This is a genomic window from Corynebacterium sp. MSK035, assembly GCF_030232615.1.
Taxonomy (GTDB): domain Bacteria; phylum Actinomycetota; class Actinomycetes; order Mycobacteriales; family Mycobacteriaceae; genus Corynebacterium; species Corynebacterium jeikeium_D.
The window spans coordinates 1-115,343 of record NZ_JASPJP010000007.1 but is presented as its reverse complement, the minus strand read 5'-3'; the positions used below and the strand labels follow the sequence as shown (position 1 = coordinate 115,343).

The following is a 115,343-nucleotide window of genomic DNA, read 5'->3' as shown; positions in this document are numbered from 1 at the left end:
GTCACCCGTGTCACTGACGGCCCTGTCGAGCAGTGTGGCCATCGCATCACAGTTGGCGAGGACGGCACCGCGTCGGAGGACATCAAGTTGGAGAACATCATCAAGCTCGGTGACTGGGTGCTTGAGTTCCCGGCCACCGCCTCCGAGGACATGGATGTGCGCCTGTCGCTCCCCAATCCTTTCGAGGCTGAAGAGCAAACCCGCGGTGGTTCCACAGTCGTGAAGATGAACAACGATCTGCGACCGCGCTATGTGTACCTCAACGGTGGCGGAAATACTCTCCATGTCGATGTGGAAAAGGCGACTCCGGGGGCAACCCTATGCATCGGCGCGGGGGCGATTGGCCCCTTGGTTCCCGCAAGCCGTTAAGAATCCTCTAAGATATTGCTTTAAGATAATGTGAGAAAAGTTTATTAGCCCCTTGTAGCTATTGTTTTTCCGACAGAGGAGCCACATCCATGCGTAACCGCATCGCCGGCGCTATCGCCGCATCCGCCATTGCCGCAGCAGCCCTGGTCGCTTGCTCTCCCCCGAATCAGGTTGACTCGGACGTGAAGGTCGGCGACCAGGCCAACCCGTCGGAGACCTTCGAGCAGAAGGCCACCACTCCGGCATCCTCCGACGAGATGACCCCTGCTGAGACCGCAGAGATGTAATCACTGCATCTGCGAAAACAGGGGTAGCCAGCAAACATAAACGCAGTCACTACCCCTTGTGCCCACTCATCGATGGGGCACGAAAGAATTACCGCCTGGACATTGTGTCCGGGCGGTTTTGGTTCTCCGGGGCAGCCTAGAGCCGCCTAGAGAGCCTAGGAAAACTCAAATTCCACGTGGTCACCATCACGGATCACCGCGCTGGTTGCGCCGTTTTCCAGGTTCAGCTCGACAACGAGCGAGGGCATCTCGCCGGAAGCTCCAGCCTCACCCGAGGCTCCGGCAGCATCGTCCACGAGCGCCGCGTCGGTTGCGGTCACGCGGTAGCGAAGAAAACCATTGCGCAATTCATCAGTCTCCACGCGAGCGGAGTGCAGCCATGGGAAGCGGCGTCGCACTGCAACGAGCTGCTGGTAAGCGCGGTAGAGATCTGCGCCAAGCGCAGAGAGTTCCTCCGGGCTATCCGGGAACACTGGACGGATCTGGTCGTCACCGCCGATGCGTTCCTCTTTGAGACCGGTATAACCCTGTTCGTCGCCGTAGTAGACCAGCGGCACACCGGCCACGGTAAACAGCACCGTCGCCGCCAGCACGGCCTTGTCGGCCCCTACCTGCGTCGCAATGCGTGAAACATCGTGGTTGCCCACAAACGTCACCGGCACAAAAGACTCCGCGAAGGTGTTATGGCGCTTCAGAGTCCAGTCCAGCTCGAAGAAGTTTTCCTCCTTCAGCGCAGACCAGGTCGCTTTCCACAGCTCGTATTCCGTCACCGAGTCCATGCCGGACACCGACACAATCTCCGCATAGTCACCGTGGATGACCTCGCCGTAGATAAAGGCGTGCGGGTGCTCAGCACGCACTCGCGGCAAAACCTTGTGCCAGAACTGTGGGTCCACTGCGTAGGCCGCATCCAGTCGCCAGCCATCAATCCCCCGCGCCAGCCAGTAATTCATCACGTTGACGACAAAATCAACAGTCGCGTCACTGGTGTGATCGAATTCGACCAAACTCTCATGGCCCTCAAACACCGGCGCGGTCATGTCGCCATCTGAGTGAGTAAACGCAAAGAGCTGTGCTTCTTCAGAGTCAGGGTTTTCCTTCGCGGTCTTCAACGCGGGTGCCTCTGCCCCGATGTGGTTGAAGACGCCGTCGAAAAGCACTTTGATGCCGCGCTCATGGGCAGCTTCGATGACAGCCTTCATGTCCTCTTCGGTACCCAGGCGCGAGTCACTGCGGTAGTAGTCCTCGGTATCGTAGCCGTGGCTAGTCGACTCGAATACTGGAGCCAGCTGCAGGACGTTGAGCCCGAGCTCCTGGACGTACGGAAGCCAGTCAATCAGTTTGCGAATTCGATTGACCGGCGCGGCGCCTCGATCCTTCTCACGGATGGGCGCTCCCACAAACCCCAGTGGATAGACGTGCCATCCAATCGCCCACTTCGACCACTCAGGTGCGGCAGCGAGCGTCTTATTAGGGGCGTTGGGGGTCGTGGACATTGTCCTATGCATCCTCTCTAGGTGCCTGAGGCTGATTGGAATTATCTGATGCCGCCGCCTCAGGACTCGGTGAGGTCTCCCCCGCCGATTCGCTTGACGACGCCCGCGCCTGGCCCGCATGCGACTGTGGCGTGCCAAGGCCTGCCTTCCGCGGCCGTGGAGGCACGGAACCTGCTGCGGGCATGGTCGGAGATGTGGCAGGTCGCTCCGGCGGATGATTCTTCGACGGGTTCAGTGCGTCGAGCGCGATTTGGATTTCCGTGCGCATGCCATTGACCATGGCTCTCTCCACAATTTTAAACTTGGAATTGTGGAGAAAGAAGGGATTACCCGCTTCCGGGCCACCGGTGCCGAGGAACATGTAACAGCCCGGCGCTTCACGAGAAAAATAGGAGAAGTCATCCGAAGGAGCCCACGGATCGGCGGCGAACACCTTGGAGTTGCCAACTGCCTTCGTCGCCGCATGCCAGGCACGATTGACTGCAATGTCGGCGTTGACCACCATCGGGTACGGAATCTGCCAGTCGAAAGTCGCCTGTGCGCCGTGAGCTTGGCAGACGCCGTTGACGACGGCCTCGATACGCTGGCAGACAATCTCCCAGTCGGCCTCATCCACCGAGCGGATGGACACTTCCAGGTTGGCCGTATCCGGAATCACGTTGCCGGCCTCACCTGAATGCAGTGAGCCGACGTTGACGATATTCATGTGCTTCGGATCCACATCGCGGGAGACAATCGTGTTCAGCATGAGAGTCACCTCGCTGGCGATGAGCACCGGGTCAATCGACAGCTGCGGGTTCGAAGAGTGTCCGCCACGGCCACGAATCGCGATGGAGACAATGCCCGACATGGTTGTCACTCGCCCAGCGCAGATTCCCACATGTCCCACCGGATGCGGCGCGACGTGGAAGGCGTAGACCTCATCCAAGTCATCGGCGGCACCCTTGTCGACCAGCTCACGAGCACCGCCCGGCAGCATTTCTTCGGCGTGCTGGAAGATGCACAGCACCTTGCCGTGCAGCTGATCGCGCATTCCAGAGAGCACCTTCGCCGTGCCCAGCAGCATCGCCGTGTGCACATCATGACCACAGGCGTGCATCACACCCGGCGTGCGCGAGGCATACGGCAGTCCCGTTTCCTCCTGAATCGGCAGGGCGTCAATATCCGCGCGGTAGCCAATCACACGGCCAGTGCTGGGGTCGCCCGCTGTGCCCTCGATGACACCAATTACGGACGTCGGAGTCAACCGGTACGTCGGGATGTCCCATTGATTGAGCAGATCCTCAATCATGTCCGAGGTCCTGTACTCCCGGAAGCTCAGCTCCGGATTCTGGTGCAGTTGGCGACGCCATGCCACCGCCTCTTCGATAGGTACTTCAAGGCGGTGCGACGGCAGGGTGTCGTTAGCATCAGTCATGGTTCATAGCATGACAGAAAATAGGCTCCACGACGAGCAGCTACGGAAATTCCCTCACCCATTTTCGCTTCACGACGGCCACAGCGCCCCGACATCTCCCCTGCTAGAGGCGACTTCAGCGCTGCCAGCGAGCTGCTAGTGTCCGGCACCCCAGAAATCCACGGTGAGTTCGGCCAACCACCATGGATCAATCGTGCCGCACATCTCACGCGCCGAGTGCATGGAGACCATCGCAGCTCCGATATCGATGGTGTCGATACCCAGTCGCGTTGCAGTGATCGGGCCGATAGTGGAGCCGCATGGCTTGTGGTTCGCAGAGACAAAATACTGCACCGGCACTTCCTGGCCAATGCGCTTGGAGGTTTCCGCTGCGATTCGGACAACCTCGGCCTGACCAACCGCCGTCGTGGCGTAGCGCTGGTTGGCATTGATCTTTACCACTGGGCCAGCATTGAGTTCCGGCTGGTGCCCCGGCTCGTGTTCACCTGCATAGTTCGGATGCACACCGTGTGCGCCGTCGGCCGAGAGACAGATGGAACCGCGGTAGAGCTGCTGGGTGCGTTCCAGGTCAGCGCCTGTGGCCGCTGCGATGCGGGACAGAACGTCGGCAAGCAGTGGCCCTGCAGCGCCCGTAGTGGAGGCGGACCCGACTTCCTCGTGGTCGAAAGCGACCATGACGGGGATGGTGGTTGACGTGCTCCAGTTTTGGCGGAGCAAGGTCTCGAAGGCAACCAGGGAGGAGTGGACACTGAGCAGGTTGTCGAGTCGGCCAGAAGCCAGGAACTCATCGTGAGCACCGAAGGTGCGCGGCTGCTGAGTGTCGAAGGAAATGAGGTCCCAGGCGACGATGTCGTCGATAGACAGGCCCGCAGCATTGGCGATGACCTGGTACACATCGGTGCCGAAAGTATCCAGTCCGATGATTGGTGCAGTGTGATTCTGCTTGTGGAGCTTCAACCCCTCTTCGTTAACCGCACGATTGAGGTGGATAGCCAACTGCGGAATACGCGCAACCGGGCCAGTGCGAGCAAGGTGCTCATTGCCGCTTTTATCAATTACCCGACCGGCGAACTCAATTTCGCGGTCGGTCCAGCTTCCCAACAACGCGCCGCCGTAGACTTCAACGGCGACCTGCGCATAGCCTGCGGCGGAGGTGCGCGCGTTGGGCTTCACACGAAAACCGGGCGAATCCGTGTGGGAACCCACAATACGGAAACCGGTGAAATCGGCAGCCGGCGTCTCCGGGACGATCCAAGCAACGGCAGCGCCATCGCGACGCAGGACGTAGGCACCGGGTTTACTTGGCCACTGTTCGTGCTCATCGATGACCGTGGCACCGGCTGCACTCAGACGGTCAACGACCTGTTGTGCCGCATGAAATGAGCTTGGCGACGCAGCCACAAAATCTATTAAATCCTCAACGTGACTGAGCGCTGCCGCCGGAACGCTGCGCGATGCCGCGTCCGAGGTATCCGCTGAATCCGGGGACTCAGGGGTGGGTGCCGAAGAAATAGCCATAACCAAACTCCTACTTCACATTTGATTCCGGATTTCATTGTATTGGAGCCCACAACTGACCGTGACCGAGCATTAAGCCGGTCCACAGTGTGATGCAGCTTTCATGTTGGGAACGGTATCCACTTAGTCACTTTTGCCCGTTTTAACTCGATATCGGGCATATTCAGACATATAGTGGCAACCGCATCAAAGAAAACCATTTGAATACAGAACCTCTCAAACCGGAGTCCCGACCGGATCCCGACCACAGAAAGGGTTTATACCGTGAGCCTTGAAAACCTGTTCCCCCGCTCTTTCACTACCAAGCGCGCCTTTTTCTCTCAGCCGCTGCGCGAGGCTCTTACCCGCGACACCAGCAGTGACGCTAACGCAGTCCACTTCGGACACCAGGTTAAGAGCGCCCGAAACGAGATCTACAGCGACATGTCCGCCCGTGACATCGTCTCTATGCTGAGCCGCTAAATTTAGCGCTTCCTCAAGTCGAATAAGACCATTGGCTCTGGCTGAGGAAATTTCAACGTCTCCGCGGCAGCTAATTCACTGCCAAAACCAGCTCCAACCTCGCCTGCATCACGATCGCCGTACCGATGTACCGCAAACGCGTGGCAGCCACCAACAACTAGCATCAATGCCAGCGTCAAGAGCATCGCAGTAATCCCCGAGTACACAAATCCGCCGGTATACGGCGTAGCAGCAATCGGGTTTGTCACAGGGAACGTCAGCAGGACCACTAGCAACGCAATACCGATATACGGCCACTGTCTGGTCAATCGGGTCCGCGCCATGGCGGCCAAACCGAACACAGGCGTGACCAGCATCAACATGTAGTGGGTCCAAAGAATCGATGAGAATGTGGCTGCAATAAGCCACGCGCCGGTGATTAGAAACTCAAACCGGTAGACCGGGTTCAACCACGCAACTGCGGTGACCATCAACACCACGCCAAGCGCAATACACAGTGGAATCGTTTTCACGTGACTCGGATAATCACGCACCACTGTTACTAATAAATCAGGATTGCCCAGGTCTGTGGCTAAAGTCGACGCCAACGACTGATTCGCACCACCGACCAAGACCGACGCACCAATGTCGTCGATTCGGTCAATCCAGTCCGAAATAACCGGCATGTCAATGCGGATAAGCATCCAGATCGCCAGTACCGCCGTGGTGGCCAGCGACCAGAGGGCTGCGCGCCGTCGATAAGCGAAAAAGAGCATCACGGCGATAAGCGCATACGGAGTCAATTTAATGGATGCGACGATGCCGAGGACGATGCCCGCGAGCCAAGGACGAGTGCGCGAGGCGGCAAGCCCATAGGCGACGCCCGCGACAATCAGCGGTGTCGTCTGACCAATCCAGAACGAATTAAGAGTGGTCGGCAGGGCGAATACGCATGCGGTAACCAGCGCTGCGATACCCCAGGGCATGGTCGACCGAAACCACAGGTGGTAGGAAGCTGCGACCAGGACCACGACGGCCATTCCGGAAAGAAACAGCAACCAAGCAACCGAGGTTTCAAAGCTCATGACGTGGGATATCGCTCCCAGAGCCTTTGCAAACAAAGGGTTTTGCACAAAGGGATGCGTAAATGGCGCAGACACTTCCTGCGCCAGGCGTGGCCAGACCTCTCCACTCATGGCGGTGAAATCGATTGGATCGGCATCATAGAGATGGGACTCAAGTCCCCTGTCCATCAGTAGCCCGCCCACCCAGAGCGACGCCCAATCGTCCGGCTGGGTGCGGCCATTCCAGGCCAGCAGCGAGGCAAGACCACCGAGCAGCGAGACCAGCATAAGAGGCCAGCTCATCACAGGCGATTGCGTCAGCGCAGGGACCTGATTGGGTTTGCGAACCCATATTTTTCGCGAGGCCCGCGACGGAGACTCCGCAACAGCACGTTGCGACTCCGCAACCTGTGACGATGCCCCATCCTGTGACACCGGTCCTTCTGCCCGACTATGCCGTCCCACGTTCCTCCTCATCGCTGGTAAGCGCCTCTATCTAATGTAGTGATTCCAATACGGCAGTGGTTACAACCCCACAAGAACCCGCAAGGTATGACGGCTTACTTTGAACGAAGTGCCAGGTGGACAACAATTGGCGGCCATGATGACCGGAGGGACTACCGGAACTGCGAGATAGTGCCGATGGTCGTGATCAGCTGATCGCCATCACTGTTGACAACAGCGGCTATGGGCATACGCTCCATCTCATCCGGACCGACATCGTAGCCCTGCGAGACCTCTGCCGTAATAATCTTTCCGGTCGGGCCGTCCTCAATGCGCGGATTACGAACGACCACATGAACCAGACTAAACTTCGCGGTGAAGTGAACTTCTCCGCGGTAGCTCTCCCCTTCGGCATCGCTGTTGTCATTGTCGCGGGTGAATGAGACAACACCGTCCTCAGGCTCTAGAGCACCGTTCTTAGCAGTGACTCCGCCACCCAGTGCGCCGAATACCTTCTCCAGCGCAGATACAGAAATTACTAAATCCTCGCTGGAGGGAGCCGGGGCATTCTTGCCCGGAGCATCCGAATAATTCAACGGAATATAGATTTCCTCGGCCTCATTAATAGAGCCGGCTGCCGGGTAGACGTAAATACCCCAGTTTTCACCAGCTGGGGTCTCTGGCGGGTCAACAACAATGCGGGCTTCAAAACTGCCGTCATCTGTCATCGGGGTAGCCTGACGAGCGATAGAACGCCGCATATCGACGCCCTGGTTCGGTATGGCCTCGAGAGTTCCGGCCGGCGTGACCCAGGCAATGTTGTCGTGTGGATGTTTCCGCGCCGAAGACGGAGCACCTTCACTTGGCTTCCACGAGTCTGGGAACGCACTGTAGAGAACGTAAACACCATTGGGCACACCCGGAGGAATTGGAAGCGGGTAACCACCACGGTTGGCCGACGGATTGAAACCACTGCCGCGAACAATAAGAACATCGCCGCGATGAACCGTGGCACCTTCAGCTGGTGTGCCGTCCTCAAAAGTGACAGTAACTTCCGGGGATTCGACATACTGTGAATCCTGCGGCTGGAAGTTCTCCGCTGGATTAATCACATTGGGAAAATTGTCCGGCACGATTGGCTTCGCAGTTTCAGCCATTGCCGGGGACACAAACGCCGAAAGAACCATGGCGCCGGACAGCGAAACCGCAGTCGCAGCTCTGCGCGCACCCCGCCCCACCGGTCGACGCACGTCTTCTCCAACCGTGGATGATTCAGAGCTGAATGAACGGCGAGTGTTGCGAGTGTTGCGAGCACCTGCGAGATGGCGGTGGGAATTATCGAAAGTCAGGAATCTCAGGCTGTGCATATAAGCAATGTACACCCCACTAGTTAGGTTTACCTAACGCCTTTATGAAGGTGCGCCTTACCCTCCCCCGTTTGAGGCTCAACACTGAGGCCGGCAGAAATAGCTGAAAGCAAAAGAAAACCGCGGCCAAGCCCAATAGAGCTCGACCACGGCTTACTTCAGCAGCTTCTAAGACAACCAGCTACTCCGCGGTAATCGGCAGGTAGACGCGGCTCCCCTGATCAGCGAACTCCTGGGACTTCTCAGCCATGCCGGCCTCGATCGCTTCAACGGAGTCCAGGCCGTGTTCCTTCGCGTAGTCCTGTACATCCTTGGAAATACGCATGGAGCAGAACTTCGGACCACACATGGAACAGAAATGCGCAGTCTTTGCCGGCTCTGCAGGCAGAGTCTCATCGTGGTAATCCAGCGCAGTGTCCGGATCCAGAGCCAGTGCAAACTGGTCATGCCAACGGAACTCGAAGCGGGCCTTCGACAGCGCGTCGTCACGCTCCTGAGCGCGCGGCAGCCCCTTCGCCAAGTCGGCGGCGTGCGCGGAAATCTTGTAAGTAATCACGCCGACCTTGACGTCGTCGCGGTTCGGCAGCCCCAGGTGCTCCTTCGGCGTGACGTAGCAAAGCATGGCGGTGCCAGCCTGCGCAATGATTGCCGCACCGATAGCCGAGGTGATGTGGTCATAGCCCGGCGCGATATCGGTTGCCAGCGGGCCGAGGGTGTAGAACGGAGCTTCCTCACACCACTCCTCTTCCCACTTCACGTTGTCGGCGATCTTGTGCATCGGAACGTGGCCTGGACCTTCAATCATGACCTGACAGCCGCGGGACTTAGCGATCTTGGTCAGCTCGCCGAGGGTGCGCAGCTCAGCCAGCTGGGCTTCATCGTTAGCGTCGGCAATGGAGCCCGGACGCAGGCCATCACCGAGGGAGAACGTGACATCGTACTGCGCCAGAATGTCGCACAGCTCAGCGAAGCGGGTGTAGAGGAAGCTCTCCTGGTGATGCGCGAGGCACCATGCGGCCATAATCGAGCCACCGCGGGAAACAATGCCTGTCACGCGGTTGGCGGCCAGAGGCACATAGCGCAGCAGCACACCCGCGTGAACGGTCATGTAGTCCACGCCCTGTTCACACTGCTCAATGATGGTTTCGCGGTAGATTTCCCAGGTCAGCTTGGCCGGGTCACCCTTGACCTTCTCCAGCGCCTGGTAAATCGGCACCGTACCAACCGGCACCGGGGAGTTACGCAGAATCCACTCGCGGGTTTCGTGAATGTCCTTGCCAGTGGACAGGTCCATGATGGTGTCCGCGCCCCAACGGGTTGCCCACACCATCTTCTCCACCTCTTCAGAGATGGACGAAGTCACGGCCGAGTTGCCGATATTTGCGTTGATCTTGGTGGCAAAACGCTTGCCGATAATCATCGGCTCAGTCTCCGGGTGCTTGTGGTTGGCCGGAATCACGGCACGACCCGCAGCGACCTCTTCGCGCACAACTTCCGGATCCACACCTTCACGAGCGGCGATGAAAGCCATCTCCGGGGTGACAATTCCCGCACGCGCCCATGCCAGCTGCGTCTTGACCTTCGGTGCATCCTCAGAGCCCGCAACCGCCGGCACTGCCGGAGCCTTCGGCCACGAGTCACGAGTCTTAGCCAAACCCTCCTTCAGGTTCAGCTTCGGGTTTTCCTCGGTGTAGATACCCGAGGTGTCGTAAGCATCGAAGTGAGTACCGTCCGTCAGATTGATTCGACGAACTGGAATCCGCAGGTTCGCCTCACCGAAATCGTTGCTAAACGCAACCTCGTCGTAATGCTTGTTACTGCGGTAAATCGGGCCAGTTGTAACCTCGCCCTCTTTCGGCGGAGCGGATACAGATACACGTGCGGCCATGAAGCAACACATCCCTTTCCTACGCTGGTATTACCCAGATTCAGGTTCGTCCGGTCGACGCTCGATTCCTAGCGTCCTCTCAGTGCCGGAATTTCGGTTGGCACTCCCGTGGTTTTGTAATGCGCCTCATAGTCTAACCAATCGTTCGGATTACTTCGGTCATTACACCCACGTTTGCCGCCAATGCTTAACGACGGCACGGAGAACACACCCTAAAGGTGCAGGTTGCGGCTGTGCAGCGGCGCTGTTTTTCGCGGCGACCGCGTTGTCCACACCCCTAAAAAGTTATCCACAGTCGGTCTATTTTTTCGGCTTCTCAGCAAGCGCAATTGTGAACGCGGTGTTATATCTTTCTCACACAAATTCTTTGGGGAGGGAAAATTGAAAAAGGCGACTACTGCCGCCCTAGTGTCAGCACTTCTATGGGGAGTAACGGGGACTAGTTGCGCATCGACCGAGGCATCCGGCGAGGACGTTCAACCTGTCGGCGACAATGCGACAACCATCACTACTGACTCGGGCGTGACGTTACCTGCGGGTGTGCTTCCACCCAACAATCCGCCGAAGCCCGGTGATGCTCCACTTGGTCCCGATGGGCACTACAACTACGACGCACCCGAATTCGTCCTGACCAATCCGTGTGACGACCCTGAGATTATGGGGCGCTTAGACAGGCTGGGGTTCCGGGAGCAGACGTACATGGAGGGCCGAATCGAAGGTAATAAACAGATCGGCTGCGTTATCGAATCCGACGCTTCCGGCCTGCTGAGCATCTGGCATGCTGCGGTCGCTCATTCACAACTCGAACGCTACAGTGCCGAGCCTTTGGCTCATCACAAAGGGATTTTCAATTGGGTGACATTCACTCAAACAGAACCGCTAGGAAGTTCCGCCTGTATTGCTTCTGTCGAAACAGAGCAAGGGGCCCTCGGATTCGTTATCGACACAACCGGACAAGATAGCCCTGACCCACAGCACCAACTGTGTGCTCCCGTAAATGAGCTGTTAATTGATTACTTGGGGGAAGAATCATGATGCATGCCGTAATTCCAACAATCGACTCTGCAATCCAGAAGTTCAGTATTACGAATGTTCTAGCAAGCGGTTCCAGATTTATGCAGCCCAACTTGGCCGGCTACTCACAGGTTCCGTCACTCCAGCTGGTGGCGACAGAACACAGTCTCGCAATTTCCGGCAGTACGGGAAGCTCTGCCGCCGTCGGATTGTCTCTGGGCAAACAGCTCACGTGGGCGCAAACAAATCTCGCTGACTTCCGTCGCGTGATTACTGAGCACGAATCCACCATGAATCGGATCCTTCGAAGCATTAACCCGTTCAATGGTGACGGTGCTTCCATTGCCGAAGTAGCGCGAACAAGCGGTGTATTTCAGCGTCGGCCAATGTTTGAAGCTGGAAGTCTCACTTTCGCGCCAGTCACACTTTCTGCGGAACTCGGTCTTGATGCGAAGTCCCTACTATCCATGTTTTCCTCGACAAACGACGGTGCCGTAGCCGAGGCAATCGCCTACTGGAACAACTTCGCCGAAACTATGACCACGTTGGCCAGCAATCTAACCTCCATCTCATCCGGCTTGGTGTCGAGCAACAGCGGTGCTGTCTTCTCTGCTGCTGACTCAACAATGAAAGGTCTGGCCGCACGCGCAACCAGCATCGCCACCGCATCTGAGGTCATGGCCGGACACCTTGCCGTTTTGCCGTCCGTTAAGGCAATGGCCGTCAATGCACTATCTGCGATTGAGGCCGAGTCCAAGGCACTCCCAAACCCTGGCGCGCAAAAGGCTTTTGAACAGGCCGAGGTAGCAGCCTTTCTCTCTGGCCCGTATACCGCACAGCTACAGACCGCTATTCCTCGAATTCCTAACCTGGTTTCTGCCGATGCCGGAAGTGGTGTGACTGCCGAGGTTTCCGTTGGGGCCACAGTCGCCGGGCGTTCTGGAACTAGTCAGTTCGGTCTTTCGCCTGCGGGGATGACTGGAAGCATGCAGGCCGCCAGCGCACCAGTTGGCGCCACCTCAACTGTTCCGGATTCTCCAACACCACAATCCACAGCCGCGAGTGCTCCCGCTCCTTCGCAGGCTCAACCGAGCACTTCGACTTTGTCGAACCCTACTAATCCGTCTGCTACCCCTGTGCACCCCGCATCACCTAGCAGCCCAACGAGCTCCACAATCTCGCCAACTTCCCCGACCGGTACATCAGGCATGGCTCAATCGAACGCGGCGAATCCAGCCATGGTCGCTCCTTCGGGCGCGAGCGCCCCACTTCAACGCACATCACCGCAAGCATCTTCACCTTACGGAGTTCACGGCAACCGACCGGCTGGCTCCCTCGGTGCAGGACGCACTCCGGGGCTCACACCAGCGGGCAATATCCCGCCCCTGCCGTCTTCTGGAAACGCAAGCTCCCGCCCACCAGCCTCGGGAGTTCTGACTTCGAGCCCCAGTCGTATGCCAGCACCAACAGCGGGTCGCGGGATGGGAACCGGCTTGGGTGTCGGGGTAACTGGTTCTGCCTTGCCAAACACCTCGAATAGCACTGCACAGCGCGGAAGTGGATTGATGAATTCCCTAATCAGTGCGCGCAACAGTGCTACTACCGGAGCTACGGGTGCTGCTGGCGGAATCGCGGGTACCGCTGCTGGAAACCGTGGTGCAGGGACTTTCGCGGCCACCACTGCGGGCAACCGTGGCGGACTGCTCCAAAAGGACTCCGCACCGTCGGCACGCAAACTGACAAATGTGGCCACCATCAGGGATAACGATGCCGGCGCTTTCGAGCAGAACGAATACCAGAAGGAGCTTTTCGGGGATGCGCCAATCACTATCCCGGCGGTGATAGGCCACAACGTCCGAGCGTAAAGCTCCGAGCGTAAAGTCAGCGCGTCCAAGCTGATCTTTACCCGCTCGGGCGCCACGGGGGATCGAACGGCGTCCGTGAATTCGTACCTCAACAACGCCTTCAACTTAGACACTTTTTCACCGGCCCTTTGGTCGGGATTGGCGTACTTTTGTTGAAGGTCTAGGCCTAAATCGTCGCTCTCCAAAAGTTGTAACTAAACCGAACGTTCGTTACAGTTACTGGAATGACAAGTACCGACCACACCGCTTACACGGGGGCTAATCCGCCCACTCCAGTCACCCACAGGTGGGCCTTCCTCGCTATCATCAGCGCCGGCCTACTACTCATCGGCATAGATAACTCGGTGCTCTACACTGCCCTGCCAGTTCTGCGCGAGCAGCTCCACACAACCGAGCTGGAGGGCCTGTGGATCATCAACGCCTACCCACTGGTGATCTCCGCACTCCTCCTCGGCACTGGCACTCTGGGCGACCGCATCGGTCACCGCAAGATGTTTCTTGTGGGCCTGACGATTTTTGGCTTATCTTCCCTGGCCGCGGCCTTTGCGCCGCACGCCTGGGCCCTGGTCATCGCTCGAGGCTGCCTGGGACTGGGCGCCGCGACCATGATGCCGGCCACTCTCGCACTGCTACGTGAGACCTTCCACCACCCTCGTGAACTTGCCACGGCTATTGGCATTTGGTCAGCCACGGCAACACTGGGTGCCGCTGCTGGCCCCGTCGTCGGCGGTTTCCTGTTGGAGCACTTTTGGTGGGGCTCAATCTTCCTTATCAACATCCCTGTCGTAGTTTTCGCAATCATTGGCACGCTGATTTTCGCTCCACCAAATCAGCCCAACCCAGCCAAGCGCTGGGACTTTCTCACCAGCCTCTACGCGATGCTGGCCATGCTGGGCCTGGTTTCGCTCATCAAGGAACTCGCCGGCCATCGCTCCTCCACCGTCATCGTCGCAGCTATCGCCTGTGGGCTAGTGGGCGCGGCACTGTTTCAGCGTCGTCAGGCACGTCTTACCGAACCCCTCATCGACTTTTCGGTCTTCCGTTCGCCGATGTTTTCCGGTGGCGTGCTGGCAGCAGCGCTTGCCATGTTTGTCCTGGCAGGCGCCGAATTGATGACGACGCAGCGCTTCCAGATTTCCGTCGGATACACACCACTCGACGCGGGCTTGCTAGTTGCCACCGCGGCACTGGCGTCCTTGCCAGTTGGTGTCATCGGCGGCATGGTGCTCCATCGAGTGGGTTTCCGCACGCTTATCACCGGCGGCTTCCTCCTCAACGCCGTCGGACTGGCAGGCATGTACTACGGCGTTTCCTCGGGCAATTTCTCGCTCATGATCGCGGGATTGATACTGCTCGGCGCGGGCGCAGGTTCTGTGATGTCGGTGTCGTCGACTGCGATAATCGGCTCAGCGCCGAGGTCAAAGGCAGGTATGGCGGCGGCGATGGAATCCGTGTCCTACGAATTCGGCACACTGATTACCGTCGCAATCACAGGCAGTCTCCTGCCTATGTTCTACACCCTGTTTACGCCTGTCGACGCCAGCATCTCACTCACCGATGCACTTCACACGCCAGCGCTTAACGACGGCGCCCGCGCCGGCCTCGACAGTTCCTACCTGGCCATTTTGATTATCCTGGCTGTCGTTGCTGTCATTGCAGCGATTGCGACTGCGGTGGCATTCCGCGGCAACCCGAAGGAGACTGAATATGCGCACGAGTAAGCGCACTGCCATCCTCGACACAATCGTTGAGATTATCGAGACAAGCGGTTTTTCCGAGGTCACCTACGAAAATGTTGCAACTCAATGCGGAATGAGTAAATCAGGATTGATTTACCACTTCCCCTCCCGTGAAGACATGATCCGCAGCGTCCATGAGCACATGGCGCAGTTATGGGAGGAGGAGCTTATCGAAGCCGCAGGAGGACCTGCGGAGGAGGTATCCCCCGCCAACCGCCTACGCGCAAACCTCCAGGTCTCGCTGGATACGGCAACGAGGGCCGAGCTACTCATGTCCATCGACTCTGCCGCCGACCCGGAGCTACGCGAGATTTGGACGCGCCTTTTGCGCCGGTGGAATCCGCCGGTAGAACGGATTGCCACCGACCAGGATGCCTGCATGGCCTACGTTGTCCAAATGATTTCCGATGGACTCTGGGCTAACGACTACCTCAATGGCAATCAGCTCACGAAAGCGCAGCGCAAGGCAATCGCCGAGGCTGCGGCAAAGCTGATTCCAGAGTCGATGGAGTAGCCAGCTCTAGACGCCCTTGCGCTGAACGTCCTTGAGCTCGGAGTCAGTGGCCAGGCCATAGTTGGCACCCTCATAGACAGCCTTTGCTCGACTCGTTCCGTCGAGCACATACTCGCTAAAGGACAGCACCATCGAGCCGAGCACATTCTTGGACGGATCATCCAGGTAGGTGCCGTGGTAGGAACCGGTGACTACCGCTTCCCAGGCGGGCCCTGCAGCATCGCGGTAACCACGTCGATCGGCATCAAAAGGAACGATGTCCTCGTGCTCAGCAATGGCCACCAGGCTCGGAATCTCCGGAGGGGTGGAGATCAGTCCAGCGTCGGAAGGCCCTGGGTTGATAGCAACCAGACCACGGGTGACCATATCGATGCCCGCAGCCTGGAAGGCCTTATCCATCCTGTTGTTCAGGAAGATTGCGGAGCCACCACCTGCAGAGTGCCCGACCAGCATCGTCCGGGAGAAATCGATCTTGCCTGCAAGTGGCGTCGACTCGTCCTCATTGGCCGCTGCGGCCACGGAAGCTGCCAGCACCATCTGCGGCGCGAACCAGTTGGTGAAGTTGTAGCCAAGAGCCACGACATATCCGTGGCTTGCATAGAGTCGCGCTTGCGCGTCGTACATACCTGGCTCAGTACCAATGCCAGGGCTCAGAACCATCAGCGGCGCGGACTCCATGGAGTCGATATCCGCCGGGTAAATGAGCTGCGCGCCAACTGGGGAGGCGTTAGCCGATTCCGGCAACACGTCATAGCAGCCGGTGGTGCCGTGGAGACCGTGGAGGTCCCGCAGTACGCGGTTGTAGATGGTGTAGACGACACCATCACATGGCATTGCTTCACGGGTTGCGGCAACTGGGTGGGAGCCCATCGCTCCGAACTCCTTGCGCAGGTACCCCGCCTCTGGGGCGAACGGCTCGGTGATATGGCCACTTTCACCACCGGAGATGGCGCGGTTCACGCCACCCATAACATCCACCAGACCACCGCCAATTTTGTCCACGGTTTCCGAGTTCTGGTAGTCAACAGTGCTTTCACGTGCAGTGATGTCCGGCAGCTGACCAATGCGCGGTGCCGCCTGCGCTGGCGCCTGTCCGCCGAGAACCACACCAGCTGCGAGCGAGAGAGCAACCACCTTCGAGAACGCACGCCCCTGCCCTTGACGGGATACCGACACGGTCTTTCCGGCGACACTTAGTGAACCAATCATCGTTTTCCTTAACTCTTGCCAAGAACCTAGGAATACGAATTTACCTAATACGTAAATACATACGTAAAGACAGGAATAGCCTCCCCCACCTTTCACCCCTCAAACAATCATTCAGGGCGCTGAAAATGTTCACTCTCGCCCAAAATTAACACCACCACCCCCATTTCCTACCCCCTTTCCACGAGTGCACAGATTCAGAAAACCCACCTCACCACCGTTACCCACATATTTTTATTACCTTTTTCCACAAACGCCTCCGCTGCCTCCCCACCAGCGCATACCTTATTGACACCAAGGAGAAAGTGGCCACGCCCACACTCACTGTTAACCGACAACCGAGTGCGCATGGCCCTTAATAAAACCCCCGAACAGAAAAGAACTCCCACAATGAGAATCGGCATCCCTTTAGAACCCGATCCCCAGCAAACAATTGTGGCTGCGACCCCGGAGACCGTCGGCAAACTCGTCAAGCTTGGCTACGAGGTCGCCGTGCAGGCTGACGCCGGCCTGGCTGCTAAGTTCACCGACGCGGACTACGAATCCGCCGGTGCCACCATTGTCGACGAGTCTGTCTGGCACAGCGATATCGTCGTAACGCTCGACACTCCGCCGGAGCAGTTCCGTGCACTGCTTAACGACGGTGCCATGCTGATCAGCCGACTTGCGCCAGGCCGAAACGAAGAACTGGTCGAAGAGCTCGCGCAACGCAACATCACTGCCCTTGCTATGGATGCAGTTCCCCGCATTTCCAGGGCACAGTCGATGGACGTGCTGTCGTCGATGGCCAACATCGGCGGCTACCGCGCAGTAGTCGAAGCTGCTTCTGCATATGGTCGCCTCTTCACTGGTCAGGTGACTGCCGCAGGCAAGATGCCACCAGCTACCGTTTACGTCATCGGCGCTGGTGTCGGCGGACTTGCGGCGATCGGTACGGCCAACTCTATGGGCGCGGTTGTTAAGGCAACAGACCTGCGCCCTGAAGCCGGTGAACAGGTCGAATCGATGGGTGCAGAGTTCATCCCGATTCCGGCCGCCGCCGAGAAGTCCGAGGATGGCTACGCCAAGGAAATGACCAATGATCAGGCTGCCGCTGCCGCGAAGCTCTACTCCGAGCAGTCCGCGCAGGCTGACATTGTCATTACCACCGCGAATATCCCGGGCCGTCGCTCTCCACTGCTGCTGACTGCTGCCGATGTTGCAGCTATGAAACCAGGCAGCGTCATCGTCGACATGGCTGCCGCCGGTGGCGGCAACTGCGAGATGACCGTTCCAGGCAAGACCATTGTCACTGACAACGGTGTGACCATCATCGGTTACACCGACCTTGCAGGACGTCTGCCCGCGCAGGCATCGTCGCTGTACGGACAGAACATTTTCAACCTGTTCAAGCTGATTACGCCGGAAAAGGATGGCTCTCCGGTTCTCAATCTCGAGGATGAGATTATCCGTGGCATCACGGTAACAAAGGCTCGCCCACAGAATGGCGCCGGCGCTACCGGAGCTGAGATTCTCTGGCCACCACCGCCAATCAAGGTCGCTGTCACCCCTGCTGCCCCACTGCAGGAGCAGCAGGCCCACCAGGCCGCATTAGAAGAGAATGCGCCGGAGAAGGTTTCCTTCATGGGATCGGGCCTGGGCTCGAAGATTGCTCTGGGCCTGATGGCACTGCTGGCAATTGTGGTTATGCTCAGCGCACCGCACAGCGTGAGCGCCAACTTCATGGTTCTCACCTTGGCTATCGTGCTTGGCTTCTACGTAATCTCCGCGGTCACGCCGCGCCTACACACACCGCTGATGTCTGAGACCAACGCGATTTCCGGCATTGTTCTGGTGGGTGCGATTCTCCAGGTGGGAAGCTCCAACCTGCTGGTTTCCGGTCTCGCGTTCGCGGCCATCGTGGTTAGCTCCATCAATATCTTCGGCGGTTTCGCCGTCACCGACCGCATGCTTGGCATGTTTGTGAAAGAGGAGGCATAAAGTCTAATGGCTAGCATTGATACTGCTTCGCTTCTGGACTGGACCTACCGCCTGTCCAACGTCGGCTACATTGTCGCCGCCGTCCTGTTCCTCGCTGCCCTCTCGGGCCTGTCCAAGCCGGAGACCGCTCGCCGCGGTAACTCCTTCGGTATCGCCGGTATGGCTGTAGCCGTTGTCATTGCCATCTTCCAGGCACTCGTCACCGCAGACACCAAGCCGGATACTCATTTCTCGCCGCTGATTACCCTGATTCTCATCGCTGTCGCTATCGGCATCGGTGGTGTCATCGGTATCAGTCGCGCACGCCGCGTTGCCATGACTGGCATGCCGCAGCTGATTGCATTGTTCAATGGTCTGGTCGGACTCGGCGCTATCTTCATCGGCTTCAACTCTTACATCTTCGCCGAAGATGTCGCCCCCGATGCCCTGAAGTTCCACTTCGGTGAGGTCTACATTGGCGTCTTCATCGGCGCTGTGACCTTCACTGGCTCCATCGTCGCAGGCCTGAAGCTGTCTGAGAAGATCAAGGGCTCGCCGCTTCTGCTGCCGGGCCGCAACGCTCTGAACATTGCCATTCTGGTGGTCACTCTGGTTCTCCTGGCTGTCTTCATCGCAACCGGCACCGAGGGCGGCGCCATCGCATGGGCATGCATGGTTGCAGTCACTGCTTTGGGCCTGTTCTTGGGCTGGCACCTGGTCATCGCCATCGGTGGCGGCGACATGCCGGTTGTCGTGTCCATCATGAACTCGTACTCCGGCTGGGCCGCCGCTTTCACCGGTCTCATGCTTGGCAACCCGCTGCTCATCATCACTGGTGCGCTGGTTGGTTCCTCCGGCGCCTACCTGTCGTACATCATGTGTGAGGCCATGAACCGCTCCTTTGCCAACGTTATTCTGGGTGGCTTTGGCTCCGAGGCTTCGTCGGGAAGCGCCGTGGAAGGCTCCCACACCGAGGTCAGCCACGAGGACACCTCCGAGATTCTGCGTGATGCAGACAAGATCCTCATCGCTCCGGGTTACGGTATGGCTGTGGCACAGGCTCAGTACGCTGTTGCTGACCTAGTCCGTAACCTGCGTGAGGCCGGCAAGGAAGTGGTCTTCGGTATCCACCCAGTCGCTGGCCGCCTGCCGGGTCACATGAACGTGCTGCTGGCTGAGGCCAAGGTTCCCTACGACATCGTGCTGGAGCTGGACGAGGTCAACGATGACTTCGCTGATGTGGATGTCACCCTGGTCATCGGTGCAAATGACACCGTCAACCCGATGGCAGAGCAGCCGGGCTCCCCGATTGCGGGTATGCCGGTGCTGAAGGTGTGGGAATCTGAGCGCGTGATTGTTCTCAAGCGTTCGATGGGTTCGGGTTACTCAGGCGTGCAGAACCCGTTGTTCTTCAACGAAAACACCGACATGCTTATCGGCGATGCGAAGGCCAGCGTCGACTCTCTGAACCGCATCCTGGCGAGTTCGAAGGTCAACGCTTAAAACTTCAGGCAAGCAACGCCGTACAAATCGGAGCCTAAGTACTTTCCCCTAGGACCCGTCACGAACCATCGTGATGTGCTCAATGCCGGCTTCCATGAAGGTCTCCCCGATCTCATGGAAGCCGGCTTTTGCGTACACAGCCTTCGCCTGCGTCTGGGCATGCAGAATCAGCCCCTTATCCGGGTGGTCAGCGATGACCTGCTGCAGCAGTTTCGAGGACAACCCCCTACCCCGGCTCGCAGCATCGACGACAACTCGGCCGATGGTGCGCGGGTAGCTCGACGAGTACTCATCGAGCGTGTCAATCACACGCAAGTACGCAATAATCTTGCGGGAGTCATTGTCGTCGCGGATGAAATAGTGCTCTGCGGTATCTTCCAGGTCGCGCCAATCCATTTCCGGCTCTGTACAGGACTGCTCAAGATAAAACACGTCGGTACGCAACGCCGAGATGGCATACGCATCGGTCGCACTGAGTTGAGAAAAGGAGGCGTGTTCAATCATGGTGGCTGATTTTACTGCGAAGAACGGTGTGACGCTCATAGCTGGCAAACGTAGTGGCGCACCATCGCGCAGAATGAAGCCGCAGACCTATACCGCCCGCACCCGGCGGAATTGTACCCTCGCGCCGGGCACCAATTGCCCGGCCCTCGACAATGACGGCTCCGTCAACACACCAATGACCGGATATCCACCCGTCGCCGGATGATCAGGACCGAAAATAATCGGCTGCCCCGATGCGGGCACTTGTATCGCACCGGGGACCATTCCCTCGCTTGCCAACTCATGGGTGACCTGGCGCTCAAGAGTAGTCCCATTCAGCCGAAGTCCGACGCGGTTGGCCTCTTGCGTCACGGTCCATGTCTCGTGAAAGAAATCACTGACGCTTTCCCGCGTAAACCAGTCCGCCCGAGGGCCAGGAACAACATCTAAGCGCGCAGCCTCGCTCGACCAATGAGGCGCGGGATAAATTGCGATTGACGACCCCGTCGAATACTCCGGGTCGCCGACCTGCAAGACCTGACCGGCCTGCAAAGGCGCTGGGCCGAGCTTGCCGAGCGTATCGTATGACCGCGAGCCCAGCACTTCCGCGACATCGATGCCCCCTCGAATCGCGACGTACCCGCGAAGACCTGCATCGAAGGTACCAAGCCGCACAATTGCCTTCGCCCCGACCACAATTCGACTATTCATCGAGGTCTTGATGACCTTGCCATCCTGCTCGACAGTCACCTCACCGTGGGCTCCTGCGAAGGATATGATTGCTCCCTCCGCTACTTGGAACTCCAACCCGCCGACGACGCACTCAAGCACCGCCAGGCTTTCTTCGTTGACAACCATCCGGTTAGCAGCTGCCGCGGACTCGTGGTCGAACGCACCGGAAGTACTCACGCCCAGGCTGCCTTGCCCTGCACGGCCCAAATCCTGAATCGTCGTCAATATGCCGGGTCGAATAATCTCGATAGAATTCTTCATCTCTTCCGCCCCCTTTTTCTACGCCGCACTCACCGTAGAAGTCGCTTCAAATTGCACCTCAACCCCGGGCTCAAGCAGCGCCGGATTAGGCCGATTCAAGTCCCACATCTCCACATCTGTATGTCCCAAGAGCTGCCAGCCACCGGGCGAATCGATGGGATATACACCTGCGAATTGGCCCGCAAGTCCGACGGAGCCCTTGGGAACTCGAGTGCGCGGCGTCGTAAGGCGGGGAATATCAAGCGGCTCTGGCCACCCCTGACCGCTCCCGCGCACCATGTAATAAAAGCCCGGCGCGAATCCACCGAACGCGGCCGTCCAAGGGCGTTCGCAGTGCCAATCGATTAACGCTTGAGGGCTCATCCCAAGGCTTTGTGCCAAGGACTCAAGGTCCGCGCCGTCATAGTGAACGGGAATCGTCATTGTTTTTCGCTTGTCGACGGTCTGCCTCTGCGCATTGTTGCCCCGCAGCGCGGTTTCTACTGCGCCGAGGTAACGACGAGCCGGTCCGCGAAAGCGAAGAAGGAGCGTTTGGGCTGCAGGTACCCTGTCAACGAGTCCCTCAATCTCAGCCGCAGCAGAGTGTGCACGAAGTACCTTCGCCAACGGATTGGCCGATGATGAATAGTCGATAAGCAGCGCATTTGTTCCCATAGGGCGAATCTCGGCCATGGCGGTGCTGATCCTTTCTTTCTTGCGGGGTTGAAAAACTGCGGTTGATAAGACCGGTGTGCGAGTCCGCGCTATACGTGGGCAGCGACGGTGACTCCGGCGTCGACGAGCCCTTGGCGAATCATACGGGAGAGTTCGACCGCACCAGGGGTGTCTCCGTGCAAACAAATAGAGTCAGCCTGCACGGTCAACGGTGAACCGTCGTAGGCGACGATTGGTTCCCCGCTAGCCATTGCAATGACGCGTTTGACGACGGCATCGGGTTCTACAATGACCGACCCCTCGAGTACTCGGGACACCAGAGTTCCATCGGAGTTGTAAGCGCGATCTGCAAAAGCTTCCCTAATCACAGGGAGGTCCGCGTCGAGGCTGAGCCGTTCGATGACCGACCCCGGCTGCGCCATAATGGCAAGCTCATCTCCGCAGGTGGAGCGAGCGAGCAGGAGCGCCTCCACCACTGCAGCGGCCTGATTTTCATCCACTGCGATGCGGTTGTAGAGGGCACCGTGGGGCTTGACGTAGGAAACTTCGGTACCCACCGCCCGTGCACATGCCGAAAGTGCACCAATCTGGTAGACGGTTTCGGCTCGCAATTCTCGATGTGCGTAATCCATGCGACGTCGTCCAAACCCGGGGAGATCGCGGTAGGCGACGTGCGCGCCGATGCGAATTCCGCGCGCAGCAGCTGCCTCACAGGTCTCCATCATGACGCTAGCGTCACCCGCGTGATACCCGCAGGCAATATTGGCACTGGTCACAATGTTCAGCAGAGCGATATCATCACCCATCTTCCACGAGCCGAACGCTTCCCCAAGGTCAGAGTTGAGATCGATAGTGGCGCCCATAAACGTCACCGCTCCTTCCAAGTAATAATGCTGGTCTTTGTACCGTTGTTATGTTGGTTCTCATCTGAGCTGTGCGAGAAACCGGGGGGGATTAGCCGAGCATTTCAAACACACCGCCGAATGAGCGCCACGCCAAGAACCAGGCGACTGCGACACCCAAGATTCCGATAGCCGCCAACCACTTCGGGTACTTGTAACCATTCATGAGATCCGCACGGAACAGCGCGATGTAAATCAGCACAGTAACGCCAATTGGAAGAACCAAACCATTGAAGGCTCCGGCGAAAACCAACAGCGTCGCTGGAGCCGTACCGATGAGACCGAAGAGCAGCGTGGAGATTGCAATTAGGACAATGGTGATCGTGTTTTGAGTCTTGGCTCCAGCACCCGAGGAACGAGTCAGAAATGTTGCTGAGGTGTAGCTGGCACCCACAATCGACGAGATTCCCGCAGCCCACAGGACAACGCCAAAGAAGCGCATACCCCAATCTCCTGCCGCAGCTTGGAATGCCTCTGCAGCGGGGTTTCCATCCGTATTGAGGACCACGCCACCCGCAACCACTCCCAAGACAGCTAGGAAAAGGAGGAAACGCATGATGGCTGTGACGATGATGCTCGTAACAGATGAGCGAGTGGTCTGTGCGAGGTTCTCTACACCGCCGGCGCCAGCATCAAGCATGCGGTGAGCGCCAGCGTAAGTAATGTAACCGCCAACAGTGCCACCGACGAGCGTGATGATTGCCAACAAATCAATCGTGTCGGGCATGACCGTGTTCTTCAGTGCTTCCCCTACTGGCGGGTTAGAACTGAACGCCACAATTCCAGTGACCAGAATCATCACGACACCGAGCACAACGAGTGCCTTGTCCAGCGCCATACCCGCCCGCCGGGAGAGGAAGAAGCCAATGGCGAGGATTGCAGTAACAATGCCGCCAATCTTTGCGTCCACGCCCAACATCGCGTTCGCACCAAGTCCAGCACCGCCGACGTTGCCAATATTGAAGACCACACCACCGATGACAATGAGAATTGACATTAACCAGCCCAGCCCCGGAAGCACGGCGTTGCCGAGCTCCTGCGCGCGGCGTCCAGAGACAGCAATCACTCGCCACACGTTGAGCTGAATCGCGATATCAAGAAGCACCGAGATCACAATGGCAAAGGCGAAAGCCGCGCCAAGCTTGGCCGTAAAGGTTGCGGTCTGGGTGAGGAAGCCCGGCCCGATAGCACTGGTCGCCATCAGGAATACGGCGCCGAGGAGTGCCGTTCGCCGCGCCTTATGGGCAGATGTTGAAGCGTCCATAGCGTAAGGCCTTTCCCTACAAGTCTGACGATTCCCACGTTGAAGGATTCCTACGTTGAAGATCGCCTGCACAGAGATTGTTGAACAATGTCTCGTATGTTAATTGGTGATGGCCGCCACACAAAAGTGCTTTAGTAGTCTGTATTACATGACTACCCCCGGAAACATCCTCGACGATCAGACCCGCACGTCCTCTGGGGAAAAACAACAAGACGTTTCAGTAGCGGATGTCACCGCAACTGTCCTGCGCCGAGAGATTCTCGCCGGAAAGCACTATAGCGGCGAGCAGCTCCGTGAAACCCAACTTGCTGCGCGACTGCAGGTCAGCCGCAATACCATCCGACAGGTCTACCGCAAGCTGGAATCTGAGGGGTTACTCACTCATATTCCTCATCACGGCGTTTTTATAGCCTCCTTCGACAAACAACGCATCCGCGAACTGTATGCCTTTCGCCATGTCGTCGAATGCGGAACACTGCGATCGCTAAGCAAGAGCCAGGCAAAGCTCCTCGGCGAAGAGATTCTTTCTATTTGTGGTTCACAGTCATCATTGAACCTTCCCGAACGGAATAATGCCTTTCACCTCGCCATCGTCAGAGCTTCCGGGTCCCCCGACCTGTTAGCCACCGCCGAATCAATTCAGGCCCAACTCCGTCTTTGCTTCCTCTCCTACCCCCAAAGCATCGAACTCCATGCCCGATACGCCGATCGCCACATCAGTATCGCCAAAGTTCTCATCGAGGACACCCCAAACCACGCCGCCGACCTCCTCAGCGCCTACCTCAATGAGTCGTTCAGTGCCGTCACCGCTGCCCTCCCGCTTGCCGACCGTTGATAATTAGCTGCTAGGACTACAGTGATGGACATGGCAGCAAATTCAGGCAACGCATACGCAATGATCATCAATCGCTTTGGCGACCCCGATGAGTTCACGCAGGTTTCCCGCACCCCTGCGGAGCCCGGTCCCGGCGAAATCCTGGTCAAAACCACAGCCATCGGCGCGAATCCGCTGGATTACAAGATGCGCGATGGCTCTTCCGGTCTGTGCGCAAAATTCAACCCTCCCGCCGTCCTCGGACGCGAAGCGGCTGGTGAAGTCGTTGCCGTCGGCGAAGGCGTGGACAATTTCGTCCCCGGCGACCGAGTCTTCGGCATGCGCGGCTTAGACGACTTCCGCGGCACCTACGCAACGCACAACGTCTTCCCCGCCGACGGTGTGGTTCGAACACCCGATTCGCTTGACGACGTTACCGCTGCGGGCCTTGCCCTAGTGGGAATCACGGCGACCGTGGCTGTCGATCAGCTAGCGAAGGTAAAAAGCGGTGACACCGTACTCATCCATGGTGCAGGTGGCGGTGTTGGCCAGCTGATGACGCAGCTGGCGGTTGCCCGTGGCGCAACTGTGTTGGCCAGTGCGTCGTCACGCCATCATGAAAAACTAGTGGGCTTTGGCGCGCAGCATATTGATTACACAGCGGAAGATGTATTCGAGGCTGTGCGCCGGCGGTTCCCCGAGGGCGTAGATGTTGTGCTCGATGGCGTGTACTTCGACACTTTCCTACCCTCGCTGGATGTGTTGGCATCGGATGGTCGGATTGTGGCGCTACCTTCACTGGCCGACCTGACACCGGCGAAGGAACGTGGCATTGAGGCGCACATTCCGGCTATTTCGAATGACACGACTATTTACGCCGACCTGGCCGACCGCGTGGTTGCCGGTGAGATTTCACTTCCTATCGGCCTGACTAAGAATCTCACCGAAGTCGCCGAGGTCCACCGAGTATTGGAAGACGGGCACGCTGACGGCAAAATTGTGATGACCGTCGAGTAATTCAAGTGCTTTGCTACAGCTCACGACGAGCGTTTTGATACGTCTTCGTCAGCGAGCACCACAGCTCGTCGGCCTCAGAGATAGCTTCCATCAGCTCCCGATTGGTCATAGTTTCGCGCTGCTGGCGCAGTCGGTTGTTTAGCTTCCGAGCACGAGAGAGCTCACTGCGTAGCTCGATGAGCTCCGGCGTCGCCTCTCCGGAGGCAAATACATCTTTGTAGATGGTGCCGACCCCCATTGTGGTGTTCACGTTATCCCAAGCAGAGAGGATTGCGGTGAGCTGGTACTCGGTGTCCATGGCAATCTGCTGTAGCTCAGCGTGATTACGCTCGGCGAGCTCGTGCGCCTCAGCGCTGCGCCGCACGCCGGCCCAGGCCTGATATGCAATGAGAATCGCAAGCACCAAGCCCGCAATTGGCAATGCATATTGCAGAATCCACAGCGTGACCCCGAAGAGCTGAACAATCAGGCCGAAGAAGAAAAATACGACAATGACCGTCGCGCACCCGTTGTCGGAGCCTGAGCGTTTACTCATCGCGGCGTCACCTCCGCCGCAGCATTCAAAATCGCATCGGCCCCCAGGTGGCTGGCGTAGCCAAGTCCGATGGCTGCTGCCAAAAGGAGTATTGCCAGCAACGTATAGACGATTGCCTCTTTGACGGTGCTAGTGACCGCAATGCGCTGCTCTTCGTAGTCCAGCAGTGCCCGCATATCTTTGGTCGAGGCATTCAAGCGGCGTTCGAGATTAGCCATGTGTTCCTGCTGCTCAGCAGGCGAGATAGCGATGGCGTTGAGTGGCACATCAACGCTCTCGACACTGGCATATGCCTGTCGACGAGCACTCTTCACGCTGTCGAACGAAACTGACGGTGCGGGTGGCACTTTAGTTGGCCCAGTGAGATTCCGCGACACCTTATAGTAAGAGCGCGCTACGGCCCTCGTCAGTTCGTTGTTGGAGTCGCCTTGATTGCCCATAGTGCCGAGTCTGCCACATGAATTTTCTTTGGCTCGGTATCGTCCACCTCATCGAGGATGGCAAAGACATGCATGCCTGCATATGGTGCGGCCTCGGCTCGGAGCACAGTCCCCGGTCCTACCCCTGATGTCGCCAAATAGCGCAGTAGTTCAGGGTCGGAGTCGTTAATGCGATCGACTACCACCATCGCGCCGGCTTCGATATCCGTCAGGTCGGTGCGCACTGCGCTGGCGATGGTACCGCTTGCGCTGGGAATTGGATCGCCATGCGGATCGCGCTCAGGGAATCCCAGCATTGCATCAATGCGACTAATGAAATCATCCGAGACCGCATGTTCAAGCTTTTCGGCTTCCTCGTGAACCTCATCCCAGGTGTATCCCAGAGTCGAGACCAAGAAGCTTTCAATCAACCGGTGGCGACGCACCATGATTAGCGCAATGTCTCGCCCACGGTCCGACAGGCTAATGCCCCGATACGGCTCGTGGTTGACAAGGCCACGTGCAGCTAGCTTCTTTACAGCCTCGCTGGCGGTGGGCTTCTTTTCGCCCATCCGCTCAGCGACGTCGCCAAGTGCCACTTTTTCACCAGTGCGCTCGTGCAAATCCCAAATGACCTTGAGGTAGTCCTGGGTCTTTGCTGGTAAATCCTCCACGTGCATTCTTCAAACTCTAGCGCTATTGCGTGTTGACGCAATCTTGAGGGGGACATAGAAACAGCCGGCGCATACACCAATGCAGCCACCAACTGACAGATTCGCCGCCACCGCAATGAATAGCCCCACCAGGCCAATCGCGATACCCATCAATGGCGCCAACACGAATAGCAAACGGGTATCGTTCACTACCCCAACGAGCGCAGCTGCCGGGGCAGCTAGCAGCGCGATGGATAGAATCGTGCCGACAGCCGGAATCAGCGCCACCAGAGTCAGAACGATGAGCCCGCTGATGACCAGCTGTGCTTTTCTCCTCGAATGCGCGACTCCGAAAGACTCCGGATCGAATGTGAAGTAAATCAGCTGGCGCCACCGAGCCACCAGCACCAACGCCACCAGCAGCAAGAGCCCACCCGACAGCGCAATATCAATCTTGTTCACGTTGAGTACGCTGCCGACCAGGAAACTCTCAACCTTCACCGGCAACGGGGCGAACCACTTGTTCAGAAAGTAGCCCAGCGCGAACCCGAATGTCAGCACAATTCCCGCCGCCGAGGACGTCGTCCCCACCTTCGACAGACCGAACAGGGCCCCAATCGGAATGCACATCAGAAATGCCCCGATAAAGAGGAACACCGAAATCCACGAGTGGCTCAGGCCGAGCGCTGCCGCAATAACAACGCCCACCACCGCACCGGGAAAAGTCGCATGTGTAATCGCTTCTGCGAAGAACACTTGTTTGCCCAGCACCGCGAGTACCCCCACCACGCCGGCCAATGCGCCGACCAATATCAGCTCGATGATTGGCAAAATCAGGATGCTAGACACGGTCGCCTCCCATCACGCCGCGCAGTCCCAGTGCCACGAAATACAGTCCCACCGAGGTCAGCGCGACGACTGCCTGAGGCGACACCGGCCCCAAGGGCACCAATGCCAAACCAACGATTCCGCTGAGGCAGCCCACTGCAATCGCAATCGGCACCATCACATGCACTCGGCGAGTCAGCAATCTCGCCGCCGCTCCCGGCACGACCAGATATCCGACTACCAGCAGCACGCCCACTGCGCTTGCCGACGACACCACCACCGCAGCAATCGCCGCGTTAATGGTGAGGTCGATGCCCCACACATTGACGCCTGCGGCTTTGGCACCGAAGCGATCAAAGGCAACAAACACCTGCTGGCGCCAGGTCACTGCGATAAGAACCAAGGCGATGGCACAGACAATCAGGGCGCTGGTGAGACGGGAGTCGGTGACTTCCAGCAGTCGCCCGAACATGAGCGCTTCCAGCTGTCCTGACTGGTCACCTTTCTTCAGCGAGAGAATCACACCAATGGAAAAGAAACTGGTCAGTACAACTGCCACTCCGGCTTCCGACATGTGCGAGCGCGATACCAAGGTCAGTGCTACTGCCACTACCACCGCAAATGCCGCAGCCACCGGGATAATCATGTCGATGCCGCCGAATACGGCACCGGCCACAATTCCGGGAAAAATCGAATGCACCATGGCCTCGGCATTGAACTCGAGACCACGAAGGTTCACGATGACACCGACCAGGCCAGAGACCGCCCCGAGGGCAATCAGCAGCACTAGTGGCCTGAACATGAAAGGCGCGATCCCAAGCGCATTCGCAAGCTCAGTCCACATAGGCTGGCACCAACTTCGAGGTCGCACCAAAAGTCGGCTGCTCTGCCACGATCAATGTGTTTTCGCAGGTCTCCTCAGCAAGCACGAGATCATGGGTGGCCGCGATAATTGCCGTGCCATTTTCCTTCAGTTCGTTGAGGAGATTCAGCAGCATGGCCCGATTTTCAGTGTCGAGGCCGTTGAACGGCTCGTCGAGAAGCACAAGTTGCGGACGTGCGACGATGGCGCGCGCCAACAGGACGCGTTGCTGCTGACCACCGGAGAGATTGCCGAAACGATCAAAGGCGCGGTCGGCAAGTCCGACTTTGGCTAGCGCTGCGTGGATGCGTTCTTTGCGGTGTCCAAGCGGTTGGAAGGGGCGCAGTTCGCGCAGAACTCCCATGGCGACGACATCGAAAGCCGTGACCGGAAAAGTGCGATCGAGGTCTGCCGACTGCGGGACGTAGGACACGATCTTCGCGCTATTGTGCATCTCACCAGCGAGGAGACGAGTCCCGCCCAAGATTCCGCGCAGCACGGTCGTTTTTCCAGAGCCATTGGCGCCGATGAGTGCAAGCCCGGTGCCCGGCGCGACGCTGGCGGTGATGTGGCTGACGATGGGTACCGCCGTGTAGCCGAATGAGGCATCGCGGAGCGTGACTATGGGATCGGCAGACATGGGGTTGGCTAAGTGGTTGAGGCTCACTTGATGCCCTCTGGCAGGGGTGCGACGGTTCCGTCCCATGCCGTCACGACCTGAGTGACGTTGTGGATGATTGAACCAATGTAGGTCTCGCCGTCACTTCCGGCCGGACCGAGCGAGTCGCCGTAGAGTGCGTCCTCACCAACGATGGCCTTGACACCCGCGGCCTTGGCAATCGCCTCAATTGACTTCGAGTTGTTCGAGTTTTCCGCAAACAGCGCGGTTGCACCCGAGTCCTTCACGGTCTTTGCCGCCTCGGCGATATGCGCGGCCGTGGCATCCTGCTGCTCGTTGAAATCAGACAGCGCTGCGCCGATGAAGTTGATATTGAACTCGTGGGAGAAGTATCCAAAGGCGTCGTGGCTGGTAAACAGTACAGGGTCCGACACAGTGGCGATGGACTTATTTGCCCACTCATCCAGCTGATCCAGTTTCTCCTGGTAGGCCGCAACGTGGTCGGCGATGGTGGACTTCAGCTCATTGTCGCCACGTTCCTCAGCGACCTGTTCCAGGGCGTAGCCGATGTTGGCAACCTGAATCTTGGCGTTCTTCGGCGAGGTCCATACATGCGGATCGAAGCGGAATTCCGCCTCCTCACCGGGTTCTTCCGGCGGGAATGGCCATGGGGAGACATCAATCTTTTCCACGCCTCGGTCAATGGTGTAGTTACCATTCTTCGCCTTCTCTGGCGGCAGTGGCTTGGTTTTGTCCATATCCTTGGCCGCCTTCATGGCATCTACGTCACCTGCAGTGAGAACGCCACTGGTCACTGCCATCGTTCCGGAAAAGCCCGAGGACTCAATCGCCTGGTCCAGGAAGTGCTCCAGATCGACTCCGTTGACGAACAAGAGATCCGCGTTACCAGTCTTGCTCAGCTGCTCATGGGTCATTTCCAACTCATGAGCCGTTGCATTCGGCGCCAACAGGCAGGTCAAATCAACTTCATCGATGTCCAGCTGCTTCACGTAATCACAAATCTGCGTCGTGGAAGCCACGACGTTGATTGGGTTCTCGCCGCTGGCTCCCTCACTGCTATCGCCACACGCTGCAAGGCCAGCGCCCGCTAGCAAAATCGAAAGACCCGCACACATGGACTTGGTTGATCGCGAAAGTTTTCCGGAAATTGTCATGTTGGTGTCCGCTCTTGATTGTTTGTTCCTGCTTTACGACGGCTACGCTGACCGGCCGCTTCAGTAAATCGGGTCACCTTAGGGGCGGTTGGGGCGCACTTCGCCGTTCATCTATCACGTGTGAGAGTAAACCTAACGACAGTGATTTTCAACCTAGTGAACTTACGTGTTTTCGGTATGACATTTTTTAAGGATAAACATTGAACAAACCCTATCCGCAGGCCGTCACGCCACAGCGCCAACCTTCACGCCACAACATCAGCCATGATGGAGACATGGAAGCGAAGATTTATCACAACCCCCGCTGCTCAAAGTCCCGCCAGGCTCTCGCCGTATTACGCGAAGCCGGAATCGAGCCGGAAATCATCAAGTACCTAGACACTCCTCCAACCAAGGCCGAGCTGCGCTCGCTAATCGAGGCGGCAGGCCTGAACGTCATCGATGCCGTGCGCACCAAGGAAGCGGAGTTCAAGGAGCTGGGACTCTCCAAGAACTCCAGCGACGAGGAACTTCTGGACGCAATGGTCGCGCACCCACGCCTGATCGAGCGCCCGTTTGTCGCCACCAATAAGGGGGTAAGGATGGCGCGCCCCACCGAGGCTATTAACGACATTCTCTAACCAATGACATGCGTTAATCGCCTTTACATCAACCCCCTCCAAAGACCTCCACGACCGGGAGGTTAACAACCCATTAACAGGGGCTGAAGTCACTGTAAACTCACCGCTGAAACGATAAAGCTCTCCGCCTGCTGCCCTAGCCACCCGCACAGGTTGCGCTAGAGGCAACGGCGGCCTTCAGCGAAAGGACTCTCATTATGAGCAGTCAGAGGCTCGGCTGGCTCAGCGCCCCCGGCCCAGCAACTCCACTTCCCGAGGAAAAGATTGCCCCGACCTACCGGACCTGGCGGTTCAACGTCTTCATGGGCATCTTCATCGGCTACGCGGGCTTCTACCTCATCAGGAATAACATCCCCCTCGTGTCCGCTGTGCTGGAAAAGCACGACCTACTGGGTGCAGCCGGAATTGGCATCGTAGCCAATGCGGTTCTCTTCTCCTACGGCCTATCCAAGTTCTTCATGGCCATGCTCTCCGACAGAGCCAATGCCAGGTACTTCCTCCCGCTTGGCCTAGCGCTGTCCGCGGTCGTAAACCTCTTTGTTGCGTTCGTCCCAGCGATTAGTGCCTCTGTTGCGATTTTCGCGACAGTCATGTTCATCAATGGCTGGTTCCAAGGCATGGGCTGGCCTCCTTCTGGGCGCGTTGTCGTCCACTGGTTCTCGACATCCGAGCGCGGCACTTTGATGTCGATCTGGAACACTGCCCACAATGTCGGTGCCGCCGTCGGTGGTGCTCTGGCAGCCTGGGGCTTGCATTCGTTCGCCACTTCCGATGCCGACTGGACTCCCGCATTCTGGCTACCGGCGATTGTCGCGCTCGTGATTGCTGCCATCGCATTCCTGCTGATTCGAGACAACCCGCAATCCATGGGACTGCCTCCGGTAGAGGAATACCGTAACGACCCAGACAAGGTCGAAGGAACTAATGACGAGGCACAAGAACCCTGGTTCACAATCGTCAAGAACCATGTTCTTACCAATCCGGTTATCGTCATGTTGGCGCTGGCCAATGTGTTCGTCTACGCACTTCGTTACGGCGTTCTCAACTGGATTCCGATTTACCTGACAAACGAATTGCACAAGACCAACGTCACGGGCGGAATCATCGGATTCATGCTCTACGAGGGCGCAGCAATTGTGGGCACCCTGCTGTGCGGATGGGTCTCCGACAAGGTCTTCAAGGGTTGGCGCTCAGGCGCCGGCATGCTCTTCCTGATCGGCACCGGCATCACCATTTTCGCATACTGGCAGCTACCCGCTACGGCACCATTGTGGATGTTCTATGTGCTCATCTCCCTGATCGGCGCACTCATTTACGGCCCAATCATGCTCATCGGACTGCAGGCCATCGACCTCTCGCCTAAGTATGTTGCGGGAACCGCAGCTGGTTTCACTGGATTGTTCGGATACCTTCTCGGCGCAACACTCGCCTCCACTGGTGTCGGTCTCTTGATCGACTTCGCAGGCTGGAATGTCACATTCGCAACCCTCATTGGAGTTGTCGCTATTGCGTTTGTCCTCATGATCTTCGTCGGCAAGTACGAGCGCGAAGTCATGCACAAGGCAGATGAAGCCCGCACCAAGACAGCTTAATAGCCTTCAGTCACGGTGCTGCTAGTCGAATCCCGGATTCGCTCCGTGAGTCCAAAACGGTCGCAACGTCGCCAATTCATCGGTACACTCTATGCCGCAAACGAAAAAACGCGAATAGACATTAAAAATGGAAGGAGTCTTCACCATGGGACTTATGGACAAGGCCAAGGAAGCACTGAGCAACGAAGAGAACACCGACAAGGTTCTGGACAAGGCTGAGCAGCTGGGCAAGGACAAGCTCGGCGAGGACAAGGCCGACCAGATCAAGAAGGTTCGCGACATGGCAGACGAGCGCCTGGGCGACAAGAAGTAAGCTACAGAGCTTCTTCACCCCGCATTAGCACCCTGTTTTCACAAGGGAGCTGGTGCGGGGTTTTGCTGTTCTTAGGGGACCCCACAGCCCCACCGACACGCCTTTATTGACAATTATTTTCAAATTGTCCATCATTAACCAAGTGAAAACTATTGTCGATAGAGCTTCTCTTCCGCACACTCGAAAACAAAAACTTCGAGCCCGGCTCTTCGGCTTTCTACTTTTCCTGGCCGTCCCCGCCACAATCCTCTTGGCGATCTCCATAGGCCCCGCGGGAACAGGTTTCAGCAACGGCATCGTCGCGCTGCTCACCCCGCTCATCAAGACGCTTTCCGACGACCTCCCGGCTCTCAACCACCTTCTGCCAGAGATATCCCCTGCCACGCAATCACTTGTCTGGAGCATCCGGCTGCCCCGTGTCCTCCTTGCTGGACTGGTCGGTGCCTCGCTCGCTGTCGCAGGTGCAACCATGCAGGCAGTTTTTCGCAATCCGCTGGCCGAACCCGGTGTTACCGGTGTCTCCTCCGGTGCAGCAGTGGTAGCCGTCATTCTCATCGTCACTGGCGTGGCCGCGAAAGCACCGTGGGTTCTTTCGGCTGGCGCATTCATAGGCGCGTTGCTGGCTGTCATATTTGTCCAAATCGTCGCCGGTCTCAATGGCGGCAGTGGAGCCACCCTGTTGCTCGTCGGTATTGCACTCAACGCGTTCCTCGGCGCAGTCATCTCCGCCACCATCGCGAACGCGCCACACAGCGATGACGCTCAACAGGCCATGTTCTGGCTCAACGGCGATTTAACTGCTTCGAATTGGCAGGACATTGCACTGGCAGTCGGCCCCATTACCGTCGGCACGGTTATCTTGATGATGCTCATTCCCGAACTCAACCTGTTCCTCCTCGGCGAAGAACAGGCCGCTGCCACTGGTATGCGCACAGTGTGGATCCGGCAACTGCTGCTCGCCCTGGCTGCGTTAGTCACGGCAGCGGGCGTCGCTGTCACTGGCGTTATTTCCTTTGTCGGATTGGTCGTCCCGCACCTGATTCGCCTTGCCATCGGCCCCGATCACCGCAGCCTGCTGCCCATTTCTATGTGCCTCGGCGCAGTGTTTCTCATTCTCGCCGACCTCGTCGCCCGCAGTCTCTTTTCCCCAGTTGCTCTGCAAACTGGCACAGTCACCGCGTTCCTTGGCGCACCGGCGCTACTCGCGTTGATTCTTCGGCAAGGTGGCCGCCAGTCATGAGTCAGCAGACACAAAACCTCAGCGACCACGTCACTAAGCCAGACGCCGATAGCACCGCGCTGCTGCGGGCTACCGACCTCAGTGTCGGTTACCGCAATCGGACCGTCGTAAGTGGCGTGAACCTCGCTATTCGACCTGGCGAGGTCCACGGCATCATCGGTTCCAATGGCACCGGAAAATCCTCCTTGCTCCGTGCTATGGCGGGCATTGTGACACCGAGTTCGGGGCAGGTTGAGCTCCTCGGTGCGCCGCTGACGAAGCTTCGTGCCCACGAACGCGCCACCCGGTTGGCGTACCTGCCGCAGCACACACCGGCCGATGCCGCTATTGACGTTCGAACTGTCGTGGCACTCGGCAGGTACGCGCACCACCGTCGGCGTGACCGTTTCCGCAGCTCACTAAACTCCACGGATCACGATATCGTCGCTTACGCCCTCGACCGCGTTGGTGTCACCGCACTCGCCGACCGTCCCATCACGGCTCTGTCCGGCGGGCAGCGGCAATTGGTGTTCATCGCAAAACTATTGGCACAACAGGCCAAGGTCATGCTTTTCGACGAACCCACTGCGGCCTTGGACATCGGGTTTCAGCTGGAAATCCTCGAGCTCCTCGGCGAGCTTGCCGACGAGGGCCACGGTATCGGAGTCGTCCTTCATGACCTCAACCTCGCGGCCCGCAGCTGCCACCGGCTCAGTGTGATTCACAACGGCGGATTGGAAGTCACTGGTTCCGCCGAAGAAGTGCTGACGCCTCCCCGAATAGATGCGATTTATCGCATCGCCAGCGCTGTCGATACCGATCCACATACCGGTTCGGTGCGAGTGACGGCGTTGGCTCGGGCTCGCCCGGCTGACTGATTCCAGCTAGCACCAACGCAACCGAAAACTCCCCAACAATCAAAACTCAACACTCAAGGAAGTACTTTCGTGTTTTCACCAACTTCTCCTATCTCTGCCTTGAAGCGAAACTCTAAAAAGGCCGTCACTCTGCCGTTGATTGCAGCACTCCCCCTCGCTGCGGTGGTCGCTTGTTCTTCCTCGGAGGAGACGGCGCAGCAGTCGTCGTCAAGCGAAACTTCGACAAACCAGCAGGCGCAGTGGCCGCGTACTGTGACCGTCGGCGATCACGACGTTACGGTGCAGAGTCAGCCGAAGCGCATCGTTGCACTGTCGACCGAGGTTGCGGATCTGGCGTTGGAACTGGTTGGGCCAGAGCGTGTCGTAGCCGTGACGAAGAATGCGCTCGATGAGAGCTCGGGTAATCAGGTTGAGCTGGCGCGTCAGGTGCCTAACGCGATTGCCAACTCCACGAAGCCGGATCCGGAGCAGATTCTGTCCTATGAGCCGGACATGGTGTTGATGACCAGCCGCCATGATCAGGAGCAGTCGGCAAGTGAGCTGCTGGGTGCCAGCGATGTTCCGACCGCGGCGTTTGCCAGCAGTGATTTCGCCTCGCCGAAGGCGCTGGCAGAGTCGGTGACCAAACTCGGCAAGTTGCTCGGAGCCGAAGATAAGGCGGCCGAGATGGTTGCCAAGATTGAATCGGAAACCGAAGAGATTCTCTCGGAAATTGACTCCACAACTAAGCCAAAGACGCTGGTCCTGTTTGCCCGCGGTGGTCAGAAGATGATTATGGGCATGCAGTCGGCGACGCCGAATCTCGTTGAGCTGGCCGGTGGCGAGCCGATTTCGCCAAAGGGTAAGCGCCCGGGTGCCGTTCCCGCTGATCCGGAAACAATTGTGCAGCTGAATCCGGATGTCATTTTGATTCAGGATTTCCACGGCCAGGGCAAGGCTCCATTCCAGGAGTTGCTGGATAATCCGGCGCTTGCCGACGTCGCTGCGGTCAAGAATGATCGAGTGCAACTAATTGATGCGAAGACGACCTCTGGCACCGCCGGAATGCACATGCCCGATGGACTGCGTGAGATCGCTGACGCACTGGCTAAATAGAAAATAGGTTTTCACGTCGCTATGTGGATTCATGAAGCACTGACTTCCCCACCCCGCCGAATGCACTGGGTTTTGTTATCCAGCTGGGGGCGCAGCTTTTTCTTCGCTCTCAGCGCCGTGTCTCTTGGATACACGCTCGATGCTCTAAGCAGTTTGTACGGCGGTGTCGCAGACACCAGTGGCGGCAACTGGTTTGGGCAGTGGGGACTTCATGAATCCCTGTCCGCTGCAATTGTGGCGGTCATTCTGGGAAGCCTCTGTGCTTATGTCACCGAGGCATTGCCACCACGGCTTGCTGGCGAGCAGGAAAAGCTGTGGCGCTCACATGTGGTTGGCAGTGTGCTGAAGCCGGAGTTTTCCGCTCCTGAACAAGCCCCGAAGCACGCGCATGGAAGAGGGCACGGTGGCGGGAAATCCGGTCACTCACACCGAAGCGCGTCCAACACTGGCGAAGGCCTACTCTTCGATGCCGCGACCACAAGCGTCGAACAGACCGCGAACTACCGAGCGACATTTCTCGCTCCCACGTTGGCCTCGTTTAGTGCTCCACTGATCATTTTGGCGGTCTGGGCTTTGTGGGTGGATACGAAAACCGCCTTGTGGCTGGCACTATTTTTCATTTCCACGCCGCTGATCATTATTGGTGCGGGAAAGATTCTGCGGAAATCCAATGCGACGTATCGCCGAAAGCAAGCGAAGGCCACGCATGCCTACTTGGAGATGCTCGAAGGGCTGGGAACATTCAAAGTTCTTGGAGCAATTGATCGGGTCATGACGCGTTTTGCCAGCCAAACTCGCACCGCGATGGCTGAGCTCACCGCCCTACTCGCCCGCAATCAGCTGATGATTATTGTCAACGACGCGGTTTTTGGTATTGCAATGTCGACGACCGCAATCGGTCTTGTCTTGCTGCGTTTGCAGGCAGATGCAATCAGCGTTGGCACAGCTCTCGCAGGCGTTTTCCTATCCGTTCTGCTCTACGAGCCCGTCAATCGCGTCGGCCGCACTTTCTACATCGGACTCGGCGGGCGCACGCATCGAAACGGAATAGTGGAGGTATTCGGTGAGCCTGCCGCTAAAGCGTTCACAACCGGAACAGCGCATTCCGCCAAAGCCTCCGCACCGCACGCACCGGAGATTTCCCTCCGCGATGTGAGCGTTGACATCGGCGAAAAGCGCATTCTCTCCGATATCAACCTGACAATTCCAGCCGGCAGCAGAGTCGGCATCGTTGGCCCCAGCGGTTCCGGAAAGAGCACACTCCTGCGTGTACTCGCAGGCCTACAGCCGCATTCCGGGGAAGTCTGCCTTGACAGCCACGCGCTTTCAACCCCGGAGTTGCTCGCCAACTCGCTGCTCATCTCCCAGCAACCAGCCATCTTCGGCACCACCGTCGCGGACAATCTTCGCATCGCATGCTCGGACGCAACGGCCGTCGATATGCGAAAAGCACTTCGCGACGTGCACTTACTCACCGAAATCGAGCAGCGCCCTGGTGGTCTCGATTCGGAGGTCGGCGATCAGGGCAATTGGCTCTCAGGCGGGCAACGACGCCGCCTGGCCATTGCGCGTGGTCTGCTCGGTACTGCTCCGATTGTGCTTCTCGACGAGCCGACAGCGGACATCGATCGTCGGACGGAAGGTCTCATCAAGGAGTCCTTGACCCGCCTTGCTGAAGGACGAACGAGCATCATGGTCGCTCACCGCATGGAAGCGCTATCGGACGTTGATCTGGTCATTGTCGTCGCCGAAGGCCGGATCGTGGCTGCGGGCAAACCCGACCAACTGAGCACAAGCAATGAGTATTACGCACGAGCGCTGACCGAGGAGAGCTGACATGAACAACATCATCTGGTTGCTGCGCTTTTCCGCACAGGCTCGCGGAGCGCTCAGTGCATCTATCCTCGCACGCGTGGCTGGGCACATTCTGGGTGCATTGATGCTGGCTGTGCCCGCCTGGGCAATTGCCACAATTGCGCTGTCGAAGTGGGACGCAACCGACTCGTCGCAAAGCTTGAGCATGCAGTGGACGTGGGCGGTCATTGGCGTGGTTGCAGGGCTGGCGCTGTTGAAAGCGATTCTGCGGTATGTCGAGCAGTACCTCGGGCATCTGGCTGCGTTTCGGCTGCTCGGCGAGCTGCGGCTGTGGATCGTCGAGCGTCTTATCCCGCAGGCGCCCGCGGTAACCGATGGGCTGGGTACTGCCAGGATTCACACAATTGCGATTCGTGATGTTGACCGAGTGGAAGTCTTCTTCGCGCACACAATTGCGCCCGCGGTGACGGCCGTACTGATTCCGCTGATGGCGGTCGTGACAGCGGCATCGACTGCCGGAGCCCTGCCTGCGATTGCTCTGACGCTGACCTTCGCGGTTGGCTTTGTGATTGCGCTCGCAGGCTCTAAGAAGGCGACGACGGAGGCTTCCGCAACGAACTCCACACGCACGGACATTGCGCAGTACATTGCCGATACGCTGCGCCTTCGGGAGGAAATCCTCATCTACGGCGCAGCCGAGCAGCGGCTGCGGGGATTGCGTGAGCTCGATGAACAGCTTGCTCAGAAAATGCGTGCAGGCGGCAAGCGGGCTGGACTGCGCTCTGGCGCGACCGGACTTCGGATTTGGGGTGGCAGCATTGCCGTCTTTTGTGCTGGTATCCCGGCGCTTTCAGCCGACTACCGTATGCTCCCTGCTGTTTTGGTGACGACGTCCCTGGTGGCGGGAACTGCTTCATCAATGGATTCGATCGAGCGCCTGGCATCTTCTCTGCCAGCGGGACTCAATGCAGTCACTCGGATCAGGGAGCTGGCCGCGCAGCCGCCGACTGTGGAAGAGCCGAAGCAGCCGGAGTCGCTGGACCTGCACCACGCGCAGACCGCGAGGGCCAACTCCGGCGACTCAGTCCCTGCCCTCGAACTGAGCGATGTCAGCTACCGCTACCCTGGCGCCGATAACCCTGCACTGACCAAGATCAATCTGCGCATTGCCTCAGGCCAGTTCATCGGTGTGGTCGGCCCAACTGGTTCGGGCAAGTCCACACTCTCCCGGCTAATCCAGCGGCATGTCGATCCGGATGTCGGCGAGGTCATCATCAATGGCCACAATGCCCGTGACCTCGGCTCAACCAATGTCTGCCGAACGGTTGTTGTCGCAGATCAGAATCCCTTTCTCATGGAGGCCACCATCGCTGAGAATCTATGTCTCGGCGCGCCTGATGGCTGCGAGGTTCCCGAATCACTGATGCACTGGGCGCTCGAACTCGCCGCCATCAACCCTGCTGAGATGCCGTTGGACAGGCCCATTGGCCGCCGCGCGCAGCGGCTCAGCGGTGGTCAGCGTCAACGTCTGGCGCTGGCCCGCACCTACTTACGCGCGGTACTAGCCGACGGCACTAAGCCCAATGACCTCGCTGCACACCTCGCCGGAAAGATTGTTATTTTCGACGAAGCCACCAGCCACCAGGATCCACTGACGCAGGCTCGTATCGTGGACAATGCCCGCGCATGTGGAGCGACCTGCATCTTTATTGCGCACCGACTTCAGACACTGGCCGAGGCCGATGACATCCTGGTCATCGAAAACGGCCAGCTCATCGAACGCGGCACGTATGACAACCTCCTGAACGCAGACGGCGCATTTGCTCGACTTGCGCGCGCCGAGGTCTAGGCTCCTTCTAGCTCTCCGCGCAGGTCTTCCGCAGCACCCGGATACTCGCCTAGTGATCCTCGACGAGCTCGCGGAGCCGCGCGAAGATGGCCGCACCATCGTGGCGAATGCCGTCATGCTGGAATGCATTGGTCACATGTGGCCGCAGGTCCCGGTAGCAGTTGGCTGTCTCCATGGAGTACTCGAACGGCACGAAAATATCGTCGAGGTAAACCGCGGCTGCCGAGGTCGGGGCGTCGGCAAGCAAGCGTGCGGAATCATACGGCGAGCTTTCCCAGGTGTGCTGCGCAAATGCTTCCGCCTTTTCCTTGAAAGGAACGAGCGCGGGGTCCTCGTCGAATTGCCAGGGGAAAACGTGCTCACCGGTGAGATAAAACGGCTCGTCTCCTGCAGGATTGGCTTTTTCTTCAAAACCTGGGATTTCCTCGCGAATACGGTGAGCTGCCCAATTAGTTGTGGGCTGGTTCCCGACGCCACCATAAATGGATTCATGAATCGCGGCGTATAGCGGACCGTCGGCGAAACTCACGCGGGTCCCTACATCGGCCAGAAAATCGGTGCGCAATTGCTTTTCGCCATTGCGAATGTGGAATGGCTCTTCCAACAAATACGCCAGATTGTGGAATCCATCTCCGCGGCCTAATTCAATTCCGATGGTGCGGAATCGGCGAGAACTCAGTCGCTCACCGGTGGGGAGAGTTTCTGCAGATTGCTCGAGGTGCGCGCAGATTTCTCGAATTCGGTTTTCGGCCCACGGATACTCGCGATAAAAACGCTCGTGACGGGTGCGCAGCTTCGCATACGTCGTGCGATAAAGGTCGTCAGCACCACGGTCCAGAACAGGTAAACCGCCTGTGAGATAAGCGTGCTCCACGGATTCCGGATAGCGGCTGAGATACGAAGTAATACAAAACCCGCCAAAGGACTGGCCATACAGTGACCATTTGGCAATGCCCAAATGCTTTCGCAATGCTTCCGCGTCTTCGACGATGTATTCCTGACGCAATTGGGCAAGCCGCTCGGCCGGAACATCTGCAATATTGGCCGCATCAATTCGATGCGAGCGCCCAGTGCCGCGCTGATCCAGCAGGATGACGCGGAATTCCTTCAGCGCCTCACCGATTACTCCGCTGGCACCTACCGGACGCGGTGCCGGAAATCCCGGGCCGCCCTGCAAATAGACAATTGCCGGCGCATCCTCATTTCCTGGCGCATAGATTTCCCTGGCGAAAAGCTCAAATGTCGCGGCATTCGCAGCTTCGGTAAAAGGATCCCAGGGCACCTCAACGGTGTGTTCCTTAATAATGTACCCAAAATGCCTGCTTGCAGTACTCGTCGATGCCATGTCTCTGCCGCTCCTCTAATCCCGCTGCTCGTATTTCTTCATCAGCTTTGCGACGAGTAAATCGGTCGCCTCATCGTCCGCAAGAATTTGATCCAACATCTCCCGGTATTCCCGCTGCCGCAGTGCCGTATCTTCTCCGTAGTCATCATAGGAATCACCGGATAGGTCCACACCGAAATCGGATTCGTCGCTGTCATCCTGCACTGTCTCCTGCTGCGCCGTCGGCATGTGCAGATCCGCTGGGAAGTCCGCATTGAACTCCTCCAGGAATTCCTCCGCGTTGGCCTCGGCGTCGGAACGCGACACTCCCCTATCAACCTCAGCCTGAATGCGACGCTGCAGCGCTTTTTCCATCTGTCGGTGACGCCAGCTGCGGAGGCGTGCGGGCTCGAAACGTCGACCAACCTCGCGGCTCTTGCCCTCTGCTCGACGTGCGAGGACCGCAATCTGCGCCGCGGTGTCGTTCAGTGGCGCCCACTCCGAGTGTGCCGACACTCGCCAATTACCCCAGTACCCCAGCAGCGAAAGCAGGATGCTGACGATAGGACCAATGACCATGGACACGGCCATAAATCCCAAATGGTGGCCTCCGATGACAATGACCGCGCAAGCCACGGCCGGGATGACCGTGGGCTGGTTGCCGCCGAAAACAGCGGGTACTCGCCCGGTCACAATGTCGCGGATCATGGAACCACCAGTGGCGGTGAAAACGCCCATCATGATGCACGGCAGAATGGGCAGACCATACGTGACGCCTTTGACCGTTCCCGTAGCTGCCCAGAGTCCCGAGACCACAGCGTCACCGTGGACCTGAACGTATTCCCAGGTCTTTCCTTTGAAATAGAAAATCGCGCAATGAGCGCACCAGTAAACGCCAGGATTAGGTACTCCGGCTGGCTCATTGCGGCGACGGTGCCCTGGTTAATCAGAACATCGCGAATCATGCCGCCCCCCAGTGCGGAGAACAGCGCAATAAAGAAGAACCCGATGATGTCGTAGCCTCGTTGCCGGGCGATGGTGCCACCGATGATGCCCATGAGCAGGACACCACTGACATCGGACCACCGGTACATCGACTCGATGAGCGGATCTACTTCTGCGACGTTCATGATGTTCAAGCTTAGACGCTGCTATTTTTCAAGCATCAACGAAAGGTCGGGATACCCATGCAAAACGCTGACACCTTTGCTTCAGCACGCCCCAGCAGCAGGCTCATGCGCGGCATCGCAACTGCTTCCCGCGCACACGATGGGCACTACCGAAAGGGCTCTGGCCTTCCCTATATCAGCCATCCGATGTCAGTGATGTTGATTGCGGCGAGCGTGACTAACGACGAAGACGTGCTGTTGGCAGCCCTCTTCCACGACATTTTGGAAGACGTGCCGGAAAACTACTCACGTGCCGAGATGGAAGATGAGTTCGGGCCTCGCGTGGTTGAGATCGTCGAGGGCGTCACCAAAGACTCTTCCCTGCCCTCGTGGCAGGAGCGTGCCGATGCCTACCTGGAGCAGCTTTCTCATGGCAGCGAGGAGTCCCTCATCGTGGCCGCTGCGGATAAGTTCCACAATCTCAGCCAGACTCTGGAGGATTTAGACCGCGATGGTCACGCTCTGTGGGACCGCTTTCGGTCTACTCCGAGCCAGCAACTGTGGTGGTACACAAGCGTCCGCAACGTGATTGCCGAACGACTGCCCGACATGCCTTTGCTAGCGGACCTGAGCGTTCTTATTGAGCGCCTCGATTCCTGGGTACAAGAGGCGTAACCTGCGAGTCAACAATTAAACCGACAATTAATCCAGGAATACACGACAGGAGAATAATAGTGACTTCGGTTAATGCTTCGTCCACAGCCGAACTGCCCACCACCACTCAGCAATGGGTTTTAGCGTCTCGTCCGTCCGGCCTGCCAACTGACGAGAATTTCCGCCTCGAGACCGTCGATTTGCCTGAGCTTAACGACGGCGACATTTTGGTAGCCAACTCGGTCGCTACCGTTGATCCCTATATGCGCGGCCGCATGAACGACACCAAGTCGTACATCCCACCATTCCAGCTCGACCAGCCAATGACTGGCGGTGCTGTAGGCACCGTCCTTGCGTCCAAGTCGGATAAGTTCCAGGTTGGCGACGCTGTCCGCCACTCTTACGGCTGGCAGACCAACGCTGTTATTGCCGATTCCGAAGCAACTCCGGTTGACCTCAACGTTGCTCCAGCTGCTGCCTACCTGGGCATCCTTGGTCTTACTGGCCTTACTGCTTACGTTGGTCTGAGTGCCGTCGGAGAGATGAAGGAAGGCGACGTCGTCTTTATCTCTGGCGCTGCTGGCGCAGTTGGCTCGGCTGCTGGTCAGTTCGCCAAGCAGATGGGCGCTTCCCGCGTCATTGGCTCCGCCGGCTCGGACGAGAAGGTTAAGCGCCTGCTCGAACTCGGCTTTGATGCCGCTTTTAACTACAACGACGGCCCGGTTGCAGAGCAGCTAGCAAAGGCGGCACCAGAGGGCATTGACTTCTACTTCGACAACGTTGGTGGAGACCACCTGGAGGCAGCCATCGGCGCGATGCGCACCTTTGGCCGTGTCGCTATGTGTGGCGCAATCTCCCAGTACAACAACACCGGAGCTCCGACCGGACCACGCAACCTAGCTCTGGCCATTGGCAAGTGCATTACGTTGCGCGGCTTCGTATTGGGCAAGTACCTGCACCTGGCAGGTGAATTCCAGGAGCGAATGGCTCCGCTGGTCGTCAGCGGTAAGGTCGCTTACGATGTCACCACTCGCCACGGTATCGAGAACATGCCAGCTGCATTCCTCGAGCTGTTTAGCGGAGGCAACACCGGCAAGATGGTCGTAGAGTTCTAACGAACTAAAGAACTGCCCTGCGCGGAGCCGAGACTTCCTTCAGCCTGCTGGACATAGCGACACCAACCAGTCCCATCAGCGCCAGGAAGATTAGAGCCGCCGCAGGGCCGAAGCTAGCGATAACACCCGACAGCGCACCGACGATGAGCAGGACAACACCCATGATGGTGTTGGCCGCTCCGACGTACTCGGTGCGCTTGTCGCCTTCTGCCATGTCAACAACATAGGTCGAACGAGCCACACGAACACCGGCGTGAACGACGGACATTGCGAAGAAACCGAGTGGGAAAATCCAGGCATTGGCGCTGGTGGAAAGCCAGTGCGCACTTGCGACCAGCAGGAAAAGCACGATCGAGCCGACGAGCGAAGAGTAGGTCAGGACCTTCTTTGAGGATTTATCCGACCAGATTCCGGCGACTTTTCCACCAATCAGAGAAGCGAAACCCGCAGCGAGCATGAAGATGCCGACGTTTGCGTTCACTCCCCCGCCGCTACCGTCTGAAGCTTCCAGATCAGCACCCACCTGCGCACTCAAGGTCACGATGAACGACGTAGATAGTGCTGTGACCAGCAACAAGCTACGGACAATCACGAAGTCACGGAAGTTCTTATCCTCCGCAAATAGCCGCCAGGTGTCCTGCCACCAGGTTTTATTCGGCTCTTCCTTGTCATCTTCATTGGTGGGCTCGACAATTCCGCGGAAAATCAAAACCGCTGCCACCCATGACAGAGCTGCAGCAAAGATGAGCCCCGCCACGATCGGTTTGGTGACGTTATCGCGGATGATCCACAACACCGCACCAACAATAATTGCGGCGACACCGCCCAACATCGCAGCTCGGCCGCTGATCTGCCCGCGCTGCCCCTTCGGAATCGTGCGTCCTTGAACATCCTTGGAGGCCATCGAGCACAGTGCTCGGGCCGTCGCAAAGCCTGCAAGTGCGAGGATTACAGCAACACCGAGCGCGGTACCTTCCAGGAACAACGCCGCCAGACCAATCAGCGCTGCAGCGACCGCTTGCCCCAACGCCCCGGCAATCCAGACGGTCGTGCGGCGCGGGCGAGATTTCACCCACGGTGTCAGCGCAGCCTGCGGCAGCATAGAGCCGGACTCACGCACTGGCACAAGCATGGCGATGAAGAAGCCCGGCGCGCCAGCCGAATGCAGCAACCATGGCAACAACGTCTTTGCCGCGACGATTTGATCGCCAATATTCTGCAGGCCGTGCGCCCAAACATAGCGCTTGGCGTTGGTGCTGGCGTGTTTTTGCACCGACTCTGGGTTGTCCCCTACAGGTTTGTCAGCTACCGAGCTATCCGTCATACCTTTCACGCTACCTGTCCGCAGCAACGGCGCTGACGCACGCGACTGTCTGCTCAGGCCAGTCGAAGCACGAAACGCGCTTGCCCCTTCTGCCATTACACTCGCGGGAAGAACATCTAACATCTTCAACGAAAGTAGAAATATGCCCGCTGACCTTTATCGACGTCTCTCCAACCTCGATGGCAAGAGCTACGGTGCATACAAATCTCTTCGTGGCTCCCACGAGCTGCCAGACCTGGACGCGACGCTATTTATCGACAAGGTTCAATCCGACCCCTACGCCCCGGCATCGCGGGCACGCGTCCACATTCCGCTGTCCGTACTGGACTATCGCGGCGCCTCCCGGTCACAGCCCGGTAGGTTCAGCACGGCGGAGCTCGATTTGTTGAACCGCCGCCTCGTGCGCGCTTTGAAGAAGTATGGTCGCGGACTATTCATTGATTCTCCAGGTCAGCAGGTCTTGCGCCGAGCAGCTGTCGCTGAGCTCCGTGCGGATGCGCACGACGTCGATAAGCATGACGATGCCCTCCAGATCAGCCTAGAAATCCAACTGCCCGCCCGCGGCCGACGCATTCTCGGGCGTGAGGCGGCGCGCTTAATCTGTGAGGATCTGTTGGACGCGCTTGACGACGCCATCGTGAACGCACCCATCGATGCGCTCGAGGAAGCCGCGGAATTAGAGTATGACCAGCTCTTTTTACGCCGTGCGGTGGCGGACGCGGACCTGATTGGGTTTGTGGCAGACGGGTCGGTGTTGCCCCGTCAGGCGGGCAATAGCCAGCTGCCGAAGCCCGGTGCGACTGCGTTTACCTCGCCCGAATCGCTGCAGCACAGTTTTCAGCTGCCATCGGGTAAAACGGTGCACGGCATGGGCATTCCGCGGGGCGTGACGTTGATTGTCGGCGGTGGCTACCACGGCAAGTCCACATTGCTGTCCTCTCTGGTCACGGGTGTTTATAACCATGTTGCTGGCGATGGCCGCGAGTTTGTCGTCGCCGACGAGACTGCGGTTGCGCTGCGTGCCGAGGACGGCCGGGCCATCACTGGTGTGGATATCTCACCGTTTATCAACGGTCTTCCCTCCGGTGATGACACGACCCGGTTTTCCACGGCGAACGCATCGGGGTCGACCTCCCAAGCTGCGGGTCTGATGGAGGCGCTGGGTTCCGGTGCTCGAGTGCTGCTCATCGATGAAGACACCTCCGCGACCAACTTCATGATTCGTGATGAGCGTATGCGCCGACTCATCCCCGATGACCGGGAGCCGATTACTCCACTGGTCGCACGGGTCCGCGAGCTCTGGGAAAACCACGGAATCTCCACGGTCATCGTCGCTGGTGGTTCTGGTGCATTCATCGATGTCGCGGACACCGTGATTGCTATGGATGCGTACACGCCTTACGACGTCACCAAGCGCGCCCGTGAGCTCCGCGAATCGGCTACTCCGGCCGAGCCTTCGCCTGCTTTTGCGCAGATCGGTGAGCGTTTTCTGCAGGCTGACTTCCCCGCCGGCGAGAGCCGCGGACGTGGCGGTCACGGTGGCCGTGGTGGACACGGTGGTCGCGGTGGTCGCGGTGGTCGTGGCCGAGGCTCGAAACCACCTAAGCCACCGCGTGCGCGTGGTCTCGAGCTGATTCAGGTGGGCAAGGACAATCTTGACTTGCGTGCTGTCGGCCAATTGATGGATTCCTCCCAAACAGAAGCCATTGCCCGAATTCTGGGGGCCGTCGTCAAGCAGCTCGATGGGCGTACTGACCTCACCGAGCTGATCCAGCGCGAATACGACAACTTTTGTCATTCGCTCTTCGATGCGACAGCTGCGTCCACCAACTCTGGTCATCTCGCGGAACCGCGTTTCCAGGAGGTTGCGGCGGCAATCAACAGGCTTCGGCTCTTGCGGTAGCGGCTCGAAGGTTCGTGGACCAGCCCCGCCCCTGCGGCTGCCGCGGCTAACTTCCTCAATTGATTTCGGCGTCAGGGCTTGACCTTGACGCGACGTCAAACAGAAAGATGATTCCCGTGAGCAACAACGACAACGAGTACACCATCGGTGAAACGGCCGAACTCCTGGGCGTTACCACGCGCACGCTGCGACATTGGGACGCCATCGGACTACTCAGCCCGCAGTATCGCACGTGGTCCGACTACCGCCTCTACACCGACGAGGACATCGACACCGCGCTGGAGATTCTGGTCTACCGCGCCGCTGGTGTGCCGTTGAAGACTATCGAGGAGTTCATCCACGGCGATTCCTCCCCGAGAAGTCGAAAAGATCGTTTGCTCGCACAGCGAACTGTTCTCACCGAAAAGATCGCTGACCTGCACCACATGGTGCAGTCTTTGGACAAACTGATTGAGGAAGGACACACGATGGAAGCAAAGACGAAGGCAGAGCTTTTGGGCCGTGACTGGCAGAAACTCGAAGCCGAAGCTGAGGAGCGCTGGGGCGACACTACTGAGTGGGAGCAGTCTCAGCAGGCTCAGGAAAAGATGAAGGACAGCGACTGGGCCGAGCTTGAAGCAGAGGCTAAGGATTTTGCCGATGCGCTTGCCGACGCCGCCGAGCGCCACGTCGAGCCAGGCTCCACCGAGGCGGCCGAGCTAGTTGACCGTCACTTAGCCACTATTACCCGCTTCTACGAGGCTGGCCGAGAAAAGCAGATTCTGCTGGCTCGCATGTACGTCGCTGATTCCCGGTTTGATCGGTACTACCGCGGCAATGCTGGCTACCTGCTGGAGCTGATTGAAGCTCAGGCTCGTAAGGAAGGCATTGACCCGGCTACTGCCGAGTGGCGGTAAATACAGGGAAGCAGCCGTTCAGCCCGGCCTTCCCATCCGGGACTGAATCGGCATAGAATTGCTTCATGAAATTCATCGAAGCCGCAGACTTCACCGCTGATCACCCGTGGGGCGCACTGGATGTGGTCACTATGACTGGAGCCACAAGCGTCCGGCTCCACTGGAGCGATCAGCCATACAAGTGGCACATCAATGATGGCGAAGAGGTCTTTGTGGTTGTCGACGGAGCCGTCGATATGCACTACCGCGATGCGGGACAGGAATGCGTACGCACATTAACGCCTGGCACTATCTGTTTCGCAGAAGCCGGCGACGAACATGTCGCGCACCCGCAAGGCGAGGCGCGCATGCTTGTCATTGAAAAAGAAGGCTCAGTCTAGCCCACAGCAACAGCAGCCGACAGTGCACACTTCGGCATCCCCATAACTCCGTCATACCCCAGACTCGGGAAGGAATTAACCATGAAATTCTCTCGCTCTATCGCCGCTGTCGCCATCGGTGCCGCTACTGTGCTGGGCGCTGTTGCTGCCTCTCCAGCTGTCGCACAGGCTATTGGTTGCCCCTTTGCACCAGTGCACAAGTATGAAGAACACCGTTTCTCCGGTTCTTCGACTTCAGCAGATGCTTTCAAGGTTTGGTTTAACGGTGGCGTCTACATTGAACCAATCGTCGAAACGCTGGATTTGGTTGAGCTTCAGGTTAACGACACCCAGGTCGCTCAGGCTGGCGACATCATCTACAAGGATGAAAACGGCAACTTCTGGGTGAAGTAGCCTACGCAGGAACAACAGGGCTCAATTACAGGTCTAACCCCATGGCAGATTAACCTCATCTGAATAGGGCTATAGCGCTTAGCGTTGTGGAGTCACTGGTACTCTGTCTCGCACCTTTTGCAATTTCTGCCACGAGCCCTCGTTTTCAGGAGTGTTCCACCATGGAAATCATCATCGTCGATTCTGAGGCCGAAATCGCGAGCATCGCTTCGGACTACCTCGCTCACTACGCCAACAAAGGTGGAAACCTCGGTGTAGCAACAGGATCGACCCCGCTTGCGACGTATCGGGAACTGATTCGTCGCCATCGGGCTGGTGAAGTCACCTTCAAAGACTGCAGTTTCTTCGCACTCGACGAGTACGTGGGCCTGCCGATCGAGCATGAGCAGAGCTACTACCACGTGATTCACAATGAGTTTTCCGATCACGTGGATGTTGACCCGGCGAGGGTCCATATTCCCGATGGCCTCGCGGACGATATCGGCGCGGCCTGCGAGGATTACGAGCGAAAGATTATCGAGGCCGGCGGCATTGACATTCAGTTGCTGGGCATCGGCACCAATGGGCATGTTGGTTTTAACGAGCCCGCCAGCTCTTTTGGCTCTCTGACTCGCATTAAGACGCTGCACCCGCAGACCGTGCTGGATAACGCCCGGTTCTTCGACTCTGCAGAAGACGTGCCGTACCACGTGGTCACCCAAGGGCTTGGCACCATTTCACGTGCGGGGCACCTCCTGCTGCTGGCCACCGGCACCGCAAAGGCGCACGCTATTGCCGCCTCCATCGAGGGCCCACTGAGCGCTTCCATGCCGGCTTCCGTGTTGCAGCTGCACCCGCGAGCCACGGTTGTGATTGACCAAGCTGCAGCCAGTGAGCTGAAGAACAAGGAATACTACGAGTTCACCTACGCTCATAAGCCGCAGTGGCAGAAGGATATGTGGAAGTAGGCCCCGGCCCTCCCCGGCCCCTTCCCAACCTTCGCTCCCCCCGGACTAGCCAGCGCTAGTCGTCATCATCCATCTCTAGCTCGGGGTCTTCGGCACGCGCCTGCTCGTAAACTTCCTTCGCGGCCGTCAGGTTGATGACGCCGATGACAAGTCCCACGACGATGTCCGGCCATGCGCTGAACCAGAAAATGGTGACCACTCCGGCGGCGAGAATGAGCAGGTTCGCCAGGACGTCGTTACGCGCCGCCAACCATGCGCCCCGCATAAGCGCACTGTCGGCCTTGCGCAGGTTCATCAGCAAAATCGCGCAAACCAGGTTGATAACCATCGCGATAATCGCCGTCACCGACAGTGTTAGCGGCTCTGGCGGCTCACCGCTGATCATCTTCCAGATGGCAGTGCCGAACGCCGCGATTGCCGGAATCAGGATCAATCCGGCGAGGCCGAAGCTCGCTTTACGACGGCTCGCCAGCGACCAACCCAATGCGGTGAGAACCAGCAGGTTGATGAGGAAATCTTCAAGAAAGTCCGCAGCGTCAGCAAACAGGGCTGCGGAGCCAATAATCGAGGCGACAATTAATTCAACGAAGAATCCGAGAAGATTCAAGCCCGCTACCCACGCGACAGTTTTGCGGGCGCGGTGATCCAAAGTCGATGAGGTAAACACGGGGGATATCGTAACGCCCGCCGCGAGTACCATCGAAACCTATGACCTCCGCACAGAAATTCCACTCAGAGATGAAGGTTCCCGGCGGCAAATTGGTTGTCGCCGACTGCGAGACCACAGGCGACACTATTTCGTCGATAAGCATTTCGGGCGACTTTTTCCTCGAACCCGATGAAGCCTACGACATCATTAATGACGCGCTCCTCGGTGCACCTGCCGAGGACAATACAGAGCGCCTGCAGGCTCGCCTCGATGCGGCGCTGAAGGATTTTGAGGATCAGTCTGGCCGCGAGGTGCGACTGCACGGTTTTGATACCCACATCATTGCGCAAGTCGTTCGACGTGCACTGACACAGGCCGTCGACTTCACTGATTTGGAGTGGGAGGTTTTGCAGCCGGGTGTCCTGCCGACGGTGATGAATGTTGCGCTCGACGAGGTCCTTCTTGATCAAGTCAATTCCGGGCAGCGCGGACCGACTCTGCGTTTCTGGGATTGGGATGATCGTGCCACTGTGATCGGTTCATATCAGTCTTATGTCAACGAACTCGAGCCCGAGGGTGTAGAGAAGCACGATGTGCAAGTGGTGCGTCGTCTCTCCGGCGGTGGCGCGATGTTCATGGAGGGCGGCAACTGCGTCACCTACTCGATCTATGTACCAGAGAAGCTGGTCGCTGGTCTTAGCTACGTCGAATCCTATGAATTCCTCGACCGCTGGGTCATCGCTGCACTTGCGCAGCTCGGGGTCAATGCGTGGTATGTCCCCATCAATGACATCACCTCCGATGGCGGCAAGATTGGTGGTGCCGCACAGAAGCGCCGTGGCTCAACAGTGCTTCACCACGTCACCATGAGTTATGACATCGACGCTGACAAAATGATGGAAGTCCTGCGCATTGGCAAGGCCAAGATTGCCGATAAGGGCCTGCGCAGCGCGAAGAAGCGCGTCGATCCGCTCCGTCGCCAGACCGGTGCCAGCCGCGCGGAAGTCATTGACACGATGAAGCAGACATTCATCAACCGCTACGGTGCCGCCGAGGCATCGCTTTCCGATGAGGACTTCGCTGCGGCGCAGCATCTTATTGACACCAAATACGGCACGGAGGGCTGGACTCACCGAGTCCCCTAATGCCCACGCCAACTATCTAAATGAAGAAAATCTTCGGGAAAGAGAGTTAACTGGATAAAAAGTAAACCAAGGAGACTCGGCGTGGACGACGAGAAGAAACGGCGTCAAGTGGAAAGAAATCTGACGATACGTCCACTCATTAGTGAGTGCGTCGCCGAATATTAGCTCTCCATGCCCACCAGTTTCTCCGCCAACTCCGCAACATCGTTTGGGTGATACTGCGCGGGCCGGTTTCGCTTCGGCGAGCAGGAATCAATGACATCCCGCCACCGCTGCGGAATGCCGGAGGCCCCAAAGACGCCACCGAGAAAAGCACCAACAATGGCCGCGTTAGTGTCGGTGTCGCCGCCACGGCCAATGACTCGGACCAGAGAGTCCTCAAAGGTCGTGGTTTTGTCTTCTACCCGGCGCAGTTCTTCATGCAGTGCCCACAGCGCAAAGCGCAGCCATCCCTGATGCACCGAGAAATCCGGCTCCCCGCTATCCACCACGGCACCGCTGGCCTGCCACTCGGTTTCCCACTGCGCGCGCTGGGAAGCCAGCCACTCCATCAGCGCACTCACGCCAATGCCGCGGCGCGGCTGGTGGAGGCCGCCGCTGATGACGTCGGCAAGCGCGGATGCGTAACGTGAATTGGCCTCTATGCACACTGGGTGCGGGTGCGTGATGGCGGCGTCCTTGCGTGCGAGTTCGCCAGCGCGTGCGGGATTGCGCCAGTATGCGACGGCCAGCGGTGAGATGCGCATGAGCGCGCCGTTGGCCTGGGAGTTCGGGTTCGGTGCGTGTCGTAACAGCGCCGCCGTGGTGGCCTCTCCGATGTCGAAAGCGTCGGAGTTTGCCCAGCGCACATAGGACTCGCGGACATCGGCGGCATCGTAGCCTTCGCAGCGCACCAGTGAGCGTGCCAGCGCCAGCGCCATTTCGGAGTCATCAGTGGGCTGGCCGGCGGCGATGTTGTGGGTGCCGCCATCGGCAAGTTCACAGACACCGTGTGGGTAGCGCTGTGCAATCTCCTCGGCACTACAAAACTCCACTAGCGCGCCGAGGTTATCGCCGATGACCTGGCCATAGAGCACGCCGCGGGCACGGTCGACTACGCGGGCGAAAGCATCGGAATTGTGATTCACAGGCACCTCTTACAGAGCTTGACGGCGTTGGCGGCTTGAATGGCATCGGCGAATTCACCGAGACACCTGTACAACGCCGCTACAATCCCCGCGAGAGGTTCCAGCGCAGAACCGCAGGTCGGTCATGGTAGCGACCGAGCACGGACAGGGATGCGGTATTCAATGGGAAGGACTGGCCAAGTGCAATGGGCAGTTCCAACCAGGCTGTGGTGAGCGCACGCAGCGAGTGACCGTGGGCGAACAGAATCGCCTTGTCTTCGCCCGATTCACGCACCCTTTTCACCACTCGCTCAACTCGCTCACGGACTTCCTCCGCGGTTTCGCCATTGGGCACACCGTGAGTCCAAATCTGCCAATCGGGAACGGTCTTTTGCACTTCCTTCGAGGTAATCCCCTCGTAGTCGCCATAGAACCATTCCGCGAGATCCTCTTCGACCTCGAAGTCGTGGAACCCCGCCAATCGAGCGGTCTCCTGGGCGCGCTGACGGGGTGATGCCAGCACTAGCCCAAAGTCCTTCGGATCCAGCCAGCCGTTGAGGGCCTTGGCTTCTTCCCGACCGTTGTCAGTCAGCGGAAGATCAGTTACCGATGTGTGCTGCCCAGTGCGCGACCACTCAGTTTCACCGTGCCGCACGAGATATAAATCAGTCATAGTTCCAGCTTAGGCTTATTTGAAAATGCTGTTAGCCGCGGTAACCCTGCTAGCCCATCACGGGGTCACGGACTTCCAAGCCATGCTCCGGGTCCTCACACACCGTTACCGCTCCCAACTCCTCAGACCTCGCCGCCGTCGGAGAGCTACAGGTCCAGTCCCCTACTTGAGCGGTCAGGGTGTTGCCACCGCCCTCAGTGTCCTTGATTGCGTCGTACCGATCCAACACATCCATGGCCTCAGCGCAGGTCATCTCACCCTTGACCACTTCCGCCAGACGATGGCCCTCCATGGCACCGCACATCATCGGCCCCTGAACAAGTGCATCCGTGCCCTGACTGTAGCCCCTCGCCGGCTCACTCCCCTGGGCCATGAGTTCCTCGGCGGAATCGAAAACCTTGCCGGAGGTGCGAATATTCTTGTCCTTGCCTTCGATGGTAAAGGCCGCGTTATCCGACTGGCACACCAGCTTGTTCGCATCCGTCTTCGCACACGCAGCGGTGCCGAAGCTCGTCCATTGGCCGTCGTCAAGCTCTTCCTGAGCCGGCGGTACCCCTTCGACGAGCGTGTACGCGGCACCTGAAGTATTCAGCATGATTGCGCCCGGCGACTGTGGTGGGAACGGCGGAACCTCCACGTCGGGAATCGACGAATCAGCCTTACCGATGCACGTCACCGCGCCGTCTGAGTAGAAACACTCGCTCTTTTTCCCGTCTAGCGTGACGTAGAACGCCTTGATTCCGTTCTGGCTAAACCGCTGAACGTCAATTTTCTGGTAGGCGCTTTCATCAAATCCGATGCTGTCGACGCTTGTCCCCTTCGTCGGCGACGGCATCTTCGGATTATCGCCCTCGCTTGCCGACGTCGATTGCGACTGTACCTCACTCTGATCATTGTTGCTTTGTGATGCGGCGGCATCTTCGGAATCTGAAGATGAGCAGCCGACGAGAGTTCCGAGCATGACAACAGCAAGGCCCGCGGTCATCCGAAACATCGCACTGCGACTGGATCGAATAGGACTCGCGGGCATCTGGTTTTGGGTGACTGACATGAAATCAGCTTATCGCCGAACGAATCGGCTGGCTTGTTGTTTGCCGTATTTAACGGATGCGACTAAGACCGCTGCTTAAGCGTCTCCACTGCACGGTCGGCGAGCTCCTCGCCAGCACCGTCGTAGAGGTAGACGGCCATGTCGGCACCAACGTTGAGAAGCTGATCCTTAAACCTCTGCACCTTAGTGGTGGTAGCAACCACGGCTTCGGTGTCCTGCTTACGGATGTTCTGAATCATCGCGTAGGTCTCAGCGTGCTCAGACAGCGCCAACACGTACAGCGCTGGTTTCTTCTCCAGCTCGATGTGGTGCCAGAGCTCTGGGTCTGTCACATCGCCTGGGATGACCTGGTAGCCCTGCTCGCGCAGCTCTTCGATGCGATCCTCGTCGAAATCAACACCGAAGACGTTCATGCCGTACTCGTTGACCAACCTGCCGTAGACACCAACGCCGACTCGCCCCATACCCATGATGAGAGCATCGGCGCTATCAATAATGACCTTTGCCTCTTCTGGCACCAGGCGGTCCTCTGGGGTTTCTGGGACGAACTTCTGCAGGAAGCTGACAATCTTGTCTTCGTGCGGGGCCATCAGCGAGCTGGCAATGAAGCTACCCGCCACGGCGACTGCCATAATCGAGGTCCATTCTTCCGGCAGAATGTCCTGTTGCGTCGCCGCCGCCATCACAATTAGGCCGAACTCCGAGTAGTTACTCAACGTCAGCCCCGCCAGCGCACTCGTGCGCAGCGACAGTCCCATGCGCTTGAGAATCCAGATGAAGATAGTGGCCTTGAGCACCAGGAACAGCACCATAATCGCAGCGATGACGTAGCCGCCCGCGCTTGGCAGACCACCGAGACCAATCTCGATAAAGAACGCGACCAGCAGTAGCTCACGAATACTAATCAGTGCTTCCGACAGACGGTCAGAAATTGGGTGCGAAGACAGCAGAATACCGGCGACCAGGGACCCCAGCGAGCCAGAGAGCCCTGCCAGTTCGAAAGCCGAGTAAGAAGCCACTGCAATACCAATACCGGTGAGAACCAGCAGCTCAGTGCGGAACATGCGGTTGGGAAGCCGCGCCGCCAGCGGGCGAATGAAGAACAATAGTGGCAGCGCCAGCGCCCACAGCTCCGGGGTCTTACCCGACGATGCCACCAGCACGCCGACCGCAATGATGTCCTGCAGAATGAGTACACCAATCGCGATACGTCCGATGGCCGAAGCACCGCGGTTCTGCTCCTCCAAGTGGCTCATCACAAACACCGTCGACGAAAATGAAGTCGCGATGCCGATGTAAATTAGCGCGGTCACCGACAGTCCCGTGAGCTCACGCAGCGGCAAGAAACTGGCGACACCGAACAGCACGGCAAAAACTACCGTGTTTAAAAACGCGTGGCCAAGCCCCGAAAAGACCACTCGTGGCGCCACGATATCCTTCGGATTTAGCTTCAGACCGATTGTGAACAGCAAGGTGGTAACACCAAGCTCGGCCAGCGAATCAATGAACGGGATTTCCTCAAGCCCCATTGCATGAACGGCAAAACCGGCCCCAAGGAAACCAATCAGCGGCGGCAGCCGAAGCAACGACGCACCGAGTCCGCCGATAATCGAAAACAGTATTGCTGTTAGGTATACGGATTCCACCCATCAAAGATATCAGCTGACACTACCGATTGATGCAGTGGCTAACCATTAACAGATTTTTAACACCAAACCGGGGTTAGCTTCTTGGGAGTTAGCGCCGGTACGGGACCTCGCCCAACGCAATCGGCTGCGGGTGCTCTGTAACCCACTCGATTGTCGCCTCCGTCAGCGCATCAATGTCCGCCTCACCAGCTTTGCGCTGCTTTACGACGGCCATGGCATCCTCGGCGGCCCCAACCGTCTCCAGCCAGAAGTCGATCATCTTGGCATAGTCTTCGTCCCAGTTGACGTAGCCCATCTCCAGCGCTTCGTACCCGAGCCGGCCCACGATGCGGATAACTTCGCCCTGCACAGTCGCGGCTGGGCCACCACCCGGCACCAGGTAGTTCCAGAGGTATCGGAACTGGCCGTTGATCGACTTGTCTGCGGGGACAATAATGTCGCTGTGGCCGTCGTGAGGCGTGATTTCCTGCGGGCGGTCAGCACCGATGCGCTCATATAGTCGATCCATGACTGGCTGGTACTTGTCGCGCTGCTTGTCTGACAGGCGGTTGTAGCGGCGACCGAACTTAGTGAACTCTTCGCGAGCTTCGTCGTCGATTTCCGAACCCGCGTCCAGGAGCACCTCGATACTCGCTAGGACTCGACTGAGGGAATCGATATCGGCGGTAGCGACGGCCTCTTTGAACGCTGTCCGGCCGTGACCGAGGCGGTTCTCGCGGTGAAGGTCAGCGCCATTTTCCAACAGCAACGCAATGGCCTTGGGCTGATGGCTCTTCGCTGCCTGGAATAGAGGCCAGTGTTTGCCAGCTTCGATGTCAGCACCGCATTCGAGCAGGACTTTCATCTTGTCGGTATCGCCCCGGCTTGCGTGCTCTGCCAGGGCGGTTTTACCGAAGCGGTTCTCGGTGTTGACGTCGATTCCCTGGTCGATTAGCCAGCGCATGAGCTCCGGCGGGGTGCCACGGAGCGCTAGTGCAGTGTCCTTGCTGTATCCGAAAACTGCGTTGAGTGCGCAAGCGTCATAGACGGCCTTCAGCGCATCCATGTCACCGGCTTCGAGCAGCTCTTCGAAGTCCTCGACCAGTTTCTTCCGCTTCCGTGGCATGCAGTTTCCCCTTTACTTACCGCCCTCATCGGTGGACAGCGCAGCCACGAATGCCTCCTGCGGCACCGAGACCGAACCGATGTTCTTCATGCGCTTCTTACCGGCCTTCTGCTTCTCCAGCAGCTTGCGCTTACGGGAGATGTCACCGCCGTAGCACTTAGCAAGGACGTCCTTGCGCAGTGCACGGATGTTCTCGCGGGCGATAATCTTCGAACCGATTGCGGCCTGAACTGGGACCTCGAACTGCTGGCGAGGGATTAGCTCACGCAGCTTCTTGGTCATCTTGTTGCCGTACCACTGCGCGTTGTCGCGGTGGACGATAGCGGAGAACGCATCGACGGCCTCGCCCTGCAAGAGGATGTCCACCTTGACCAGATCCGCAATCTGCTCGCCGGCGTCTTCGTAGTTCAGCGAAGCATAACCCCTGGTGCGGGACTTCAGCATGTCGAAGAAGTCGAAGATAATCTCGCCCAGCGGCATCTTGTAGCGCAGTTCCACGCGGTCCTCAGACAGGTAGTCCATACCACCCATCTCACCGCGCTTCTGCTGGCACAGCTCCATGGTGGGGCCAACGAACTCGCTTGGCACGACGATGGTGCACTTAACCATCGGCTCGTAAATCTCGCGGAGCTTCCCCTCCGGCCAGTCACTCGGATTGTGAACAGTGACCTCGGTGCCATCCTCAGTGACCACGCGGTAGACAACGTTCGGGGCCGTCGAAATGAGATCCAGGTCGAACTCGCGCTCCAGTCGGGCGCGGGTGATCTCCATGTGCAACAGGCCCAGGAAGCCCCCGCGGAAACCGAATCCGAGGGCCACCGAAGTCTCAGGTTCGAATGTCAACGAAGCGTCGTTAAGCTGGAGCTTTTCCAACGCATCACGCAGGTCAGGATAGTCCTGCTGAGAGATTGGGAACAGACCGGAGTAGACCATCGGCTTTGGCTCTGCGTAGCCTTCCAGCGGCTCCTCCGCCGGTGTGGCGTTCAGCGTGACGGTGTCACCGACCTTGGACTGACGGACGTCCTTCACACCGGTGATGAGGTAACCGACCTCGCCGACGCCGAGGCCCTTACACTTCTTCGGCTGCGGCGAGACGATGCCGATTTCCAACAGCTCGTGCTTAGTTCCGGTGGACATCATCTGAATGACTTCACGCGGCTTGAGCTGCCCATCAACAACACGGATGTACGTGACCACACCACGGTAGGTGTCGTAGACCGAGTCAAAAATCAGCGCACGAGCAGGTGCCTCCGGATCGCCGACCGGTGCCGGGACGAGCTCACAGACTCGGTCGAGCATTTCCGCAACGCCCTCACCGGTCTTGCCCGACACACGCATGACATCCTCCGGCTCACAGCCGATGATGTGCGCGATTTCCTCCGCGTACTTATCCGGATCCGCGGCCGGCAGGTCAATCTTGTTCAGAACCGGAATGATCTCCAGGTCGTTTTCCATGGCCAGGTACAGGTTGGCCAGCGTCTGCGCTTCGATGCCCTGAGCAGCGTCGACAAGCAGAATCGCGCCTTCACACGCCTCTAGCGCACGCGAGACTTCGTAGGTGAAGTCGACGTGACCAGGCGTATCAATCAGATGCAGGACAATCTCTTCGCCCGCGTGCTCGCCGGTGCGCGGAACCCACGGCAGGCGCACGTTCTGAGCCTTAATGGTGATGCCGCGCTCGCGCTCAATATCCATGTTGTCGAGGTACTGATCGCGCATATCGCGTGCTTCAACAACGCCCGAGAGCTGCAGAATTCGGTCCGCCAGGGTGGACTTACCGTGGTCAATGTGCGCAATAATGCAGAAATTTCGAATCCGTGAGGGGTCCGTAAAAGTCTGCTCCGCAAAATTCTTGGTCACGTTGGGTCTACTCCGAAAAATAAAGACGTTATGGGCATTGGGGCGCGGCGTTGGCCGACCCATATGCGCCGGCCTCGAAAACCGACCAGCCGGGCTTAAATACAATCACGCACAATCTTACCTATCGATTCCCTCCGCACTAAACCTCTAGACTTAGATTCCATGAGCTCCACTTCGTCCACCGATCAAAATGAACGCGAAAGCTGGCCACGCCGCCTGCGTAATCACATCAGCGCGCGTCTTTTCGCCGGTACCGAGTGGTTCCGTGGCCCCGACACACTCGACGAGGCGCTGTTTAAGCTCAACATGCAGCTAGGACTCGCCCAGGACACCTCGCTGTCCGACGAGTCCAAGGAGGCCCTACTTCGACTGCGAGATTCGGTGACCATCGCGCGTCCGACCGCGGAGCTGGCCCGTACAATCGTCTACAGCCCCGACATGGATGGTCAGGCCGACCCCGGCGAAGTGGTATGGATTCCGCTGCAGCTCGAAGGTGAAAATGCTGCCCTGCGCGAGCGCGCTGTGGTCGTGGTTGGGCGCCATGACCAGTACCTATTGGGCATGCTGATTTCCACCCGCAGCGAGCACAGTGAGCATCCGGAGTGGCTATTTATCGGCAGTGGGTTCTGGAATGAAGACCCCAAGCCATCGTGGGTTCGCATGGACCGTATCTTGCTCATCCCAGAATCGGGTATTCGCCGCGCAGGTGCGATGATGCCCCGTAGGCGCTTTGAGCTCATCGCCGCCCGGCTGCGCGGGGACTACGGCTGGAATTAGCCGCAGCTGGAATTAGGCAGCGGCTGGTATTAGGCAGCGCTGTTTGCTAAGATTCTGCAAGTTGTTTACCGTTGCGTTCCTTTGCGGCGAGCGCGGGCAGGACCTTGGGTTCGCGTTTTCATCGCCGTATAAGCGCAGTGCATGGTTTTATCCCGCTGGTTAATTAGTTTGAACGGCAGGGATTCGAGCCAAAATTTGTACTGTGATCAGGACTTTTCTTGGTGGCGGGCGGTAGCAATTCCAACTACTACGGATACAAGAGGTATTCACGATGGCAAACATCAAGTCCCAGATCAAGCGCAACAAGACCAACGAGAAGGCTCGCCTGCGTAACCAGGCTATCCGCTCTGCAGTCCGCACCGAGATCCGCAAGTTCCAGGCTGCTGTTGAGGCTGGCGACAAGGCTGCTGCTGAGGCTCAGCTGCGCGTTGCTTCCCGCAAGCTGGACAAGGCTGTCACCAAGGGCGTCTTCCACCGCAACACTGCGGCTAACAAGAAGTCCGGTATGGCTAAGGCTTTCAACAAGCTGGAGGGCTAATTCCCTTTTGGCGCTGTGCCGTTCTTGTGGCGCTTGTGCCGTGAAATTAACCGCTTCCTGCTATTTTCCGATTTCATTTCGGATGTGGCGGGAGGCGGTTTTTATTATTTAACCCCAACGCGAGTTAGTGGCTGCGTTTATGGCTGGCGGCGGTGGGGCGATGCGAGTTACTGACTACGTTTATGACAAAAATGGCCTGAAAAATGGCTTGAAAGTGTCATAAACTCACACAGTTTCACATTTGCAGCCCGGAAATTTTAACGCCGATGGGACGAATGGGCCAGCTCCGCGATACGAAGCACCGACTGTTCCAGCGATAGTTCCGGCGTCGATGAGGCTCCCTTGGTGTCTGCATCCAGCTGTGCCGCGACAACCACAGCGCGAGCAACCGCCGGGGTTGACCAGGCAGATGCCAACCGCTGAGTTTTCTCCAACTTCCACGGCGGCATGCCATAGCGGTGGGCATCTCTACGCGCATTGACACCACGTGCACCGTGGAGCCGAGCTACATCACCAACCATTCCCGTGATTGCAGCCGACAGCAGTGCCGGTGCCATGCCCAGCTGCAAGGCACGGCGCATCTTGGCCAACGCTTCCCCACCCCGGCCGCGCAGTGCGAGCTCGGCAATCTCAAAGCCCGAAACCTCCGCCGAAGCACCGTAGTAGGTGCGCACTGCTTCCGAGGTGACCTTGCCCGCGGTATCCGCACACAGCTGGGAAATGGCGGTGGCCAGCTCGCGGAGGTCTGAACCGACCGCATCCAGGACGGTATCGATGACGTCGCGACGCACCTTAACCCCGTGTGAGGCGAACTCTTCGCCAACAAAACCGGGCAAGTCGTTTCGCTTGAGCGGTTGAGCTTCGAAAAAGCGGACCCCCAACTTGCGCAGGTCAGCGACCATCTTTTTCTGACGCCCCTCACCGCTGTGAAGGAGAATCAACGTGATGCCCGGCGCGGGATCCTTAACCGAATCCATCAACAGCTTGGCAGGCTCTTTGCCGGCGTCTTGGCAGTCGGTGACAACCACGATCCGGTCATCTCCAAACAACGAAGGGCTGAAGAGCTCCACGGCATCGACAGTGGTCATGTCCCCTGCGCGGATGGTGGTCACAGGCACCGAGCGTCCACCCGGATCGGACTCCGTTGCTGCCTGCGCGCGGACGGCAGCGACAATGGCGAGGCGGGCGCGGTCTTTCAGCAGCTCCTCTTTGCCCACAATCAAATTCACGGGTGCGACGGCGCTCAATCCCGACCTCTTTTCCGCGTTAATTCCTGCGACTGTTGTTTCTAGCCTACGGGACAGCCCGGATTTCACCTTCCTCGCCAGACTTCACCATTGGAATACAGGGCTTGCGGCCCATCTCGCTGCGGGCACACCACAGGAATCTGCTCGGGTGTCATTACGGTTTCTCGCACGCGCGGACCACACTCGCGAGCGATAAACCACTGGGGTGAGCGGCCTGATTGGGACGGTTGGCCGCTCACGGATTCAGCGATGTACGACGGGGACTCCACCGCCACGGTTTCTGTCGTGGGGTTGTTGGTGGTGTCATCGAGCACCTGGACGTACCCCGCCTCTTCCTCGGTGAGTCCGAGTGCAATTCGGCACTGCCGGCTGAGCGAGGTCGGTGCAGGGTAACCAACCGATGCCACATGGTTGGCGGGTTCTCCGACAGCCTCCGCGTGAATGAGAACAATCTGGGTCTTCTCCGCACAGGCCGCAACCTTCCACCCCTGTGGGGCACGCGCAATGTCCAGCCCGAACACCCAAATAACCGCGTAACTACAGACGGCAAGTACCACTGCGAAGCAACCAGCGCGGAGCGCAAGACGGGGCCACGCCCAGAGCGCCGTCAAGCATGCGAACGTGAGCGTGCAGGAGATGACCAACGTGACCGTCCCAGTGGCGGGCGCGACGATTCCCGCAGCGAGGCGTGCGACCTGATGAATCCACCATGCGCACGGCGCGGCGCACCAGAGCAGCGCACTGACCAGCCAATTGAGATGCAGTGCGGCGGCAACGGCAGCGAGCGAACCAGCGATAGTAACCGGTGCGACGGCGGGCGCGGCGAGGAGATTGGCGAGCAGTGAGACATGACTAATTTCGCCGATGAGAAGCGCCAATACGGGCATGGTGACCACGTGTGCGGCAATCGATACGGCGATGGCGCGGACTACTGGGGCGGGCCAGGTACCCATAACGGTGGTGGCGGACAGGCGTCTGGCAAGGGGCTCGGCAAGAAGAATTAGCCCAGCGGTGGCTGCGACCGACAGGGCGAAGCCCACTGATACCGATAGGTCTGGTGCCAGGAGAATCAACCCAATAATGCCAGCCGATAGCGCCGCGATGGCTTGGCCAGCTCGTCCTACGAGAATCGCCAACAGCCCAATGCAGCCGGTGACCACCGCGCGTAGCACTGACGGTTCGGTGCCCACAATTGCTACAAAGCCATACAGGGCAAGCGCGGCGACTGCGACGCGCACCCGCGGTCCAGCCCACGAGAACACGGCTACAACAGCCCCGACAACAAGCGCAACGTTCGCTCCAGAGACCGCTGATAGATGCGAAAGCCCAGAAGCAGTCATCACGTCGCCGTCGGTGAGGCTAAAGCCGCGCTCATCGCCGATGGCCATGGCGGGAATCAGGCGGTCGGGACCAACGGGAAGGTTTTGCGCCGAGTCAAAGAGCTGCTGGCGCACCTGAGCTGCCAGCCCCTGTGGTGGCGCGATGACCTCAACATCGCCGCGCAGATTCAGCTGGATACCACTAATGCAGGGTTTGCTGGCCACACGTATACCGGCTGTGGATTCAACTACGGCGTCTCTCGTGACCGCCAACAGTTGCTCGTCGCCGAAAACCGACACCTGCCCCGGAAGGCCCTCGATGCGGGCCTTCGCGCTGGCCCCGAACTCGGTAGCTTTCGGCTCGGTGACGAGGCGCAATTGCACTTTCGACATCCCGCCAATGTCGTCATAGAGCTCGTGGGCTCGGGCTTGCGCTATGCGGATTCGCGTGGCCACCGCAACACTGGCCACCGCCACAGCTGGCACCACGATAGTGGCGATTGCTCGCCAGCCGGAGGTCACCGCACCTCTTCCCCATCGCCACGACCAACGCTGCCACGCCCACGGCAACACCACCGCAGTCACGATCGCGCACGGTGCCACAACTATCGCCCATTCTGGGCGCATGATCACTGCCACCGCAGTCGCCCACGCCAGCACCGCTCCTGGCACTAGCCGCACATCGAGCCCAGCACGAGCGCGCAGGTCAGACGGTGGCGGCATCGCGCAGAGCCTCTACCTTCGCCGGGCCGATTCCCGGAACCTCCTCAAGTGCGTCGATGCTCGCAAAAGGCCCGTTCTTTTCACGAAAGTCGATGATTTTGGTCGCCGTTGCGGGTCCGATTCCAGGCAGTTCCTCCAACTGAGTAGCAGTAGCGGTGTTGATGTTGATCTGTCCGTCAGAGCCGCCCGGGCCAGCCCCGCCAGCCGCACCAGAGTCGGCAGAATCGGCGCCAGAACCATCTGCACCGCCAGAACCACCCGCGATCTCCCCTGCTGGGAGCGCCTCCGTCCCGACCACAATCTGTTGACCATCAACCAACGGCGCCGCCAGGTTCACACTGGCAGGATTAGCCTCCGGCAAAAGCCCACCCACACGCTCAATTGCCTCCACCACCCGCGCGCCCGCTGGCGCCTCCACCACGCCTGGATTCACGACCAACCCCACCACCGACACAATCAACGGCCCCGCCTGTGCCTGAGCGTTAGTCTCCTTCCCCGGACCGCCCGGTGTCTCCGCTGAGGTTTCGGTCGTCTCCGGTGTCGTCCCCGCGACAGCCGCGTCTTGCACCGCAGGCATCTCTACCTGCGGCGACGACGGCCATACCACCGCCGCAATTGCTCCCAGGGCCAACACCGCAATCACAATGCACGCAGCCATTGCCACCCGCGGCGTCACCACCGCCCGGCGCACGGAGAAGTCCACCGCCATGCGCTTGTCTTGATCAATCGGTTCCAGGTAGTCCGCCAGCCGATTCCGCAAATTCGTCACGATGCGCACACTAGCGCCCCGCCCCACACCGCACTCCCGCGAAAGCACCTATCGAAGCGTCATCTGTGGATAAAAAATGACCTGTGGAGGTTATCCACAGGTCACATCATCTGCTCAGTTCAGCCGCTATATCTTCGTCTCATCGCCGTCATCATCACGCTTGTCGCTTGACGACGACTCCTGCAATTTCTCCCCTTCGTTGCCAAATACAGCTCCCTCGGGATCGGACTTATCGCGCAGCGCCAAATCAGAGATAGCCTTCGCCAGGCGCTCAGCTTTATCCAGGGCTGCTTGGCGGTTCTCACTCCACGTTGGCAATTTAGAAACAGCCGTGGTGAAAAGCGGAATTCCCTGTTCATTAGTCACGACTGTGCGATGGATACGCTTATTGCGGTTGCGACTAGCCGCCGGATTCTCAGCTACCTTCACCACAGCCTGATCGGTGATTGGTTCATCCGAGTCAGTGGCGTCAGCGGTTTCAGCTGAACCAACGGAGCCATCCGCCCCTTCCATGTCAGCAGAGTCACCGGAATTGCCTATGTTCCCGGAATCATCTTCCACTGCGTCGGTAACCTCACCTTCAACAGCAGCCGCGTCACTCTCCTCCACACTGTGGAGCAGCGCTGTCACACCCATCTCTGCTTCAAAATCCATGGCATCCGAATCAATCGAGCCACCGGAAACCATGCCAACTGCATAGGCTCCCTGCCCGACATGAGCAGCAAGCGACTCCGGCAAATCCAGGATTCTAAACCGGGTATCGTCGGGTAGCTCTTCGGCAAGCATGGCCTGGAGCTCGTGGACGTCGTCAAGCGCGTCGGAATGATGCAGCAATACTGCAGGCGGACGGTTCGCCGATGACGCAGACCGCACCATCTTCGTGGCAAAATCCACCATCCGCTGCTTGACCTTCGCTTCTGTGCGGCACTTGGCGACGAGTGCCAGTGAGCCATCTTTAATGCCGACGATGGGCTTGATAGCGAGAGCCGTAGAGAGCATCGCTTGGCCCGCGGAGATGCGACCACCACGGCGCAGCGAATCAAGCTTTGGTACGAACAACCAGAGTCGATAGCGCTGCAGCACATCACGGGCGACGTCGGCAACCTCATCACGACTGGCCCTGGCCCTCGCAGCCTTGGCCGCTGCGATGGCAGCGGCACCGACTCCAGCTCCGACGGTGTCGGTATCGATGACGGTCACACGGTCCAGCGCACCAGCAGCGGTGACAGCGTTAGACCAGGTAGCGGACATTCCCTTGCCAAGATGCAGGGCGACAACGCCAGCGTCAGAACCATCCTTGTTGGAGCGTTCCAGCGCACGCGCATATGCGGCGCACAGCTTCAGCGGACTGACTGCCGACGTGGTGACGGCGTCTTCATTGATGTCATGGCCGATGGGAACCACGGTGATGTCGAGCTTGCGGGCAACCTCGGGCATCAGGCACGCGGTGTCATCGACAACAATGCGAACGCGACCGTCACCGGGCATGGCAGCCTCCTGAAGAATGAGAAACCTGCAACTCCCGCTCACGGACCTTCGCGTTAAAAGCATTCAGATACCAGGAGGTCTCACCATTGACGCGCGTGCGCTGCTCCATTTCGACCCACGCAGTGTTGCCCAGTCCGTTGAACGTGCTGAAGTAGTCGCGCGGCATCTGCAGCAGGGCTGCGGTAGCGGCAGCAATGGCACCACCGTGGGACACGAGCACAAAGGTATCCGACTCCCAATCGGGGTTGGCCGCTAGCTCAGCAATGACCGCCAGCATTCGGTTGGAAACCTCAAAGCGGGTCTCGCCGCCCTTGGGAGCCCAGTTAAGATTATGGCGCCAGTGGTCACGCATACCGGGAAACGCGGAGTCAATCTCGTCGTAGGTGCGCTCTTGCCATTCACCGAGGTTGGTCTCACGCAGGCGCTTATCAAAACTCAACTCTGCACCGGTGGCCTCAGCTAGCGCACGGGCGGTGTCGGCTGCCCGGGTCAGGTCGGAGGACACGATTTTTGTGATTCGCGGTTCAGCCTCCGCCAGGTACCGCGCCGCAGTACGGGCTTGCTCGCGACCAACGTCGGAAAGCTGCGTGTCCAGCTGTCCCTGAATGCGGCCGGTAGCGTTATACGATGTCTGCCCGTGCCGCAGCATAATCAGGCGACGTCGTGCAGCAACATGTGCCTCGCGTGAGCCCGCCACAATTAAAACTCGTCCGTGTCCGGGTTTTCGGCAGCCAGCGGAATCTCGTCGATAGAACGAGCATTGCGGGCGGAATCTTCGCCGTCCTCGTTGCTCGGCTGCTCGATGCCCTCGACCTCGATGCGCGGGCAATCGCGCCACAGTCGATCCAGGCCGTAGAAGTCGCGTTCTTCACTGCGGAAGACATGCACGACAATGTCGCCGTAATCCAGCAGCGCCCAACGTCCCTCACGGACACCTTCGCGGCGAACCGGCTTTGCGCCGAGGTCACGCAGATCGTCCTCAATTTCGTCGACGATTGCGGCAACCAGACGCTCATTGTCAGCACTGACCAGGACGAATGCGTCCGTAATCACCACCGGGCCAGAGACATCGAGAACAACGACGTCCTCACCCTTTTTGCTATCGGCGGCCTTCGCCGCGGCGGTCGCCAGCTCAATGGCGCGTGGTTGTGCAGTCACGAAAGACTTCAGCTCCTTGTGATTAAAAGTCGTGAAAAACAGCGTTTGTACTTGTAACTTACCGTCTCAGCGGGATTTTGCTAACTTTCAGTCCGCGGTATCGGACTTCGCATCCACCGATGCCGCATCCTCGGAGGTCGAGTTCACCGATGCGGGGCCCACAGAACCAACCGTGCCCTCAGCAGACTGGTACAGACCCCGCTTAGCGATGTACTGCACCACGCCATCCGGCACCAAGTACCAAACAGGGCGTCCTGCCTCCGCACGCTTTCGACAATCGGTAGAAGAAATAGCCATGGCGGGAATCTCGATGAGGTGCAACCGTGAAGCGTCGATTCCTTCCAGGTCCTCTGCCCGCAGGTGAACCCCTGGACGAGTGACACCGACGAACGTTGCTGCGTCGAACATCTCCTCCCAGTCCCGCCACGTCATAATCTTCTGCAGCGCATCGGCACCGGTAATGAAGAACAGATCCGCGTTGGGATAGATGACCTTCAAATCCCGCAGCGTATCGACGGTATAGGTCGCACCCGGCCGATCAATATCAACCCGCGAGACCGAAAACTGCGGGTTCGACGCAGTGGCAATGACCGTCATCAGGTAGCGGTCTTCGCTGTGAGCGACCTTCCGGCCGCGCTTTTGCCACGGTTCACCCGTGGGCACGAAAAGCACAAAGTCGAGGTCAAAACGGTCTGCCACCTCGCTGGCGGCAACCAGGTGACCATTGTGAATGGGGTCAAAAGTGCCACCCATTACGCCAATGCGCTGCCGGGGCGCTTCCGCCGACTTCGCTGTCAACGCGGCGTGTACTCGCGACCGCACACTTTTCTTGCGCTTAATCATGACTGGCACTTTACCCGGGCACTACGGACGAGTCTGTCCACGACCAGCCAGAACCCACTTGCTGCTGGTCAACTCCGGCAGCCCCATGGGCCCACGGGCGTGCAGCTTCTGGGTGGAAATACCAATCTCTGCGCCGAAACCGTACTGCTCACCATCGGTGAACGCAGTGGAGGCATTGACGCTGACAGCGGCAGCATCAACACGGTCGACGAACTCCTGGCACACGCCCCAGTCACGTGCAGAGATAGCTTCCGTGTGACCCGAGGAGTACTCAGTGATGTGATCCGTCGCGGCCACCACACCGTCGACAATGCGTGCGGCAATGTCTAGCGATAGGTACTCATCCGACCAGTCTTCTTCCGTCGCAGGAATGACCTCACCGGTCCACCCAGAGGCCGCCAGATTATCGACATCGCCGTGGACCGCAATGCCCGCGTCGGCAAGCGCGTCCAAAATGCGGACCTGATCCTGCGTGGACAGCGCCGAGTCAATGAGAACCGTTTCAGTGGCGTTACAGACGCTCGGACGGCGGGTCTTGCCGTTAATCATCAGCGCAATCGCCTCGTCGATATCGGCGGAAGCATCGATGTAGATGTGGCAGTTACCGGTACCGGTCTCAATGGTCGGCACCGTTGCCTTCGTCACGACGGCCTCAATCAGACCGGCACCGCCGCGCGGAATCACTACGTCAACCAGGCCGCGGGCAGTGATGAGATCTTGCACGGAATCGTGGGTCTCACACGGCAGCAGCTGAACAAGGTCCTCCGGTGCATCGTGGTTGGCCAGCACCTCACGCAAAACCGCGACCAGCTGCGTGTTGGAGTGGACGGCCGACTTGGAGCCGCGCAGCAAGGCCACGTTGCCCGACTTCAGCGCCAGACCAAAGGCATCGACAGTAACGTTCGGGCGAGCCTCGTAGACCATGCCCATCACGCCCAGCGGAACGCTGACCTGGGAAAGCTTAATGCCGTTAGGAAGAGTGCTGCCCCGCAGCACCTCGCCTACCGGATCCGGCAGGGCCGCAACCTGGCGCAACCCACCGGCAATACCCTCAACACGATCGGCGTCAAGACGCAGGCGATCCAGCAGGGAGTCACTAAAACCACGGGCCTTACCGGCCTCGATGTCCTTGGCGTTGGCTACCAGAATCTCTTCAGTACGGGCGACCAGCGCATCTGCTGCGGCCAGCAGGAGCTCGTTCTTGCGTGCCGACGTAAAGCGAGCCAGCTCTCCCGCGACAGCCTTGGCACGCTGTGCCTTATCTAAAACCTCGGCGCGCTCAGCAGCACGCTCCGGGCTAAGAGCCGAATCCTCGGCAATGCCCTGTTGATTGGTGTTAGCAGTTTCGTTCGTTTGAGCAGTCATGCCTACCAGCATAACTAGAGTGAGACATCATTTGAGGGAATTAGCTCAGCAACCCAAGGAAAGATGTAATTCATCAACAGCAGGAACACGATGACGGCAATCACGATGGTGATGATCGCTTTCACCCACCACGGACCCGGCAGGGATCGCCAAAAAGCTGCGTACATCTAGTTGACCTCCTTGGTCTCAACACCGGCGAGAACCGCGTGAATAATGAGCCGATGAGTGTTGTCCCACTGCGGATGGCAGGTAGTCAGCGTAAGTAGAGTCGCGTTACCGACCGGATTGAGGACATCGGCGCGGTCTGGAGTGACAATGTGCTGGCCGGGAATCTCGGGGACGTTAGTTCCTTCTGGCACGCAGTCGAAGCTTTCCCCTGCGCCAGCCATACCGTCGACCGGTAATACCTTGTAGCGGTAAATAGCATCACGCGTCTCTACAGTGATGTCATCGCACGTCTGCAGGCGGTCAATGTTGTCAAAGGGAGCTCCGTGGCCGTCACGATGGGCGGCATAAGAACTGTTGCCCACCTGCCCCGGAAGGGCTGTGCTCGGATAATGGCCGGGGCCACCGCGCAAAACTTCCTGAGAGACACCTTCGAATACGACCAAATCGCTAAAACCGGCCTTTGGAGCGGAAATCATCGCCACCGCAGAGCCAGGCACCCAAGAGCCCTCAACAGCTGGCTCCGTGCCTTCTGGCGCCTGAGCTGAGGCCGATGCCGGTGCGGACCATGCCTGCTGCAGCTCATCACGAGCCTGCTGCTGAGCTTTCCCGGTTTCAAGACCAGACCAGTACAGCAGATAAAAGGCGAAGAGCGCCACCATCACTCCAGCGGTCAAGAGCAACTCGCCGATGACGCCAATAATTTTCGATAACACACTTAGGATTATGCCCGAAAGTTCCTCATCCAGGCAGTCCGCGCTCAGGCACTCCTCCCCCAGCCAGTCCGCACTCAGCTAGTCCCCACTCAGCCGGTCTTTGCCGAGGCACCTCTGTCCGGGCGCGCCCAGGTGCGCGTCTTTAAGCGCTGCAGCTCTCAGCGCAACGCTCTCCTAAGCGCGGGAGGCGAAATCCGACAGGTAGTCGGCATGGACGACAGGCTTCTGCATGTCATTCGGCAATTCCTCGGTGTGGTAGCCGATCATGCCCAGCAGTTCTTCAGAGTCATAGTTGACCTCGCCGCGTCCGATGACCTCACCGCTCGGGCCAATCAGGTCGACGATGTCACCAGCGGAGAACTCACCGTCAACCGAGGTGATACCGACCGGGAGCAGCGACTTGCGCATGCGGGTCACAGCGTCGACCGCGCCGGCATCCAGGCGAAGCAGGCCCGAGCTATCCGCTGCGTAGAGCATCCAGAACTTCCAGGCGCTCAGGCGGTTGTCCTTCGCGGCGAAAGCGGTTCCCACGTCTGCCTGGTCAAGTGCTCGCTCAATGTTGGACGCAGAAGTCAGCAGCACCGGCACCCCAGCACGCGAAGCCAGGCGTGCGGCAGACACCTTCGAGGCCATTCCACCGGTGCCCAGTGCCCCACCGTCACCGGCGATAACACCACGTAGGTCGTTACCGCTGCGCACCTCTGGCACAAAGGTCGCACCTGGATCGGCCGGGTTGCGGTCGTAGAGGCCGTCGACGTCGGAAAGCAGAATCAGTGCATCGCAGTACGCCAGGTGACTGACCAGGGCGGCCAGGCGGTCGTTGTCGCCGAAGCGGAACTCCGAGGTCGCGACCGTGTCATTTTCGTTGACAATTGGCACCGCGCCCAGCTGGCGCAGGCGGTCGATAGTGCGCTGGGCGTTGCGGGCACGCGAACGCACACCTGCATCGTCCGAGGTCAAAAGCACCTGCGCAGAAGTGCGACCATAGCGCAGGAAGGAGCGTCCCCACTCCTGTGCCAGGCGCACCTGCCCTACAGCTGCAGCCGCCTGCTTGGTCGCCAAATCAGTGGGACGCGAAGTCAGCCCCAGTGGCCCCATTCCGGATGCCACCGCGCCGGAGGACACGACAATGACATCGCTAAAGCCCATACGCTTTTCCAGGGCATCGGCAATGAAGTCGATGCGTTCGGGATCGGTACGACCGTCAGATCCGGTCAGCGAGGAAGAACCAATCTTCACCACGACGCGCTTCGCGGTCCGAATTGCCTCACGAGTCTCGGAATCGAAACCGCCTTTGGTTCCCGGAGATAAATTCTCAGTCGCCTTTTCAATCTCAGCGACGGTGGACTCAGGATTGTCGTGAAGTAGCTCGTCGACCTCCTCACGGGAAATCGGCGCGTCCGATTCAGACTTCGGGGTAGCTACCGGGGCATCTAATGCATCTGCTCCAGTGACGTCAACATCGTTGGCAACGGTGTCGGAAGGGATAACTGACTCACTCATTTCACTAATGGAAAACATGACGGTCTAATGTAATTCTGACTATATAATTGTTTAAACAATTAATGGCAAAATGCAAGTTTGAAGTCTTCGCTTGCCGACGACGCTGGCGCCCGCGACTATGAGTACCGGTCGCGAATAGCCTCTTCGCCATCTCCGAAATCGTACTCGTCAATCAGACCACGGCGGGCCTGCGATGCACGCTTACGCTGCTCAGCGCTAGTGCGCTCGTTGACGTAGAGACGATCGTCGGTACCACGGCCACTCGGCACGAAGTCATCGGTGCCCGCGACCTGCTGCGGGTACCACTCGAAGGTGAGATAGGAAATCGTCACCGGGCAGCCAACCGTTGCCCCAGCCTTTGCCAGGGCATCTTCTACACCAAGCGTGGCCAGGCGGTCAGCCAAGTAGCCGACTGCCTCGTCGTTTTCGAAGTCCGTCTGGTTAATCCAGCGTTCCGGCTTACGGCCACGCACAATGAACCCATCTGGGGTATTCGGATCGCGCTCGATGGTGAAGTCCGCGCCTTCGCGCTTCTTGCCACGCACACCTTCCGGACGGATGACCGCACGGGGCTCCTGCTCTGTTGGCAACGGATGCGCCTTGCGGTAGGCGGCAATCTGATCCTTCAGGCCGTAGGTCAGCTCCTTGAGTCCCTCGTGCGTCACCGTAGAGATCTCATAAATCGGCCAGCGGAACTTCTCCAACTCCTCGCGCTGCATGTCAATCATCTCGCGAGCATCGGGCAGGTCAATCTTGTTCAGCACGATGACGCGCGGACGCTCTGCGAGGTCCCCAAGCCCCACGTCGGCCTTCAGCACCGACTGGTAGTTGGCGAGTTCCGCCTCCAACGCCTTGATGTCAGAGACCGGATCGCGGTCGCCCTCCAGCGCAGCAGCGTCCACCACATGCACCAGCACAGCACAGCGCTCAATGTGACGCAGGAAATCCAACCCAAGACCACGGCCTTCAGACGCCCCCGGGATAAGGCCCGGCACATCTGCGATGGTGAAGGACTCGTAGCCAACGTTGACTACACCCAGGTTCGGCTGCAGCGTGGTAAACGGGTAGTCACCAATCTTCGGCTTAGCAGCGCTCAAGGTGCTGACCAGCGACGACTTTCCGGCCGACGGGAAGCCCACCAGTCCAACGTCGGCCATGGACTTGAGCTCCAAGACAAGATCCTTGGCCTCGCCCGGCTCACCGAGGAGAGCAAATCCCGGCGCACGGCGGTTCTTGTTTGCCAGCGCTGCGTTGCCCAGGCCACCGTAACCGCCCTCAGCGGCAATGAAGCGGGCGCCCTTACCGGTCATGTCCGCCAGCACTTCCCCATCCTCGGTGATCACAACCGTGCCCTCCGGCACTCCGAGAACCAGATCCTCACCACGAGCGCCGTTGCGGTGATCGCCAGCGCCCGGCTTACCGTTGGCAGCCTTGATATGGGGGTGGAAGTGAAAGTCCATCAGAGTATGGATCTGGGGGTCTACCACAAGCACAATGTCGCCACCGTGGCCACCGTTACCGCCGTCGGGGCCACCCAGTGGCTTGAACTTTTCACGCAGCACCGAGTTACAGCCGTGACCGCCGTCGCCGGCCTGCAAATGCAGCACGACACGATCTACAAAACGAGACATAAAATCACACACACTTCCGAGCGGAGAGCCATCTTCTAGTGCCTGGAGTAATGCCCTAATTTAAGCGAGCCGACGGGCAGAAGTCTAGGCGGTAACAAAACGCTGCCTCGCAACCTAAAAGCGCGAAACAGTAATAAACAACAAAAGAGCCGATTACCTTTCGCAGTGGGAAAGGAATCGGCTCTTCTGCAAGGCAGTTAAACCTGCCTCAAATTCAACGTTGCAGTAATCCTATGTGGACAACCGAGGGTTGTTCTTAGGAGTTATTCTCAACGATGCTGACAATGCGGCGGTTACGGCGGGTACCGAACTCGACTGCGCCTGCCTTCAGAGCGAAGAGAGTGTCGTCGCCGCCACGGCCAACGTTCTCACCCGGGTGGAACGAGGTACCGCGCTGACGAACGAGAATCTCGCCTGCCTTAACCTGCTGGCCGCCGAAGCGCTTCACGCCGAGGCGCTTAGCTTCGGAGTCGCGGCCGTTGCTGGTGCTGGATGCACCCTTCTTAGTAGCCATGATTTTCTCCTAGGGAAAAGCTAATTGGAATTTCGGCGGTTTACTTGGAGACGCCGGTAATCTTCAGAACAGTGAGCGGCTGACGGTGGCCGTAGCGGCGCTTGTAGCCAGTCTTGTTCTTGTAGTGCATGCCGCGGATCTTCGGGCCCTTAGCGGCCTCGACGATCTCTGCGTTAACGGTAACGTTGGCAAGCTTGTCGGCATCCGCAATGACATCTGCGCCATCGACGAGCAGAACCGGGGTGAGAGCCACGGACGAACCCGGCTCACCCTCGATCTTCTCGACCTTGACGAGGTCACCTTCGGCAACCTTGTACTGCTTGCCGCCGGTCTTGACGATCGCGTACATAGGAGGGCTACCCCTTTATCTGAGAAACTCGACTCAAGGAATCTTTGTAATTCCTTGACTGGACAATGGAATTGCGATTAGTTGCGTGTGCAGAACACTTCAGGGACATACCCGAAAGCCAAATCCGAGTAGATTTCCCCGCTCTGGCCGTTTCCTTACCACCAGCGCCTCAAGCACCAGTGGGCATGACCAGATACGCCTACTAATCAGCGACTGGTCAAGAGTAGCGAAAAATCCCCCTAAATTACAAACTGCCCGAGTAAGACCCTGTCCCCCATTGGTTTTCACGGTCTTCCCGGGCAGTTTCCGAAGCCACTTTCCACCCCCTGCTTTAGGGAACGGAAAACAGCCTTCTATCTGGTCTTACTCCAGGTTTCCAATACCTAGTTCTGGCCACTTCGGCGCACCGCACGACGCACGCGGCGACGACGATTGGCCGGTTTCGTCTCCGGCGCCGCAGCACCGCGATTAGCCTGCTTCTGCTCTGGCTTAGTAGCGCGGTTTGAAGCGCCCTGTCGCTGCTTCGGCGCAGTCGCTCCGGCATCGCTTTGCGACGAGACCCTGCGCACCGCCCGACGGCGATTACGGCGAGCTCCCGTGCCCTGGACCGCTACGACCTCAACCCGTGACTTGCCCGAGCGGCGTCCACCGCCACTGCGGTTGGCGCTGCGGTTGGTGCTGCGGTTGCTGTCATCGCGGTTGTCTTTCGCACGATCTCCACCCTTGCTGCCTTCAGCGTCCGCCTTTGGCTTAGTGGACTCGAAGTCCTCGCGACGCGGTGCGCGATCCGAGCGGGAGTTACCGCGCGTCGGACGACGACGGCGTGGAGAACGCTCGAACGCCTCCTTCGCCTCCTCATAGGTCTGGGACTCCTCGGCCACAGCCTTACCGGTCTTGTTAGCGTTGCCGCTCTTGCCATCCTTGGCTGGCTCCCTCACATCTGTGGTGGAAGCTGCCTGAGACTCAGCCTGAGGCGCAGTGGTTTCATCCACAGCAGTACGACGCACAGCGCGACGACGGCGACGTCGAGCGCTAGCGCTGCTGGAGCGTTCAGCCTCGCCACGGCCTCCACCGGAGCCACCGTTATCGGTGCGCTCGGCACGCTCAGCACGGGTCGGGCGCTCCGAACGCTTGCGACGATCACCATATTCTTCGTCGCGGTCATCAGCGTCGCGTGCAGCCGAATCAACGGCAACATGCTCCGCTACCCTGCGACGCGTAGCCCGACGGCGGCGGCGCTGCCCCTCCTGCGGCATGTAACGGTCATCCGACGGCTCCTCTGGGTCCTTCTCACGGGCTTCCGCAACAGCTGCGGCAGCCAGAGCAGCCAGGTCATCGGAGTTCTCCGATTGCTCAGTACGCTCGCGGCGCTCCTGACGGCCACGGCCGTTCTGTCGCTGCTCATCGTTTCGGCCCTGGCTCTTACGAACCCGGCGACGACGCGGCGGCTTCGGCTCATCGTTCTCAGAAGAGACAATGACAGCTTCGACAGCAGCTGCGACACGCTTGTCGGCTGCGTCCTTATCGCGCTGGTTGGTCTCCGCGTCGTCGTCACGCGTTGCCTTGGAAGAGCCTGCCTGGTCGCCCTGATCGCGGTGCATGGCCAGCGCGGCCGGGTGGTTGGCCGGATTGTGCTCCGAGCGCGACTTGTTGCGGCGCTTGGACTTGCCCTGCTCGTCGTTGCGACGGCCATTCTTGTGGCCACGGCCCTGATTGTCCTGCTCGACCGGATCGATGTGGATAATCAGACCGCGGCCATTGCAGCAGCTACACGGCGTGGAGAAGGTCTCCAGCAGGCCTGTGCCCAGACGCTTGCGCGTCATCTGGACGAGGCCGAGCGATGTGACCTCGGAGACCTCGTGACGCGAGCGGTCGCGGCCGAGAGCCTCCTTCAGACGGCGCAGCACCAAATCCTGGTTTTCCGGCAGCACCATGTCGATGAAGTCGACGACAATCATGCCGCCCAGATCCCGCAGACGCATCTGGCGGACGATTTCCTCAGCGGCCTCCAGGTTGTTGCGAGTGACCGTCTCTTCCAGGTTTCCGCCAGCGCCGGTGAACTTACCGGTGTTGACGTCGATGACCGTCATGGCCTCAGTGCGGTCGATGACCAGCGTGCCGCCCGAGGGCAGCCAGACCTTGCGGTCGAGTGCCTTGGCCAGCTGCTCATCGATGCGGAAGTGCTCGAAGACATCGGCGCCACCGTGCTCCTTGGCGAAGTAGCGCTGCAGTCGCGGCTCCAGCTCCGGCGCGAGGTCGCCGATGTAGTCCGTCACTGTGTTCCACGGGCGATCGCCCTCAACGACGAGACGCGAGAAGTCCTCGTTGAAGACGTCGCGGACGACCTTGACCAGCATGTCCGGCTCTTCGTACAGCGCGATTGGCTTTGCTCCACGCTTCGCCTTCGCTGCCTCGGAGGCTTCCCAGATCTCCTGCCACTGCGACTCCAGGCGCTTAATGTCGGCCTCGATGGCCTCCTTGGACACACCCTCGGCGGCGGTACGGATAATCGTGCCCGAGCCCTCCGGCGTAACCTCGCTCAGAATCGACTTCAGGCGCTTGCGCTCCGGCTCCGGCAGCTTGCGGGAAATACCCGCGCTACGGCCGCCCGGCACGTACACCAGGAATCGACCAGCCATCGAAATGTGGGTGGTCAGACGCGCACCCTTGTGACCAATCGGGTCCTTGGACACCTGGACCAGAATCTGGTCGCCGGCCTTCAGCGCATGTTCAATCTTGCGCGAACGCGACTTCGTGCCCAGCAGCTTCCAGTTCAGGTCACCTACGTAAATGACACCGTTGCGGTCGGTTCCGATATCGATGAACGCCGCTTCCATGCTGGGCAGGACGTTCTGCACGCGACCGAGGTAGATATTGCCGATCTGCGTGGTCTGCGTGTCAGAGGTAACGAAGTGCTCGACCAGCAGGTCGTCTTCCAACACACCCACCTCAGTGACAATGCCCGCGTGGTCATGGCGCTTGCGCTCACGCACCACCATCGTGCGCTCCACCGACTCACGGCGAGCCAGGAATTCCGCCTCCGAGATTACGTGGCGCTTGCGCGATTCCTCACGACGCTCGATACGGCGACGTCGCTGCGCCTCCAGGCGAGTCGATCCCTTAATCGCCTGCGGTTCCTCGAACTCTTCGCGGGTTTCCTCTTCCTCGCGCTCTGTGTTTTCGGTGGTCTTCTCCGCCTGTTGCGCGTCATCATTACGACGCCCACGTCCACGACGGCGACGACGCGGGCGCGGTTGACGCTCCGTTTCGCTTGACGACGAGCCGTCCTGCCCCTCCCCCGCGTTGTCATCGGTGCCCTGGTTGGAGGCACCGCTGTCAGCTGAAGCTACATCCTCGGTGGCCGAATCCTTGGCCGAGGGCGGAACAGCCTGCGGAGCCAGGAAGATAGGCGCAAACGCGGTCTGCTCTTCCGCAACCGGCGGCTCCGGAACTACCGGCGGCTCGATGTCCTGCAGGGCTTCGCTCTGAGTTGCCTGCGTATCCTGCGGCTCTTGCGTTTTCTGAGCTTCCTCTGCCACTGGAGCGCTGGTCGTGCGGACCGCACGGCGAACTCGGCGGCCACGACGTGTGGTCACTGCAGCACTCTTTGCAGCAGGTGCTTCGGCGGAAGCTTCCTCAGCGGAGGTTTTCTCAGCGGTCTCGGCTACGGTGTCGGCAGCCTTCTTATCGGCAGCCTTCTTCGGCGACGACTGAACGACAGCCTCAACAGCTTCCTCGACGACCGAGTTCGAGTCCTTCTGCTCGTCCTTCGCAGCGGTTTCTTCCGGAGCGCCAGCGGTCTTCTTCACAGCCCGCTTACGCGTTGCTCGCTTCTTAGTCGTGCTCTTCTTCTCTGCGCTCTGCTTCTCTTCAGCCTGCTTCTCTGCGCTCTGCTTTGCCGAGGATTTTCTAGCCGAGGCCTTCTTGGTGTCCTTCTTCTCGGTCACTTCCTCGGCAGGCGCTGCGTCCGACTCCGCTTCGCTCTTGGCTGCCTTCGGCGCAGCCTTCTTTGTGTCCTTCTTCGCAGCCGACTTCTTGCCGCTCTTCTTCGCAGCTGGCTTCTTCTCGGACTTAGCTGCGGTTTGCTCGTCCGACTTCTCATCCGCCGCGTTCGGCTTATCTGCCGACTGCTTTCCCTTCGCAGCCTTGGTATCAGCTGTTGGCTTTGCGGCGTCCTTCTTCAGAGCTGACTCTTCGCCGGTTGGCTTGGTCGCAGCGGATCCGTCGTTAAGCGACGCATCCTCTGGATGCTCGCCAATGAAATTCAGCACCGCGTCGAGCTGATTTTGATTAATGGTGGACGCGGCGGATTTCACGACAATCCCCGCGTGTCCCAGAGCTTCGATGGTTTCCTTCGAGGTCAACCCCAAGCTCTTGGCCAGGTGGTGGACTCGGGTTTTCAGAGCCGCTGACTCACGATCAAATTCGCGTGCCTTAGCGACAACATCCTGGCTGAAATTTGCCACTGTATTTGTTTCTCCTTGACACCCCACCACGCAAAACCCGACAACAGGAAGCACACTCTTTGTCATTCCATGTGCGCCTACATCCGTTGTGGCCTTGGAAACCAGGCGGAGCAACGATGTTGCGACAGCCACTTCATTTGCGCCATATGCGCAGATAGAGGACCGAAAACGATGAACAATTATGAAAGTCTTATTGGCAGGCCTTCCGGCTGACTCGGGGATTCAGCGATCACATGCGGAATATTTCATCCACCGGAGCGAACTCCCGGGCACAACTGCTGCTGTCCATTGTCGCACATATCGAGCAGGTGGCGCGCACCGACATTGGCGGCGGCGGGCCAATCCGAGTTACTGACTGCGTTTATGACAAAAATGGCCTGAACCTACCGCCGGAAAGTGTCATAAACTCCTACAGTTTCACATTTGCAGCCCGTGCCCGCATTCACGCGTGCAGCCCGCTGAAGGGCCGCCCCACGGTCGTCGACAAGCAAAAAGCGCCGAACCGGCAAACAATTGCTTGCTCAGTTCGGCGCCAGTTCAACGCTCACGGGTCAATGCTGAACCGTCAACGTTTAGAGGTTCGGGAACCAAATACCAATCTCGCGCTCAGCGGACTCCGGAGAATCGGAACCGTGAACAACGTTGTTAGCAACCTCAAGTGCGAAGTCACCGCGGATGGAGCCCGGGGTTGCGGCCTCAACCGGGTTGGTGCCGCCAGCGAGCTGACGCCAAGCAGCGATCGCGTTCGGGCCCTCGATAACACCAGCGACCAGCGGTGCAGAGGTGATGAAATCAACCAGCTCACCAAAGAACGGCTTATCGACGTGCTCTGCGTAGTGCTCCTTCGCAGTTGCCTCGTCAGCAACACGGAGGTCAAGCGCGACCAGCTTCAGGCCCTTGCGCTCGATGCGGGAGATAACTTCGCCGACCAGACCGCGGGAAACGCCGTCTGGCTTGATCAGAATAAGAGTACGTTCAGTCATGGTGAGCATCATACTATGACAAACCCCGCTGCACCGGAGTGGTGGTACAGCGGGGTGAAAGTCGCGACTACGAGCGCGGGAGACTTACGAGTGCTGGGTGGTCAACAGACCGCGCTCCATACGCTGGAGGAGGTTCTTCCGCAGGTGCAGAATGTAGGCCCAAACTAGTGCGAAGAAGATACCCACCACGCCCATGGACACATGCGTGAAGATAGCCAGTACACCAAAGACCTGCAGCACAATGTTCGCCTTCAGTGCCCAGGGCTGCTTCTGCAGGAAAGCCATCGCAATCAGAGCCAGGCCCAGGATGGTGATGTACGTAACCGAAAAGGTCTGGTTAATCTGGCCGTCGGGAATGCGCGTGACCACAGTCAGACCAAGCAGCACCGAAATAGCCTGCATAATCAGCGTGCCGGACATAACACCACGCAGACCCTTCAGCGGGTCCTTAGCCGGATCGTGTCCCGCACCGAGCGGGCCATACTTGCCGCCCTCACTCAGGTCACGCCCCTCGCGGTAGGCGCGCAGAGCCTCGCGGTCGGCAGCGGTGTAGTCCTCCGCGCTATTGCCCTGTGGCTGGCTCGCCTGAGATTCGCTCATTGCGGGTCCTTTCCAAATAGTGTCCGGGCTTCGCCCGCAGTGACAACAGATCCAGTGACGATCACACCGGAACCAGAGACAATACCGTCTCCGGTGTCGGTTTCCTCAGCCAGCGCGACAGCTAGCTCAACGGCGGACGGCAGAGTTGGCACGCGATGCACGCGCTCCTCGCCGAAAATCTCCTCCGCGAGGTCAGCCAGGTCGTCGTAGTGCAGCGCACGCGGCGAGGTGTTCTGGGTAATAACCACTTCTTCGAAGTAGGGCTCCAGCTCCACCAGCAGCCCACGAGCATCCTTCTCCCCCAGCACCGACAGCACACCGATGACACGGCGGAAGTCGAACTCAGCGGAGAGGGCCGTGCGTAGCGCACGGGCACCGTGCGGATTGTGGGCGGCATCGATGAACACCGTCGGGGTCGAGCGCACGCGCTCCAGGCGGCCGGGCGATGCGACCGTCGCAAAGCCTTCGCGAACCGCATCAATGTTGAGCGGACGCCCCGGACCTGCGCCGAAGAACGCCTCCACCGCAGCCAGTGCTGTGGCTGCGTTACGCGCCTGATGCGGACCGTGCAGCGGCAGATGGATGTCGTCATACTCGCCGGCCAGGCCCTTGAGCGTCAGGTTCTGCCCGCCGACCGCCAGCTGATGACTGACGACGCCGTACTCAACTCCAGCGCGGGCGACGGAGGCGTCCATTTCCACGGCACGGCGCAAAACGACGTCCATGGCTTCCGGTTCCTGCTCGCCGACAATGGCGACATTGTCCGGTGGCGTGAGCAAGTCGTCCTTATTCCACCGCGACTTGATGATGCCGGCCTTCTCAGAAGCGATTTCAGCCAGGGTATCTCCGAGGTACTCCGTGTGATCGAGACCGATTGGGCAGATGACTGCCACGTCGGCCTCCACCACGTTGGTCGCATCCCATGTGCCACCCATGCCGACTTCCACCACGGCGACATCAACAGGAGCGTCGGCGAAGGCAGCGTAGGCCATGGCCGTGAGAACCTCGAACTTGCTCATCTGTGGGCCGCCCTTTTCGGCGGACTTGGCGTCAACCATTTCCACGTAGGGCTGAATCTCGCGCCAGATGCGCACGTAATCGCGTGGATGAATGGGCTGGCCATCGATGGCGATGCGCTCGGTAACCAGCTGCAGATGCGGACTGGTGGTGCGGCCGGTGCGACGACCGAGAGCGCGCACCAGCGATTCAATCATGCGCACAGTGGAAGTCTTGCCATTCGTGCCGGCAACGTGAATGACCGGAGTGGCACGCTCGGGATGGCCAAGGATGTCCATCAACAGCTCGATCCGCTCGAGCGATGGGTCAATCTTGGTCTCCGGCCAGCGCTGATCCAGCTCGGCTTCCACCTCTGCGAGTTCGCGCAGCTCCTCTGCGGTGGCCTCCAGCGGAGCTGGCTCGTTGACTGGGCGGTCCACGTCAACGGGCAGGCTCAGACCCTCCTCGGACACGGAGACCTCACCGAGACGCATGTCATCGGGCATGCGGCCATCAGCCATCACACCGGCGATTTCACGAGGTTCGAGGTCCTCGACGATCTGAGAGTCAGCCGGATCGAATTCGAACTCAGGCGCTGCGGTGGACTCTTCTCGCATCGCAGACTCTTCCTGCGTCACCGAATCGTCCTCGCCGCCAAGATTCAAACGAATCTCGCCTGCGGCCTCATCACGTGGTTCAGCATCCCGTGGATCGGTCATGCCTGCGGAAGTCCCTCCAAACGAGCCTTAATACGGTCAATCTCCTCCAGTGCGAACTGGTGGCGAGTCTTAATCTTCTCCACGACCTGCTCCGGAGCCTTGGACAGGAAGGCCTCGTTGCCGAGCTTCTTCTCGGTGCCGGCCAGTTCCTTCTCCGCCTTGGCCAAGTCCTTTTCCAGGCGCTTGCGTTCAGCGGCCACGTCGACGGTGCCGGAGGTATCCAGCTCGATCAGGACAGTGGCCTGAGACAGGCGCACCTCAATGGAAGCGGTAGCGGTGAATCCATCCTCCGGCGCCTCAGCACGAGCCAGCGAACGAATCATCTCTTCCTGAGCAGTCAGATCAGCATCCGCCAGGTTCATGCGTGCCGGCACGCGCTGCGACGGCTTCACACCCTGATCATTGCGGAAACGACGCAGCTCGGTAACCAACTTCTGGGCATCGGCAATACGACGTGCGGCAACCTCGTCGACAGCAGCGCTGTCGGTGGTCATGGTTGCATCCGGCCAGGCGGAAATAACCAGAGAGTCCTCGAAGCCCTCCGCGCCGTCGGTAAGCGCCTTCCACAGCGTCTCCGTGACGAAAGGCATGGACGGGTGCAGCAGACGCAGCAGCGTATCCAGCACGCGGCCTAGAACCAGACGAGTAGAGGCGGCGCGGGCGGCCTGCTCCTCGGTCATGGTCTCGCCGTCATTCAGGCGTGGGAAGTCAACCTTGGTCATCTCCAGGTACCAGTCACAGACCTCGTCCCATGCGAAGTGGTAGAGGGCCTCGTTGGCCTTGGAGAACTCGTACTTATCCAGCGCAGAGTCGACTTCGGCGCGGACCTGTTCCAGGCGGTCCAAGATCCAGCGGTCGGTGTCGGTGAGCTGGTCACGGTCCGGCAGCTCGCCCACGTGGGCACCGTTCATCAGCGCAAAGCGGGTGGCGTTGAACAGCTTGGTAGCGAAGTTACGGGAGCTCTGTGCGGCGTCGTTACCGACCGGCAGGTCAGAGCCCGGGTTAGCGCCACGAGCCAGCGTGAAGCGAAGTGCGTCCGCACCGTAGTCACGCACCCAGTCCAGCGGGTCAATGCCGTTACCGAGAGACTTCGACATCTTGCGACCCTGCTCATCGCGGACCAGACCGTGCAGGAAGACATCCTTGAACGGCACCTGCGGACGACCGTCGCGGCCCTTACCCAGCGGTGAATCAGGCAGGGTGGCAGCAAAGGTCGAGAACATCATCATGCGCGCGACCCAGAAGAACAGAATGTCGTAGCCGGTGACCAGCACGGATGTCGGGTAGAACTTCTCCAGCTCTGGGGTGGCGTCCGGCCAACCCATCGTGGAAAACGGCCACAGCGCAGAGGAGAACCAGGTATCCAGCACGTCCGGATCCTGCGTCCAGCCCTCGCCCGTCGGGACCTCATCATCCGGGCCGACACAGACGACCTCGCCATTCGGGCCGTACCAGATCGGGATGCGGTGGCCCCACCACAGCTGGCGGGAGATACACCAGTCGTGCATGTCATCGACCCAGTCGAACCAGCGCGGCTCCTGCGAAGCCGGGTGAATAACCGTGTCGCCCTCGCGAACAGCATCGCCAGACATCTTGGCCAGCTCATCGACCTTAACGAACCACTGCAAGCTCAGCAGCGGCTCAATCGGCTCACCCGAGCGCTCCGAGTGACCAACCGAGTGAACGTACGGGCGAATCTCCTTGACAATGCGTCCCTGCTCACGCAGCGCCTCCGTCAGCGCAGTACGGGCTTCTGCACGATCCATGCCGTCGAAACGCGTGCCGGTGTTGAAGATACGGCCAGTGGTGTCCATGACCTCCGGCATATCCAGGTCGTGGCGCTGGCCCATGGCGAAGTCATTCGGATCGTGCGCCGGCGTGATCTTCACCGCGCCGGTACCGAACTCGCGGTCCACGTAGTCATCGGCGATGACCTGAATCTTCAGGTCCTCGCGGAACGGGTGGTCCAGAACCTTGCCCACCAGGTGCGTGTAGCGCTCATCCTCCGGGTGCACGGCAATTGCCACGTCACCCAGCATCGTCTCCACACGAGTCGTCGCCACAACAATGGAGTCCTCCCCATCGCCGTAGCGGAAAGACACGAGCTCGCCTTCAGCGTCCTCGTACTTGACCTCAATATCCGAGATTGCAGTCTGCAGCACTGGCGACCAGTTGACCATGCGCTTGGCGCGGTAAATCAGGCCGCGGTCAAACAGTTCCTTAAAAATCGTCTGAACCGCACGGGACAGGCCCTCGTCCAGAGTGAAGCGCTCACGGGACCAATCCAGGGAGTCACCAATCTGGCGCATCTGGTTGCCGATACGTCCGCCGTAATCGTGCTTCCACTCCCAGACCTTCTCCACGAACTCCTCGCGGCCATAATCGAAGCGGTCCTTGCCTTCGGACTCCTTCAGCATCGCCTCGACCTTGGTCTGCGTTGCGATACCCGCGTGGTCCATACCCGGCAGCCACAGCACCTCGTAGCCCTGCATGCGCTTACGGCGCACCAGCGCATCCATCAAAGTGTGGTCCAATGCGTGGCCCATGTGCAGCTGACCCGTCACATTCGGCGGGGGCAGCACAATAGAGTAAGCCGGCTTGGAGCTAGACGGATCAGCCTCGAAATAGCCAGCGTCTACCCAGCCCTGGTACAGGTCCGACTCCACGTCAGCCGGGTTCCACGACTTGGGCAACTTATCTGCTCTGTTTAGGTCCACGTTGTTCTCAGTCACGCGTCACATCTTAGCGCCTTGCCCGGATTTGTTTTTCCAGGGGCTTTACGACGACCCTTGCGCCCCAACCCATATCTGCTATCGGCGACTTACGCACCGCCGAATTCAAGCTTTACTCACGCCCCGAGCCAATCTGCGATTACCGCAGTAAATGAAAAGGTGCCCTCTTGTGAAACCATCACAAGAGGGCACCTTTAAACAGGCGTTAAGCGACCCTTAGACCAGCAGGTCCTTAACTGCGTCGCGCTCTTCGCGCAGTGCCTTGACGTTGCGCTCGATGCCAGCGCGCTGCACCTCGGAGAGATCCAGGCCCTCAACGCGAACCCACTCGCCGTCCTTGGCGTAGCACGGAACACCAGCAACCAGGCCCTCGTCGATGCCGTAGGAGCCATCGGACGGAAGTGCGACAGAGACCCACTCGCCCTCTGGGGTACCCGTCACCCAGTCACGCATGTGGTCAACTGCGGCAGCTGCAGCGGAAGCTGCGGAGGAAGAACCGCGGACCTCGATGATTTCTGCGCCACGCTTGGCGACACGCGGGATGAAGTCCTGCTCGACCCATGCAGCGTCAACCTTGTCGGAGACCTTCTCGCCTGCAATGGTGGCGTAGGTGATGTCCGGGAACTGGTCTGCGGAGTGGTTACCCCAGACGATCATGTTCTTGATCTCAGTGGTCGGAACACCAATCTTTTGCGACAGCTGGGACAGGGAACGGTTGTGGTCCAGGCGCATCATGGCAGTGAAGCGCTCTGCCGGGATGTCCTTAGCGTGGGAAGCGGCAATCATGGTGTTGGTGTTGGCCGGGTTGCCGACAACCAGAACCTTGATGTCGTCTGCTGCATGATCGTTCAGTGCGGCACCCTGCGGACCGAAGATCTTGCCGTTGGCACCCAGCAGTGCGGAGCGCTCCTCGCCCTTGCCGCGCGGCTTTGCACCGACCAGGAATGCGGCGTTGGCACCGTCGAATGCCTTTGCCGGATCATCGGTGATGTTGATGCCAGTCAGAAGCGGGAAGGCGGAGTCAAACAGCTCCATGGCGACGCCTTCGGTGGCGTGCAGCGCCGGAGTGATCTCCAGCAGGTTCAACTCAACCGGGGTCTCAGGGCCGAAAACCGAACCGCTGGCAATGCGGAAGAGCAGGGAGTAAGCGATCTGTCCGGCGGCGCCGGTAACTGCAACCTTTACGGGAGTCTTGTTCACTTCAGGCCTTTCTCGAGAGAGAATCAATTCGCTGCCCACTCTAATGCGACTACAGAATTGGCGCAGACGGGGGCGATGCGCTCAGGCCATTTCTGAAAAACGGATAGCATTAGGCATGACTTACGGTCGTGTACTCATTTCACTAGAAAGAAGTCCGCGACTGACCAATTTCACCCCCGTTAGATAGCCAAAACCCCTTAGTCTCTCTCTAGTCCAAGCAAAGGATTTTCATGAAGTCTCCAGGCTCCTCTGATGCAATCCCCCATGCAGTCTTGGTGGCAGCACTTCAAGAATTCACCGCAAAGGGGTATGCAGATGCCCGTTTGGATGCCATTGCTGCCGCCTCTGGTGTCTCCAAGCGCATGCTTCACTACCACTGTGGTGACAAGTTGGGACTCTACAGGGCGACGTGGGCACATGTGCTGGAGACCGTAAGGCCTGACGACGACGACCTGCGCCCGCACTCCAATGTGCCGGTGGAAGCCCTGCAGCATGTGGTCGGTGTTATCTATGACTACTTCTCGGCGAACCCGCTCGCCGTGCGGTTCATCATCCAGGAAAACCTACATCCGGTCCTGCCGCTAGAAGGCGTGACTGGGCTTGGTGGTCAGAGCCCAATTGTTTTGGAGTTTGACCGCATCTTGTTGCTCGGCCGCGATTACGGTGCATTCCGCACTGACATTTCCGCACTTGATCTTTATATTCTCGTGCTCTCACTGGCCACCTTCCCCACCCTGCACCAACGGACTTTTGAAAACCTCTACGGCATTGAAATGCAGTCGACGGTGCTGTCGGACAAGCTGCGTGAGTTCGCACAGGACACCGTGACCAGCCTGTTGACATCCTCGCCTCGCAACGAACCGGGAAGCTCGTACACTTCCTTGCTGGCCTCCCATGGCGCGAACTCGTCCGCGCTTGGCGCAGAGGTCTATGGCGATCAGCCCAACCCAGAGACTCAGGACTTGGCTGCTGATGATGCCCCGGATTACCGCGACATCTACGGCATGGACGACTAGGGCTCCACACAGACATCAAAACCCGGTTAGAGCAGGCGCTCTAACCGGGTTTTCAGCTACCTTTACGCAGTCTTCTTGTCCGCGCTGCGTTCAACGAGTTCTGGCGCTGCACCGTCCGTGATGCATTCCTTGTGGACAATGACCTCCGCAACGTCGTCACGCTCTGGTACGTCGAACATCACGGGAACCAAGATTTCTTCCATGATGCCGCGCAGACCACGGGCGCCGGTATTGCGGCTAATCGCCTTGGCAGCAATGGCGCGCAGTGCCTCGTCGTCGATGGTGAGGCGCACACCATCCATGTCGAACAGGTGCTGGTATTGGCGGACCAGGGAGTTCTTGGGCTCGGTGAGTACGCGAACCAGCGCGTCCTCATCGAGGTTGGTGACCGATGCGATAACGGGCAGGCGGCCAATGAACTCGGGAATCAGGCCGAATCGAACGAGGTCCTCCGGCAGCACGTCGCGGAATGGATCCTTCATGTCCTCGTCGTTAGCCGAGGTGACATCTGCTCCGAAGCCCAGGCCCTTCTTGCCGACTCGCTCCTGAACGACCTTTTCCAGACCGGCAAACGCACCGGCGACGATGAACAGGACGTTGGAAGTGTCGAACTGAATGAACTCCTGGTTCGGCAGCTTGCGCCCACCCTGCGGGGGCACGGCGGCTACGGTTCCCTCGAGAATCTTCAGCAGCGCCTGCTGCACACCTTCACCGGAGACATCGCGAGTGATGGAAGTGTTCTCGGACTTGCGCGAAATCTTGTCAATCTCATCGACGTAAATGATGCCGCGCTGTGCCTTCTCGACGTCGAAATCAGTCGCCTGCAGCAGCTTCAGCAGGATGTTCTCCACGTCCTCACCGACATAGCCGGCCTCGGTCAGGCTGGTGGCGTCAGCAATCGCGAACGGCACATCCAGCTTGCGAGCCAGTGTCTGCGCGAGGTACGTCTTGCCGCAGCCAGTCGGCCCCAGCAAGAGGATGTTCGACTTCTGCAGCTCGACGTCGTTGTCCGACTTGGTCTCCGCAGCACGAAGGCGCTTGTAGTGGTTGTAGACCGCTACCGCTAGGGTGCGCTTAGCCATGTCCTGGCCGATGACGTACTCATCGAGGAAGTCTCGAATTTCCATCGGCCGCGGCAGGCGGTCGTCGTTGCCAGTTGCCTCGCCGCCGGTGTTGAGCTCCTCTTCGATGATCTCGTTGCAGAGCTCGATGCACTCATTACAGATGTACACACCAGGTCCGGCAATCAGCTTCTTGACCTGCTTCTGACTCTTTCCACAGAAAGAGCACTTCAGCAAATCCGCACTTTCTTGCATACGCGCCATGAGGCTCCCGCCGCCGCCTTTCCGCTTCGTTGCCAATAATTGCTTCAGACCAGCCTACCGTGAGTGTGCGCAATTACCGGCTTCCACGCCAGGGCGAGGCGAATTTCACGCAATCTCGCTCGGCGCTTTACGACGGCCAGTGCGCAGCACGCCAGAGAGACCATGTCCCCTTTTAAGCGTTGTGCTTGCGGTACTCGAAGACCTGGTCGATGATGCCGTACTCGACGGCCTCTTCAGCGGTCAGGATCTTGTCACGGTCGGTGTCCTTGCGGATCTGCTCTGCAGTGCGACCGGAGTGGCGAGCCAGAGTCTCCTCCATCAGCTTGCGCATGCGCTCGATCTCGTTCGCCTGAATCTCCAGGTCGGAAACCTGGCCCTGGATACCCTGGGTGGCCGGCTGGTGAATGAGCACGCGCGCATTCGGCAGAGCTGCACGCTTACCCGGTGCACCCGCAGCGAGCAGGACGGCTGCCGCGGAAGCAGCCTGGCCCAGGCACACCGTCTGCACGTCGGGACGCACGTACTGCATCGTGTCGTAGATGGCCATCAGCGACGTGAAGGAGCCACCTGGGGAGTTGATGTACATCGTGATGTCACGATCCGGGTCCAGCCCCTCGAGCACCAGCAGCTGCGCCATGATGTCGTTAGCGGCAGTATCGTCGACCTGGGAGCCGAGGAAGATAATGCGCTCTTCGAAGAGCTTGTTGTATGGGTTGGATTCCTTAGCACCAAAGCTGGAGTGCTCCACGAAAGAAGGAAGCACGTAGCGCGACTGCGGCATCTGCATATTGTTCATCTCCATGTTGATTAAATCGCCTCTAATTATTCGCTACTGTCCGCTTTTAGCGTGCGGTGTCCTTGAGGGCGGTCACGACGTGGTCAACCAGGCCGTATTCCTTAGCCTCAGCTGCGGTAAACCAGCGGTCGCGGTCCGAGTCTTCCTCAATGCGCTCAACCGGCTGACCGGTGTGCTGCGCGATCAGACGAGCCATCTCCTTCTTGGTGGCAGCGAACTGCTCAGCCTGAATGGTGATGTCGGATGCGGTTCCGCCGATACCTGCAGATGGCTGGTGCATCATAATGCGGGCGTGCGGCAGCGCGTAACGCTTGCCCTTAGCACCTGCGGCGAGCAGGAACTGGCCCATGGAAGCTGCCAAGCCCATGCCGTAGGTAGCCACGTCGCACGGAACAAACTGCATGGTGTCGTAAATGGCCATGCCGGCGGTGACGGAGCCACCCGGGGAGTTGATGTACAGCGAGATATCCGCCTCTGGGTCCTCAGCTGCCAGGAGCAGCATCTGACCGCAGAGCTTGTTGGCAATCTCGTCGTCGACCTGCTCACCCAGCCAAATAATGCGCTCCTTGAGCAGCTTGTCGAAAACCGTGTTCGTCGACATCTGGGCGTTATCGCTCATCGGTGTACTCCTTTTTCGTACGTGTGCGAGTTTTGTCGTTCATTAGAGGGTAACGAAAAGGGCCGCCCCTTTGTTTCGGGAACGGCCCTTGTTCGCTATAAGCGTTGCGTCATGTCGAACGCGCCGCGCTAATTGCGGGGCTTACTCAGCGGAGGTGTCCTCAGCCTTGTCGGACTCAGCCTTCTCAGCCTCCGGCTCGACCTCACCGAAGTACTCGTTCAGGTCGATTTCGTTGCCCTCGGTGTCCTTGGCGGAAGCCTTCAGGATCGAGGTAGCCAGAGCCTTGCCGCGGCGAACGTCTGCGAACAGGTTGCCGAGCTGGCCGGACTGCTGAATCTGCTGGATGAACTGGTTCGGGTCCATGCCGTAAGACTGAGCAGTGAACAGGATGTGGTCGGTGAGTTCCTGCTGAGAAACATCCGGCTGGATCTCTTCAGCCAGTGCGTCCAGGAACAGCTGGGTGCGGACAGCTTCCTCAGCGGACTTCTTGGAGTCCTCGTCGAACTGCTCACGGGTGGTGCCCTGTGCCTCCAGCATGGAGTTCAGAACCTTCTCGTCGCCGCCGAACTGACCCAGCAGCTGCTGCAGCTGGCCCTCGACCTGCTCCTTGACAACACCCTCCGGCAGAGCGATGGTGGTCTGCTCCATAGCGGCAGCCAGAACCTTGTCGCGAACCTGCTGAGCCTGCTCACCCTTCTTGGTGTTCTCAACCTGGCGAGCCAAATCTTCCTTCAGCTCGTCGATGGTGTCGAACTCGGAAGCCATCTGAGCGAAGTCGTCGTCAGCTTCCGGCAGCTCGCGGACCTTGACGGACTGAACGGTAACGGTGACCTGAGCGTCCTCGCCCTCGTGCTCGCCAGCAACCAGCTTGGTGGTGAACTCCTTGGACTCGCCCTGGGACAGGCCGACAACAGCGTCATCCAGGCCGTCAATCAGGTCATCGGAGCCGACCTGGTAGGACAGGCCCTCGGTGGAGGCCTCTTCCAGCTCTTCGCCGTCGATGGTGGCGGACAGGTCGATGGAGACGAAGTCGTCCTTTTCGACTGCACGCTCGACGCCGGTCAGGGTGCCGAAACGAGCGAGCAGGTTCTGCAGCTCAGCCTCAACAGCTTCGTCGTCGGCGACCAGCGGATCAACCTCAACTGCGATGTCCTCGAACTTCGGCAGCTCAATCTCCGGACGGACGTCGACCTCAGCGGTGAACTCAACGAGCTCGCCGTCTTCCAGCTTGGTGATGTCGACCTCAGGCTGACCGATAACCTTCAGGTCCTCCTCGCGAACGACCTCGTCGTAGCGGGACGGGACCATGTCGTTGAGCACCTGCTCCAGGATCGGGCCGCGGCCGAAGCGGGCCTCAATCAGCTTTGCCGGTGCCTTGCCCTTACGGAAGCCCGGAATCTGGACCTGCTGAGCCAGTGCCTTGTAGGCGTTGTCGAACTCTGGCTTCAGCTCGTCAAACGGGACCTCGACGGTAATCTTCACTCGGGTCTCATTGAGCTTCTCAACGGAAGACTTCACTGGTGCACTCTCCTGCAACTCGATGATTAATTCATAGACCACGGGAGTGCCCGTGATACTGGTCGGGGTAGCGGGATTTGAACCCACGGCCTTCCGCTCCCAAAGCGGACGCGCTACCAAGCTGCGCCATACCCCGTATGCGTCATTCGAAACCTAGCAGAAACCCCTTTGGAGCATCTGCACCGGGGCCCTCATAGTCGCGAAATCGCGTTTCCACAACGGACCCGTATAGATTTACCTGACGATTAATGAAATCACAAAACCACGCGTTCAACCAGGCTAATGCTCTGTCTGAAAACGCTTTACGACGCCATCGAGAGCCAACCTGCCAACTACTACCGGTTTCATGAAAACCATGCATATCACAGGGCGTTTGCATCACCTCGGCACTGCTTTTGGCGGCTTCGTTTACTGCAAACACTCCATTCGTCGGCCGACTCCCCAAAGAAGCCTCTCAAACGACTGCCCCTTTGTTGAGTCGTGTGACAGTGTAATCAACGGCTATACGCCTGTTTCACATACCCCACGTTGCTTTAGCTTCATTTTCTGTTTTTCCCGGCCACAGCCACTTTTCTTTAAAGCCTTCGAGAAAAACCTGGCATCGATTTTTGTATGTGCGCGTTAACGGGTTAATATGCCTTGTACCAAGACACGGTCTGGTGGAGACGATTGAGCGTCTAAGCCGGATTTCTGTCTATGGGGATGTCGTATAGTGGCTAATACCTCAGCCTTCCAAGCTGAAGACGCGGGTTCGATTCCCGTCATCCCCTCCATGTGAAAGCACCCTCCGGCCAGCGTCGGAGGGTGTTCTTCTTTTTGACGGGATCCGTCCCGAAATCCGTCACAGGCATGTCACGACCGCGTGCGCGCGTCACGGTTTCATACAGCGTCGGTAACAAGTCGGTGGCACTGTCATGTCGGGTCTTTTGCCGTCGTCACGCACAACTAGTCCCGGCGGCATGAATCCTCGCATCATCGACAAGGACACCGGCGTCGAGCTGTGGACCGTCGCCGAATGCGCGGAGTTCACCGGTACCGCGCGCGGCACGTTCGCCAGCTATGCGGGCCGTGGCAAAGCGCCGGTGCCGGCGGCGAAGCTCCACGGGCTGAACCCGCGGAACTCCGACGACGTGCGCGAGTGGCAGAAAGGCCACGAGGCGAAGGGCAAGTAGCCGGCCCAATCTCGGACCGGTCAGCCCGGCATGACCGGTCAGCCCAAGTAGTGGGCGGCGACGACGTTGGCGATCTCGTCGGCGTCGTTGTGGGCGACGAGCACGCCGTGGCCGTGGCCCGGCAGCTCGATGAGCTCGCCGCCCATGACCGCCTGCATCGCGCGGCCGCCCGTGCCGGTCACCGCCGCATCGCGGTCGTAGTGGAGCAGCAGCGGCTTCGACTCGAGGGCGTCGCCGCTGAGTTCCACGGCAGCGCCCTGCCCCGGCCAGCCGAGGCATAGCTGCCCCGACGACAGCGCATCGGCGTTGAGGCGGAAGATGTCGCCGCCGGTGAACTGGTCGAGGTACGTGCGGGGAATGCGGGACGGGTCGGCGGCGGTGACGTTGTCGTTGCAGATGATCGCCCGCTCGATGGTTCCCATCGCCTCGGTCTGCGCCATCATGTCTTCCGGGGTCACGCCCTCGGGTAGTTCGGGGGTCTCCACCTCGCCGGTGACCACGGCGTCGGCGATGTCGGGCCACATGCTCTCCGAGTACGTCGCCGCGAAGGTCTGCTGCAGCAGCACCGACTGATTGCCGGCGCCGGGGCGCATCAGGTTCGCCGCGAAGGAATGGCTGCGCCACGCGACGGGCAGAACGCCGTCGGCCAGCTGCATGAACGCCTCCGGGTCGTCGGCGAAGGCGGCGGGCACGTCGCCCACCTGCGTCGGCGGCGGGTAGACCTGACCCGGCGCGCCAACCTCCTCGTTGATGCGCTGCGACCAGCGCGCGTACACCTGCAGGGCGGTGGTGCCCAGGCCGTACTCGTCGTCACGGTCGGCGATCCACTGGAACATCGCGTTGAGAGCCTCGCGGCGCCACGGTTCGCGCGAGTCTCCGAGCCGAAAGTAACGGTCGGCAGGATCGACCGAGGAATCCAGCACCATCCGGCCCGTCTTGTCCGGGAACAGGGTCGCGTACGTGCTCATCAGATCCGTGCCGTAGGACAGGCCGTAGAGGTGCATGACGTCCTGGCCGAGCACGTCGCGGACATGGTTGAGATCGCGAGCGGTGTTCTCCGTGGTGATGGTCGCCGCGTATCCCGGTTCGTTGGCTTCGCAGGAGGCGTACATCGCGCCGACCTGCCCGGAGAGCAGACCCGTCATCGGGATGTCCGCCACGTTGCAGTTCAGCGGGGTGCCCCAGGCCAGGCCGCGCGGCTCGACGGCGATGAGGTCGAAGTGCTCCCGGACGGCGGTCGGCATCCTCACGGCCTCGTCGGAGAACATTCCCAACGCGTCGCCGCCGGGGCCGCCCGGATTGCCTGCGATGACGCCACGGCGCTCCCCCGTCGCCGGAACCCGGCTGACAGTGAGGGAAATCGTCGCGCCCTCCGGGTCGGAATAATCACGTGGCACGTCGATGTCCGCGCACACGGTGCCCGGCGCGGTCATCGCCGCGGTCGGGCACGCGCCCCAGTCCAACCCGCCGAGATCGGCCGGACCGGCGGAGCCGCCGGCCGACGCCTGCGGCACCGACAGCAACGTGCCCGCCAGCGCGAGCGCCGTGACCGGGGCCAACGCCCTGCGGACGAAGGACGTCCGGGACGACGGGGCCGCTGAGACTCGGCTCGCGGACCGGGCCTCGGCACCGGTCTCCACAGAGGAGACGGCGGGGGACGCTGCGCCGAATGCGGCGGGGGACAACTTCTTCGTGGGGCGCACGGGGATAAACACCTTTCATCGACTGCAACGAACGGTATCAAACCGTAACGCCGACCGCACGCCGTTCAAGGCACGAAGATTAGGGCACCGGAGGCACGCTGTTCAACGCACGGAGATCAGGGCACGGACCGCACCCGGTACACCAGCACCGCACCGACGGCGGTGAGCGCGCCCGCGAAAACGTACAGGCCGGGGTACCCGCCGAGGTTCGCCAACGCGAAGGCGGCGAGCACCGGGGCGGCCATGTTCGGGCCGGCGACGGCGAGGTTCATGACGCCCACGTCACGCCCGCGCTCATCGGCCTTGGGCAGCACCTGGTTGATCAGGGCCTGATCGACGGCCATGAACACGCCCCACGACAGACCCAACAGCACCGCCGCGCCGACGACCATGGCGAAGCTCCCGGCGAACGCCATGATCGCGCAGGCCCCGGCGACGCCCATCGACGACAACGCCACGAACACCCGGCGCTTGCCCATCTTGTCGGACACTTTGCCCGACAGGATCGCGGTGACGATGACGCACAGGGCATACGCGCCGGTGAGGACGAGCACGCCGGCATCCGGATCGGGGTGGCCGATGTGATCGCGCAGGTAATAGAACAGGTAGAACAACGCGACCGAGTTGCCCGTGGTCACCAGGAACCGGGCGATGAACACCCACGTGAAGTCGCGGTAGAGCCCTCCGGGCACCTCGGCGACGGCGGGCACCACGGCGTCAGCGTCCCCGCCGGCGTCGTCAAGCACCGGAGATGCGGCCGCCTGCGACCGCACCCGGGACACGTCGCGGAAGCCCGGCAGGAACTGGCCGATGAGCACCAGCAGCAGCGCCGCGGTGACGATGTACGCCAGCCCCAGGTCGAACACCGTGGCCACGACGGTGCCCAGCACCACGCCGAGGGTGTACGTCAGCCCCAGCACACCCGAGACCACGCCGTACTGATTGTCCGGCACCGTATCCGGCGCCACCGCCTGGGCCGCGTTGATTGACGCCGCGATGGCCAGCTGGAACACCGCCCACCCGATGGTCAACGCCATGAAGCCCGGCGCGGCGCCCAGGAACACCAGCGACCCGGCCGCCGCCAGCCCGCCGAAGAGGATCCACGGGGCGCGGCGGCCCCAGCGCGTGTCCGTGCGGTCCGACAACCACCCGGCCAGCGGATGCCCGATGATGGAGAAGAACCCGCCGACCGCCATGAGGAGCGCGAACTTCTCCTCCTTCTCCCCCGGATGCCAGATGAGGATCTGCTGCGCCAACAACAGCTGCGTCGGCGCTGCCCACGAGATGTTCTGCCCCAGGTACAGCAGGCCGTACCGCACGATCCAGCCGGTGGTCACCGGCGTGCGCTGGGCGGGGTCGGCGGTGAAACGCCCGACGTCGGAGATGGCGCGTTCGGAGGAGCCGGCGTGTTCGGAGGAGCTCATCCCTGCACCCCATCCGGCTCCGGCGGCTGCGCCCGCACGTTGGGGTCGGTGTGTTCGTCCGCGACGGGGTAACGACGGCCTGCGGTGTAGCGCCGGTGCAGCTCCGGGGTGATCCGCCCGGTGCGGGCCAGCTCGGCCAGCAGGTGGCCCGACGGCTTCATCGTCCGTTCCTGCGTCTCGTAGTCCAGGTGGACGATGCCGAATCGCGGCTCTTCGCCGTCGGCCCATTCCCAGTTGTCCACGAAGCACCAGTGGTACCAGCGCTCGATGGGCACGTCCGACTCGGCGATGGCCCGCAGGTGCTCCAGGATGAACCGCGGCCGGAACGACTCCAGCCTGCGGTCGGCAGCCCCGGCGTCCGGGTTGGCGTAGTCCCCGGCCGGATTCGGCTTTTCGACGCCCGCGTCCACGCCACCGACCGACAGCTCCAGATCGCCGAGATCGCAGGTGCCGTTTTCGGTGATCCAGACCGGTCCGCCGAAACGCTCGTTCAGGTCGCGGGCGCATTCGACCAGGCCCTCGGGGTGGATTTCCCACCCGAGGTCGTTGACCGGAGCCCCGACGAAGGTGCCGTCGTCGAACTTGTCGACGGCCGTGCGCGAGTAGTAGTTCAGGCCCAGGAAGTCGTGGTGGCGGCCCGACGGCAACCCGCGGCCGACCTTCGCCCCGCCCAGCAGCGGATGGAACTTCCCCGCCAGATGCGCGTCGGCGACGATGTCCTGGAACAGATGCCGATTGATCCGCGCCAGGCCGCGGTGGATGGGGTTGCGCGGATTGCGCGGCGCGAACGCCCGTGCGTGGTGGGCGATGCCGACCTTCGCCCGATCCCCCTGGATGCCGTGGATGACCTCGTAACCGCGGATGTGGGACACCGCCATGTTGCGCAGCACGGCCATCGTGTCGCCCCACGAGCGGTTGCCCGGCGGGCCCGAGCGGAACATGTGCGCCTGGGTGGCGTACACGTTCGGCTCGTTGACGGTGATCCACTCGTCGACGAGGTCGTCGAGCGCCCGCACGGTCGTCTCCGCATAGCGCAGGAAAGCCGCCGGCGATTCATCGGAGGTGAAGCCGCCGCGCCGAGCGAACCAGAGCGGATTGACGAAGTGATGGAGCGTCACCAGCGGACGAATCCCCTTGTCCCGCAGGTCGGCAATCTCCTCACGGTAGCGATCCAGCACCGCATGGTCGAACTCCCCCGGCCGCGGTTCGATACGCGCCCACTCCACGCCGATGCGAGCGATGGGCAGACCCAGCGACGCCATGAGCTCGTTGTCCTCCCGCCACCGGTTCCAGTGGTCGGTGGCGCGCAGCGGGGTCGAACCATCGGCGATGTTGCCGGGCTCGCGGGCCCAATCGAACCAGTCGTTGTTCTCGTCACCGCCCTCGATCTGCCCGGCGGCCGACGCCGTGCCGATCAGCAGACCCCGCAGATCGACGTCGTGATGCAACGGCTTCGCGAGCGGCGACGTGCGCGGCTGAGGATGGAGAGTTCGGTCATTGGCAGGCACATTGGTTGACATGCCGACATCCTATGTCACACATCACGCCTAGTTTTTGGTTTTCAAACAAAATATTATGGGTTTCGCGCGTCGACGGGGTCGTCGTAAAGCAACCGAGTAGAGCAACCGGATCGTTCGCGAAAAATCCGCTCCCCCTGGAACGAATCGGAGCCCCGGCCCGTTGTTGACGATGTCCCCCCCCAAAAAAAAATCAAAAATCACGTTAGGAACCCCACTTGTCAGCCTTCTAAGCTGAAGACGCGGGTTCGATTCCCGTCATCCCCTCCACGCAACCGGGCGCATTGCTCCCGGTTTTTACTTTCTGAGCCGACGTCCGGGGACCAGAAATTCTTCTGACCTCTGTTCAGGATCCAGTGCTACGGGTACTCTGGGCACCATGAAGCCCACCATTATCGATGCCGATACTGGACACGAACTATGGACCGCGGTCGAATGCGCTGCTTTTTCCGGCACCGCACGTGGCACTTTCACCAGCTACGCTGGCCGCAAGAAGGCTCCTGAACCCGTCGCGAAGCTTCATGGGTTGACCCTGTGGGATTCCGAAGAAGTTCGCGCATGGCACGCCAATCGGAAGAGCCGCACCAAGAGCACCGACTCCGCCGAATCATAGATACCTACCCATACCCAATCATTTCCTGGTTCCCGAGCTACATCTGTCGGACAGATATGTAAGCTCGGGAACTTTTTTCGCTCTACATGCGTTATCTCAAGTAATTACAAGCAGTACCCGCAATTTCCTTTTTGGAGGCCTAGCCCATGGGGGCTTTAATCCTGATCGCGATCACCGTCGGCGGCGCAATTATCATCGCGTCGATGGCTCAAAACCGCTCTAACAGGGCCTTTGATGCTCGCCAGAACAATCAATTGGAAGACGCCGTCGCAGACGCCCGCCGCTGGATTGAGCGACTGGGCTCACAGGTATTGAACCTGGCTGGCACCGATTCGGCTTCCACGCAGGCTCTTGCTGACGCATCCGAGCGCTACAATGCCGCTTCCTCGCAGATTTCTACTGCGCGCACCCCGGCACAGGCGCGAATGGCCCGCGAATCGGCGCTGGAGGGCCTGCACTACATCAATGCGGCTCGCGAAATTATGGGCCTGCCGGCGGGGCCGACACTGCCACCGCTGGAGGGGCAGAAGGCCGCTGGTTCTGTGACCGAAACTCGCACCATTGAGCACGAAGGCCACTCGGTTACCGCCTCTCCATACGCCACCCCGGAAACTCCGAACTACTACCCCGGTGGTCGTGTCGCTGGCCGTCCGGTTCCGGCCGGTTGGTACTCCGAGCCATGGTGGAAGTCCGCGCTCCGCACCGGTGTCTGGACCGCAGGCTCGATGCTGCTGTTCTCTACCCTCTTCCACGGTATGGCCGGTGTTGCCTACGGCGCTGATGAGTTCGCCAGCGGCATGGGCACCGGCGCTGACGACTTCGGCGGCACCGAGGACTTTGGAGCCGAAGACTTCGGTGGCGACGATTTCGGTGGAGATGACCTTGGCGGCGACTTCGGTGGCGGCGGTGCAGATGCCGGTGACGCAGGCGACGGCGGAGGCTTCTTCGACGGCCTCTTCGGTGGCGGCGACGGCGGCGGATTTTTCGACGGCGGCGGATTTTTCGACGGCGGATTCGACGGTTTCGATATTTAGAAAAAGCCCGGCGCCGCTATTTCGCTAAATCCGCAAAAGGATCGACAGTGCCGTCTGTCTGAGGCCGATACTCAATTTTTCTGGCGGCGAATCGACCAGCTTCCTTGCCAAGGATGCTGCTAATTAAAGCAACAGCCATATCCATACCTGCTGCGACTCCTGATGAGCTCCAGCGATCTCCGTCTTCAACCCATCGAGCCGCTTTCACCCACGTCACTTCGTTTCCGAACGAGGTAGCCCAATCAAAAGCCAACTTATTACTAGTTGCCCGCTTTCCTTCAAGAAGCCCAGCCGCAGCAAGCAGTGCGGAACCTGTGCAAACCGATGCCACTAACCGCGCCCGGGATCCGAGGTTGTTGAGCCAGTCCAAAAACTCTGCATCGTCAACTAGTGTTCTACTCCCGGCTCCACCAGGAACTAGAAAAATATCGACCGTTTCGAGGTCAGTGGCACAACGTGTGGCGATAACCTGCGCCCCCTGAGCGCTGGTTATCGGACCAGCAATGTTGGCGACATATTCGACCTCAATCTCTGGGACATGGCCAAAAAGGCCAACCGGTCCAAATACGTCCAAGAGCTCGAACCCGGGGAATAGCACAACAGTTACTCGGCGATGCGCTTCTTGATTTGTCATACGACAATTCCTACTCCGTCTACACATGAAAAAAGGTCTGGTCCCAGAGTTTTCTGGAACCAGACCCCTTTTTTATTCCTATCAACAGATAGCGAACAGCAATCCCTTTAAGCTTCTGGCAGCTCCGGGGCAACGCCAGTCTTTTCGTACTCTGCCAGAATGTCGATGCGGCGCTGGTGACGCTCCTCCTCGCTCCACGGCTGGGAGACGAAAGCATCGACGATAGCCAGGGCCTCTTCCTCAGAGTGCATACGACCGCCGAGGCCGATCAGCTGAGCATTGTTGTGCTCGCGGGCGAGCTTTGCGGTCTCCACCGACCAAGCCAGCGCACAACGAGCGCCCTTGACCTTGTTAGCAGCAATCTGCTCGCCGTTGCCGGAACCGCCGAGCACGATGCCCAGGCTGCCCGGATCAGCGACGGTACGGGAAGCCGCCTCAATGCAGAATGCTGGGTAATCATCTGCAGGGTCGTAGGTGTGAGCGCCGCAATCAACGACGTCGTGGCCAGCCTTCTCCAGGTGGGCCTTAATCAGGTTCTTCATCTCAAAACCGGCGTGGTCTGCACCAAGGTAAATACGCATGGCAGCAAGTTTAGCGGTTCCCACGGATTCCACGGCGCCTGCACCCGTTTTAGGTATTGCTTGACGACGTCTCCTGCGCAGCCGAATAGGGTGAAAAGTGACTGTATTTGCGTTTCAGCACGCCTTCGAAACCGGAAATTGGGTGCTTTTACCGTGTCTCCTGCGCCGCAAGCTCACTTCCAAGTCGATCCTGAAGCCCATGGCTCCCATGGGAATCATCACGCACCGGTGGTGCGAACGGTTCGGCATGACATCAACAAGAAACCATTTATTGTCATTTGGGAGGTCACGCGGGCTTGTGGCTTAGTCTGCAAGCACTGCCGTGCAGATGCGCAGCACGAGCCGCATCCTCACCAGCTTTCGACCACCGAGGGCAAGATGCTGCTGGAGACCTTGGCGTCGTATAGCAAGCCGAAGCCGCTTGTAGTGCTCACCGGCGGTGATCCTTTTGAGCGTGATGACCTGGAAGAATTGGTGCGATTCGGCACGGAGCAGGGCCTGAATATGTCGCTATCTCCATCGGTGACGCCGCGGCTCACGCCAGAGCGGATTCAGTCACTGCGTGAGGCCGGTGGCAAGGCGATGTCCATGTCGCTCGATGGCGCGACTGCCCAGACCCATGACAAGTTCCGTGGATTTTCGGGCACTTTTGAAAAGACGCTCGAAATGGCTCCGCACATCAACGAGGCCGGTTACCGGCTGCAGATTAACTCGACCCTGACCAAGGGAAATATTCATGAGGCGCCAGCGCTGCTGAAGACCGTCATGGAGATGCAGGCCAAGATGTGGTACGTCTTTTTCCTCGTTCCCACTGGTCGCGGTGCGGATTTGGGCGCATTGTCACCGGAGGAACGCGAGGATGTTCTGCACTGGTTGTCTGATGTGTCCAACCGAATTGCCATTAAGACGACGGAGGCGCCGCAGTATCGGCGCGTCGTCATGCAGCAGGAGGAAGCGAAGGAAAAGGGGCTGCCACCCTATGAGGGCGGCGAGCTCTACCGTTACTTGACCGAGGAAACGACAAAGCTGCTCGGTGCTGTGCCGGAAAAGCCACGTCGCCCGCGCTCCCCCATGGCCGTCAATTCCGGGTCAGGTTTTGCCTTCATTGACCACATCGGCGACGTCTACCCCAATGGCTTCCTGCCGCTTCACTGCGGAAATGTGAAGGCCACGCCATTCCAGGAAATCTATTCGAACTCGCCGGCGTTCAAGGCCCTTCGCGATCCGGACAATTGGCATGGAAAGTGCAGCGTCTGTGAATACCACAGCGTATGCGGTGGGTCCCGGTCGACAGCGTACGCGTTGACCGGGGATTACACCGCATCCGACCCGACCTGCATCTACATCCCGCCACGGTGGGCTGCCATGAGCGAAGAAGAACGGCAGGCCTCTACCGGGCAGAATGCTGGAGCCGGAGCGGGTCAGCTCTCCTAACTGCGCGCCCCAGCTGCTACTGCTTTCTTAGTCGAAGCGCGGGTCCTCAGTCCGGGAGCGCTTAATTTCGAAGAAGTACGGGTAGCTGGCGACGGCAACCGAGCCGTCGAAAATCTTGCCGGCTTCTTCGCCGCGTGGGATACGGGTAAGCACCGGACCGAAGAAGGCAACGTCGTTGAGCTTGACCACCGGAGTGCCGACGTCGTTGCCGACCTCCTTCATGGCCTCTGCGTGGTTTTCACGCATGAGCTCATCGAACTCGGTAGTCAGGGCCTGTGCCAGGCGCTCTTCCGGCAGTCCAACCTCTGCGAGGGCTTCCTTAATCAGCTCGTCGAATGCGTGCTCCGGCTCGTCGACATGCGCATGGCGATCGATGCGGTTTTCGTTGTGAATCTTCGTGCCCAGCGCGGTATAAAGCTTGTCGACGGCCTCCTGACCATCCTGGGAGAACACGGCGTTGAACAGGCGTGCCGGGGTCCAGTTGCACTGCATCATGAACTTGTAATCTTCCGGCAGTTCATCGCGGCCTTCATTGAGCACCGACAGGCTCATCGGCTTCCACTCGATCTCGATGTCGCGGACCTTTTCGACTTCCTTAATCCAGCGCGACGTCACCCAGCAAAACGGGCAGGAAACGTCGAAGTAAAAAGTGACCTTGTCTCGATTGCTCATGTCAAAGTCCTCCTAAAGCATTGATTGACTTATCAACGACTATAGGGCGGAATTTTTCGGTTCGCATTCATGAATTCGGATGGGTCCGAAGTTCTATCGGGCCCGGTGCTAACTGACTCCCCCCATCGGACGCCGTCCAGATTGCTTACCTAGCCGTTCCAGGGCAAACCCGTGGCCTCCAGGGAATCAGCAGCAGCTTCCAAGTAGGCAGGCCAGTCGGCGTAGTCCAGGAACTCCGAGCCCACCTCGTGGTCCATGGAAACCATCTTCCCCGAGCGCATGTCCAGGCAGTAGTTGTTTCCGCCGAAGTCCATAACCAGCGGAATCCATGCCTCGTGATACCACTTGCCATCCGAGTCGGCGCTGTCCATGCCTTCGGCTTCAAAATCATCAAAGTCGCCGTCTGCCTGCAGCTGAGTCCACAGCTTGTAGTCGTTCAGAATCGACTTCGGCGGCGCAATCCAGCCACCGTCCCACGGCTCACCGTCTACAGACGCGTGCCGCAGCCACGAAGCTCGCACGTAGTCTGGCAGTTTTACTCCGAGGTCAGCCTCAAGCTGATCCAGTTCCGCTTCTGTCGCCGGAGCCTCCAGGGCATCGTCGCCAAGCTTCGCCTCAATGCGATCCCACGCCGCGTTGACCCGTTCAACCTTGCTTGCATCATCACTGAGTTCGTACATGAAACGAAGTGTATTCACAATCGGTTTTGCTCGCATGCCGAAGAAGCCAAAATCTCGTCCCTTCGACCGCCAATCGATCGCCAATGCGACCGCCCCCCAATCGACGCGGAATGAGCGAGGAAGCCGAGGTCGCCCCGCTCACCCCGCTACCGCCCGATTCCCAATCCGGGGTCGTGGTTACACTTGTCGCATGACTTCCACGAACCTAACCAGGACCGAGGCCGCCGACCGTGCGGCCATGCTCAAGGTGTCCCACTACGACATCTCTCTTGACCTCACGACCGCACCAGTCGGCGGGCCGCACAGCGCACCAACATTCGCTTCCAAGACCACAATTTCTCTGACGGCGAAGCGCGCTGGTTCCACCTTTATTGACCTGCGTGATGCGGTTGTTAAGAGTGTGACCATCGACGGCGTCGATGCCACGGAGGCCGCTCGTTATGCCAGCGAGACCGGCATTAACGTGGACCTGACCGAAGGTGACCACACCGTCGTTATCGATGCGGACTGTCGTTACACCAATAACGGCCAGGGCATTCACCGCTTCCAGGATCCCGCCGATGGCGAAACCTACCTGTACTCGCAGTTTGAAACTGCCGATGCCAAGCGCGTGTTCGCCTGCTTTGACCAGCCGGATTTGAAGGCGACGTACTCCATCCACGTCGTGGCGCCGAAGGGCTGGAAGGTTATTTCCAACTCGGTAGCCAAGACCGGCACCACCACCGATGTCCACGGCAATGAGGCCGACACCTTCGACTTCTCAGTGGATGTTCCGCTGTCGACGTACCTCGTCGCAGTCTGTGCGGGCCCGTGGCACGAGGTCACTGACTCGTGGACCGGCACTGTCGCACCGCACCCGGAAACCCCTGCCGAGCACCAGCCGGACGGCGAGCTGACCATTCCGCTAGGAATCTACTGCCGCCAGTCCATCGCCGAGTACCTCGATGCCGACACTCTGTTCAAGGAGACCAAGGAAGGCTTCGACTTCTACGCCAAGCACTTCGGCGAGCCCTACCCGTTCGGCAAGTACGACCAGATCTTCTGCCCGGAATACAACATGGGTGCGATGGAAAACGCCGGCTGCGTGACCATCCGCGACGAGTACGTCTTTCGTTCCAAGCCCACCCATTACCTCTACGAGCGCCGCAACGACACCATCCTGCACGAGATGGCTCACATGTGGTTCGGCGATTTGGTCACCATGCAGTGGTGGGATGATCTCTGGCTCAACGAGTCCTTCGCTACCTGGTCGGCTGCCGCCGCACAGGTTGAGGTTTCCGATTACAGCCACGCCTGGACCACCTTCGCCAACGTAGAGAAGGCCTGGGCCTACAAGCAGGATCAGCTGCCGTCGACGCACCCGATTGCCGCCGATGCCAGCGACATTGACACCGTCGAGCAGAACTTCGACGGCATCACCTACGCCAAGGGCGCGTCCACCCTCAAGCAGCTGGCCGCCTACGTTGGTCAGGACGCCTTCCTCGCCGGTGCTCGTCTTCACTTTTCCCGCCACCGCTTTGGCAACGCCACCTTCGCGGATCTGTTGGAGGCGCTCTCCGAGGCCTCCGGTCGCGATCTGTCTGGCTGGGCCGATCAGTGGCTGACCACCACCGGCATCACCACCCTGGCGCCAGAGTTCCATCAAGAGGACGGCAAGTACACCTCCTTCGCAGTCACGCAGGAAGGCGCCGAGCCGGGTGCCGGTGAACTCCGTGATCACCGAATCGCAGTGGGCATCTACAACCTGCGCGGCACCGGCGCGGACGCTGTACTTGAGCGCACCAAGCGCGTGGAAATCGACGTCCGCGGTGCCCGCACCGATGTCCCAGATCTGGTCGACACACCAGTTGGCGACGTCGTGCTGGTTAACGACGACGACCTCACCTACAGCATGATTCGCCTGGACGAAGGCTCGCTTGCCACCGTCATCGACAACATCGGCGCTTTCACCGATTCGATGGCGCGCACACTGTGCTGGTCCGCCACCTGGCAGATGGTTCGCGCAGGCCAGATGCGCGCTCGCGACTTCGTCAACCTGGTGCTTCGCGGCATCCCGGGCGAGGATAAGCTCTCCGTCTTGGAGCGCGTCATCGCTCAGGCGGTCAGCGCCGTCAACGTCTACGCCGATCCTCAGTGGGCCGAGTCCACCGGCCGCGATCTGCTGGCTCAGGGTCTGTTGGACTACGCGAAGAAGGAAACCGACGCCGACCGCGCCCTGGTTTTCGTTAACGCTCTGGCTACCGTGGGCTCGTCGAATAGCGACGTCGCCGACGCACTGCGCGCCATCTACGCCGGCGACGCCGACAAGGCTGGCTTCCCCGCTGTCACTGTCGACACCGACATGCAGTGGCGCGCCTTGAAGGCTCTGGTTTCCGCTGGTCTCGAAGGCGAGGAGGCCATCGCAGAGCTTGAAAAGACCGACAATTCAGCACTCGGCGCACAGGCCGCCATCGCCTGCCGCGCCTCCGTGCCGACGCTCGCCAACAAGTCCCGCGTCTGGGCTGAGGCGACTGTCTCCGGCGACGACGCCCCATCGAACCTTGTCATTCGCCACCTGCTGGCCGGCTTCAACGCGCCGGGCTCGGGTGCAGTGCTCGCGCAGGCGCTTGACGACGACTCCCGTGCCACCATCAGCGCGGAGCAGTCGGCAACCTCGCTGTCGGAGCACTTCTTCGCTGTTGCCAACAGCTGGTGGAAGCAGTTCTCCTCCGAGACGGCACAGACGCTGCTCGAGGGCTTCTACCCCACCTGGGAGATCAGTGATGAGGCAATTGCAGCCGCTCAACGTCTGCTCGACAGCGACGAGACTGCATCGCCGGTCAAGCGCATCATCTCTGAGCAGCAGTTCCTGGTGAAGCTCGCTCTTCGCGCCCGCGAGTTCGACGCGAAGTAACAAGTGATTTCGGCCGGCACTTTGGCCGTTATCGTTTTCGTGGCATCAAGTCGATAGACTTGGTGCCATGACAACTTCTCAGACGCTCTTTGACTCCGTCGGCGGCGAGGATGTCTTCAATCGCATCGTCCATGGTTTTTACACGCGCATGCGTTCCGATGACCTCATCGGCCCGATGTACCCCAGCGATGACTGGGAGGGCGCCGAGGATCGACTCCGCATGTTCCTCGTCCAGTACTGGGGCGGGCCGCGTTCGTACAGCGAACAGCGTGGTCATCCGCGCCTGCGCATGCGCCACATGCCGTTTTCCATCGGCGAAGCCGAACGCGACCGCTGGCTGGAGATCATGAGTGCCTCACTCGCAGACATTTCCGATGACGAGCTCCCCCGCCCCCAGCGCGAAGCCATGTGGAACCACATGGTGCAGGTTGCTGACATGCTCATCAACCGCTTCGACGCGCAGTAGGAATTAGGCCCTGCGCCGCTAGTTCAGCAGCGGCAGCACGCCAAAGGACTCGAGCGTAAAGATCGAGCCAAACCGCCCATCCAGCCGGTGCCACCGTCCCTTTGTGGACACGCGCACCGGCTCTTTTTCATCCGGTTGCTCCGGGATAAAGCCCATCGTGCACAGCGCAAACACGTCCCGCATGGTCACGTCCACCACGCTTTTCGACGTCTCCTGCGACTGCCCTTCCCCTGTATCAACAGTGGCTTCACCGGTACCGCCGCTGACAGTGAGAACCTTTTGGTCCAGCAGAGACGGTGGCATGCCCATCGGGCCGGAAGATTCGACGGCGACCGCGCGCCCCTGCTTCTCGAGAGTCCGGAAGGCAGTGGCTGGAACATAGTCGACAACCTGCCATCCTTCCGGCACTGGCAGGAATCCCGGCCAGGAGGACGCCGACTGCGCATGCACGCGGTATGGCATCGCGGTGAGCGAAGCTTCTTTCTCCTCTCCGTCCTCAGCAGTTTTTGCCTGCGCAAAGGCACGCACTGCGATGTCTTTAATCTCCGCGGCGGTGACGATGATGTCGTCGGGAAGCGCGTGCAGCGCAATCGTGCGCATGGCGAGCGGGCCGATTGGGGTCTTCACCCATACCTGCGACATTGCGGGCGCAGCGTTAGGCGCGGACGAGGAACTGATACCAGCGGCGGCGGTCTTACGTACTCGGATGCGTAGCAACGTGCTCTCGTCGAGGGCGTAGGCCTTATGGGCCAGGACGCCCAGGTTCTTCAGGGCATCGGGAGTGCCGAAGGTCAGCTCGGCAGCGGGATGAGAAGTGGTCACGGCGAATTACTTGTCCTGGTCTTCCTTGTTGTCTTCGATTGCGGGAGCTGCAAAACGCTCCAGTTCACGGCGGGCAGACGGGGAGAGCTCGACTGCCTTCGCAGTCTTGAGATCAAACATCACCATCACGGTTTCGAGCACAGCAACGATGTGATCATGCTGGTCGGAGATTGTCTGGCGAAGTGTGAAAGAGGTGCGACCGAAGTTGATGATCTCGGTCTCAACCACAACTTCCTGGGTGTCCGGCAAAATAGCGCGGACGTAGTCAATCTCCAGGCGACGCACCACTGCCGCAGGCATCCCTGCCCCGCCGCCGAGACCGCGCATCACAAAGTCCAGACGAGCCTGCTGGGCGTATTCCAGGAAAGCGGTGTTGTTGGCGTGGCCATACTGATCGAAATCAGACCAGCGGATAGCGACGTTGGTACGAAATGGTGCTGATTCAGTCATACCCAGAACTATAGGCGTTTTCTGGAGCTACGAGCCTGCGAATACGCGAAAGCCCGGGACCTGTGCACTGGTGCGAGCCAGTCCACAAGGTTCCGGACTTTGCCGTTGGCAAAAATCAGATTCGCGCGAAACAGATTATCGGGTCAGGCGACGGTGCGTGACGCGCGACGGGCGTGCAGCCTCCTCGCCGTAACGCTCAATCTTGTTCTTCTCGTAGCCCTCGAAGTTGCCCTCGAACCAGAACCACTTGCCCTCTTCGAAGTTGCCTTCCCATGCGAGGATGTGGGTACAGGTGCGGTCCAGGAACCAACGGTCGTGGGAAATGACCACGGCACAGCCCGGGAAGTTCTGCAGTGCGTTTTCCAGCGAAGACAGGGTTTCGACGTCAAGGTCGTTAGTCGGCTCATCCAGGAGGATCAGGTTACCGCCCTGCTTCAGGGTCAGCGCGAGGTTCAGACGGTTGCGCTCACCACCGGAGAGAACCTTCGACGGCTTCTGCTGGTCCGCACCCTTGAAACCGAATGCAGACAGGTACGCACGAGACGGCATCTCGTTCTGGCCGACCACGATGTAGTCGAGACCATCAGAGACAACCTCCCAGACGGTCTTTTCCGGATCGATGTTTTCACGACCCTGGTCAACGTAGCTGAGCTGAACAGTCTGACCGACCTTGACCTCACCGGAATCCGGCTGCTCCAGACCCACGATGGTCTTGAACAGGGTGGACTTACCCACACCGTTCGGGCCAATCACACCGACGATGCCGTTACGCGGCAGGGTGAACGACAGGTCCTTAATCAGGACGCGGCCATCGAAGCCCTTCTCCAGGTCCTTGACCTCAACAACCTGGTTACCCAGGCGCGGCGGGGTCGGAATCTGGATCTCTTCGAAGTCGAGCTTCTTGTACTGCTCGGCTTCCTCCACCATCTGCTCGTAGCGCTCCAGACGGGCCTTGTTCTTGGCCTGGCGAGCCTTCTGACCCGAGCGGACCCACGCCAGCTCGTCCTTCAGGCGCTTCTGCAGCTTGGCGTCCTTCTTACCTGCAACCTCGAGGCGCTCAGCCTTCTTCTCCAGGTAAGTCGAGTAATTGCCCTCGTACGGGTAGAGCTTGCCGCGGTCGACCTCACAGATCCAGCCAGCGACGTGATCCAGGAAGTAACGGTCGTGGGTCACGGCCAGGACGGCACCCGGGTACTTAGCCAGGTGCTGCTCGAGCCACAGCACAGACTCGGCGTCCAGGTGGTTAGTCGGCTCGTCGAGAAGCAGCAGGTCCGGCTCGGAGAGCAGCAGCTTTGCCAGTGCTACACGACGACGCTCACCACCGGAGAGGTGAGTAACCGGCTCGTCCGCCGGCGGGCAGCGAAGCGCATCCATTGCCTGCTCAATCTTGGAATCCAGCTCCCAAGCATCAGCGGCGTCGAGCTCCTCCTGGAGCTTGCCCATTTCTTCCATGAGCTCGTCGGTGTAATTGGTGGCCATCTCCTCGGCGATGGCTTCAAAACGAGCCTTCTTCTCGAAGATGTCGCCGAGGCCCTCCTCGACGTTGCCGCGAACGGTCTTCTCCTCATTCAGCGGAGGCTCCTGCAGCAGGATGCCGACAGTGGCGCCCGGCTCCAGGAAAGCTTCACCGTTACTCGGCTGATCAAGGCCAGCCATAATCTTCAGAATCGACGACTTACCTGCGCCGTTCGGACCGACCACGCCGATCTTTGCGCCCGGGTAAAACGCCATGGTGACGTTGTCGAGAATAACCTTATCGCCGTGCGCCTTGCGCACGTTTTTCATCTGGTAGATGAACTCACCCATGGTGGAATTTCGTCCCCTCGTAGAAAGGAAATAAGCAATCCCTGTAGAGGTTACGCATAGGAACCAAAAGGCACAATCTACATGGGCGTACCCGCAATCCTTTCCCACCAAAATCTCTGCCAGGCTCCTAGCAAAACTAGCTGCGAGATAACGCTGCCGAATCGTATGCGATCCCTCCCCTTTCTCAGCAGCGTCACCTCACGTGCAGTAATTACCCCTCCCCTCTTTCCGCTCTTTCAGCGGCTCCCCCCCCTCATTCCGCTCTACAACGATGTACTGGCTCCTGGGTTAGAACGGCGCACTGACTCCTGCATCAGCCATTTCTCGCTGCTCCGAACTAGCTGCACCTGTGTTCCCCGCCTCACCAGCGCCGCCTGTACTAGCAGTGAAGGTGCGCACGGCCCCGGCCTGAGACGCAACTGTCTCAGTAACCGAAGCTTCCGAATCCCCAGTCGATGCCTCACCAAGACCAGTCGGCGACTCATGCGGCTTCTCAGTCATAGTCTTCACTGTTGCCAGGTGACGGCGCAGATTCGGACCTACCGCCTTAGCAATGATCTTCTGGCGCTGATGCTTCGTACCATCATCGCCCTCCCAGCGATCCGTACGAACGTGACCGTGGACAATGACGGCTTGGCCCTTCCACACCGTGTTATTCACGTTCTCGGCGAGCTTGCCCCAACATTCAACATCAAAATATGACGTCTCCGACTGCTCCCAACCATTCTCCCCCTTCCATGACTTGCTGGATGCCACAGAAAACTTGCAGACCTTTGCCCCAGAATTGGTGTTTCGATTTTCCACATGATGGACCACATTGCCCACCACGGTAATAACTGCCTCAGACATCGGGCTCCTCCCCCAAAGAAAGCGTTTACCTACTGCGGCCGAATAATTCGAAGGTGTCTCATTCGTGCCGTGCCAATTACTTTTCCGGCTTCGAGAAACAAATGAAAGAGGTACATAAAAAGCCTGTGGATAAGTTTGTCGAAAAGACAACTATCCACAGGCTACGTATGAAGTTGAGGGGCGAAGTCGCGGCAATCCTCGTCGTCAAGCATGCAAAATCAGCTTAACGACGCTACCTTCCGCGCCTCTTCGAGGCATCGATCGGATTATCCATGTGCACCGGATGCTGCGCGTCAACCTCCGAGGTGTAGTAATCGCGCTCATCCTCGCCACCAACACCGACCTGCTGGCTCATGCGAGCGAGCATTTCGTTGTAAGCGGCCAACTCCTCATCATTGTTGCGGTCTGCGACGCGGTCGTAGCGGGCTGCATCCTTTTCATCGGAACGCCGCCACTGTACAAACAGCGCAACGGTGACGATGTAGAGCGGAACCTCACCGGCAGCCCACGCGACGGCACCACCAACGTTCTGATCTTCCAGGAGATTCACTGCCCAAGGGAGATCCAGGCTGGCGTAGTAGGCCTCGGCAAGCACCTGCTGCGACTGCATCAGCGAAATACCGAACCAAGCGTGGAACGGCAACGACCCCATCAGCGTGACCAGCTTGACCGACGGCTCAATCTGCTGTGGTGCAGCATCGACACCGATAATGACCCAGTAGAAGATGTAACCGGAGATCAAGAAGTGGATGTTCATGAACACGTGGCCCGCGTGCTCATCAGCCAGGAAGTCATAAATCGGTGTCATGTAGAGCAGGTAAAAGCCCGCGACGAACTGCACCGTTGCCACAACCGGGTGCGTGAGGAAACGCGACACCGGGTTGTTGATGAAGACCACCAGCCACTCACGAATACCAGGCAGACCATCGCGGCCGGCCGGCTTCAGCGCACGCAGCGCGAGCGTAACTGGGCCGCCCAGGACCAGCATGACCGGAATGCCCATGGAGTAAAGCATGTGGGCGATCATGTGAACCGAGAACAGAGCCGGCATGTACACGCCCAGCGCGCTGCACGAAGTAAACAGCAGCGTGGCACAGCCGGCGAGCCACCACAGGGTGTTGGACAGCGGCCAGGTACCGCCGCGCTTCTTCAGCAAGTAGAGCCAGTACAAGTAAATCCACGCGGCAATGATGGCGGCAGAGCCGAAGAAGATGTCAAAGCGCCACTGCGTGAACATGGCCTCCCAACCGAATGGGATCTCCAGGTTGTAACCTAGCTTGACCTGCATCTGCGTAATCGACGGCAGGCCCTCACCGCCGGCCTGCTCAGAGAAATTCGGTGGCGGCGGAGTACGGCCCAGAGCTACGGCAACGCCGATTGTCAGCGCCATGATGATGACCTCGACAATGGCCAGACGCCAGAATGGACGATTCGACTGAGCGCGCTCAATCTCCGGAATGGTGATCTTGCGGTGCACATAGCCGCATAGGCCCAGCAAGATAGTGAGAACGGCCTTGACCAGCACCATGATGCCGTAGTTGTTGCTGACCAGGTCAGACCAGTCAATGTTGATGGCTGCGTTAATGAAGCCGGAGGCAGACATGGCGATGAAAGCCACCAACGCCACGAAAGAATAGCGCTTCACTACCTCTGGCATCCATTCACCGCGACGACGCGCGTGGCCAACCAGCGCCATCAAACCGCCGACCCAAAACACAGTGAAGGTCAAGTGCCAGATGTAGGAGTTAGTGCCGTAGTCATGGGCACCACCGGAGGCATTGTGGCTTACAACCGCCAGCGGCATCATCGACACCAAGCTGATGGCGAAGAACACCGGCTGCCAAATCCACTTACGAGTCAGCGATGAACCAAGCGCCACAATGCCCGCAAAAATAGCTACCCACAGCCACGCCAAGCCCTCCTTGGTCTGCTCCAACGACACAGCCCAGTTACTCAGCTGAATCGTCGTCGACAGCGGCTGGCCCGACACATCGGAGAGCACCAGCGGAATCTCCATCAGCGCCATGAGGCCCCAGCCGAGCATGGCCCACATACCCGTGCGGGATGCCGTGTAGCCGTCGAGGCCCAAAGTGCCGTCGGCACGCTGCTTCGTACCGAAAGCGGCGAGCATAAACGAACCGACACCGAGGCAGGCGAGCAGCTCACCGGCCGCCTTCGCGAACGGGAACCCGAAGGTGGTGATTGTGCCGGGATCGGGAATACCCAACGTGGCGCGCGAATCCATGTTGAACGCCATCGAGAGCAAACCAGCTAGAACGCCGCCGATAAGTACAAAAACAACGTACCAACCAGCAGATTTACGGACTTTCTTATCCTTGCTAACAGGCGGAGAGGTCTCGGCCTTGGTCGTGGCAGTCATAGCCCTAAGCTTAGCGACCAAAGTCCCTAGAACAGAACCGGTTGTGATTGGCTACATTAGAGACGCTACAATGCTTTTCTTAGCTAGCCTCCATAGCTCAGTGGACAGAGCAGTCGGCTTCTACCCGATTGGTCGAGGGTTCGAATCCTTCTGGGGGCGCAAAAATAACCCGCCTGAACTGGTTTTATACCAGATGCAGGCGGGTTTTTACTTCTTAGTTCTTCTTGTTATCCGCAGGATCCGGGCGCAAGTAGCGGTCAACCATGTCGACGACCTCTTCGACAGATTCCTTGTCTAGCGTCGCGTCCTTGCCATCCGGGCGCCACACCAGCACCATCGTCTGAATCAGACGGTAAATGTTGCGCGCCAGCAGATATGGATCGTGCTCGCGAATAGTGCCGTCTTCCTGCCCGTGACGGACACCGGGGAGAATGAATTTCTCCACAATTTCCAGCTGTGTATCGCTCATCTCTCCAGTGAGCGCTTCTAAGACACGGTCGGGATCTGTCTTGACCAGGCCAGGGAAAAAGTCACTTTCGATGATGCGTTGAACGACGATTCGAATACGCAGCAACATGCGAGCGCGCGAATCGCCAGGGACATAGCGGAGCCCCTCAAGCATGTGCAGGATTTCGCGGTTGGTCACTTCCCCCAGAAGCTCACCAATGTCAGCGTATCGACGATATACGGTCGGACGCGAAACTCCTGCCTTGCGAGCAATTTCTGCAATCGAAGTCCTACGCAAGCCCACAGTCATTACGCTTTCGCGCGCAGCGGCAATGATGACATCATCGACGGATGGTTTCTGTGCCGCGGTGGTGCTTTGAGCAGCGTCGCCAACACGCCTCGTCTCATCCATGTAACTATTTCTCCCGTTGGAATCCGAACTCAGAAGTAATTTTATCAGGCAAATAGGTCGATTTAGTTCATGCCCCGTTGTCCAATTCTAAGATCTTACTTTCCAGTTAATTTCGTTTCCCCCACAATTCGCTCCACAAACCACACGGCAATCCACACGCCCGACCACAGCACAATCCACATCGCTAAGCTGGGCGTAGTCAGCGTGTGCCCCACAGCCCAGTCCGGGCACAAAATAAGGCGCACTGCAGAATCATGCCGAATCTCAGCGAAAGGTGAAATCATGGCTCAGCCCGATCCCGACCTCCAGCTCTCCCCTGAGCTCGACCGCATCGTGTGGATTGACTGTGAGATGACGGGCCTCGAACCCGAGCGCCACGTCATTGTCGAAATCGCGGCTCTCGTCACCGATGCCAACCTCAACGTCCTCGGGGAAGGCGTGGACATCGTCGTGCACGCGTCCGAGACCGAATTGGCGCAGATGGATGATTTCGTCACCAAGATGCATGCGAAGTCCGGCCTGGATCAGGAAATTCGCGACAGCAAGACTAATGTCGCCGACGCCGAACAGGCTGTTTTGGACTACATCCGTCAGTGGGTTCCCGAGCCGCGCACCGCCCCACTGGCAGGCAACTCGATTGCCTCCGACCGCAAGTTCATCCACCGCTACATGCCAGAGCTCGACCAGCACCTGCACTACCGCATGATTGATGTCTCTTCCTTCAAGGAACTTGCCCGCCGCTGGTACCCCCAGGTCCTCAAGGGCGCTCCAGAAAAGGGTCTCGCTCACCGAGCTCTTGCAGATATCAAGGAGTCGATCCGCGAGCTGGACTACTACCGCCGCGCCATGCTTCTGCCCCACCCCGGCCCCGAAGGCGACGCTATTTCTGCCGCAAGCAAGGAATCGACGGAAAAGTACGGTGAGATTCGCGGCTAGCTCGCTTTACGACGACCCAAACCCCACCCTTTCCCAAATTTATCCGGGTTGACCTGCTGTTTTTGTTTCCAGCCCACTGTGGGCTACCATATAGTTCGCTGCAGAGATGAGCTGAGAATACAGCTCCTTTAATGCGGTAATGGTGACTGTAGTTCAGTTGGTAGAGCACCAGGTTGTGATCCTGGGTGTCGCGGGTTCGAGTCCCGTCAGTCACCCCAAGTAGAACCCTCGGCCAGGTTTTTCCGGGCCGAGGGTTTTTGTGTTTCCGCCTTAGCAACTGCGTTTATGGTTGGCGGGTTAAGTAGCAAAAAGTGTGTCCGCTCGGCGTGTTGCGGGGCGGGCACACCGTTTGTTACTTCATGGGGCCTTT

Annotated in this window: 103 protein-coding genes, 4 tRNA genes, 1 pseudogene and 1 riboswitch (1 of these 109 running past the window's edge); of the genes and pseudogenes, 40 read left to right on the top strand and 68 right to left on the bottom strand. The window is 59.2% G+C overall.

All coding sequences use genetic code 11. From position 1 onward, the window contains the following. A protein-coding gene (locus QP978_RS06250; protein WP_284856975.1) for a DUF2339 domain-containing protein crosses the window boundary here: on the top strand, positions 1 to 369 show its end. It extends 1,683 nt beyond the left edge of the window; 369 of the gene's 2,052 nt are visible here — the last part of the coding sequence; the start codon falls outside the window, past its left edge; the stop codon is at positions 367 to 369. Positions 370 to 458: 89 nt separating this feature from the next. Continuing rightward, positions 459 to 656 carry a hypothetical protein gene (locus tag QP978_RS06245; RefSeq protein ID WP_049172707.1) on the top strand — a complete coding sequence of 66 codons (198 nt, stop codon included), beginning with the start codon at positions 459 to 461 and terminating at the stop codon, positions 654 to 656. 155 nt (positions 657 to 811) lie between these two features. Here QP978_RS06245 and QP978_RS06240 read toward each other — a convergent pair whose 3' ends face one another. The 3 genes from QP978_RS06240 to QP978_RS06230 form a co-directional block, all read right to left on the bottom strand. Next, the gene (locus tag QP978_RS06240) at positions 812 to 2,152 is read right to left on the bottom strand and encodes an alpha-amylase family protein (protein WP_284856974.1); all 1,341 of its coding nucleotides are present in this window, start codon (positions 2,150 to 2,152) and stop codon (positions 812 to 814) included. A gap of 4 nt (positions 2,153 to 2,156) precedes the next feature. Continuing rightward, positions 2,157 to 3,569: a M20 metallopeptidase family protein gene (locus QP978_RS06235; protein WP_048732929.1), complete on the bottom strand. Its 1,413-nt coding sequence runs from the start codon at positions 3,567 to 3,569 to the stop codon at positions 2,157 to 2,159. 135 nt (positions 3,570 to 3,704) lie between these two features. Next, positions 3,705 to 5,087 (bottom strand): M18 family aminopeptidase, encoded by a 1,383-nt coding sequence (locus tag QP978_RS06230; protein WP_284856973.1) that lies wholly within the window; start codon positions 5,085 to 5,087, stop codon positions 3,705 to 3,707. A gap of 264 nt (positions 5,088 to 5,351) precedes the next feature. Here QP978_RS06230 and QP978_RS06225 point away from each other — a divergent pair, with 264 nt between their 5' ends. Then, positions 5,352 to 5,549 (top strand): hypothetical protein, encoded by a 198-nt coding sequence (locus tag QP978_RS06225; RefSeq protein ID WP_048732933.1) that lies wholly within the window; start codon positions 5,352 to 5,354, stop codon positions 5,547 to 5,549. 2 nt (positions 5,550 to 5,551) lie between these two features. On the opposite strand, the gene QP978_RS06220 is transcribed toward QP978_RS06225, so the two are convergent. The 3 genes from QP978_RS06220 to thiC all read right to left on the bottom strand — a co-directional run bounded on the left by QP978_RS06220 (position 5,552) and on the right by thiC (position 10,291). Further along, positions 5,552 to 6,895, bottom strand: a complete 1,344-nt coding sequence (locus tag QP978_RS06220) for a glycosyltransferase family 87 protein (protein WP_284856972.1) — start codon at positions 6,893 to 6,895, stop codon at positions 5,552 to 5,554. A gap of 314 nt (positions 6,896 to 7,209) precedes the next feature. After that, positions 7,210 to 8,403 (bottom strand): HtaA domain-containing protein, encoded by a 1,194-nt coding sequence (locus QP978_RS06215; protein WP_246819314.1) that lies wholly within the window; start codon positions 8,401 to 8,403, stop codon positions 7,210 to 7,212. Between the two features lie 181 nt (positions 8,404 to 8,584). Next, positions 8,585 to 10,291, bottom strand: a complete 1,707-nt coding sequence (thiC, locus tag QP978_RS06210) for a phosphomethylpyrimidine synthase ThiC (protein ID WP_049193640.1) — start codon at positions 10,289 to 10,291, stop codon at positions 8,585 to 8,587. Then, positions 10,290 to 10,411, bottom strand: a riboswitch (TPP riboswitch). It overlaps the preceding gene by 2 nt. Before the next feature lie 288 nt (positions 10,412 to 10,699). Between thiC and QP978_RS06205 the strand changes: the two genes are divergently transcribed. From QP978_RS06205 to QP978_RS06190, 4 genes are all read left to right on the top strand, one after another. Beyond that, on the top strand, positions 10,700 to 11,326 hold the full coding sequence (locus QP978_RS06205; protein WP_246822226.1) for a hypothetical protein: 627 nt from the start codon (positions 10,700 to 10,702) through the stop codon (positions 11,324 to 11,326). Next, complete coding sequence (locus tag QP978_RS06200; protein WP_069359586.1) at positions 11,323 to 13,170, top strand: hypothetical protein; 1,848 nt, start codon at positions 11,323 to 11,325, stop codon at positions 13,168 to 13,170. The genes QP978_RS06205 and QP978_RS06200 overlap by 4 nt, the downstream gene beginning before the upstream one ends. 224 nt (positions 13,171 to 13,394) lie before the next feature. Then, positions 13,395 to 14,891 carry an MFS transporter gene (locus tag QP978_RS06195; RefSeq protein ID WP_070603281.1) on the top strand — a complete coding sequence of 499 codons (1,497 nt, stop codon included), beginning with the start codon at positions 13,395 to 13,397 and terminating at the stop codon, positions 14,889 to 14,891. Next, positions 14,878 to 15,423: a TetR/AcrR family transcriptional regulator gene (locus QP978_RS06190; protein ID WP_049189337.1), complete on the top strand. Its 546-nt coding sequence runs from the start codon at positions 14,878 to 14,880 to the stop codon at positions 15,421 to 15,423. Before QP978_RS06195 ends, QP978_RS06190 begins: the two co-directional genes overlap by 14 nt. Before the next feature lie 6 nt (positions 15,424 to 15,429). Here the strand turns inward: QP978_RS06190 and QP978_RS06185 are convergent, their stop codons facing one another. Beyond that, positions 15,430 to 16,632 carry an alpha/beta hydrolase gene (locus QP978_RS06185; protein WP_284856971.1) on the bottom strand — a complete coding sequence of 401 codons (1,203 nt, stop codon included), beginning with the start codon at positions 16,630 to 16,632 and terminating at the stop codon, positions 15,430 to 15,432. Positions 16,633 to 17,019: 387 nt separating this feature from the next. On the opposite strand from QP978_RS06185, the gene QP978_RS06180 reads away from it, so the two are divergent. Together QP978_RS06180 and QP978_RS06175 are read left to right on the top strand one after the other, a co-directional pair. After that, positions 17,020 to 18,609 carry a Re/Si-specific NAD(P)(+) transhydrogenase subunit alpha gene (locus tag QP978_RS06180; protein ID WP_101687675.1) on the top strand — a complete coding sequence of 530 codons (1,590 nt, stop codon included), beginning with the start codon at positions 17,020 to 17,022 and terminating at the stop codon, positions 18,607 to 18,609. Between the two features lie 6 nt (positions 18,610 to 18,615). Continuing rightward, positions 18,616 to 20,091, top strand: a complete 1,476-nt coding sequence (locus QP978_RS06175) for an NAD(P)(+) transhydrogenase (Re/Si-specific) subunit beta (RefSeq protein ID WP_049172682.1) — start codon at positions 18,616 to 18,618, stop codon at positions 20,089 to 20,091. 48 nt (positions 20,092 to 20,139) lie between these two features. Here QP978_RS06175 and QP978_RS06170 read toward each other — a convergent pair whose 3' ends face one another. The 5 genes from QP978_RS06170 to QP978_RS06150 form a co-directional block, all read right to left on the bottom strand. Then, on the bottom strand, positions 20,140 to 20,595 hold the full coding sequence (locus QP978_RS06170; protein WP_284856970.1) for a GNAT family N-acetyltransferase: 456 nt from the start codon (positions 20,593 to 20,595) through the stop codon (positions 20,140 to 20,142). Between the two features lie 87 nt (positions 20,596 to 20,682). Then, positions 20,683 to 21,567: a 5-oxoprolinase subunit C family protein gene (locus tag QP978_RS06165; protein ID WP_284856969.1), complete on the bottom strand. Its 885-nt coding sequence runs from the start codon at positions 21,565 to 21,567 to the stop codon at positions 20,683 to 20,685. 18 nt (positions 21,568 to 21,585) lie between these two features. Beyond that, complete coding sequence (locus tag QP978_RS06160) at positions 21,586 to 22,239, bottom strand: 5-oxoprolinase subunit B family protein (protein ID WP_049172678.1); 654 nt, start codon at positions 22,237 to 22,239, stop codon at positions 21,586 to 21,588. Between the two features lie 71 nt (positions 22,240 to 22,310). Beyond that, complete coding sequence (locus tag QP978_RS06155) at positions 22,311 to 23,084, bottom strand: LamB/YcsF family protein (protein WP_049172677.1); 774 nt, start codon at positions 23,082 to 23,084, stop codon at positions 22,311 to 22,313. Between the two features lie 91 nt (positions 23,085 to 23,175). Then, the gene (locus tag QP978_RS06150; RefSeq protein WP_049172676.1) at positions 23,176 to 24,387 is read right to left on the bottom strand and encodes an NRAMP family divalent metal transporter; all 1,212 of its coding nucleotides are present in this window, start codon (positions 24,385 to 24,387) and stop codon (positions 23,176 to 23,178) included. 148 nt (positions 24,388 to 24,535) lie between these two features. On the opposite strand from QP978_RS06150, the gene QP978_RS06145 reads away from it, so the two are divergent. Then, entirely contained in the window at positions 24,536 to 25,222 is a 687-nt protein-coding gene (locus QP978_RS06145) for a GntR family transcriptional regulator (protein ID WP_070549497.1), read from the top strand. A gap of 30 nt (positions 25,223 to 25,252) precedes the next feature. Then, entirely contained in the window at positions 25,253 to 26,218 is a 966-nt protein-coding gene (locus tag QP978_RS06140) for a quinone oxidoreductase family protein (protein WP_284856968.1), read from the top strand. Between the two features lie 13 nt (positions 26,219 to 26,231). On the opposite strand, the gene QP978_RS06135 is transcribed toward QP978_RS06140, so the two are convergent. The 7 genes from QP978_RS06135 to QP978_RS06105 all read right to left on the bottom strand — a co-directional run bounded on the left by QP978_RS06135 (position 26,232) and on the right by QP978_RS06105 (position 31,309). Next, positions 26,232 to 26,753 (bottom strand): hypothetical protein, encoded by a 522-nt coding sequence (locus QP978_RS06135; RefSeq protein WP_284856967.1) that lies wholly within the window; start codon positions 26,751 to 26,753, stop codon positions 26,232 to 26,234. Next, a complete protein-coding gene (locus QP978_RS06130; protein ID WP_038628215.1) occupies positions 26,750 to 27,067 on the bottom strand; it encodes a hypothetical protein in 318 nt (105 codons plus the stop codon). The genes QP978_RS06135 and QP978_RS06130 overlap by 4 nt, the downstream gene beginning before the upstream one ends. A gap of 92 nt (positions 27,068 to 27,159) precedes the next feature. Further along, positions 27,160 to 27,852, bottom strand: coding sequence for a metal-dependent transcriptional regulator (locus QP978_RS06125; RefSeq protein WP_038628213.1), 693 nt, complete (start codon positions 27,850 to 27,852; stop codon positions 27,160 to 27,162). Between the two features lie 3 nt (positions 27,853 to 27,855). Beyond that, on the bottom strand, positions 27,856 to 28,674 hold the full coding sequence (locus QP978_RS06120; RefSeq protein ID WP_038628210.1) for a metal ABC transporter permease: 819 nt from the start codon (positions 28,672 to 28,674) through the stop codon (positions 27,856 to 27,858). Continuing rightward, positions 28,667 to 29,497, bottom strand: coding sequence for a metal ABC transporter permease (locus QP978_RS06115; RefSeq protein WP_070549457.1), 831 nt, complete (start codon positions 29,495 to 29,497; stop codon positions 28,667 to 28,669). The genes QP978_RS06120 and QP978_RS06115 overlap by 8 nt, the downstream gene beginning before the upstream one ends. Next, complete coding sequence (locus QP978_RS06110) at positions 29,487 to 30,155, bottom strand: metal ABC transporter ATP-binding protein (RefSeq protein WP_070643744.1); 669 nt, start codon at positions 30,153 to 30,155, stop codon at positions 29,487 to 29,489. The genes QP978_RS06115 and QP978_RS06110 overlap by 11 nt, the downstream gene beginning before the upstream one ends. A 23-nt stretch (positions 30,156 to 30,178) precedes the next feature. Then, positions 30,179 to 31,309, bottom strand: coding sequence for a metal ABC transporter substrate-binding protein (locus QP978_RS06105; RefSeq protein ID WP_284856966.1), 1,131 nt, complete (start codon positions 31,307 to 31,309; stop codon positions 30,179 to 30,181). Between the two features lie 275 nt (positions 31,310 to 31,584). Here QP978_RS06105 and arsC point away from each other — a divergent pair, with 275 nt between their 5' ends. From arsC to QP978_RS06065, 8 genes are all read left to right on the top strand, one after another. Continuing rightward, a complete protein-coding gene (gene arsC, locus QP978_RS06100) occupies positions 31,585 to 31,929 on the top strand; it encodes an arsenate reductase (glutaredoxin) (RefSeq protein WP_049172659.1) in 345 nt (114 codons plus the stop codon). Between the two features lie 197 nt (positions 31,930 to 32,126). Next, on the top strand, positions 32,127 to 33,521 hold the full coding sequence (locus QP978_RS06095) for an MFS transporter (protein ID WP_284856965.1): 1,395 nt from the start codon (positions 32,127 to 32,129) through the stop codon (positions 33,519 to 33,521). Between the two features lie 145 nt (positions 33,522 to 33,666). Further along, complete coding sequence (locus tag QP978_RS06090; RefSeq protein ID WP_016422348.1) at positions 33,667 to 33,834, top strand: antitoxin; 168 nt, start codon at positions 33,667 to 33,669, stop codon at positions 33,832 to 33,834. A gap of 250 nt (positions 33,835 to 34,084) precedes the next feature. Continuing rightward, positions 34,085 to 35,074, top strand: coding sequence for a FecCD family ABC transporter permease (locus tag QP978_RS06085; RefSeq protein WP_231367182.1), 990 nt, complete (start codon positions 34,085 to 34,087; stop codon positions 35,072 to 35,074). Further along, positions 35,071 to 35,931, top strand: a complete 861-nt coding sequence (locus QP978_RS06080; RefSeq protein WP_284856964.1) for an ABC transporter ATP-binding protein — start codon at positions 35,071 to 35,073, stop codon at positions 35,929 to 35,931. The genes QP978_RS06085 and QP978_RS06080 overlap by 4 nt, the downstream gene beginning before the upstream one ends. A 69-nt stretch (positions 35,932 to 36,000) precedes the next feature. Then, positions 36,001 to 37,026 (top strand): ABC transporter substrate-binding protein, encoded by a 1,026-nt coding sequence (locus QP978_RS06075; RefSeq protein ID WP_070429477.1) that lies wholly within the window; start codon positions 36,001 to 36,003, stop codon positions 37,024 to 37,026. Positions 37,027 to 37,047: 21 nt separating this feature from the next. Continuing rightward, positions 37,048 to 38,862, top strand: a complete 1,815-nt coding sequence (locus QP978_RS06070) for an ATP-binding cassette domain-containing protein (protein WP_070429478.1) — start codon at positions 37,048 to 37,050, stop codon at positions 38,860 to 38,862. Position 38,863: 1 nt separating this feature from the next. Beyond that, the gene (locus QP978_RS06065) at positions 38,864 to 40,690 is read left to right on the top strand and encodes an amino acid ABC transporter ATP-binding/permease protein (protein WP_070429479.1); all 1,827 of its coding nucleotides are present in this window, start codon (positions 38,864 to 38,866) and stop codon (positions 40,688 to 40,690) included. 49 nt (positions 40,691 to 40,739) lie between these two features. Here QP978_RS06065 and QP978_RS06060 read toward each other — a convergent pair whose 3' ends face one another. Both QP978_RS06060 and QP978_RS06055 read right to left on the bottom strand, forming a co-directional pair. Beyond that, complete coding sequence (locus QP978_RS06060) at positions 40,740 to 42,035, bottom strand: alpha/beta fold hydrolase (RefSeq protein ID WP_049193610.1); 1,296 nt, start codon at positions 42,033 to 42,035, stop codon at positions 40,740 to 40,742. 15 nt (positions 42,036 to 42,050) lie between these two features. Continuing rightward, positions 42,051 to 43,144, bottom strand: a pseudogene (locus QP978_RS06055) (trimeric intracellular cation channel family protein). 57 nt (positions 43,145 to 43,201) lie between these two features. On the opposite strand from QP978_RS06055, the gene QP978_RS06050 reads away from it, so the two are divergent. Beyond that, entirely contained in the window at positions 43,202 to 43,798 is a 597-nt protein-coding gene (locus tag QP978_RS06050; protein ID WP_016422339.1) for an HD domain-containing protein, read from the top strand. A 59-nt stretch (positions 43,799 to 43,857) separates the two neighbouring features. Next, positions 43,858 to 44,892, top strand: coding sequence for an NADP-dependent oxidoreductase (locus QP978_RS06045; protein ID WP_187400067.1), 1,035 nt, complete (start codon positions 43,858 to 43,860; stop codon positions 44,890 to 44,892). A 4-nt stretch (positions 44,893 to 44,896) separates the two neighbouring features. Here QP978_RS06045 and QP978_RS06040 read toward each other — a convergent pair whose 3' ends face one another. Beyond that, positions 44,897 to 46,216, bottom strand: coding sequence for an MFS transporter (locus tag QP978_RS06040; RefSeq protein WP_224784251.1), 1,320 nt, complete (start codon positions 46,214 to 46,216; stop codon positions 44,897 to 44,899). A gap of 142 nt (positions 46,217 to 46,358) precedes the next feature. Between QP978_RS06040 and QP978_RS06035 the strand changes: the two genes are divergently transcribed. The 5 genes from QP978_RS06035 to nagB all read left to right on the top strand — a co-directional run bounded on the left by QP978_RS06035 (position 46,359) and on the right by nagB (position 50,735). After that, the gene (locus QP978_RS06035; RefSeq protein ID WP_284856963.1) at positions 46,359 to 48,119 is read left to right on the top strand and encodes an ABC-ATPase domain-containing protein; all 1,761 of its coding nucleotides are present in this window, start codon (positions 46,359 to 46,361) and stop codon (positions 48,117 to 48,119) included. Between the two features lie 107 nt (positions 48,120 to 48,226). Further along, positions 48,227 to 49,015, top strand: a complete 789-nt coding sequence (locus QP978_RS06030) for a MerR family transcriptional regulator (RefSeq protein WP_070603325.1) — start codon at positions 48,227 to 48,229, stop codon at positions 49,013 to 49,015. A gap of 65 nt (positions 49,016 to 49,080) precedes the next feature. Continuing rightward, positions 49,081 to 49,395 carry a cupin domain-containing protein gene (locus QP978_RS06025; protein WP_069359611.1) on the top strand — a complete coding sequence of 105 codons (315 nt, stop codon included), beginning with the start codon at positions 49,081 to 49,083 and terminating at the stop codon, positions 49,393 to 49,395. Between the two features lie 81 nt (positions 49,396 to 49,476). Then, entirely contained in the window at positions 49,477 to 49,788 is a 312-nt protein-coding gene (locus tag QP978_RS06020) for a hypothetical protein (protein WP_070643708.1), read from the top strand. 161 nt (positions 49,789 to 49,949) lie between these two features. Beyond that, positions 49,950 to 50,735, top strand: coding sequence for a glucosamine-6-phosphate deaminase (gene nagB, locus QP978_RS06015; RefSeq protein WP_070429485.1), 786 nt, complete (start codon positions 49,950 to 49,952; stop codon positions 50,733 to 50,735). 55 nt (positions 50,736 to 50,790) lie between these two features. On the opposite strand, the gene QP978_RS06010 is transcribed toward nagB, so the two are convergent. Continuing rightward, positions 50,791 to 51,435: a cation efflux transmembrane domain-containing protein gene (locus QP978_RS06010; RefSeq protein ID WP_284856962.1), complete on the bottom strand. Its 645-nt coding sequence runs from the start codon at positions 51,433 to 51,435 to the stop codon at positions 50,791 to 50,793. An 8-nt stretch (positions 51,436 to 51,443) separates the two neighbouring features. On the opposite strand from QP978_RS06010, the gene QP978_RS06005 reads away from it, so the two are divergent. Next, positions 51,444 to 52,529: a lipoate--protein ligase family protein gene (locus tag QP978_RS06005; RefSeq protein ID WP_070429487.1), complete on the top strand. Its 1,086-nt coding sequence runs from the start codon at positions 51,444 to 51,446 to the stop codon at positions 52,527 to 52,529. Positions 52,530 to 52,690: 161 nt separating this feature from the next. Here the strand turns inward: QP978_RS06005 and QP978_RS06000 are convergent, their stop codons facing one another. The 6 genes from QP978_RS06000 to lepA all read right to left on the bottom strand — a co-directional run bounded on the left by QP978_RS06000 (position 52,691) and on the right by lepA (position 59,973). Further along, positions 52,691 to 53,656 (bottom strand): ADP-ribosylglycohydrolase family protein, encoded by a 966-nt coding sequence (locus QP978_RS06000; protein WP_083276341.1) that lies wholly within the window; start codon positions 53,654 to 53,656, stop codon positions 52,691 to 52,693. 79 nt (positions 53,657 to 53,735) lie between these two features. Further along, positions 53,736 to 54,308, bottom strand: a complete 573-nt coding sequence (locus QP978_RS05995; protein WP_005511515.1) for a histidine phosphatase family protein — start codon at positions 54,306 to 54,308, stop codon at positions 53,736 to 53,738. Positions 54,309 to 54,357: 49 nt separating this feature from the next. After that, on the bottom strand, positions 54,358 to 55,293 hold the full coding sequence (locus QP978_RS05990; protein WP_224786603.1) for a hypothetical protein: 936 nt from the start codon (positions 55,291 to 55,293) through the stop codon (positions 54,358 to 54,360). 128 nt (positions 55,294 to 55,421) lie between these two features. Beyond that, positions 55,422 to 57,005 carry a cation:proton antiporter domain-containing protein gene (locus QP978_RS05985; RefSeq protein ID WP_070429489.1) on the bottom strand — a complete coding sequence of 528 codons (1,584 nt, stop codon included), beginning with the start codon at positions 57,003 to 57,005 and terminating at the stop codon, positions 55,422 to 55,424. A 91-nt stretch (positions 57,006 to 57,096) separates the two neighbouring features. Further along, positions 57,097 to 58,113 carry an ankyrin repeat domain-containing protein gene (locus QP978_RS05980; RefSeq protein ID WP_038628151.1) on the bottom strand — a complete coding sequence of 339 codons (1,017 nt, stop codon included), beginning with the start codon at positions 58,111 to 58,113 and terminating at the stop codon, positions 57,097 to 57,099. Positions 58,114 to 58,125: 12 nt separating this feature from the next. Next, positions 58,126 to 59,973: a translation elongation factor 4 gene (gene lepA / locus QP978_RS05975; RefSeq protein ID WP_070429490.1), complete on the bottom strand. Its 1,848-nt coding sequence runs from the start codon at positions 59,971 to 59,973 to the stop codon at positions 58,126 to 58,128. A 162-nt stretch (positions 59,974 to 60,135) separates the two neighbouring features. On the opposite strand from lepA, the gene QP978_RS05970 reads away from it, so the two are divergent. Both QP978_RS05970 and rpsT read left to right on the top strand, forming a co-directional pair. After that, a complete protein-coding gene (locus QP978_RS05970) occupies positions 60,136 to 60,750 on the top strand; it encodes a type II toxin-antitoxin system PemK/MazF family toxin (protein ID WP_284856961.1) in 615 nt (204 codons plus the stop codon). Between the two features lie 271 nt (positions 60,751 to 61,021). Next, complete coding sequence (gene rpsT, locus QP978_RS05965) at positions 61,022 to 61,288, top strand: 30S ribosomal protein S20 (protein ID WP_016422323.1); 267 nt, start codon at positions 61,022 to 61,024, stop codon at positions 61,286 to 61,288. A 257-nt stretch (positions 61,289 to 61,545) separates the two neighbouring features. Here the strand turns inward: rpsT and holA are convergent, their stop codons facing one another. The 20 genes from holA to QP978_RS05865 all read right to left on the bottom strand — a co-directional run bounded on the left by holA (position 61,546) and on the right by QP978_RS05865 (position 86,774). Next, positions 61,546 to 62,604: a DNA polymerase III subunit delta gene (gene holA, locus QP978_RS05960; RefSeq protein WP_005511539.1), complete on the bottom strand. Its 1,059-nt coding sequence runs from the start codon at positions 62,602 to 62,604 to the stop codon at positions 61,546 to 61,548. After that, positions 62,601 to 64,577 carry a ComEC/Rec2 family competence protein gene (locus QP978_RS05955; RefSeq protein ID WP_070429491.1) on the bottom strand — a complete coding sequence of 659 codons (1,977 nt, stop codon included), beginning with the start codon at positions 64,575 to 64,577 and terminating at the stop codon, positions 62,601 to 62,603. The genes holA and QP978_RS05955 overlap by 4 nt, the downstream gene beginning before the upstream one ends. Next, entirely contained in the window at positions 64,561 to 65,346 is a 786-nt protein-coding gene (locus QP978_RS05950) for a ComEA family DNA-binding protein (protein ID WP_284856960.1), read from the bottom strand. Before QP978_RS05950 ends, QP978_RS05955 begins: the two co-directional genes overlap by 17 nt. Before the next feature lie 126 nt (positions 65,347 to 65,472). Further along, positions 65,473 to 66,834, bottom strand: coding sequence for a DegV family protein (locus QP978_RS05945; protein ID WP_070429493.1), 1,362 nt, complete (start codon positions 66,832 to 66,834; stop codon positions 65,473 to 65,475). Continuing rightward, positions 66,824 to 67,531, bottom strand: coding sequence for a histidine phosphatase family protein (locus QP978_RS05940; protein WP_070429494.1), 708 nt, complete (start codon positions 67,529 to 67,531; stop codon positions 66,824 to 66,826). Before QP978_RS05940 ends, QP978_RS05945 begins: the two co-directional genes overlap by 11 nt. A gap of 2 nt (positions 67,532 to 67,533) precedes the next feature. Beyond that, complete coding sequence (gene rsfS, locus QP978_RS05935; RefSeq protein WP_005511538.1) at positions 67,534 to 67,992, bottom strand: ribosome silencing factor; 459 nt, start codon at positions 67,990 to 67,992, stop codon at positions 67,534 to 67,536. Between the two features lie 87 nt (positions 67,993 to 68,079). Next, positions 68,080 to 68,835: a nicotinate-nucleotide adenylyltransferase gene (nadD, locus tag QP978_RS05930; protein WP_284856959.1), complete on the bottom strand. Its 756-nt coding sequence runs from the start codon at positions 68,833 to 68,835 to the stop codon at positions 68,080 to 68,082. Between the two features lie 21 nt (positions 68,836 to 68,856). Next, positions 68,857 to 70,200 carry a glutamate-5-semialdehyde dehydrogenase gene (locus QP978_RS05925; protein ID WP_246815117.1) on the bottom strand — a complete coding sequence of 448 codons (1,344 nt, stop codon included), beginning with the start codon at positions 70,198 to 70,200 and terminating at the stop codon, positions 68,857 to 68,859. 14 nt (positions 70,201 to 70,214) lie between these two features. Further along, on the bottom strand, positions 70,215 to 70,367 hold the full coding sequence (locus QP978_RS05920; protein ID WP_016422316.1) for a hypothetical protein: 153 nt from the start codon (positions 70,365 to 70,367) through the stop codon (positions 70,215 to 70,217). Next, on the bottom strand, positions 70,368 to 71,081 hold the full coding sequence (locus tag QP978_RS05915; RefSeq protein WP_016422315.1) for a class E sortase: 714 nt from the start codon (positions 71,079 to 71,081) through the stop codon (positions 70,368 to 70,370). A 174-nt stretch (positions 71,082 to 71,255) separates the two neighbouring features. Next, on the bottom strand, positions 71,256 to 72,602 hold the full coding sequence (gene proB / locus QP978_RS05910; RefSeq protein WP_284856958.1) for a glutamate 5-kinase: 1,347 nt from the start codon (positions 72,600 to 72,602) through the stop codon (positions 71,256 to 71,258). Between the two features lie 98 nt (positions 72,603 to 72,700). Then, positions 72,701 to 74,215 (bottom strand): GTPase ObgE, encoded by a 1,515-nt coding sequence (gene obgE, locus QP978_RS05905; protein ID WP_284856956.1) that lies wholly within the window; start codon positions 74,213 to 74,215, stop codon positions 72,701 to 72,703. Positions 74,216 to 74,471: 256 nt separating this feature from the next. Continuing rightward, entirely contained in the window at positions 74,472 to 74,729 is a 258-nt protein-coding gene (gene rpmA, locus QP978_RS05900) for a 50S ribosomal protein L27 (RefSeq protein ID WP_016422312.1), read from the bottom strand. Positions 74,730 to 74,769: 40 nt separating this feature from the next. Continuing rightward, complete coding sequence (gene rplU / locus QP978_RS05895) at positions 74,770 to 75,078, bottom strand: 50S ribosomal protein L21 (RefSeq protein ID WP_005511541.1); 309 nt, start codon at positions 75,076 to 75,078, stop codon at positions 74,770 to 74,772. A 383-nt stretch (positions 75,079 to 75,461) separates the two neighbouring features. Beyond that, positions 75,462 to 79,544, bottom strand: coding sequence for a translation initiation factor IF-2 N-terminal domain-containing protein (locus tag QP978_RS05890; RefSeq protein ID WP_284856955.1), 4,083 nt, complete (start codon positions 79,542 to 79,544; stop codon positions 75,462 to 75,464). A 572-nt stretch (positions 79,545 to 80,116) separates the two neighbouring features. After that, positions 80,117 to 80,527 (bottom strand): nucleoside-diphosphate kinase, encoded by a 411-nt coding sequence (ndk, locus tag QP978_RS05885; RefSeq protein WP_038629458.1) that lies wholly within the window; start codon positions 80,525 to 80,527, stop codon positions 80,117 to 80,119. Between the two features lie 84 nt (positions 80,528 to 80,611). Next, positions 80,612 to 81,127 (bottom strand): DUF4233 domain-containing protein, encoded by a 516-nt coding sequence (locus tag QP978_RS05880; protein WP_070595796.1) that lies wholly within the window; start codon positions 81,125 to 81,127, stop codon positions 80,612 to 80,614. Further along, a complete protein-coding gene (folC, locus tag QP978_RS05875) occupies positions 81,124 to 82,629 on the bottom strand; it encodes a bifunctional tetrahydrofolate synthase/dihydrofolate synthase (RefSeq protein ID WP_246839550.1) in 1,506 nt (501 codons plus the stop codon). Before folC ends, QP978_RS05880 begins: the two co-directional genes overlap by 4 nt. 209 nt (positions 82,630 to 82,838) lie before the next feature. Then, positions 82,839 to 85,574, bottom strand: coding sequence for a valine--tRNA ligase (locus tag QP978_RS05870; RefSeq protein ID WP_256885383.1), 2,736 nt, complete (start codon positions 85,572 to 85,574; stop codon positions 82,839 to 82,841). A gap of 216 nt (positions 85,575 to 85,790) precedes the next feature. Beyond that, on the bottom strand, positions 85,791 to 86,774 hold the full coding sequence (locus tag QP978_RS05865) for a malate dehydrogenase (RefSeq protein WP_038628100.1): 984 nt from the start codon (positions 86,772 to 86,774) through the stop codon (positions 85,791 to 85,793). 230 nt (positions 86,775 to 87,004) lie between these two features. Here QP978_RS05865 and QP978_RS05860 point away from each other — a divergent pair, with 230 nt between their 5' ends. Next, entirely contained in the window at positions 87,005 to 87,790 is a 786-nt protein-coding gene (locus QP978_RS05860; RefSeq protein WP_049190863.1) for a TetR/AcrR family transcriptional regulator, read from the top strand. 62 nt (positions 87,791 to 87,852) lie between these two features. Here QP978_RS05860 and clpX read toward each other — a convergent pair whose 3' ends face one another. From clpX to QP978_RS05835, 5 genes are all read right to left on the bottom strand, one after another. After that, positions 87,853 to 89,115: an ATP-dependent Clp protease ATP-binding subunit ClpX gene (clpX, locus tag QP978_RS05855; RefSeq protein ID WP_049190865.1), complete on the bottom strand. Its 1,263-nt coding sequence runs from the start codon at positions 89,113 to 89,115 to the stop codon at positions 87,853 to 87,855. A gap of 172 nt (positions 89,116 to 89,287) precedes the next feature. Further along, a complete protein-coding gene (locus QP978_RS05850) occupies positions 89,288 to 89,911 on the bottom strand; it encodes an ATP-dependent Clp protease proteolytic subunit (protein ID WP_369707172.1) in 624 nt (207 codons plus the stop codon). 46 nt (positions 89,912 to 89,957) lie between these two features. Then, positions 89,958 to 90,530: an ATP-dependent Clp protease proteolytic subunit gene (locus tag QP978_RS05845; protein ID WP_016422302.1), complete on the bottom strand. Its 573-nt coding sequence runs from the start codon at positions 90,528 to 90,530 to the stop codon at positions 89,958 to 89,960. A gap of 141 nt (positions 90,531 to 90,671) precedes the next feature. Beyond that, positions 90,672 to 92,135 carry a trigger factor gene (tig, locus tag QP978_RS05840; protein WP_101687704.1) on the bottom strand — a complete coding sequence of 488 codons (1,464 nt, stop codon included), beginning with the start codon at positions 92,133 to 92,135 and terminating at the stop codon, positions 90,672 to 90,674. Beyond that, positions 92,108 to 92,184 (bottom strand) — tRNA-Pro (locus QP978_RS05835). Before QP978_RS05835 ends, tig begins: the two co-directional genes overlap by 28 nt. Positions 92,185 to 92,746: 562 nt before the next feature. On the opposite strand from QP978_RS05835, the gene QP978_RS05830 reads away from it, so the two are divergent. Beyond that, a tRNA-Gly gene (locus QP978_RS05830) sits at positions 92,747 to 92,821 on the top strand. Positions 92,822 to 93,007: 186 nt separating this feature from the next. Then, positions 93,008 to 93,220: a hypothetical protein gene (locus QP978_RS05825; protein WP_042388516.1), complete on the top strand. Its 213-nt coding sequence runs from the start codon at positions 93,008 to 93,010 to the stop codon at positions 93,218 to 93,220. Positions 93,221 to 93,258: 38 nt separating this feature from the next. Here the strand turns inward: QP978_RS05825 and QP978_RS05820 are convergent, their stop codons facing one another. The 3 genes from QP978_RS05820 to QP978_RS05810 all read right to left on the bottom strand — a co-directional run bounded on the left by QP978_RS05820 (position 93,259) and on the right by QP978_RS05810 (position 97,867). Then, positions 93,259 to 94,779 (bottom strand): alpha/beta fold hydrolase, encoded by a 1,521-nt coding sequence (locus QP978_RS05820; RefSeq protein WP_126107929.1) that lies wholly within the window; start codon positions 94,777 to 94,779, stop codon positions 93,259 to 93,261. A gap of 260 nt (positions 94,780 to 95,039) precedes the next feature. Continuing rightward, positions 95,040 to 96,347: an MFS transporter gene (locus QP978_RS05815; RefSeq protein ID WP_016422298.1), complete on the bottom strand. Its 1,308-nt coding sequence runs from the start codon at positions 96,345 to 96,347 to the stop codon at positions 95,040 to 95,042. After that, complete coding sequence (locus QP978_RS05810) at positions 96,344 to 97,867, bottom strand: glycoside hydrolase family 1 protein (RefSeq protein ID WP_049170990.1); 1,524 nt, start codon at positions 97,865 to 97,867, stop codon at positions 96,344 to 96,346. Before QP978_RS05810 ends, QP978_RS05815 begins: the two co-directional genes overlap by 4 nt. A gap of 376 nt (positions 97,868 to 98,243) precedes the next feature. Between QP978_RS05810 and QP978_RS05805 the strand changes: the two genes are divergently transcribed. Beyond that, positions 98,244 to 98,477 carry a hypothetical protein gene (locus QP978_RS05805; RefSeq protein WP_048734899.1) on the top strand — a complete coding sequence of 78 codons (234 nt, stop codon included), beginning with the start codon at positions 98,244 to 98,246 and terminating at the stop codon, positions 98,475 to 98,477. Positions 98,478 to 98,623: 146 nt separating this feature from the next. Further along, the gene (locus tag QP978_RS05800; RefSeq protein ID WP_284856953.1) at positions 98,624 to 99,511 is read left to right on the top strand and encodes a DUF1542 domain-containing protein; all 888 of its coding nucleotides are present in this window, start codon (positions 98,624 to 98,626) and stop codon (positions 99,509 to 99,511) included. Between the two features lie 16 nt (positions 99,512 to 99,527). On the opposite strand, the gene QP978_RS05795 is transcribed toward QP978_RS05800, so the two are convergent. Beyond that, positions 99,528 to 100,145: a DJ-1/PfpI family protein gene (locus QP978_RS05795; protein ID WP_284856952.1), complete on the bottom strand. Its 618-nt coding sequence runs from the start codon at positions 100,143 to 100,145 to the stop codon at positions 99,528 to 99,530. A 107-nt stretch (positions 100,146 to 100,252) separates the two neighbouring features. Further along, positions 100,253 to 100,726: a ribose-5-phosphate isomerase gene (locus tag QP978_RS05790; protein ID WP_005511109.1), complete on the bottom strand. Its 474-nt coding sequence runs from the start codon at positions 100,724 to 100,726 to the stop codon at positions 100,253 to 100,255. Between the two features lie 228 nt (positions 100,727 to 100,954). Here QP978_RS05790 and QP978_RS05785 point away from each other — a divergent pair, with 228 nt between their 5' ends. Further along, positions 100,955 to 102,160 (top strand): TIGR04053 family radical SAM/SPASM domain-containing protein, encoded by a 1,206-nt coding sequence (locus QP978_RS05785; protein ID WP_042388514.1) that lies wholly within the window; start codon positions 100,955 to 100,957, stop codon positions 102,158 to 102,160. 27 nt (positions 102,161 to 102,187) lie between these two features. On the opposite strand, the gene QP978_RS05780 is transcribed toward QP978_RS05785, so the two are convergent. Continuing rightward, positions 102,188 to 102,832, bottom strand: coding sequence for a mycothiol-dependent nitroreductase Rv2466c family protein (locus QP978_RS05780; protein WP_070549429.1), 645 nt, complete (start codon positions 102,830 to 102,832; stop codon positions 102,188 to 102,190). Positions 102,833 to 102,981: 149 nt separating this feature from the next. Beyond that, the gene (locus tag QP978_RS05775) at positions 102,982 to 103,512 is read right to left on the bottom strand and encodes an SMI1/KNR4 family protein (RefSeq protein WP_284856950.1); all 531 of its coding nucleotides are present in this window, start codon (positions 103,510 to 103,512) and stop codon (positions 102,982 to 102,984) included. A 190-nt stretch (positions 103,513 to 103,702) separates the two neighbouring features. On the opposite strand from QP978_RS05775, the gene pepN reads away from it, so the two are divergent. Both pepN and QP978_RS05765 read left to right on the top strand, forming a co-directional pair. After that, positions 103,703 to 106,405, top strand: a complete 2,703-nt coding sequence (gene pepN, locus QP978_RS05770) for an aminopeptidase N (protein WP_284856949.1) — start codon at positions 103,703 to 103,705, stop codon at positions 106,403 to 106,405. Positions 106,406 to 106,472: 67 nt separating this feature from the next. Continuing rightward, entirely contained in the window at positions 106,473 to 106,871 is a 399-nt protein-coding gene (locus QP978_RS05765; RefSeq protein WP_049189869.1) for a globin, read from the top strand. 18 nt (positions 106,872 to 106,889) lie between these two features. On the opposite strand, the gene QP978_RS05760 is transcribed toward QP978_RS05765, so the two are convergent. The 5 genes from QP978_RS05760 to QP978_RS05740 all read right to left on the bottom strand — a co-directional run bounded on the left by QP978_RS05760 (position 106,890) and on the right by QP978_RS05740 (position 113,178). Then, a complete protein-coding gene (locus tag QP978_RS05760; RefSeq protein ID WP_049189871.1) occupies positions 106,890 to 107,693 on the bottom strand; it encodes a DUF8185 domain-containing protein in 804 nt (267 codons plus the stop codon). A 6-nt stretch (positions 107,694 to 107,699) separates the two neighbouring features. Continuing rightward, the gene (locus QP978_RS05755) at positions 107,700 to 108,143 is read right to left on the bottom strand and encodes an acyl-CoA thioesterase (protein WP_016422286.1); all 444 of its coding nucleotides are present in this window, start codon (positions 108,141 to 108,143) and stop codon (positions 107,700 to 107,702) included. 135 nt (positions 108,144 to 108,278) lie between these two features. Continuing rightward, on the bottom strand, positions 108,279 to 109,949 hold the full coding sequence (gene ettA, locus QP978_RS05750; RefSeq protein WP_016422285.1) for an energy-dependent translational throttle protein EttA: 1,671 nt from the start codon (positions 109,947 to 109,949) through the stop codon (positions 108,279 to 108,281). Between the two features lie 288 nt (positions 109,950 to 110,237). Next, the gene (locus tag QP978_RS05745; protein WP_049189873.1) at positions 110,238 to 110,798 is read right to left on the bottom strand and encodes a single-stranded DNA-binding protein; all 561 of its coding nucleotides are present in this window, start codon (positions 110,796 to 110,798) and stop codon (positions 110,238 to 110,240) included. A gap of 232 nt (positions 110,799 to 111,030) precedes the next feature. Beyond that, positions 111,031 to 113,178, bottom strand: a complete 2,148-nt coding sequence (locus QP978_RS05740; protein ID WP_049189874.1) for a bifunctional copper resistance protein CopD/cytochrome c oxidase assembly protein — start codon at positions 113,176 to 113,178, stop codon at positions 111,031 to 111,033. 86 nt (positions 113,179 to 113,264) lie between these two features. On the opposite strand from QP978_RS05740, the gene QP978_RS05735 reads away from it, so the two are divergent. After that, positions 113,265 to 113,337 (top strand) — tRNA-Arg (locus tag QP978_RS05735). A 55-nt stretch (positions 113,338 to 113,392) separates the two neighbouring features. On the opposite strand, the gene QP978_RS05730 is transcribed toward QP978_RS05735, so the two are convergent. Then, positions 113,393 to 114,037, bottom strand: a complete 645-nt coding sequence (locus tag QP978_RS05730; RefSeq protein ID WP_016422282.1) for a TetR/AcrR family transcriptional regulator — start codon at positions 114,035 to 114,037, stop codon at positions 113,393 to 113,395. Between the two features lie 95 nt (positions 114,038 to 114,132). Beyond that, positions 114,133 to 114,321: a hypothetical protein gene (locus tag QP978_RS05725; RefSeq protein WP_042388509.1), complete on the bottom strand. Its 189-nt coding sequence runs from the start codon at positions 114,319 to 114,321 to the stop codon at positions 114,133 to 114,135. On the opposite strand from QP978_RS05725, the gene orn reads away from it, so the two are divergent. Both orn and QP978_RS05715 read left to right on the top strand, forming a co-directional pair. After that, positions 114,320 to 114,973, top strand: a complete 654-nt coding sequence (gene orn, locus QP978_RS05720; protein WP_016422281.1) for an oligoribonuclease — start codon at positions 114,320 to 114,322, stop codon at positions 114,971 to 114,973. The genes QP978_RS05725 and orn overlap by 2 nt on opposite strands. Before the next feature lie 142 nt (positions 114,974 to 115,115). After that, positions 115,116 to 115,191 (top strand) — tRNA-His (locus QP978_RS05715). The last annotated feature ends 152 nt before the right edge of the window (positions 115,192 to 115,343 follow it).

Coding starts and splice junctions, on each gene's coding strand:
- QP978_RS05730 (WP_016422282.1), bottom strand. CDS start 114,037: ATGGATGAGACGAGGCGTGTTGGCGACGCTGCTCAAAGCACCACCGCG.
- ndk (WP_038629458.1), bottom strand. CDS start 80,527: ATGACTGAACGTACTCTTATTCTGATCAAGCCAGACGGCGTTTCCCGC.
- QP978_RS05815 (WP_016422298.1), bottom strand. CDS start 96,347: ATGAGCTCCTCCGAACACGCCGGCTCCTCCGAACGCGCCATCTCCGAC.
- QP978_RS05780 (WP_070549429.1), bottom strand. CDS start 102,832: ATGAGCAATCGAGACAAGGTCACTTTTTACTTCGACGTTTCCTGCCCG.
- QP978_RS05955 (WP_070429491.1), bottom strand. CDS start 64,577: ATGCCGCCACCGTCTGACCTGCGCGCTCGTGCTGGGCTCGATGTGCGG.
- QP978_RS06195 (WP_070603281.1), top strand. CDS start 13,395: ATGACAAGTACCGACCACACCGCTTACACGGGGGCTAATCCGCCCACT.
- proB (WP_284856958.1), bottom strand. CDS start 72,602: ATGTTTTCCATTAGTGAAATGAGTGAGTCAGTTATCCCTTCCGACACC.
- QP978_RS06140 (WP_284856968.1), top strand. CDS start 25,253: ATGGCAGCAAATTCAGGCAACGCATACGCAATGATCATCAATCGCTTT.
- rplU (WP_005511541.1), bottom strand. CDS start 75,078: ATGTACGCGATCGTCAAGACCGGCGGCAAGCAGTACAAGGTTGCCGAA.
- QP978_RS06020 (WP_070643708.1), top strand. CDS start 49,477: ATGAAATTCTCTCGCTCTATCGCCGCTGTCGCCATCGGTGCCGCTACT.
- QP978_RS06035 (WP_284856963.1), top strand. CDS start 46,359: ATGCCCGCTGACCTTTATCGACGTCTCTCCAACCTCGATGGCAAGAGC.
- QP978_RS05880 (WP_070595796.1), bottom strand. CDS start 81,127: ATGAGCGAATCTCAGGCGAGCCAGCCACAGGGCAATAGCGCGGAGGAC.
- QP978_RS06030 (WP_070603325.1), top strand. CDS start 48,227: ATGATTCCCGTGAGCAACAACGACAACGAGTACACCATCGGTGAAACG.
- obgE (WP_284856956.1), bottom strand. CDS start 74,215: ATGTCTCGTTTTGTAGATCGTGTCGTGCTGCATTTGCAGGCCGGCGAC.
- QP978_RS05920 (WP_016422316.1), bottom strand. CDS start 70,367: ATGTACGCAGCTTTTTGGCGATCCCTGCCGGGTCCGTGGTGGGTGAAA.
- QP978_RS06005 (WP_070429487.1), top strand. CDS start 51,444: ATGACCTCCGCACAGAAATTCCACTCAGAGATGAAGGTTCCCGGCGGC.
- QP978_RS05860 (WP_049190863.1), top strand. CDS start 87,005: ATGAAGTCTCCAGGCTCCTCTGATGCAATCCCCCATGCAGTCTTGGTG.
- QP978_RS06065 (WP_070429479.1), top strand. CDS start 38,864: ATGAACAACATCATCTGGTTGCTGCGCTTTTCCGCACAGGCTCGCGGA.
- QP978_RS05925 (WP_246815117.1), bottom strand. CDS start 70,200: ATGACTGCTCAAACGAACGAAACTGCTAACACCAATCAACAGGGCATT.
- QP978_RS06025 (WP_069359611.1), top strand. CDS start 49,081: ATGAAATTCATCGAAGCCGCAGACTTCACCGCTGATCACCCGTGGGGC.
- QP978_RS05945 (WP_070429493.1), bottom strand. CDS start 66,834: ATGCCCGGTGACGGTCGCGTTCGCATTGTTGTCGATGACACCGCGTGC.
- rpmA (WP_016422312.1), bottom strand. CDS start 74,729: ATGGCTACTAAGAAGGGTGCATCCAGCACCAGCAACGGCCGCGACTCC.
- QP978_RS06165 (WP_284856969.1), bottom strand. CDS start 21,567: ATGAAGAATTCTATCGAGATTATTCGACCCGGCATATTGACGACGATT.
- QP978_RS06040 (WP_224784251.1), bottom strand. CDS start 46,216: ATGACGGATAGCTCGGTAGCTGACAAACCTGTAGGGGACAACCCAGAG.
- QP978_RS05990 (WP_224786603.1), bottom strand. CDS start 55,293: ATGACCGCGGGCCTTGCTGTTGTCATGCTCGGAACTCTCGTCGGCTGC.
- QP978_RS06070 (WP_070429478.1), top strand. CDS start 37,048: ATGTGGATTCATGAAGCACTGACTTCCCCACCCCGCCGAATGCACTGG.
- QP978_RS05755 (WP_016422286.1), bottom strand. CDS start 108,143: ATGACTGAATCAGCACCATTTCGTACCAACGTCGCTATCCGCTGGTCT.
- QP978_RS06220 (WP_284856972.1), bottom strand. CDS start 6,895: ATGAGCTGGCCTCTTATGCTGGTCTCGCTGCTCGGTGGTCTTGCCTCG.
- QP978_RS06160 (WP_049172678.1), bottom strand. CDS start 22,239: ATGGCCGAGATTCGCCCTATGGGAACAAATGCGCTGCTTATCGACTAT.
- nadD (WP_284856959.1), bottom strand. CDS start 68,835: ATGATTAAGCGCAAGAAAAGTGTGCGGTCGCGAGTACACGCCGCGTTG.
- QP978_RS06190 (WP_049189337.1), top strand. CDS start 14,878: ATGCGCACGAGTAAGCGCACTGCCATCCTCGACACAATCGTTGAGATT.
- QP978_RS05725 (WP_042388509.1), bottom strand. CDS start 114,321: ATGATTTCACCTTTCGCTGAGATTCGGCATGATTCTGCAGTGCGCCTT.
- QP978_RS06090 (WP_016422348.1), top strand. CDS start 33,667: ATGGGACTTATGGACAAGGCCAAGGAAGCACTGAGCAACGAAGAGAAC.
- QP978_RS06125 (WP_038628213.1), bottom strand. CDS start 27,852: ATGCACGTGGAGGATTTACCAGCAAAGACCCAGGACTACCTCAAGGTC.
- QP978_RS06245 (WP_049172707.1), top strand. CDS start 459: ATGCGTAACCGCATCGCCGGCGCTATCGCCGCATCCGCCATTGCCGCA.
- QP978_RS05745 (WP_049189873.1), bottom strand. CDS start 110,798: ATGTCTGAGGCAGTTATTACCGTGGTGGGCAATGTGGTCCATCATGTG.
- rpsT (WP_016422323.1), top strand. CDS start 61,022: ATGGCAAACATCAAGTCCCAGATCAAGCGCAACAAGACCAACGAGAAG.
- QP978_RS06110 (WP_070643744.1), bottom strand. CDS start 30,155: ATGTCTGCCGATCCCATAGTCACGCTCCGCGATGCCTCATTCGGCTAC.
- QP978_RS06185 (WP_284856971.1), bottom strand. CDS start 16,632: ATGATTGGTTCACTAAGTGTCGCCGGAAAGACCGTGTCGGTATCCCGT.
- QP978_RS06115 (WP_070549457.1), bottom strand. CDS start 29,497: ATGTGGACTGAGCTTGCGAATGCGCTTGGGATCGCGCCTTTCATGTTC.
- QP978_RS06135 (WP_284856967.1), bottom strand. CDS start 26,753: ATGAGTAAACGCTCAGGCTCCGACAACGGGTGCGCGACGGTCATTGTC.
- QP978_RS06060 (WP_049193610.1), bottom strand. CDS start 42,035: ATGGCATCGACGAGTACTGCAAGCAGGCATTTTGGGTACATTATTAAG.
- nagB (WP_070429485.1), top strand. CDS start 49,950: ATGGAAATCATCATCGTCGATTCTGAGGCCGAAATCGCGAGCATCGCT.
- QP978_RS06050 (WP_016422339.1), top strand. CDS start 43,202: ATGCAAAACGCTGACACCTTTGCTTCAGCACGCCCCAGCAGCAGGCTC.
- QP978_RS06170 (WP_284856970.1), bottom strand. CDS start 20,595: ATGATTGAACACGCCTCCTTTTCTCAACTCAGTGCGACCGATGCGTAT.
- clpX (WP_049190865.1), bottom strand. CDS start 89,115: ATGGCGCGTATGCAAGAAAGTGCGGATTTGCTGAAGTGCTCTTTCTGT.
- QP978_RS06215 (WP_246819314.1), bottom strand. CDS start 8,403: ATGCACAGCCTGAGATTCCTGACTTTCGATAATTCCCACCGCCATCTC.
- QP978_RS05995 (WP_005511515.1), bottom strand. CDS start 54,308: ATGACTGATTTATATCTCGTGCGGCACGGTGAAACTGAGTGGTCGCGC.
- QP978_RS05765 (WP_049189869.1), top strand. CDS start 106,473: ATGACAACTTCTCAGACGCTCTTTGACTCCGTCGGCGGCGAGGATGTC.
- QP978_RS06235 (WP_048732929.1), bottom strand. CDS start 3,569: ATGACTGATGCTAACGACACCCTGCCGTCGCACCGCCTTGAAGTACCT.
- QP978_RS06175 (WP_049172682.1), top strand. CDS start 18,616: ATGGCTAGCATTGATACTGCTTCGCTTCTGGACTGGACCTACCGCCTG.
- ettA (WP_016422285.1), bottom strand. CDS start 109,949: ATGGGTGAGTTCATCTACCAGATGAAAAACGTGCGCAAGGCGCACGGC.
- QP978_RS06150 (WP_049172676.1), bottom strand. CDS start 24,387: ATGGACGCTTCAACATCTGCCCATAAGGCGCGGCGAACGGCACTCCTC.
- folC (WP_246839550.1), bottom strand. CDS start 82,629: ATGCCCGATGACATGCGTCTCGGTGAGGTCTCCGTGTCCGAGGAGGGT.
- orn (WP_016422281.1), top strand. CDS start 114,320: ATGGCTCAGCCCGATCCCGACCTCCAGCTCTCCCCTGAGCTCGACCGC.
- QP978_RS06145 (WP_070549497.1), top strand. CDS start 24,536: ATGACTACCCCCGGAAACATCCTCGACGATCAGACCCGCACGTCCTCT.
- QP978_RS06010 (WP_284856962.1), bottom strand. CDS start 51,435: ATGGTACTCGCGGCGGGCGTTACGATATCCCCCGTGTTTACCTCATCG.
- QP978_RS06095 (WP_284856965.1), top strand. CDS start 32,127: ATGAGCAGTCAGAGGCTCGGCTGGCTCAGCGCCCCCGGCCCAGCAACT.
- QP978_RS05980 (WP_038628151.1), bottom strand. CDS start 58,113: ATGCCACGGAAGCGGAAGAAACTGGTCGAGGACTTCGAAGAGCTGCTC.
- QP978_RS05740 (WP_049189874.1), bottom strand. CDS start 113,178: ATGACTGCCACGACCAAGGCCGAGACCTCTCCGCCTGTTAGCAAGGAT.
- QP978_RS05850 (WP_369707172.1), bottom strand. CDS start 89,911: ATGAACAATATGCAGATGCCGCAGTCGCGCTACGTGCTTCCTTCTTTC.
- QP978_RS05845 (WP_016422302.1), bottom strand. CDS start 90,530: ATGAGCGATAACGCCCAGATGTCGACGAACACGGTTTTCGACAAGCTG.
- QP978_RS06230 (WP_284856973.1), bottom strand. CDS start 5,087: ATGGCTATTTCTTCGGCACCCACCCCTGAGTCCCCGGATTCAGCGGAT.
- QP978_RS05825 (WP_042388516.1), top strand. CDS start 93,008: ATGAATCCTCGCATCATCGACAAGGACACCGGCGTCGAGCTGTGGACC.
- QP978_RS05775 (WP_284856950.1), bottom strand. CDS start 103,512: ATGTACGAACTCAGTGATGATGCAAGCAAGGTTGAACGGGTCAACGCG.
- QP978_RS06240 (WP_284856974.1), bottom strand. CDS start 2,152: ATGTCCACGACCCCCAACGCCCCTAATAAGACGCTCGCTGCCGCACCT.
- QP978_RS06155 (WP_049172677.1), bottom strand. CDS start 23,084: ATGGGCGCCACTATCGATCTCAACTCTGACCTTGGGGAAGCGTTCGGC.
- QP978_RS06200 (WP_069359586.1), top strand. CDS start 11,323: ATGATGCATGCCGTAATTCCAACAATCGACTCTGCAATCCAGAAGTTC.
- QP978_RS05970 (WP_284856961.1), top strand. CDS start 60,136: ATGAGCTCCACTTCGTCCACCGATCAAAATGAACGCGAAAGCTGGCCA.
- QP978_RS05795 (WP_284856952.1), bottom strand. CDS start 100,145: ATGACAAATCAAGAAGCGCATCGCCGAGTAACTGTTGTGCTATTCCCC.
- QP978_RS06080 (WP_284856964.1), top strand. CDS start 35,071: ATGAGTCAGCAGACACAAAACCTCAGCGACCACGTCACTAAGCCAGAC.
- pepN (WP_284856949.1), top strand. CDS start 103,703: ATGACTTCCACGAACCTAACCAGGACCGAGGCCGCCGACCGTGCGGCC.
- thiC (WP_049193640.1), bottom strand. CDS start 10,291: ATGGCCGCACGTGTATCTGTATCCGCTCCGCCGAAAGAGGGCGAGGTT.
- QP978_RS05790 (WP_005511109.1), bottom strand. CDS start 100,726: ATGCGTATTTACCTTGGTGCAGACCACGCCGGTTTTGAGATGAAGAAC.
- QP978_RS06105 (WP_284856966.1), bottom strand. CDS start 31,309: ATGACAATTTCCGGAAAACTTTCGCGATCAACCAAGTCCATGTGTGCG.
- QP978_RS06180 (WP_101687675.1), top strand. CDS start 17,020: ATGAGAATCGGCATCCCTTTAGAACCCGATCCCCAGCAAACAATTGTG.
- arsC (WP_049172659.1), top strand. CDS start 31,585: ATGGAAGCGAAGATTTATCACAACCCCCGCTGCTCAAAGTCCCGCCAG.
- QP978_RS05810 (WP_049170990.1), bottom strand. CDS start 97,867: ATGTCAACCAATGTGCCTGCCAATGACCGAACTCTCCATCCTCAGCCG.
- QP978_RS05800 (WP_284856953.1), top strand. CDS start 98,624: ATGGGGGCTTTAATCCTGATCGCGATCACCGTCGGCGGCGCAATTATC.
- QP978_RS05805 (WP_048734899.1), top strand. CDS start 98,244: ATGAAGCCCACCATTATCGATGCCGATACTGGACACGAACTATGGACC.